Consider the following 112,754-nt stretch of genomic DNA (forward strand, 5'->3'; position numbering starts at 1 on the left):
AGGGTGAGCGCCGCGAGGCGCAGGCCGGCGGCTGCCGCACCGTCCTCCCGGGAGCCGCCGACGCCGTCGAGCAGCCGCAGCGCCCGCTTCGGCTCGCCCACCGCCAGTGCGGCCGCCGCCGCGACCAGCGGCGCCCCGGTGGCCGAGTTCAAGGGCAGGGGAGCGCCGGTGGACAGCAGGAGGGCCAGGATCTCGTTCGCCGGTATCACTGAGAGCCTCCCGCGCTCATGTGCACGAAGCACCGAAAGGTGCGGCGCGGACTTTGAGGATCAGGGCGATCACCGCGCAGAACCAGCGCGGCCGCGATCAGCACCGGCCCCAGCAGCCGCAGCGCCCGTACGGCCGTCACCCGGCTGCCGCGCCGCCACGTGTTCTCCTGTACCGCCGACGCGTACGCCGCCGCGTCCGACGCCCCACGAGGTCGCGGGCGGATGGCGGCGGTCCTGAAGGGCCGCCTGCATGTTCCTCTCGGAGAGATAGGGAGGCTCCTCCTCGACGCTCAGCGGCGTACCGGCGCCGGGCACCGCCTCGATCGGCTCACTGGGGTGCACGGGATACGCCGCGGAGTCCGAGGTGAAGAACAGCCGCAGCGGTTCGGCGCAGCTGCGCCGAACCGTGTCGAAGAGTTCCGCGGTGGCGCCGTGTGGACGCTTCCTGCACACTACGCCCTCGACGAGCGGTGTCCGCCGGGAACCGTGCAAAGCGAATTCGGTGTCCGGGCCGACATCGGAGCCCAGCAGATATACGACGCGGTAGAGCAGCCAGAGGTGGTTCGTTCCCCGGTCCCGGTATTCCCGCAGATAGACATGGTCGTGCGACACATCACCGCCCGCCACGTCCGCCAGCAGATGATGCTGGTCGTACAGGACGAGGAAACCGGGAGCGACGACAATGAGGAAACCAGTATTGACCGAGCGCGTGATCGCGAAAGGCCAGGCCTCCTGAGCGGGTGGTGTTGTGGTGCCGGTCATCACGAAGCCTCTTCCAGGACGTGCGACCCGGGATGGGCCGCCTCGAATTCCGCCAGCGTCGCGTGGAACATGTCGACCATCTTCAGCATCGCCTCCCATTCCGAACGCGCCCGCAGCGTCCGGCGGCGCGCTTCGTCGACATCGCGTGCGACCTGTTGCCCGTAAACGGAAAGCCGCTCGTCCACATAGGCCACCACCGTGTCCCCCAGGTATTCCTGGACCAGCGCCATCACCGGTGACTCGGCGGCGCGTGCGGCCAGCAGCGCGCGTACCACAGGGACCTTGCGCTGCACCGCCTGGAGCCACCTCAGCCGCCGCGCCTTGGCCCGTAGCGCCTCGTCGTCCGCCGTGAGCTGCGTGGCCACCGACCGCACCGCGAACCCCCTGCCCAGCGAGCTGACGGGGATGAACCGGAGCGTCCCGGCGTCCTTCCGCCGCAGCCGGTTCAGGTAGAAGGCGCTGAAGTCGCGGTCCTGCAGCAGACAGTCGAGCACGGTACGGACCGAATGCCCGGCCGCCTCCAGCAGATCCCACTTGGTGACCACGAAATGCACCACGGTGTTGCTCGACTCGGTCGCGTTGAACACCGAGATGAGTTCGTGCACGAGGAGGAAGTCGCCCTGGAAGCAGCGCAGTACCTTCACACCGTCCAGCAGGACCAGGAGGAACTCCGACTCCTGCGCCCGCTGCCAGAACAAGGCCCCGTGTTCGGTCTGGGCGGCCGTCGCGCGGGTCAGGTGCCCGCCCGCGTAGCCCAGGTAATTGATGGTGAACGGGCTGAACACCCGCCCTTCGTCGGTCCGTACCGAACAGGCGAAACGCCATTCCGAGGTGTGCGCGAAAAGGTTGGGGTTCGGCCAGCCGTCCGGGCTGATGATCCGGCCGAAGATCTGGTTCAGTTTCGTCGCCTCCTCGGACGGCAGCCTGACGAAGAAACCCACGTCGTCCCGCTGGATGGACAGCCGCCGGAAAAGGCTGGCGAGATAGACGGTCTTTCCGGACTCCTGCGGCCCGAGAACCGTGACGGGAATGGCCGGCATACGGTGCCCCGCTCTGTGAGGTTCGGTGAACCGGGAACACCAGGACGGCCCGCCGCACGGCGGGCGTCCCAGCCCCCGATGGGCACCAGTACAGCGTCGCGGCGGACGGCGTTTCCCGTCTCAGTGCGGGTTCGGGGAACCGTCCCCGGCATCGCGGCCCTCCGGCCCGTCGGGCGCGGGGCGCCCGTTGCCCGGGCGTGCGCGCAGCTCGATCCAGGCCGCGGCCGTGAAGCCCTTCTCGGGCAGTTCGACGTGGACCTGCCGGAAGGCCCGCTCGTCCAGACCGGGATAGGCGTGCGGCACCAGATCGCGGTACAGGCTGTCGGACCAGGCCACCGCCAGATCGGCGTCCGTGCTCTCGCGCAGCGCCGCGCGCAGGGGCCCCGAGTCCAGCACGCGGAACAGCTCCACGACCGCCGTACCGAGGAAGCCGCTCGCGCCCTCGCACGTCAGCCCCTGGTGCAGGCTGGCGCGCATCCGGGTCGGGCCGATGCCGGTGGGGCGCTCCGGGTCGGTGTTGGCGGCGTGCAGCCCCAGCGCGACCCCGCGCAGCAGCCCTGCGACGGCCCCCGGCTCACTGATGCCGGTGGGCAGGACGAGCAGGTACCCGTCGCCGCTGACCTGGCGCCCGCACGCATGCCAGTCCACGGCGGCGTGGGCGCAGGCGGCCCGCGCGGTACGCCACAGGTCGCGCTGGACGCGGGCCATGTGGGTGTTGTTCCGGCGGCTGTAACGCTCCACGTCCAGGGCGAAGAAGAGGCGCCGCAACCATGGTGCGTCCTCCGCGGCGTCCTCTCCGCCCTCGCCTTCCGGACCCCGTACGTACGGCGCCGGGCCGCCGGGCGCCTCCATCGGGTACGGGAGCCCGGGCAGCGGCAGGCGGGCCGCCCAGGCGTCCTCGACGTTCACGCGCAGTCCGGCGTTCCCCCGCGTCCTGGCCTTGCTGCCCACCAACCGGCCCAGGACCGTGCGCCGTACGACGACGTGACAGGTGAAGTGGCAGTACACGCCGGAGCGGCCGGGCGGCAGCCGCAGCAGCACCTGGCACCAGTGGCCGTCCGGGCGCAGGCCCGCCGGCGGCGGACGGAACTCCCACCGCAGACGGTGATGGCCGCGCCCGAAGACCGACACGCGGGTGCCGTCGGGCTGCACGCTGCCGGGCGCGGGCTGCACCCCCAGCGCCTGCGCCCCGCTGTCCCCGAAGTCGAGGCCCACCTGCGCGTCCCCGTACGAGCGGCCGCCGGTGAGCGGCGCCAGGTCGTAAGGGAAGCAGAGCAGTAGGTCCACCGGCCCGTCGGCCGCGGGATTCCCGTGCAGGCGGTAGACCAGCGGGCGGTAGAACCGCACGGAGCTTTCGGGGTCTTCGACCTCGGGCGACTTGCTGCCCGCAGCCGGTTCCCCGGTGTACAGGCCCGCCGTCGCGGCCACGTCGTCGGGCAGGGCGAAGCCGGTGTCGGCGGGACCTTGCCGATGGGCGCCGGCCACTGCGCCGGCCGCCTGCCGGGCTCCTGAACGCGAGGCGTCCGGACGGATGTCGGGGGCCATGGCCCTCTCCTTTCGGTTCGGTGCTCTGCGGTGGCCCGGCGCGCGGCGCACCGGCCCGCTCACCGCGTATCGCGGCCGGACGCTGCGATGTCCCGCAGCGCGGGCAGGGAACGCACGATGATCCGCCGCCTTCCGAACGTCAGGACGCCGAGGCGGGAGAGTTCGTGCAGCATGTGGTGGACCCGCCGTTCCTGCGCGCCGATCAGCTCGCCCCACTCCGCCTGCGTGAGACCCGGCCTGACCAGCAGCCCGTCCGGGACCCGGACCCCGTACTGCTCCGCCAGGTCGAGGACGGCGCTGGCCAGGCGGGCGATGACCGGGCCGTGCGCGAACCGGGCGTGGCGGCGCACCGCGACGCGGCTGCGATGGGCGAGGCTGCGGCTGACCGCCAGCCCCGCGACCGGACTGTGGTTGATCCACCGCAGCCACTCGTCCTGCGCGATCCGCCGGACGAGCATCTGCTGGGCGGCCGTGACCGTCGCCGACCGGGGCCGGCCGTCGAAAGCCGCGGACTCGCCGACCACGTCACCGGCCGCCCTGATGTCCATCAGCGCGGGCACCCCGGAGCGTTCGGTCGTGGCGACCTTGGCGAAGCCGTCGAGCAGCAGCAGGACGAAAGTGTCCGTGCCACCGGCCAGCATCATGATCTCGCCGCGTGCGTGCACGCGAGCGGTTCCGGCCCGCTCCAGCACCAGCCGCGCGGGGCCGGGCGACTCGGGTTCGAGCTTGCGCAGTTCGGCCAGCAGCGTGCCGTCGGCCCAGTCTTCCGCCGGTGTGGTGCGCACCCGCCGCACCCGGCGTACAGCCACATCCTGACTCGGCATCCGTCCCCCCCGTGCTGTTCTCCGCCGGGCGCTCGCCGCACCCGCCGCGTGCACAGCATGTGCCTGCCCGAAGGCCGGGCGACAGACATACCGGGGTGGTGACCGTTATTGGCCTCCAATTGAGTGCAGGGCCCTCGTATCACCGTCGTACGGGTGCCGAACGGGACCGGTTCCCGTACGACGGATTCGGGCCCGGCCGTCGTCACACGGCGGTCGCGTGACGGCGCTTGGCCCGCAACTGCCGCATCAGCTCCATCAGGACCAGGAAGGCGGTCAGCGGCGGTGTGGCGGCGAACAGCAGGCCCACCGCGTCGTTGCCCTGGCTGCCGACGGCCCACAGGCTCCAGGCCAGCGCGGCGGCGGTGCCGGCCAGGGCGATCACCCACGACGGGGTCTCCCGGCGGCCGTCGACGACAGCCGCGGCCACGCCCAGCCCGCCGCAGATGATCAGCCCCATCACCAGTGCGGCGTAGGTCCACTCCGGCGCCTCCAGGACGCCGATCGACGGTGTCTTCGAGCGTAATTGACGGTACGTCAGGAAAGTGCCGCCCACGTACAGGGTGATCAGCACCGCCAGACTCAGCAGTCTCACGAGTTGCCCGAGTACGCCGCGTTCCTCGTCTGCCATGACATCCCCCCGAGGCAGAAGCCTGTATCAGGCCGGATATCCAGCATGCCCGAGTGTTGTCGTGTCCGGAACCGGATGGGGAAGAACTCGGTACGGCAGCACTCCACCTGGTAGGGAACGGCTCGCCACCGCGTCAGCCCAGGCTCGGGGGTGACCAGTCGGCGTGCCGCAGGATGGCCCGGACCGCCACGCCGGACGGGGCCAGCCGGAGAGCCGTGTTGCGCAGGGCCACAGCCGTGGGGCGGGTCAGTTGCTGGCCCATCCAGCCGGCCTGGCGCGCGGCCCGGGCCACGGACTGGCTGCGCGGACGGCGCTCGTCGTCGTAACGGGCCAGTGCCGCTTCGACTGTCGGCCCGCCGGCGAGCGCGGCGGCGAGGGTGACCGCGTCCTCCAAGGCCTGACAGGCGCCTTGGCCGAGATTCGGGGTCATGGCGTGTGCCGCGTCACCGACGAGCACGGCCCGCCCTGCGGTGTAGGCGGGCAACGGCGTCACCAATTCGCGGATGTCGTGGTGCAGGACGGCGTCCGGCCGGGTGGCGTCCAGCAGCGCGGGGATCGGATCGTGCCAGTCGCCGAACCGGCGGCGCACCGCGGCGAGAGCGTCCGCATACCGCGTGCCGGGCGGCGCGTTGAGCACCGCGTGCCACTCGGCCCGGCCGTCGCTGAAGGCGATATGCCCGAACTCGGCGCCCTTCCCCCAGGTCAGCTCGAAGTCCGTACGCAACTCCACCTGCTTCTCCGTGATGGCGCGCAGGACCGTCGAACCACTGTGGACGGGGCCGGGATGGCCCGGGAGCAACCGGCCGCGCAGCCTGCTGTCCACTCCGTCGGCCGCCACGACCAGATCCGCCTCCAGTACGCCGTCCTCGACCGGCACCCGCACCAGGCCGGGGGCCGAGCAGTCGACGGACGTCACCTCGGCCCCGATGACCAGACACGCGGCAGGCAGCGCCGCGCGGAGCAGGCGGTGCAGCACGGCCCGGGGGATACCGACGATCGGCGTGCCCAGCCGGCGCTCCAGCGCGGCTCCGTCCATCCGGGCCAGCCACCTGCCGCCGGGGGTACGGGTTCCCCCGGTGTACTGGGGCCGCGCGGCCGCGCGTACCGCTTGGCCGACGCCAAGAGCGTCCAGGGCGCGGATGCCGTTGGCGTGCAGGGAGATGCCCGCGCCCACATCGGCCAGGACACGCGCACGTTCGACGACCGTCACTTCCCAGCCGATCCGGCGCAGCCCGATCGCCGTGGCCAGCCCGCCGATGCCCGCCCCGACCACTACCGCTCTGCCGCTCATACCGGGCCCCTCTCCCGCCATCTTCTACAGGTGTAGAAGCGCAGCATAGGTCCCGCCTCCACCGGTGTAGAAAGGAGGGGTGCTTGACGACCGACGTACCCTCCTCGCCGACACGGCCGTCACCGTGCTCGCCGAGACCGGCATACGAGGACTGACCCACCGCGCGGTGGACCGGGCGGCGGGCCTGCCGTCCGGCACCACGTCCGCCTACTACCGGACCCGCACGGCACTGCTCACCGCGCTGGTCGGCCGCCTGGTCGCACTGGACCAGGCGGAACTCCAGGACACCGGGAGCCGGACGCCGGCCCCGCGGAGCGGCGAGGAACTGGCGGCCGGCATCGCGGCCCTCGCCGAGCGGCGGCTCACGGGGGAGGGGCGGCGGCGCTCCCTGGCGCGCTACGCCTGCGCCATCGAGAGCGTCCACCACCCCGAGTTGCGGGAAATCCTCGCGCCACGCGAGAACGCCGGCCGCCAGGTCGTGCACGACTTCCTGGCCGCGCACGGCGTCGCGGACGCCGAGGAACGTACCGTCACGCTGCTGACCTGCGTGGACGGCCTGATCTTCGACCGCCTGGTGAGCGGCGGAAGCGTGTCCGGCCGGCAGATCCGCGGACTGGTGGCGGCGGCGCTGCGCTAAGGGGTGCCCGACCGGTCGTGTGAGTGGGTCAGTGGACCGCGCCTTCCCCCAGTTTCCCGGCCCAGTCCCGCAATTCGGGTTCGGCCAGGCTGGTGCCCAGCCAGTCGTGGTCGAGGCCGGCTCCTGGAAGGGACGGTACGACCGCGACGTAGAGCCCGGCAGCGCGCGCCGAGGCGATGCCGGTGGCCGAGTCCTCGAAGGCGACGGAGCGCTTGGGATCCGTACCGAGCGCCTCGCATGCTGTGAGGTAGAGCTCTGGTGCGGGCTTGGGGGAGCGCACTTCGTCGGCGGCGAACGAGTGAGTGAAGCAGTCGGCGAGACCGGCCGACCACAGGGCCGTGTCCAGCAGTTCCCGAGGGCTGTTGCTGGCTACGGCTATGGGTACGGCTGCCCGGCAGGCGCGCACCAGTTCTGTCGCCCCCGGGAGGGCTGTGGCGCCCCGGGAAAGCTCCTTGCGGACTCTTTCGAGGAGTTCGGCGGCGAGTTCGGTCCCGGCGCCGGGGCGCCCGAGGTAGTGGGCCATGGCCTCACCAGCGGCCTCCACGGTGCGCCCGATGACCAGGGCTTTCTGTTCGGGGCCGAAGGGGTGGCCGTGCGCCGCGAAGATGGCCGTTTCCGCGACGGTCCAGCAGGCTTCGGTGTCGACCAGCAGGCCGTCGCAGTCGAAGGCCACGGCCTCGGCGCTGGTGGGAAGCGAGCGCATGGAGATGTCCTTTCACTTCGGGTGATGCGGGTTGTCCGTTTCGGCTGCTGTCGGTGGCCTTGCGGTCACGCCGACCGGTGCCTCACTGTCCGAGCGCGAGCCGGATGCCGAAGGCGGCGATGACCGTGCCGGTGATCCGGTCGAGGCAGCGGCGGGCCGAGGGCCGCTGCAGGCGGTCACGGAGCACATGCGCGAAGGCGATCAGCGCGTACGCCCAGGCGACGGCCAGGAGGATGTGCACACCGGCCATGAGCACGCCTGGAGCGAGGCGCCGGCGGGGACGAACTGCGGGAGCACCGCAACGTAGAAGGCGCCCATCACCGCGCTGCTGACCGCGTCTCATCTCGCATACAGGCTCTTCGTTGGGCCGGAGCGGCGTACCTGGTGTGGATGGGGGGCAGGCTGCTGTGGGCCACCTGGCGCCACTCATCGAACGCGAGCCCGCAGACAGCACACCGAGCGAGGTGAGCACGCCCCAGACCGGCGTGCCGCTCTGGATGCCGATGGCCACGCCCCGGACGCGACGGCGGTGTCCGAGCGCCGCGGTGCGCAGAATGAGTGCGGTATCCAGTCCCGGAGTGAGTGTCAGGAGTCCCACTATCAGGGCGAAAGTCCCTATTGCGGCTAGGGTGATCATGAGCGATCAGCCTAGGCCGGGAGCCATGGAACGTCTACATTCCTGCCCGGTATCGGGCAGGAATGGCACTGTTCGTCGCTGGGTTTTGCGCGTCAAACCTCAGGTGGCTACAACCGACAGCTGATTTCCATCCCGTCCTCCGCCGGGAAGGTCACGCTCTGGTACCCGTTCGCCGTGTCGCGCACGTGGTCGAGATACGGCTGAACGTCTTCGAACGCGGCGTCGTCGGCGACGACGAGACTGCCCGGGGCCAGCCGCGGTTCGAGAAGCCGCAGGACGGGCAGGTACAGGTCCTTCCACCCGTCGAGGAGCAGGAAGTCGACCGGACCGGCATGGCTCGCGAGGGTCTCCAGGGCGTCGCCCTCCAGCACCGTGACCACGTCGTCGAGGCCCGTCTCGGCGAAGGTCCGGCGGGCGGAGGCCACCTTGTTGCGGCTCATCTCCGTGGTCAGGACCCGGCCCGCTCCGTTGTCGCGGACGGCGGCGGCCAAGTACAGCGTGGAGATGCCGAAGGAGGTGCCGAACTCGACCACGGTGGCGGGCCGGACGGCCCTGACAAGGTTGTAGAGCAGCTTGCCGCCGTCGGCGGAGATCGGCATGTAGATCTCATCCGCCGCGTCGGCGCGCTCCTGGGGAGTCACCGGTGCGCGGCGGGTGGGCCGCCGGGTCCTGGCGCGCGCCGCGGCGTCGCCGTCGCCTGCGGCGCCCTCGAACATGCGGGTCAGGGCGGTGGCGACGCGGGGGTCGGAAAGGGTGTGCGGTCGTATGGTCAAAACGCTGGCTCCTGTCTCGTCTCAGGCGTGGGACGGCTCCCCGGGGTGATCTTCTCGGCGAAGATCACCCCGGGGAGCGTCATCTCAGGCGGTGGTGTACGCGCCGGCTTCGATGTCCTCGACCAGGGACGGCCCGGTGGGCTCCCAGGCCAGCATCCGGCGGGACACGTCATTGGACGCGGTCATGGTCTTGGCGAAGAAGCCGCCGACGAAGCCGAAGTGGGCGCCGGCGTCCTCCGGGGCGATCGCGACCACCGGAAGCCCGAGATGCCGGCCGATGGCCTCCGCGATCACCTTGGTGGTGACGGCCTCCTCGGCGACGGCGTGCAGCCGGGCCCCGGCCGGAGCCTTCTCCAGGCCGAGACGGATGAGCCGGGCCGCATCGCCGCGGTGTACCGCCGACCAGGTGGTGGAGCCGTCGCCGATATAGCCGGAGACGCCCTGCTTGCGGGCGGCGGCCGTGAGGAAGTTGACGAATCCCCAGTCACCGGCGCCGTGGACGCTCGGCGCGAAACGCGTGATCACCGTCCGTACGCCCCGGGGGACGTAGTCCAGCGCGAGGTTCTCGCTGCCGCCCCGGTTCGAGTCCGGGCCGACGGCCGGGGAGGCGTCGGCCTCCGTGGCGGACCGGCCCTGGACGAGGCCGGAGAGCGGAGCGGCGACGACGAACGGGCGGTCGCTGCCGACCAGCGCCTCGGCGAGAGTGTGCACCGAGGCGCGCTCGGAGCGGTCGGACTCGGCCGGGTTGCCCCAGTCGTGCTTGTTGGCCAGGTGGATGACCGCGTCGGTCTGTGCGGCACCCCGGCGCAGGGAGTCCAGGTCGTCCAGGTCGCCGCGCAGGAAGCCGACGCCCTTGGACGCCAGCGCCTGCTCGGCCTGGTCCGACCGGGCGAGTCCGACGACCTGGTGGCCTGCGGCGGTGAGCTCGTCCACGACAGCGGACCCGATCCAGCCGGTCGCGCCGGTCACAAAAACACGCATGGGGATAACTCCGGGTTCGGTAGGGGCTGATGAGGTTCAGCGGTGAGATACCGGTAGTGAGGTTCCGGTGGGGAGATTCCAGCGAGGGGACGCCCGGGCCGGGGGCCCCGGCCCGGGTGATGCCTCGATATCGGAACACCGTGTCTCGAAATTAACAGATACGAGGCACGGTGTCTAGATAGAGGGGGCCGGGAATCCCCTACGGCGAGTTGTGGCGCACGCGTGTCGCCCCGGCGACGACGAGAGCCCCGGCGAGCAGGGTGAGCAGGCCGGCCGCGCGCAAGGCGGTCCCCGCGCCGCTGGTGAACGCCTCGATGACGGCGCCGTGCTCGGCCGGGGCCAGGGGCAGCGCCTCCGCCACCGTGTGGGGAGCCGGGGCGTGTTGACTCAGGCCGACCGGCAGATGATGGGTGAATCCGGCGGTGAGGACGGTGCCGACGACGGCGACTCCCAGTGCGCTGCCCAGTTCCCGGGTCGCGGACTGCAGCCCGCCGGCGATTCCGGCCTGTTCGACGGGCAGGCCCGCCGCGATCTCCGCGGTCAGGCACGGCCCGGCGAGCATGATGCCCAGGCCGATGACGAACAGCGCCGCCGCGTAGACGGGATAGGGCAGGGCCGTGGCGTAGGACAGCCCGAACAGGCCGGCGCTCGTGAGGAGGAAGGCTGCCGCGAGGGTCACGGGCAGGCCGGCGCGGCGGATGAGCCCGGGAACGTAGCGGGTGCCCAGCAGCATGGGGAGGGTCAGCGGAATGATGCCCAGACCCGCCTGCAGAACGGAGAACCCGCGGCCGTACTGGAGTAGTGAGGCGTTGACGTAGAAGAGCCCGAAACTCCCGAAGAAGATGACGGTCATCCCGAAGCTCGCACTGCTGAGCAGCGGATTGCGGAAGAGCCGGGGATCGAGCATGGGGTGGGGTACGCGCAGCTCCAACAGGAACCAGGCGAGCCCCAGCGCGACGGCGCAGGCGAACGCGGCGAGGGTGACGGTGCTGCCCCATCCCTTCTCGGGGCCCTCGATGATGCCGGTCAGCAGCGCGACGACGGCGGCCACGAACAGCGCCGTACCGGGCAGGTCGAGGCTACGGGCGTGGCGCGCGCTGACCGGCGCGCAGCCCGCCACCCACGCCAGGCAGCAGACCGCGACCAGCGCCACCGCGACGAACAGGAACCGCCACGAGCCGAGGCTGAGCAGCGCGCCGCCGCCGACGTTTCCGGCGACCCCGCCGATGCCGGACGCCGCCGCCCACACCGCCAGCGCGTGGGGGCGGCGCCGGGGTTCTGTGGCGTGGATGAGGATGCCGACGCAGTTGGGCAGTACGCACGCCGCCCCGAGGCCGGTGACGGCACGCCCGATCAGCATGGCGGGCACACTCGGCGCCATGGCCGAGAGGACGGCACCGGCCGCGAATATGCCCAGCCCGGTCAGAAGGGTGCCTTTGCGGCCGAACTTGTCGCCGGCGGCGCCGGCGGGGATGACCAGGCAGGCGAAGGCGACGACGTAGGCGTCGACGATCCACAGCAGGCCGGCCGACGTCGGGTGCAGTGGACTTGCCGCCAGTTTCGGTACGGCGAGGTTGATCGCGGCGACGAATCCGACGACCAGGGCGGTGCACACACTCATGCCGGCGAGCACCAGGCCAGGCCGTTGCGCCTGGCTCACGGGGCGTTCCACCGTGAAGACCATGGGTTGGAGTTCCTTTTCGAAAGCTCCCTGAAGGCGCGGCGGGGCCGGTGCGGAGGGCCGGCCCGGGGTGACGTGCCGTGCGTCGGGGAGGGGTTGACCGGGGGCCGCGGACGGCGACAATAACGAGTCGCCGTGCCTCGTAACCGTAACACATACGAGTCATGCTGACTCGTTATAGTGGTGTCATGGATGAGGAGCACGGCCGCAGTGGACGGCCTCGCAGTGAGCGCGCCCGGGTGGCCGTCCTGAACGCGGTCGACGATCTGCTCGTCGAGATCGGTTACGCGGCGCTGACCATGAAGGGCATCGCGGAGCGGGCCGGCGTGGGCCGGCAGACCGTCTACCGGTGGTGGTCGAACAAGGCGGAGATCCTCTACGAGGCCAGCGCCATCGACGCGCAGCAGGAACTCTCCGTGCCCCTGACCGGCGACCCGTCACAAGACGTCGCGGCCTACCTGGACGCGTTCGTGGACTTCCTCGTGAACTCCCATGCCGGAGCGGCCTACCGGGCGCTCATCGGAGAGGCTCAGCACGACACGGCCGTCGCGGCCCTGCTCTCCTCCAGGGACATCCTCGGCGAGAGCGCCGCGAAGATCGTCGAGCCGGTACTCGGCGCCGGCGACAGCGCACTGTCTGTCGAGCAGGCGACGGCTCTGCTCATCGGCCCGCCTTTCTACCACGTCCTGTCCGGGCGCGGCGCGGAGAGCATCGACACCCGGCAGCTGGCCAAGGAATTCCTGCGCCTCCTCGCCGCCAGCTGACGCCCTGCCGGCTGCGCTCAGGGGCCGGGAGGCCCGGGCGTGGCGGTCCGGGCGGCATGGTGATCCAGCAAACGGGTGAGCAACTGCACGAACTGGTCGCGTTCGGCCGCACTCAACGGCGCGAGCAGCTCGTCGTGCAGGGCGTCCAGGACCGTGTCGAGGTGGCGCAGGTGGCGGCGGCCCCGGGCGGAGATCGTGATGATGTTGCGGCGCCGGTCGTCGGGATCCGGCGCCCGCTCGACGAGCTCCCGCTCGGCCAGTTCGTTGAGCACGCCGACCATGTCGCTGCGGTAGATGCCGGTACGCCCGCTCAGCTCCGTCTGGCTGCCCGGCCCGTGATCCTGCAGCGCCGCGAGCACGGCGTAGTGCCACTTGCGGGCGTCGACCCGGGCCAGTCCCTCGTTGATCAGCCGGTCCGACCGTGCGGACAGTTGTGACAGCAGCCGGCTCGCCCGGCGGCGCAGCCTGTCGGGCGTCTTGAGCGCGCCGTCGTCGGGCAGGTCCGCGGCCTCGGCTCTGATCATGGAGTTCATTCTACCCATTGCGTTAGTCACACTAACGATGTACGTTCGCTCGCGCCGAAACCGTTAGTGCAACAAACGTTGCAGAGCGTTCACGGAGTGACCTTCCAGGAAGGAAAACCTTGCCCACCAAGACACTGCAGATCCCCACCGCGGACGGCCGGACCGACGCTTTCGCCGCTTACCCCGACCGCGGCGGGCGGCACCCGGGGGTACTGCTGTATCCGGACGCCCTGGGCGTGCGGCCCGTACTGAAGGAGATGGCCCGCGAACTGGCCGAGCACGGGTACTACGTGCTCGTCCCCAACTTCTTCTACCGGCACGGCCCCGCACCGGTGGTCGAACTCCCCGAGTACATCGGAGAAGAGGACCGGCACGCGGTCTTCGCCCAGCTGATGCCCCTCGTCGAGGCACACACCACCGAACGCGCCCTGTGTGACGCCGACGCCTATCTCGGGTTCCTCACCGCCCAGCCCGAGGTCAGCGCCGGGCCGGTCGCCGCGATCGGCTACTGCATGGGCGCCGTCCTGGCGATGCGCACCGCGACCGCCCACCCGGACCAGGTGGCCGCCGTCGCCGGATTCCATCCCGGCCTCCTGGTCACGGACGCGCCCGACAGCCCGCACCGCGAGATCCACAAGCTCACCGCCCAGGTGCATCTCGGCCTCGCCGTGGGCGACTTGACGCCCGAGGCCCTCGGCGAACTCAACCAGACCCTGGACGCCGCGGGTGTCGGTTACACCACCGAGGTCTACCCGGACACCGTCCACGGCTTCACCATGTCCGACACCGCAGCCTTCAACCCCTCCGCACTACAGCTCCACTGGGACCGCCTGCTGCCCCTCCTCAGCAGCGCCCTGACCACCGGCTGAGTCTCCGGCGCGGACCCCGGCCTGGCGGATGTGGCCGTACAGGCCGGGCTCGCCCCGGCCCGGTGGGCGAAGCGAGCCGTCGGCCGCTGCCGAAGGCGGTCCGGACGACATTGCCTGACACGGCTCGACGAATGGCTGACCGAGTTGCCGGTACGTCCCGGGCGGGCGTGAAAAGGTGCTCAGCAGAGTCGGCAGGAGAGCCGGCCCGAGGGGGCGGAGAGACGTCAGCGTGAGGAGCTGCTGTGCCGCGTCATGCCACCCCCCGCCACTACCTGATGTGCCGGCCAACGTACTTCGAGGTCACCGAGGCCCGCACCCCGTGGATGGACCCTGACGAACCGGTGGACGCCGACCTGGCCTGCCGACAGTGGGAGCAGTTGCGGGACCGTCTGCGCGCCCTGGGACACACCGTGGAGGAATTGCCACCGCGCCCAGGGGCGCAGGAAATGGTCTTCGCGGCCAACGGCGCCACCATGATCGATGGACGTGTGCTGGGTGCGCGCTTCGCCCACCGCGAACGCATGCCGGAGGCCGCGGCCCACCGCGCATGGTTCCTCTCGCACGGCGTCACCGTGTTCCGGGAGCCGGAGCACCCCAACGAAGGCGAGGGGGACTACGCGCTCACCTCGTCCTGCCTGCTCGCCGGCCACGGATTCCGTACCACTGTGGCCTCCCACGCCGAGGCACAGGAATTCTTCGGCCGCTCCGTGATCGCCCTCGAACTCACCGACCCCCGCTATTACCACCTCGACACGGCCCTGGCCGTCCTGGACCCCGCGGCTGACGAGATCATGTATTACCCGGGAGCCTTCTCCGCGGCCGCCCGTACCGTGCTGCGCCACCGCTTCCCCGACGCGCTGCTCGCGGACTCCGACCACGCTGCGGCCCTGGGGCTGAACGCCGTCTCCGACGGACGGCATGTTCTGCTGCCCGCGGCCGCCCACCGGCTGGGCCCCGCCCTGCGCGCCCGCGGATACGAACCGATCGGCATCGACCTGAGCGAGCTCGCCAAAAGCGGCGGCGGCGCGAAATGCTGTGTGCAGGAACTCCGCGGTCCCGCCCCGCACTGACGCGCACGCGAAACCACCTCCGGGCATCGGCCGAATGCAGCAAGGTGCTCCGCCGCCGGCCGTCGCTGCCCGCCCTGCGGTTTCCGGCCTCGGCATGATGGGACACATGATCTCTACGCGGGTGCTGGATCTGACGCACGCCTTCGGCCCTGGACAGCCGCGCGAACCGGAATTCGACGACGAGCAGCGTCACCCGGAAATGACCATCGAGCGGGACGGCTTCGACGCGGTCTACCACCGCATCGCGGGTTCATGGGGCACCCATGTCGACGCCCCCGCGGAGATGGTCGCCGGGGGCCGCACCATCGACGCCCTGCCGGCCGAGGACCTGGTGCTCCCGCTGGTCGTCTTCGACATCTCCGACGCCGTCGCCGCCGACCCCGACCGCTGTCTCGTCCGGGACGACGTACGCGCATGGGAACAACGCCATGGCCCGGTTCCCGCGGGTTCCTTCGCCGCCTTGCGTACGGACTGGTCCCGCAGGTGGCCCGACACCGACGCGATGCGCAACCTCGACCCGGACGGGACCTCCCACACCCCCGGCTGGACCCTGGACGCCCTTCGCCTCCTCCTGGTCGAACGGTCCGTCACCGCCATCGGCCACGAGACCATCGACGCCGATCCCGGCCTGTGGACCACCGGGGAGGGGCCCGACGGCGCGACGGCGGTGGAGAACGCCCGCCGCCGGTACGCCTGTGAGGCCTATGTGCTCGACCACGACCGCTACCAGGTCGAGCTGCTCGCCAACTTGCACGCCCTTCCGCCGACCGGTGCACACATCGTCGTCGGCGTCGGCAAGGCCCGCGACGGCACCGCCTTCCCGGCCCGCGTCCTGGCCCTGCTTCCGTAGGCAGAGCTTGGGGGAGCGCGGCAAGGTGAGTTCGCCGCCGCCTGCCTCAAGAGGCGGAGTTGTCCGTAAGGCCAAGGAGCAGCCCGCCGGTTCGTGCCCCCGCACCAAGAATCCAGGGGCCCGCCCTACATACGCTGCGGCTGATTCCTTCGCGAAAGGCTCCGCCGTGTCCCTGGACCTGCACCACCGCGCCGTCGTCGCCGATGCCCACAACGACCTCCTCATGGCCGTCGCCGCCCGCTCCCCGGAACGCTGGGGCGCCTTCTTCCGTGACCGGTGGCTATCGCAGCTGCGCGAGGGCGGCATCGACATCCAGGTCCTGCCGGTGTTCATCGACGACCAGTACCGCCCCGAGGGGGCGCTCCGGCAGACCCTCCGCATGATCGAGTGCGCTCATGTCCTGGCCGAGGCCAACGCCGACCGGGTCGCGCTGTGCGTCGACGGTGCCGGCATCGAAGCGGCCCTCGCCGAGAACAAGACCGCCCTCGTTCTCGCGCTGGAGAGCGCGCCGGGCATCGACGCCTCCGTCGAACTGTTTCCCACCCTGTTCCGGCTCGGCGTGCGGATCGCCTCGATCGCCCACTGGGGACGCACCCCGCTCGCGGACGGCAGCCGGGAGGACGCCACCGGCAGCCGGCTGACCACCGCCGGCGTCCGGGCACTGTACGAGATGGAACGCCTGGGCATGCTCTTCGACATCTCCCACCTGGGGGCGAGCGGTGTCACCCACGTACTGGAACTCGCCACCTGCCCGCTGATCGCCACCCATTCCTGCGCCCGCGCGCTGCGGAATCACCACCGCAACCTCACCGACGACCAGATCCGCGGTGTGGCCGGCACCGGAGGCCTGGTGTGCGTGAACTTCGTCCCGGACTTCCTCACCGATGACGAGGCGAAGGTGAGCGTCGACCGGGTCGTCGACCACATCGAGCACGTCGTCTCGGTGGCCGGTGTCGACCACGTCGGCCTCGGATCGGACTTCATCCGCGAGGTCATGGCGGACGTCACCCCGCCCTGCTGCGAGCACGCCGACGACGAGGACCCGATGTTCGCCTTCCCCGGACTGGAGGGTCCGGCCGGTATGCCGGTGGTCACCGAGGCGATGGTGCGCAGGGGCCTGCCCGAGCAGGACATCCTGAAGATTCTCGGCGGGAACATGCGGCGGCTCATGAACAAGCACATGGGCTGACGTGCGCTGACATTCGGCGCAGTCGGCCCGGTGCTTCGACGCTGCCCGATGGCTGAGCGCCGTCCGGCGATTCGGTGCTGCCCGCGCCGCCAGGCGCCCGCGTCGCGTCCCAGACGCAATCCCCGTTCCTACGGGACCACTCGACACCTTGACGCCCTTGACCACCCTACGGAGGACCCACCCGTGCCGCATGACCCCGCACGCCCGCCGTCCGCGCAGGCGGACCACGCACCGGCCCTCGGCGCCCTGCTCGAAGACCTCGAAGAACTCGTCACCTGTGAGTCCTTCTCGGACGACCACGCGGCCGTGGCCCGGAGCGGCCAGGTGGTCGCCGCGCAGGGCCGCCGTCTGCTCGGAGCCTCGGCCCGGACGCCGGTCATCGACGGCGTCACCCATGTGCAGTGGACCTTCGGAACGCCCCGCATCCTGCTGCTCGGCCATCACGACACCGTCTGGCCGGTCGGCTCCCTCAAGACCCACCCCTGGTCGGTGGAGCAGGGCGTCGCCCGTGGCCCCGGGGTCTTCGACATGAAGGCCGGGCTGGTCCAGATGTTCCACGCGCTGGCCTCCCTGCCGTCCCTCGACGGCCTCTGTGTGCTCGTCACCGGTGACGAGGAGACCGGTTCGGCCACCTCCCGCCCGCTGATCGAGGACCTCGCACGCCAGTGCTCGGCCACGCTCGTCCTGGAGCCCTCGGCACCCGGCGGCGCCCTGAAGACCAGCCGCAAGGGCGTATCCCTCTACGACATCACCGTTCGCGGGCGTGCCGCCCACTCCGGGCTGGAGCCGGAGAGGGGCGTCAACGCGGCCACCGAGATCGCCCACCAGATCCTGGCCCTGCACGGCATCGCCGCCACCGTGGCCGCCTCGACCGGGCCCGGAACGAGCGTCACACCCACCGTGCTGCGGGCCGGCACCTCGAACAACACCGTGCCGGCGGAGGCCGAGCTGAGCGTGGACGTCCGCGTGCCGAACGCCGCGGCGCAGGAAGCCGCCGACCGGCTCATCAGGACCCTGGAGCCGCGGACACCCGGCGCCCGCGTACGGATCGACGGCGGTCCCAACCGGCCGCCCCTGGACCCCGACGCCTCCCAGGAGCTGTTCGCCCTGGCCGCCGAACAGGCCACCCGGCTCGGTATCGGCCCGCTGCGCCAGGCGTCCGTCGGCGGAGCCTCCGACGGCAACTACACCGCCGGGGCCGGGTGCCCCACGCTCGACGGGCTCGGCGCGGTGGGCGACGGCGCGCACGCCGACCACGAACACGTCGTCACCGCCGCCATGCCGGCCCGCGCCCGGCTGCTGGCCCACCTCGTCGGAGCGCTGCGATGAAGGAAGCCACCGTCCGGGAGCTCCACCTCCTGGCGGATTTCGAGGCGGTCAGCCTTCTCTACGCCGGCATCTGGGGCACCGGGCCCGGCAGCCCGCCCCTCTCCGCCGAGCTGATGCAGGCCTTCTCGCACGCCGGCAACTACGTGGCCGGGGCGTACGAGGACGGCCGGCTGGTGGGGGCGTCCGTCGCCTTCTTCGGCGCCCCCGTAGGCACCAGCCTGCACTCGCACATCACGGGCACCGTCAAGGGGCGTGGCGTGGGCCTCGCCCTCAAGACGCACCAGCGGCAGTGGGCGACGGCCCGCCGGCTGAGCCGCATCACCTGGACCTATGACCCGCTCATCCGCCGCAACGCCCACTTCAACCTGGTCAAACTGGGCGCCCGGCCGGAGGAGTACCTGACCTCGTTCTACGGCCCGATCAACGACACCATCAACGGCGGCGACGAGTCCGACCGGGTCCTTGCCGCCTGGGACCTCACCGTGCCCTTCCCGCCCGCTGCGGTCGGGGTGCCCGCCGACGCCGCGTACGGCCTCCACAACCACGAGGGCCGCCCCGAGCCCGGTACGGCCGACGCCGCGACCGTCCTCGTCGACCTGCCCGACGACATCGAAGCCCTGCGCCGCACCGACCCCGGCGCCGCCCGCGCCTGGCGGCTGGCCGTACGGCAGACCCTGGGCGGCCTGCTCGCCGAAGGTGCCCGCGTCGTCGGCTTCCACGAACGCCGCCGTTACGTGGTCCGGCGCCCCACCACCCGTACCTGACCACTGCCCGCAGAGGAGCCCCCAGCCGTGCAGACGAAGATCTCCGGCGTCGAGCTGCGCCGCATCGCGATGCCGCTCGTCGCCCCGTTCCGTACCTCCTTCGGCGTGGAGACCAGCCGCGATGTGCTGCTGGTCCGCGTCGTCACCTCCGACGGTGAGGGGTGGGCCGAGTGCGCGGCGATGTCCGAGCCCCGCTACTGCTCCGAGTACGTCGACGGCGCCCAGGACGTCCTGCGCCGCTGCCTCGTCCCCGCCCTGCCGAAGGACGGCCTGGACGTGCACGCGGTGGGGCGGGCCCTGCAGCCCTTCACCGGCCACCGCATGGCGAAGTCCGCGCTGGAGACCGCGGTGCTGGACGCCCAACTCCGCGCAGCCGACGAGTCCTTCGGATCCTACCTGGGGGCCGCCCGGGACCGGGTCCCCTGCGGTGTCTCGGTCGGGATCATGGACTCGGTGCCCGAACTCCTCGACGCCGTCGCGGAGTACCTCGCCGAGGGCTACGTCCGGATCAAGCTCAAGATCGAGCCCGGCTGGGACACCGAGCCGGTACGGGCCGTACGCGAGCGCTTCGGCGACGCTCTGCTCCTGCAGGTCGACGCCAACGCCGCGTACACCCTGGCGGACGCCCGGCAGCTCGCCGGACTCGACGACTTCGGCCTCCTGCTGATCGAACAGCCACTGCCCAACGACGACATGGTCCAGCACGCCGCACTGGCCAAGCTGCTGCGCACCCCCATCTGTCTGGACGAGTCCATCGAATCCGCCGCCGACGCCGCGGCGGCCATCTCGCTCGGCGCCTGCTCCGTCATCAACATCAAGCCGGCCCGGGTCGGCGGCTACCTCGAAGCGCGCCGCATCCACGACCTCGCCCGCGCCCACGGCATTCCCGTCTGGTGCGGCGGCATGCTGGAGACCGGCATCGGCCGGGCCGCCAACGTCGCCCTGGCCGCCTTGCCCGGCTGCACCCTCCCCGGTGACACCTCCGGCTCCCACCGTTACTTCGCCACCGACATCACGGAGCCGTTCGTCCTCCGTGACGGCCACCTCGAAGTCCCCACCGGCCCGGGCCTCGGCGTCGAACCGCTGCCCGACGTTCTCGACGAGGTCACCACCTCCAGCGAATGGATCGCTCTGTGAGCGCGCCGACGGCCGGGGCACCGGATGGTGAGAAAGGCCAACAGGGTCGTACGTTCCTGTGAGAATCAGCCAAACAACCGGGCGCTTCCCGGTAACACCCTGGGCCTGTCCGGGCAGCGGCCCGGCCGGTCCAGGGCCGACGCGGTGAGGAGCACCCATGGACGCCTGCACACTCGGCGACCTGATCGACGCCGTCGGCAGCCCGGCCCTGCGGCTGCACACCGCACCCGCCGGCCCTGCCACCCGGGTCACCGAGGCGCTGCTGTACGACGCGCACGCCCCGCTGCCCGACGCGCCCGGAGCCCTGCTGCTCGCGGTCGGCGTGCGGGCAGCCGAGGCCGGGCCGCTGGTACGGGCCGCGGCGGAGGCCGGGATGGCCGGAATCGTGGTGCGGGGCGCGGACGGGCCGGCCGGCGAGGCCGCGGCGCACGGTGTGGCGCTGCTGGCCATCGACGAGGACGCGGCCTGGCACCACGTACACCTGATGCTGGCCTCGGCGATCGGTGCCGGGGGCGCCCACGGCACCGGGCTGGGGGACCTGTTCGCGCTGGCCGACGCGATCGCGGCGGCCACCGGCGGGGCGACGGCCGTGGAGGACCCGCGGCAGCGGATCCTGGCCTACTCCACCGTGCCCGGCCAGCCGGTCGACGAGGACCGCCGGCAAGGCATCCTCGGTCTCCAGGTCCCGGGCAGCGTGCACAACTCGGAACAGGTCCGGTCGGTGTTCGCCTCGGACGGGCCGGTGCGGCTGCCCGCGCTCACCGCGGGCGATCTGCCGCGGCTCGCCGTCGCGGTGCGGGCCGGCGGCGAGACGCTCGGCTCGGTCTGGGTGATCGACGGCGGCACGCTCGCCCCGGACGCCGAGGAGACCCTGATCCAAGGCGCATCCACGGCGGCACTGCTCCTGCTGCGCGCCCGTGCGGCCCGGGAACTGGCCCGCCACCAGAACACCGACCTGGTACGCCGCCTGCTGGACGGTTCGGCGGACGCGGCGGCGGCAGCGCACCGCCTGGGCTGGGACGCGGTCCGCGTGGCCGCGTTCGTGCTGGACTCCGCGGCGAGCGTCCCGGACGCCGAACGGACCTCGCTCAGGCTGCTGGACGTGGTGCGCCTGCAGTGCGAGGTGCGCTACGGGCGGCAAGCGTGCGTGCTCTTGGACGGGGTGGTGTACGCGTTGCTGCCGGCGCCCGGCGGGCACGCCGGGGCGCACCCGGCGCGGGAACGGAAGGCGGCGTCGGACCAGCGGCACCGGCAGCTGGCGGAGGACATCGTGCGCCGGGCCGAGCAGTCGCTGCGGGTGCCGGTACGGGCGGCGCTCGGCGGCGTGGCGCCCGGCCTCGGCGGTGTGGCGGACTCCCGTGCGGACGCGGACGTGGTCCTGCGCCTGCTGCACGACGCCCTGCCGGTCGCCACGGTCGACGGGTTGCGGGCCCGGGTGACGTTGCTACGGCTTTCCGAAGTGCTGGGTGAGCGCTCGGAATTGCGGGAGGGAGCATGGCGCCGGGTGCTGGCGGCGGACACCGAGCACGGCACCGACTACGCCCGCACCCTGGTGTCCTGGCTCGACGCGGGCTGCGACGTGGCAGACGCGGCGAAACGGCTCTCAGTCCACCCCAACACCTGCCGCTACCGCCTGAAGCAGGTCGGACTACAGCTCGGGATCGACCTCGGTGATCCCGAGGAACGGCTGGTTCTCTGGTTGCAGCTGAAAGTTCTGGCGGGACTCGACGGGGAGGGGGAAATGGCCTTCGCAGACGCCCCTCGCTTCCCATGAGGTGCGCCACCCGGGCAGTAACACCCGCCCTGCCCAGGTGGCCCCTCATCAGCGGAGATCGCGGATGAGATCCCCGATGACGGCATCCACCCGGTCCGAGTCGAACCTCTCCGAGCCGATCACCAGGGTCACGGCCCGTCGGCCGTCATTGGTGACGGCGTTCCGGAATGTGTGACCGCTCTCCATATGGCCGCTGTGTCCCCACATGACGAAACCCGGAACGCGCTCATAGCGCTCGACTCCCAAACCGTAACGCCCGCCGGGGGAGCTGTCCGGGACGGTCCGTTTCATCTCGGCGAGCTGCGCCGGGGCCAGCAGTTTCCCGGACAGCAGCGCGGTCCAGAAAGCAGTCGCGTCGGCACCGGTGGAAATCAGCGCGCCCGACGCGTCGGCGCCGGAAACGTTCCATTCCGTTCTGTCCAGCAACGCCCCGTCCCGGTCCACGTAGCCGCGCAGATCCGGCTTGGGCAGCGTGGTCCGGTCGCCGGGCCAATAGGTCTCGCGCAGCCCGAGACGCTTGATGATCCGCTGCTCGATCTCGGTGCCGATGGCGCGGCCGGTGACCTTCGTGACGATCAGACCGGCCAGGTTGTAGTTGGTGTTGGAATAGGAGAAGCCGTCGGGTGTCCGGTCGTCCGGCGGGGGCAGCGTCAGCGCCTGCTCGACCGTCTGCAAGGGGCTCATGTGCTCCCAGCGGTGTGTCTCCAGGTCGTCCCACGCCGCCAGGTAATCGGGCAGGCCACTGGTGTGCTGCAGCAGCTGCCGGATCGTGATCTTGCGCCCGTCGTAGGGTCCGGTGCGGAGCAGACCGGGCAGATGGTCGTCCACGGTGTCGTCGAGCTTCAGCTTGCCTTCGCCGACGAGCTGAAGCACGACCGTGGCCGTCCAGGCCTTGGTATTGCTGGCGATACGGCTGTGCTCACGGCCGACGACCTTACGGCCCGTCCTGAGATCGGCGAGCCCGACACCACCGTTCCGGACACCGCAGCGCGGACTTTTCACCGTCACGCCGATCCCCGATGCGCCGACCTCTTTCAGCTCCTTCAGCGCTGTCCGAAGGGGTTTGGTGTCACACTGCGCCGACGCGGCGGACGCGGCAGGCGCCGTCAGCAGAGAGGCGGTGAAGGCCAAGGCCACGACTCCACTCGTCTTGTATCGCAAAACGTCTCCTCGCATGCTGGTGATGGACGCGGCGTTCGATTGTTCCGTCTGCGGACAGGGTTGCTGCTGTCCTGGTTGAGTGCATGCGGCGCTTGTCCAGAGATTCCGCGCAGGATTTGTGCGTCCGGCCAAAGAGAGCAATCAGCGCGGCCCGGGAGGGGGCGCCCTTCTGGTGTCGAAGCGGGTCGCTCTGACCGGTGTCTCGTTCCAGGTGCCGGAGCCACTCAGCCGGTGCCGGACGGTGTAACCACGGGCGCCGAAGACCGGGTGCCAGTTCAGGGTGATGCCGCTCGGGCCGGAGTCGACCCAGATCGTGCCCGGTACGGGCCTCGGCCGGATCGGGACGCCCACCGGAATGTCGAGCTGGTGGCTTCCGATGCCGTAACTGTCGTGCAGGGTGCGCGCGAAGGCCTGCGCGTTTTCGTACTCGCCGATGGCGTTGGGGTGCAGGCCGTCATATCCGGCCGGGCACTTCTCCGGCGCGCAGGCGTAATTGTCGGCCCAGTCGACCAGGGCCACATGGGACGCGGTGTTCCGCCACGACGGGATCGCGTCCGCGAGCATTCGGTTGTATGGCGTGCTGTTGACGGGCAGGTCGTCACGGTCCCCGATCCGCGCCGTTGGGGAACATCGGCCAGGGCGAATTGGAGATCCGGTTTGGCGGAGCGGGCCTCGTCGACCAGCGTCCGCATACTCTCCAGCGTGCCTTCCGGGCCACTGACGAACCAGCCCATGTCGCGACACAGGCGGGGGTTCGGGGCTTTCCTGTGGACGGGTTCCCTTGTACGGGCCGACGAAATCGACGTCGACGTGCTCGCTCTTGAACCATTCCCACAGGCGGTAGCGCCAGGCCCAGTCGCCCTCGTAGCCCTGGCTCATGGAATCGCCCACCACCATGACCTTGAGCGGCAGTTTCGACTGGCCGACACTGCGGGAAAGGCGTTGCAGGGTCGCGTACAGGTTCGCCCCCATGCCCTGGTGGCTGTCGGCCATGAATCCGAGGACATCGTCCATGTTCCCGAGCTTGGTTGCGAAGCCCCGCAGGCTCCGTTGCGCATTCTCGATCACGGAGGCCGCGCTCGTGGAAGCCCATTTCGCCATCTGCCCGCCGATGGCGCCGCTGACCGCACTCCACATGGTGACGGCCGGCGCCTCTTTGCACACCTCGGCGTCGCCCAGCGAACGATGGTCGGAATGGGCGTTCATCCGTGCGGCGCCCCGGCCCTGGTGTCCGTCCGGGGCCGGCGTCATAGTGGGATGACCGCGCGTGACTCGGCGGTGGTCACCGGAGGGGGCTTTCGATGCCAGGTGCGGCGGCTTCGGCGAACCTGCTGAACATGGCGGCGGCAGGGGGGTGCGCGGGCAAGATCCCCATGGACCGGATGGCTGCCCTGCTGGAGACCCTCACGGCCTGGCCGGCCGCGTTCGGCAGCCACGCGGACAACCTCGTACCCGGTACCCAGCGCGACGACGCGGCGCTCTACGCACTCTCCCGCGATGTCACCCTCGCGTGCTCCACGGACTTCGGCACACCCGTGTCCCAGGACGCGGAGACCTGGGGCCGTATCGCCGCCATGAACGCCGTGTCCGACATCTACGCGATGGGCGCCGAGCCGTTCCTCGCCCTCGGCATTCTCGGCTGGCCTCCCCAACTGCCGCACGAGACGGTGTCGCGGCTCATGCGGGGCGCCGTCAGCTCGCTCACCGAGTGTTCCGCACAGCTGGCCGGAGGGCACTCCATCGTCTCCGAAACCCCGGTGTTCGGCCTGTGCGTGGTCGGCGCGGTACGGCCCGAACACGTCATGCTCCAGAGCAACGCCCGCCCGGGGCACCTGCTCACCCTCACCAAGCCCCTCGGCACCGGAATCGTCATCGCCGGGCAGAAGGCCGAAGTGGCCTCCGCGGAAGCTGTGTCGGAGGCGGAGCGGGTGATGCTCACCTCGAACCGGGCGGCCTGCCGGCTGGCCCGTGACACCGGTATCGACGCCGCCACGGACATCACCGGATACGGGCTCGTCGGCCATCTGCGGACCATGCTGCTCGCGTCGGAGTGCGCGGCGACGGTGCGTCCCGGGGCCGTACCGCTGCTGCGGCACGCGAGGGAACTCTGTGAGGAGCAGGGAGTCGTACCCAACAGCGCGGAACGGACCTACTTCGCGCTGGAGGACCAGGTGGGCTGGTCGGATCTGCCCATCGAACGGCGCATGGCCTTGTGCGATCCGCAAACCTCGGGCGGGCTGCTCCTCGCGGCCCCGCCCGACCGGACCCGCGCATTCCTCGGCCGCTGCGCCGAGTACGGCGTCCCGGCCGCCGGGATCGGCGAGGTGACGGGAGACGGCCCCGCCGGGACGATCACGATGCGGCCAGCAGGCGACGGCGCCGGAAAGGGGAAGACCGGTTGACTCCGTCCGCCGTGCACCAGAAGTTCCTCTATCTCTGCGCCGCGCTCGGGTTCGCCGTGCTGGTCGCGGGGCTGGCGGCCGGCATCCTCACCGACAGCAGGGCGTGGGCCCTGGCGGCGGTGGTTCTGGAGGCGCTGGGCTCGGCCGTGCTCTTCCCCATCCTGGTGTCGTTCGCGTACGACCGGCTCAAGGAGAAATGGCTCGGGGACGAGGTGTGGCGCATCTTCAACGAACTCTCCGACGCCGGGATCAGCCGCGTCTACAAGGACCGTGAGACATCACCGCGGCGGGACAACGCGCAGGCCCGGCTGGCGGAGGAGTTCCGAGGTTTCGAGAACGGGGAGATCCTCATGATGGGGGTCTCGCTGCGGGTCTTCTTCAACCCCCTCGGCCCGTTCCACCGCGACATCGAGACCATGCTGCGGGAGACGGGCGGGCGGGTCCGGATCCGGGCAATCGTCTGCGACCCGGGCAACCCCGACGTTCCGGCACGTGCCGCGATCGAGGAAGCCGGCCGCAGCCCGCAGCACACGTCACAACTGGAGCGGGACATCGAGTCGACGCGGGTGACCGTGGCCGGACTGCGGGTCACCATGGGGCCGAACGTCGCTCTGCGGCTGGCCATGGCCGCCCCGTACTGCACCACGGTCATCTTCCCGCACGTCTGTTACTACTCCCCGAACCTTCTCGCGCCCAAGGCGCCGGTGGGACTGCCGATGATCCTCTTCCGCTCCGGATCACACGGCTACAGGATGATCCAGGCCTCCTTCGCCTACGTGTGGCAGCTGCCGACCACCCACGACGCGGCGGCGCCGTAACAGGCCTGACCGCCGGAACTGCCGCAGCCTGCGGCCACTCCGCCGGATGGCGTCCCGCGCCGCCTCCACGGGCCCCGTACCGGCCGCACCGACGGCCCGCCCGATGCGAAGGAGTTCCGACGATGGACCCCGACAACCCGCTCAAACACGCCGCGGACAAGGTCACCGGCGCCCTGCGGGGCACGGCCGGGCCGCCGGAGGGCGTCCCCGGCAAGCCCGGGCCCGAGTCGCCGCCGGTGGACGGGCCGGTCGAGCCGCGCGGCCCGCTGCCGTCCAAGCCGGACCAGCGCGGCCCCGCGACGGTCTCGCCGACCGGGCAGGTCACCGGGGTGGACCAGGCCGACGTCCGCAGCGCGGCCACCGGCTGACGACCGCTCAGGGCGCCCGGCTCCACGACACCGACCACATCCGTAACCGTCACCTCTTCGCGTGTGCGGTGATTTCAGTGAAGGGTTAGCGCCAAACGATTCTGCAGATTTTCGTACGTGAGTACATTCATGTGTTGTGTGCACATGCCCCGCGGAATCATTCGGGCCCCGCTATGCTCACTGCCGCGCAGCGAGATGTGGCGGTTACGGCATGTCGGCCGTGACGGCCGTGATGCCGCCGCCGCGCGAGGGCCCCGGGCGTTCCGGAGCCCGGTCTCCGCGCGCGGCACGTCGGCTCGGCGTGTTCTGCGGCAATTGATCGATGCGGTCGCACCGATGGTCGCCCAGCGCATTTCCGCTGCCTTTTCGATTCCGATGCATTCCGTGTATGACGCCCTGTCCTTTCCCTTAGTTCTCTGAGGATGCCGATGGTTCGTGCTCATTCGTCACCCGGAAGGCCGGGGCCGGCCTCCACCACCATGTGGCCGCTGCAACCCGTGCTCCTGGCCATATCCGTGGCCGTGACTGTTCCATTGCTGCCCTCGGAGGCCCGCGTCCACGCCATCTGGATCGGTGTCCTCGCGACCGTGGCAGTGGCCGTCGCGGCCGGGAAAGCGGCGCGCAGCGGCCGGGCGATCCACGCGCTGCGCAGGCAGTACGCCGAGAGGGAGGCGGCCCTGCAACGGCAGTTGGCCGAGCAGGAGACCGAGACGGTACGGATGGCCAAGGAGACCCTGCCCGCGGCCATGGCCCGGCTCCAGCAGGGCACCCAGGTCGATGACGTACTGCGCACCACCAGCCAGACGTCCCGTGTGAGTCCCCGGTTCGAAACCGCGCACCAGGCGGTGCTGCGCTACGTCCTCCAGGCCGTGGAGGCCGAGGAGGACCTGCGCGATTCCGCCCAGCGGGCCTTCGTCAACATCGCCCGGCGCGTCCAGGCCATCGTGCACCAGCAGGCCCTGGAACTGCGCGAGATGGAGGACCGGCACGGCCAGGACCCGCAGGTCTTCGGCGACCTGCTGCACCTCGACCACCGGACCGCGCTGATCGGCCGGCTGGCGGACAGCATCGCCGTCCTCGGCGGCGCCCGGCCGGGGCGCCAGTGGCAGAAGGACATCCCGCTGTTCAACGTGTTGCGCGGTGCCATGTCGCGGATCACCGATTACCAGCGCGTCGATCTGCACTCGGTGGCCGACGTCGGTGTCCTCGGCCGCGCGGCCGAACCCCTGATCCACGCCGTGGCCGAACTCCTGGACAACGCCACCCGCTATTCACCACCGCAGACCCGCGTCCACCTGACCGCGACCGAGGTGCAGTCCGGTGTGGCCGTGGAGATCGAGGACGCCGGGCTCGGCCTGACCGACGAGGCCCGCATCCGCGCCGAGCGGGCCCTGGCACAGAACTCCGCCGGCGGACTGGACCTCGACGACCTGGGGGAGTCACCACGACTCGGCCTGGCGGTGGTCGGCCGGCTGTCCCACACGAACCGCCTCAAGGTCTCCCTGCGCGAATCCGCGTACGGCGGCGTGCGCGTCGTTCTGGTCGTACCGCCGGAACTGATCACCGTGACCCCGGTGCCCGGCGGAGCACTGGCCAAGGCAGCCAGCCTGCCGCCGCCCCGCCTCCCCAGCGGCCCGAAGCACCGTGCCGAAGCGGTCGCCGAGGAGCCGGTGCCCACCACCGTTCCGCGCACCCCCAACGGGCTCCCGCAGCGCAGGCGACGCCGCGCCGTGGTCCCCACCGCGCGACCGCAGCAGGCGGCCCCCTCCGCCGCCGACCACCGCCCCCCGGCGTCGGCCGGCCAGTCCCCGCCGGCCGGGATGTGGATGTCCGCCTTCCTCGACGGCGCCTCCGGCGCGTCCGCGGACGGAGCCCCGGCGCCTCGTCCGCACGGTCCGAGCGAGGAAGAGCCCGAGCAGTGACCGAGTCAGCAGATAAGGATGAGTGAGCAAGTGGCGACAAAGCAGCGGCTCAACATGGACTGGATGCTGGAGGAGCTGACGTCCAGTGTTCCGCAGACCCGTAATGTCGTGGTGCTGTCCTCGGACGGCTTGTGCATGGCGCAGTTCGGCGCGGACAACGACACCGCCGACCGTCTCGCCGCCGCCTGTGCCGGACTGCAGAGCCTGTCGGCGGCCATCGCCGCGGAATTCCCGCGCGGCGACGGCCGGATGAAACTCGTCGTCGTCGAGGTCGACGGCGGCTTCTTCTACCTGATGGCGGCCGGCGCCGGAGCCTATCTGGCGGTACTGGCCGACGACGACGTGGACGCCGGCCTCATGGGGCAGCGGATGCGGGACCTGGTCGCCCGGATCGGTCAGCACCTCACCACTCCGCCGCGGGCCGACCGGCAGGCTCCATGAGCGATCCGGAGCAGGAACAGCAGCAGGCGTGGGAAGAGGGCGGCCCCGAGCGGCTCTACGTCATCACCTCCGGCCGGAACCTGCCCGACCGGCACGGCTCCCTGGACATGGTCACGCTGATCGTGAGCCGCGGCGAGGCCGGACCGGGGATGCAGCCCGAACCCGCCGCCATCGTCCGCATATGCGACTACCCGCTGTCCGTCGCCGAGGTGTCCGCATACCTCCACCTGCCGGTCAGCGTGATCACCGTACTGCTCACGGACCTTTTGGCCAGTGGCCATGTGGAAGCCCGGGCCTCGGTGCTGACCCAGTCGCTCCCCGACGTTGAACTCTTGGAGGCGGTGATGCATGGACTACAGAATCTCTGAACCCGTCGTCGGCCCGCGCTCCGAAGACATCCTGCCGGCCACGGTCACCACAGCGGTGAAGGTGGTGATCGTCGGCGGCTTCGGGGTCGGGAAGACCACCCTGGTCGGATCGGTCAGTGAGATCAAACCGCTCACCACCGAGGAGATCATGACGCAGGCCGGTGCCGGAGTGGACGACCTCGCCGGCGTCGAGCGCAAGAACGAGACCACCGTGGCGATGGACTTCGGCCGGATCACCCTCAGCGACGAGCTGGTGCTGTATGTCTTCGGCACTCCGGGCCAGCAGCGGTTCTGGTTCCTGTGGAACGGCCTGTTCGAAGGGGCGCTGGGCGCCGTGGTCCTGATCGACACCCGGCGGCTGGAGGACAGCTTCGACGTGATGGGCCGGCTCGAGGAGCGCGGCGTGCCCTTCATCGTCGCCATCAACGCCTTCCCCGACGCGCCCTCCTACCCGGCGTCCGAGCTCCGGGATGCCCTGGACATCCCCGACGGGGTGCCGGTGATCGACTGCGATGCCCGCGAACGCGTTTCCAGCCGCGAAGGCCTGCTGACTCTCATGCGCTACCTGCACGCCCTCACCACCACGACCCCGGAGCGACGGTGACCTCCTCTTCCCGCGAACAGCCCCGCACCGCGTGGGCATCCACGCCGCCTCCGGAGTGCCCGGCACATGCCCGGTTCGGCTCCACGGACGGACTGGCGCGGCTCTTCGGCCCCGAGGCGGCCGAGGACCCCATGGGCCTGTACGAGCGGCTACGTGCCCGGCACGGGCCCGTCGCGCCCGTCCTGCTGGACGGCGACCTTCCGGCCTGGCTCGTCCTCGGGTACCGCGAGATCCTCGAAGTCGCCGGTACGCCCGCCCGGTTCAGCCGCGACTCCCGCATCTGGCGCTGGTTCAGGGAAGGGCGGGTCCCGCCGGACTCCCCGCTGCTCCCGATGATCGCCTGGCAGCCGGTCTGCCTGTTCCTGGACGGTGAGGAGCGCACCCGGCTGCGCCTGGCCGTCACCGACAGTCTGGAGCGCTTCAACCGCCGTGGCGTGCGCCGGCACATCACCCGCTTCACGCACCAGCTGATCGACGGCTTCGCCGAGCGGGGGGAGGCGGACCTGGCCGAGGAGTTCTGCGAACACCTGCCCATGCTGGTCCTGACGCAGCTCCTGGGCATGCCCGACGAGTACGGGCCGCGCCTGGTCTCGGCCAGCAGGGACATGGTGGCGGGCACCGAAACCTCGGTGGCCAGCAACGCGTTCATCGTGGAGACGCTCACGGAGCTCGTGCGGCGCAAGCGCGGGAACCGTGGCCACGACGTCACGTCCTGGCTGATCGAGCACTCGTCGGGGCTGACCGACGAGGAGGTGTGGAACCACCTGCGGGTCATCCTCATCGCCGCTAACGAGACCACGGTCAACCTCCTCAAGAGCACCCTGCGGATGGTGCTGACCGATCCCCGGTGCCACGCGTCCCTGGCCGGCGGGCAGATGACCTTGCCCGACGTGGTGGAGCAGGTGCTGTGGAGCGAACCGCCGCTGATGACCATCCCCGGCCGCTGGGCCGCCGTGGACACGGAGGTCGGCGGTCAGAAGATCGAGGCGGGGGACATGCTGCTGCTCGGCCTGGCCGCCGGGAACCACGATCCGGCCGTCCGGCCGGATCCCTCGATCCCGCTGCACGGCAACCGCTCGCATCTGGCCTTCAGCAGCGGCCCCCAGGAGTGTCCCGGCCAGAACATCGGCCGTGCCATCGCCGACACCGGCATCGACGCGCTGCTGGCGCGGCTCCCCGACGTACGACTGCGCATCCCCGAGGACCAGCTGAGCTGGACGTCGGGCTGGATGACACGCCACCTGACGAGCCTTCCGGTGACGTTCACCCCGCCCCGGTCCGCGGGCTCCGCCGCGTCCGCCGGTCCGCTTCCGCCCTGTGACCTCGCGCAGAACGAGCGCTTCCCGCGCAGCGCCACGGACCGTGGCACCGTGCCCGCTGCCCCGTTCCCGCCGGTGGTGCCCTTGCCGGTTCCCGGCCGGAGGAGGCGTACATCCTGGTGGAACTCGTTGAAGGCATGGCTGCGAGGCTGATGCCCGGGTAGGGGCGCCTGCGGCCCTACCGTTGCGTCCCGGTGGCCTGGAGTACGGCTGGGCCACCGGTGACGAGTTCTCCCACGGCCCTGGCGATCCGGTCCAGGGCCTCTTCCATAATCGCCCGGGAAGTGGCGTAGCTGATACGGATATGGCCTTCGGCGCCCGGGCCGAACCACTCCGGCGTACCGGGCACCACCGCAACCCGGGCCCGGGCGAGGAGGAATTCGCCCATCGCCCGACTGCTCAGCCCGGTGGCGGAGACATCGGGGAACAAGACGTACGTTCCGTCCGGGCGGCGGCACGAGAGGCCCGGGATCGCGTTCAACCGGTCCGCGCAGTAGTCCCGCGTCTTCCGCAGATGCTCCAGGAAAGCGTCCCTCCACGGCCAGCCGTGACGCAGGGCGGCCTGGGCGCCGGCCTGGGTGAAGGGGGTCATGCTGTACGTGGCGCCGAGACGCTGGAAAGTGAGCCGCACGGCGTCCGCCTGCCGCGGGGTCGGGGCGATCACGAATCCCATGCGCAGTCCGGGTAGCGCGAAGGTTTTGGAGAGGCCGGTCACCGTGTAGACGCGCCGGCTGCTTTCCGTGTCCAGACTCGCCATGCTGAGGTGCCTCGCGGGCGGGTACACGATTTCGTTCCACACCTCGTCGGAAAGGACCGGGATACGGTGCCTGCCCGCCGTCTCCGCCACCATCCGAAGGGTCGTTTCGGTGAAGACCGTGCCCAGCGGATTGTGCGGATTGCACAGGCAGATCAGGGCGGTGCGGGGAGTGATGAGAGAAGCGAGCCGGTCGGGGTCCAGTTGCCCCGTCTTCTTGTCCATCGGGCAGTAGACCCGCCGGGCCCCCGCGGCGTCGATGGCTTGGCCGAACAGCAGATCGGCCGGGTCCAGCAGAATACACTCGTCGCCCTTTCCGCACAGGAGGTGCACCACGCCCCAGAGTGCGGCCGCGGTGCCCGGGGCCGGCACCACGCGAGCGGGCCAATTGCCGAGCCCGTAACGGGCTTCGGCCACGTCGGAAAAGGCCTCCTGGAGCTCGCCGCATTCCGTGGGTGAGGCGTAGGGGAAGTAACCGTCGGCCACCGCCGAGCCGATGGCGTCCGCGACCACCAGGGGCCCGGGGAAATCCGGCTCGGCTGCCGTCAACGGAATGACGCCGGGCGGATACGCGCCCCATCGAAGCGGCGATCGCCGGCGCAGCAGTGCGGGCCGGACCTGCGCGTCATCGAACAGTGGTCGGAGCGCGTCGTGCGGCGACATGGCGTTCATCCTCGTTGATAGCGGGCCGGCGGGTACCGGTCGTACAGCTCGGGGGACCAATACGTGGTCAGGCGGGGGTGACCGTGCTGCACCCGCGCTGATGCGTAGGTGTGGATGCCACGGCCGGCGGAGAGCGGACGCCGGGCCATATGGTGCAGCAGCGACTGGTAGGCGCCGACGGGAAGGCCCATACCGGCCATGACCCAGCTGATGCGGTCCCGGATGGTCCGGTCACTCGCCGTGTGCAGCCACAGCGGGACGTACACTGTCGCGGACACCGGGACATGGCCTCCGGCGGTCGTGAACGTCAGGTTGCTGACGAGCGGTTGGGCTCGTACCTCACTGTCGCTGCCGGTCAGCTGGCGGCAGAATCCCCCCAGGAATCCGGACTCGTGCTGAAGTGATATCTCCATCCGGGCGTCGAGTTCCGCCGGAGAGAGATCGTAGTGGCGGAAGTACACCTTCACGCGTGACTCGGGGCCGTCGGCCAGGTCGAGACCGAAGTAGACGATCCTGTCGAGGTCGAACCCCCGGCCGGCGTATTCGGCGACCGCGTCCCACGCCTTTCCGAATCCCAGGCGGTCCAGTGCCTCGCGGGTCCGCTCGGTGCCGGTCATGCCCTCGTCGGCGTGGGGATTGAGGTAGACCTTGAATTCGGGCCCACCGGCCGGGGTGAGGGCGGCGGCGTGCATCATGGCGAAGCCGGCCGGGGCCTCGTCCGGGAGGAACAGGTCCGACACCTTCGCCAGCCGGTGGCCGGCGGCGTCGAAATCCCGGGTCAGGTCACGGGTGAGGTCGAGTGCCGCCTTCTGTGCGGACGATGTGCTCAGCCGGTCCGGTAGAGCTTCCACGAGCACCCGTAGCTGCAGCTCTTCCTTTGAGAAGGCGGCCGAGAACTCGATCGGCGAACCGTCGGCGCATACGTCGGAGTGCCAACCGGGATACGTGCCGATCCGCCGCGTTCCCCATGGCGACAGCATCGTGCGCAGTACCCTCGTTCCCTGTTCGACATCCATGCCCGCACTGCGCAGAAGGCGTGTGGCGGTGCTGACCCCGTAGTCCACGAACGTCGAGTTCGCAGAAACCCGTGGAACCGATCGCAGAGACGACATGGAATTCCTCCCCTACCTCGTGCCGGGTCTCGCCGTACCGCACGCTTGCTCCGCCGGCCGATCGGCCAGTACCAATAGGGTGAGAAGCTCCTGACTACCTGTCCGTTGGAGGATCTACGGCGCGCACGCCTGTCCCCGCACTCCCGCGTCTGTGTGCGCCCAGGGCCGGTCAGTGGGAAACCGCCCATTACCTCCGCCGACTGCGGACGTTTCCTTCGGGCCCGGGTACTTTCACCATTAACGATGCTTCCTCCGGCCGCCACCGGCGCACAAGGGGCGTGCGCGGCGTTCGTCGTAAGATGGCGCGCGCACCCGACTGACGGATGCGCACTCCGGCGCGCGGGAGATCGAGTGGGAGTGGGAACGGGTTTCGGCGGGAGGACGACGGCAGCCCCCGCAGGGAGCCACCTCAAGCAGCCCGCCTGATACGCGCCTGACCGGCTCAGCCGTCGAGCAGCCTCCACGAGGTGAGGGCGAGCCGTGCCCGCATGAGCCCGGTGGGCTCGGTGAGTTCGATGTCCAAGGCCTTGCCGAGCTGTTCGATCCGGCGGGCGACGCTGCTGTGGTGCAGGTGGAGAAGGTCGGCGGCCCGGCGCAGAGAGCCGGACTCGCAGTAGGCGTCCAGGGTGTCCAAGTCCTCCGGGGTACCGGCGATCCGGGCGATCGCGGTCACGTCGGCGTTGTCCCGCGCGACGTCCGGAGGCACGTGCGCGAGAAGGGCCAACGCGCCCAGGTCGTCGTAGGGGACGACGGGCCGGCCCGCGGTGGTGAAGCGCAGGGCGGTGCGGGCCTGCCGCCAGGACAGGTGGGGGGCTTGGGCGGCGCCGATGCCCGCGCGGACGTCTTTCGGGAGCCGGGACCGGTCCACGGTGGTGGCCAGGATGACGCCCGTACCGGCGAGGGGGGCCGCCTTCACAGGGCGGGCCGGGCAGATCAGGCTGCCGACCTGGTCCAGCGGGAGCGACGCGCGTACGGCGACGGCGTGCACCGGCAGATCGGCGGCGAACCCCAGGAGGCGCAGCGCCCGGGCACGTGCCGCCTCGTCGGTGCCGGCGCTGATGGCCAGTTCGACGAGGGCGGGGTCGGCCATGGTGGTGCGGGCCGGGCCGTACCGTTCGGCGACCGCCGCGGCGGCGATGGCGAGCCGGTCGAGAAGCGCCTCGTCGAGCGGGTTGGGCGGGCCGGGGCGCTCCAGCCACACCGTGCCGATCTCCTCGTCGTCGAGGGTGATCGGCACCGTGCCGGACGCGGGCAGCGGCGCGGTCGATATCTCCCGGCCGTCGGGCGAGCAGCGGATCACCCGCCCCGTGCCGTGCAGCCGGATCCCGGCCACGCACTCGGCCAGGCCCGCCGAGGCCCGGGCGAGCGCCGGGAGGTCCACCCGCCGGCGCATCAGCGTGTCGTAGAACATGATGACGCGGATGGCGCCTTCGACCTGCGAATCGAATCCTGACAGCCGTACGGCCAGTGCCTCCATGGCAGGAGGATAAGCGCCCACGACAGGTGGCTGAGCGCCGACCGGTGCGTGAGGGGAGCCGGATTCCCGACGGGTGGCGGACGATCCCACGGGCGGCAACGGTGAGGATGGCCGACATGGATCCCGAACTCGAAGCATTCATCCCGCTGCTCCCGCAGGTCGTCACGGCCGACCCGGTCGCCTGCCGCAAGATCTACGCCGAGCTGGCCGCCGCCAGGCCGGCCGCCGACACCTCGGGACTGGAGGTCACGGACCGTACGGTGCCCGCCGAGCCGGACGTGGCGGTGCGGATCTACCGCCCGGAACAGGCCCGGGGCGCCGTCATCTGGATGCACGGCGGCGGATGGACCGTCGGCGACCTGGACACGGAGGAGCACTGGGCCGCCCGGATCGCGGCCACCTCCGGCGCGGTGGTGATATCGGTCGCCTACCGGCTGGCCCCCGAGAATCCGTTCCCGGCCGCCTTGGACGACGCCTACGCCGTACTGACCTGGACGCACGACAACGCGGCCGCACTCGGCATCGATCCCGACCGGATCGCGATCGGAGGCCACAGCGCCGGCGCGAACCTCGCGGCGGCGACGGCCCTGCGGTCCCGCGACCAGCAGGGGCCCCCGATCCGCTTCCAACTGCTCAACGAGGCCATCCTCGACGACCGGCAGCAGACCTGGTCGGCGCGGAACTTCACCGACACCCCCTGGAACACCCGTGCCGTACGCGCCGCGGCGCTGGCGCACTACCTGGGCTCCCGGCCCGCCACACCGTACGCCGCACCGGCACGCGCCGAGGACCTGTCCGGCCTCCCACCGGCCTACGTCGCCACCGCGGAATTCGACCCGAACCGCGACGAGGGCATCGACTACGCGCTGCGCCTGCTCCGGGCCGGCGTGTCCGTCGAGCTGCACCAGTGGCCCGGCACCTTCCACGGATCGATGGCGCTTCAGTCCGCCGAGGTCTCGCAGCGGCAACTCGCCCGGATCGGCGCGGTGCTGCGCCGCGCCCTGGCGGAGTGACGTCGCGATGACCGTCACGGATTCCGCCAGGACGAGGGAGCAGCAGGCACCACCCGGACCGGATACCGGTTCCGCGGCGGGCCGGAGCCTGACGGCACTGCTGCGCCCTTACGCAGGGACGTTCTCCGCCGTGGTCGCCCTTCAGGTCATCGGCGCGGTCGCAGGTCTGGCACCGCTGCTGGCGGTCGTCGAACTGGGGCGCGCGCTGCTGTCTCCCGGCCCGGTCGAGCACGCCCATGTCTGGACCGTCGTGATCGCGGGAGCGGCCGGCCTGCTCGTACGCCTGCTGTTCACGGCCGCGTCGTCCGGCATCGGGCATGTCCTGGACAGCCGGGTGCAGTTGGCGTTCCGCCGGCAACTGGCCGCGCGGCTCGGGCGCGTACCGATCGGCTGGTTCTCCGGGCGCCGGACCGGCGAGCTGGCCAAGGTGGTGGGGGAGGACGTCAGTGCCGTGCACCCGTTCATCGCCCATGCCCCCGGCGAGCTGGTCTCCGCGTTCGTGGTACCGCTGGTGTCGCTGGTCTACCTGTTCACCGTCGACTGGCGGCTCACACTGATCACGCTGGTGCCGGTGGTGCTGGCCGTGGCGCTGGTCCCGTTGCTGATGACCCCGGCGCGGCTGCGCGAGCAGGCGGAGTTCGACGCGGCCATGGGGCGGGTCTCCGGTTCCGTGGTCGAGTTCGTGCAGGGCATCTCGGTGGTCAAGGCGTTCGGCGGGTCCGGCCGCGCCCACCGCACGTTCCTGACGGCCGCGGACGATTTCGTCGGCACCTTCCGGCGGTGGGTGCACGGCCTCTCCAGGATCGCCGCGGGGATGCAGCTGGTGCTGTCGCCGCCGTTCGTGCTGCTGGCCGTGCTGACCGGCGGCGCGGTGCTGATCACGAACGGTGATCTGACCCTGGCCGACCTGCTGCCCTTCCTGCTGCTCGGACTGGGACTGACCGCTCCGGTGGCGGCCCTCGGGCACGGTTTCGACGACCTGCAGGCCGCCCGGCGCGCGGTCGGCCGGATCCGGGACGTTCTGGAGGTACCGCTGCTGCCGGAGCCCGCGCACCCGGTCGCACCACAGGGACACCGGGTGGAACTGCGCGACGTCCGATTCGGTTACGAGGCCGGTCACGAGGTGCTGCGCGGCATCGACCTGGTGCTCGACCCCGGGACGGTCACCGCGATCGTCGGGCCGTCGGGGAGCGGGAAGTCCACGCTGGTACAGCTGCTGCCGCGGTTCATCGACCCGACGCACGGTTCGGTCAGGCTGGGCGGTGTCGACCTACGCGAGCTGGGCAGCCGGGAGCTGTACCGGCGGGTCTCCTTCGTCTTCCAGGACGTACGGCTGCTGCACGCGTCGGTGGCGGAGAACATCGCGCTGGCGGTGCCGCATGCCGACCGTGACGACGTGGTGCGGGCCGCTCGTACGGCCAATATCCACGAGCGCATTCTGGAGCTGCCCCGCGGATACGAGTCGGTGATCGGTGAGGACGCCGGGCTGTCGGGCGGTGAGGAACAGCGCATCGCGCTCGCCCGCGCCCTGCTCGCCGACACCCCCGTCCTGGTGCTCGACGAGGCGACCGCCTTCGCCGACCCGCACACCGAACAGGCGGTACGCCGGGCCCTGTCCACGCGGGCGGGCGACCGGACCGTCCTGGTCATCGCCCATCGCCTGGAGACGATCGCCGACGCCGACACCGTCGTGATGCTGGACGGCGGATCGATCGTCGAGCGCGGCAGGCCCGCCGACCTGCTGGCCCGGAACGGCAGGTTCGCCGAGTTCTGGCAGGCGCACCGGTCAGCGGGCAGCGACGGGGCCGGACCGGACCGGGAGGAGCGGCCGTGACCACACAAGGTCTGGTTGATCCGGCGGAGATGTACCTCCGGACCATCTTCGAGCTGGAGGAGGAAGGGGTGGTGCCCCTGCGGGCCCGGATCGCCGAAAGGGTCCGGCAGAGCGGGCCGACCGTCTCGCAGACCGTGGCCCGGATGCAGCGCAACGGGCTGGTGCGGGTGGCGGACGACCGGCGCCTGGTGATGACGGAGCCGGGCCGCCGGCAGGCCGTACGCGTCATGCGCAAGCACCGCCTGGCCGAATGCTTCTTGGCGGACGTGATCGGCCTGCGGTGGGAGGACGTACACGTCGAGGCCTCCCGATGGCAGCACGTGATGTCCGACGCGGTGGCGAACCGGCTGACGGAAGTCCTCGGCCACCCCGTCATGTGCCCGCACGGCGGCCCCATCCCCACAGGAGACGAGAGCGGCACCGGCCCTGCCACCGCCCGCACTCTGACGGACGCGGCCACCGCCACGCAGAGCACGGTGCTGGTCGTACGGATCGGCGAACTGCTCCAGAACGATCCCCTGGTCCTGCTGCGCCTGAAGCGTGCCGGGATACGGCCCGAGCGCCGGATCACCGTCATGGCCACCGAGAGCGGAATACGTGTGACAGACCTGACCGGCGGCGAGCAGGCGACGATCCCCCACGCACTCGGCAACCACGTCTTCGTGAAGACCCCCGGCCGCGCACCGCAAGGAGACACACCCCGATGATCCGCATGCTGCTGCGCGTCCTCGGCCACGAGTACGCCCGGCCGACGCTGCGCACCATGGCCCTGATGACGACGGCCGCGGTCGCCGAAGGCCTGTCCTATGCCCTGCTGGTTCCCGTACTGCGGGCCCTGCTCGGCGGCACGCCCGCGCAGGCCTGGCCCTGGCTGATCGCGTTCGGGGCCGCGGTCGCCCTCTACGCCGTACTGCGTTACGCCGGTGACCTGTCCGGCTTCCACGTCGGGACCGCGCTCCTGCGCGGCACCTACCACCGGCTCGGCAATCACCTGGCCCGACTGCCCCTCGGCTGGTACGGCGCCGGCCGCGTCGGGGAAGTGTCCGTCCTGGCCAGTCAGGGCGTCCTGCAAGCGATGAGCGTGATAGCGCACCTGCTGGCACCGCTCATCTCCGCCTGCGTCACTCCGCTGACCATCGTCGCGGTGATGCTCGCCTTCCACTGGCATCTGGGGCTGGCCGCGCTGGCCGCCGTGCCGGTCGTGGCGGCGATCCAGATCCGGGCGGGCCGCTCGATGGCCGCCGACGATGCCGAGCGCACCGCACGCGACCACGAGGCCACCGGCCGGGTCATCGAATACCTCCGGGCCCAGCCGGTGCTGCGCGCCGGCGGCCGGACCACCGAACGCTTCCGGCTGCTCGACGACTCGCTGCGCGACGTCCGGCACGCCGCCCGCCGGTCCGCCCTGACGGCGCTGCCCAACGCGCTGGGCTTGACGCTCACGGTGCAGGCGGTGTTCACCGTACTGCTGACCCTGGGCGCCTACCTCGCGCTCGGCGGGGACATCGGCGTGGCGGAGATGCTGACGATCCTGGTACTGGCCGCCCGCAGCGCGGATCCGGTGCTGTCGCTGACGGACATCGGAGGCAGGCTCCGCGGCGCCCGTTCCGTGCTGGCGAGCCTCGACGCGATCCTGCGCACCGAGCCGCTTCCGGAGCCCGCCGAACCGGCACGGCCGGCGGACCACAGCCTGGAGTTCGAGTCCGTGTCCTTCCGGCAGGGCAATCGCACGGTGATCGACGGCATGTCGCTGTCCGTGCCGGAGGGGCAGCGGCTCGCCGTGGTCGGACCGTCGGGTGCGGGCAAGAGCACCCTGCTGCAGTTGCTCGCCCGGTTCCACGACGTGGACGCGGGCGCCGTGCGCATGGGAGGCGTGGACGTGCGTGCCATCAGTACGGAAATGCTGCTGGACCGGATCGCCATCGTCTTCCAGAACGTCTACCTCTTCGACGGCACGATCGAGGAGAACGTACGCCTCGGCCGTCCCGACGCCACCGAAGCCGAGGTGCGGGCGGCGGCCACGGCAGCACGGCTGGACGAGGTGATCGGACGGCTGCCCGGCGGCTGGGCGACGAACGTCGGCGAGGGCGGCGCACTGCTGTCGGGCGGTGAACGCCAGCGTGTCTCGATCGCGCGGGCGTTGCTGAAGAACGCGCCCGTCGTGCTGCTGGACGAGGTGACCTCCGCACTGGACCCGGTGAACGAGGCGGCCGTCCACGAAGGCATCGAACGCCTGATGGCGGGCCGCACGGTGGTGATGGTCGCGCACCGGATGCGTACCGTCCAACGCGCCGACCGCGTCGTCTTCCTGGACGGCGGCCGCATCGCGGAGGAAGGCAGCCACGACGAGCTGCTGCGCCGCGGTGGCCGCTACGCCGAATTCTGGAACATCTCCCACACCATGTCGCCTCCGCAGCCGATCCTGCCCGGAACAGGGAGCCACCCATGACCGACGTCGTCATCGCGGGCGCCGGACCGAACGGCTTGATGCTGGCCTGCGAACTCGCCCTGGCCGGCGCGCGGCCGCTCGTCCTGGAACGCCGAACCGAACCGACCGCCGAACAGCGCGCGAACGGCCTGGTCGGCCAGGTCGTCCGGATGCTTGACCGGCGTGGACTGTACGAGCGGCTGACCGCGCCCGGCGCCACACCCGAACCGGCGCCCGGCTTCGTGTTCGGCGCGTTCCCGCTCGGCCTGGACGATCTGCCGGACAACCCGCTCCACACCTTGCCGGTGCCGCAGCGCCGCATCCGGCACATGCTCGCCGAGCGCGCCGCCGAACTGGGCGTCGAAGTCCGTTACGGGCACGAGGTCACCGGCCTGGCCCAGGGCGAGACGTCGGTGACGGTCGAGCTGCGCGGGCGGGCACCGGTCGAAGCGGCGTTCCTGGTCGGCGCCGACGGCGGGCACAGTACGGTCCGCAAGCTCACCGGAATCGAATTCCCCGGCGTGACCAGGGACGACTCGGTATCCCGCGCCGGACATGTGAGCGTGCCCCCGGGCCTGGTCGGTGCCGACGGCGGCCTGGCCGTACCCGGCTTCGGCGTCGTACCGCCGTTCCGGCACCTGCGGACCGGACACGGCCTGATCACCTGGGCACCGTTTGCGGACGGCGCTCCGCTGATCACCACGGTGGAGTGGGACCAACCGGCCGAAGGCGCGGCGTCGGTCGACGAGCTGCGGGCCAGTGTCCGCCGGGTACTCGGCGTGGACGTACCGCTCGGCCCGCCCACCGGGCCGGGACCGCACCTGATGAGGCGGTTGTCCGGCGGCAACACCAGGATCGCGTCGCGGTACCGGGCGGACCGTGTGCTGCTGCTCGGGGACGCCGCACACGTGCACTCGGCGATCGGCGGCCCGGGACTCAACATGGGCCTTCAGGACGCGGTGAACCTGGGCTGGAAGCTGGCCGCGGAAGCCCGAGGCCAGGCCCCGGAGGGGCTGCTGGACACCTACGAGTCGGAACGGACCCCGGTGGCGCGGCGGGTCGCCATGCACACCCAGGCGCAGTCGCTGCTGACTCGCCCCGGCGGCGATGTGACGGCTTTGCGTGAACTGTTCGGCGAGCTTCTCACCCAGCCGGCGAACCGGCGGCATCTCGCGTATCTGCTGTCCGGCGCGGACATCACCTACGACATGGGCCCGGCGACCGGACCGTTCGTAGGCCGGTGGGCACCGGACCTGCCGGGCCTGCGCGAACTGACCCGCACCGGCCGCCCGCTCCTCCTGGACCCCACCGGCACCCTCGACGCCGGCGCCTGGACGCCGCACGTCGACACCGCGACCGTCTCGGAACTCGACACCGCACTGTTTCTCCGGCCCGACTGTTACGTTGCCTGGCAAGGCACCACGAGCGACGGTCTGTACGAAGCGCTGGGGACCTGGTTGAAGGCAGACTGACAGCAGCACACCGGGGGGCCTTCCGCAGCACTTCTCCACATGACTCGACACGGGAGCGTCAGATGGGCGAGAGGGCACACGGGCCCGCACATCGTGGAGAGGGCAGCGGCCCCGGGGCATTCACGCCGGACGGGAACGCGGTGGAGCTGTACTCCAGGCTCCCCGCCGGAGCCGAACCGGAGATCATAGGCCGGGCCGTGCCGCCGGGGGCTTCGGTACTCGAACTGGGCGCGGGCGCCGGGCGGGTGACCCATGCGCTCCTGGAGCGCGGCTATCGAGTGGTCGCCGTGGACGAGTCGCAGGAGATGCTCAGCCGGGTCGAGGGAGCCCGTACGGTGCACAGCTCCATCGAGGAACTGGATCTCGGCGAGCAGTTCGACGCCGTGCTCCTCACGTCCCATCTGCTCAACACCGCCGAGCCGACCTCACGCGACGCGATGCTGCGCAGCTGTCGCCGTCATGTGGCGCCGGGAGGCCGGGTGTTGCTGGAGCGTCAGGGCGAGGACTGGTATGGACCCCACAGGGCACCAGTCGGCCGGGAGCGCGCGGGCATCCGCATGCGGATCGTCTCCGTGGACCACTCGGAGCCCGGCATCACCGACGTACGTATCGAGTACGAGATCGACGGCATGCGGTGGACCCACTCCTTCCGCGCCCGGGACGTCCCGGACGCGACGCTGAAGCGCATGCTGACGGCCGCCGGGCTCCGTCTGACCCGGTATCTCACCGAGGACCACAGCTGGGTGGAAGCGGTGCCCGTCTGAGGCTCGCCGTCCGCCTACGGAATGGTGGTGCTCAGCGGCCAGCGGCGGATCCGGTACGGCGTCCACCACAGGAAGCGTCCCGCCCGGTGGATCAGGCCGGGTGGCAGATACCGCGCGACGACCGAAGGGGGCACGCCGGTTTCCGGCAGGCCGCGCAGCAGGGCCTGGATCAGCTGGTCGTGCTGGTGCGTACGGATGACGAGGCGCTTGAACGAGCCGCTGCGACGGTCGCGGATCTCGATGAAACCGGGGCCGCGGCGGTATCCGCACTTCGCCGCGTGGAACGAGTCGCGCCATTGGACGGCGATGTCGTCACCGGAGCCGCTGAAAGCACCGGAGCCGCCGGAGCCGTCACGGAACACGGCGGTGGGCGGGTGGAGGTGGCTGAGCGGCTGCCAGTCATCCGATGTGCCGGCCCCGGCCCCGGTACGGGCTCCGGGCAGGCGCAGCGTCCAGTCGACGGCGATGCCGAAAGCGGTGAGTTCGCGGACGGCGGCCAGGGCCGTCACCGCGGCGGCGCCGTCGCGATCCGTCAGATCGACGGTCCGGGGGAGCCGGGCGAACTGGACGTGGTGGGCGGCGAGGTCCGCGACGGCGCTCACCTGATCGCCGATCAGGTCGACGGTGCCCGCGTACACCCCCGGAATGTCCCTGGCCGCCGGGTCGCGTTCCTTCCATACGGCCAGGGTCACCGGCGCGGGAGCCCGGGTGGCGAGCGGGCTCATCGGATTCCTCCGGCGGCGAGGGCCGGGGCGAGGGGCTCGGCGCTGTGCAGGCGGCTGCCGTCCAGGCGCATCAGATCCTGGTTGGCGACCGCCGGCGCGACATGGATGTACTGGCCGCCGTCGGTGAAGACGAGGCCGAGACGGCGCCAGCGGGCGAGGAGTTCACCGATCCGGCTCTCGGTCGCGTCCGCGTGCCGGGCAGCGGCCTTGTGCAGCACGGAGGCGGGGGAGTGCGGCATGTCGAGGAGGCGGAAGACGGTCATCTCCAGCGGGTCCGTCAGGTCGAGGAGGTGCCAGGTGAAGCCGGGGCGGGTGTCGACGAGGACGATGCGGTCTCCGAGGTCGCAGTGGGTCAGACGGCAGTGCACATAGGCGTCCTTCCAGCCGCTCACGGCCTGCTTCAGGCGGGCCAGGCAGGACGGGGGGATGCCGCGTTTGGGGGAGTCGAAGAGGTAGACCAGGTCGGCGAGTTCGGACTCGGGCAGGTTGTAGATGTGGTGGTAGTGGGAGGCGGGGCGCAAGGTGTCGAAGCCGAGTTCGGGGCGGTCGAAGTAGGGGCTGAAGCGTTCGACCTTGATGCGGGTGGCGTTGAAGGGCGGGGTGAGGTGGTGCAGGGCGGGGACCTGGTCGCAGATCCCGTCGTAGTCCTCCTCCGATTCGCCGGGGAAGCCGTAGAGGTAGTTCCAGTTCAGGTTCATGCCGACGGTCTCCGCGTCACGCAGCAGCCGGACGTTCTGGCAGCCGGTCACGCCCTTGTCCATGATCTTCAGCACCCGGCTGCTGAGGTTCTCCACACCGGCCTGGATGTAGCCGATGCCGGCCGCGTGCAGCGTCCGGAGCTGTTCGCGCCGCAAATTCGACTTGATCTCGTAGCACAGCCGCAGGTCGTGGCCGGACTCCTGGAGCCGGGGCGCCATCGAGGTGAGGTAGGCCATGTCGAGGATGTTGTCGGTGACCCACACGTCGAGGATGCGGTACCGCTCGACCAGACCGAGGATCTCGTCGACGAACCGCTGCGGATTCTTGCTGCGGAACTCCATGAACGAACCGTTGAGCCCGCAGAACGTGCAGTGGTGTTTCTCGCCCCACCAGCACCCGCGCGCGCCCTCCACCACGAGGCGGGGCTCCACCCAGCTGCCCGCGGTGGACCGCGCGTGGCGGTCGAAGTAGTCACCGTACTCGGGGGTGACCAGCGCCGCCGGAGGCAGGGGTTTGGCCTCCATGGGGTTGGCGACGCAGCGGCCGCCGGTGTCCCGCCAGCACAGTCCGGAGACCCCCGAGAGGTCGCCGCCGTCCCGGAGCGCGGCCAGCAGCTGGGGGAACGTCGCCTCGCCCTCGCCGCGTACGACGAAGTCGACGAACGGGAAGTTGCGGTGCAGTGCCGCGCCCTGCGGGCCGTCGCAGTTCGCGCCGCCGAACACGGTCAGGGCGTGCGGAGCGTGGGCCTTGACCGCGCGGGCGGTGGCGAGGGCGGCGGCGTTCTGCGCGAACGTCGTGGTGAAGCCGACGACGTCGGGCGCGGCGGCGGCGATCCCGGCGGCGGTGTCCCGCACGAACAGCGGGGCGAGTTCATGCAGTTCCCGGGCCTTGGCGAGCAGGTGCTCGGGCACTCGCTCGCCCAGCGACTCGGTGAACTCCGTGACGTTCCAGCGGGGGGACTCGTTGAGGGCGGCCGAGAAGATCCACTCACTGTGTCCGGAGAAGTACGAGCCGGCGCAGAAGTCGTACTCCTCGAACGTCAAGCCGGTGCGTACCGTCAGCCAGTCGACATAATCGAGGTTGGCATGCACGACGTCGATCCAGGCGTCCGGGAAGACGTCGAGGACCCGGCGTTTGAGGATGCCCAGAGCCAGCGACGGGGCGTCGATCGCCGACCACGGCATGTCCACCAACACGATGCGCATGACAGTCCGTTCCCTTTCTCGCCGAGGCCGTCCGGCGGGCGCGCCGACGTGGGCGGCCGCCTCACCAGAGCCCGCGCCGGGACAGCGCGTGGCGGGCGGCGTCGCCCTCGGCCGATGGGGTGGTCTCGAATGCCGCGGCGATCTGCGCGGAGACGGCTCCGCGCGTGACCCCGGCGGGTGTGGCGAAGTACGCGTAGGCCACCGGCTCCCCGTTCTCCCGCCGGGCGGCGGCCGTCGGACGGTGCGCCCAGGAGGCGACGGAGCGGGGCGTATACCGGCGCAGGGCCGCATGGCCCCGGCCGGTCGTGACGATTGCCTCGGCGGCGATGTCGAACGACAGCGGCTGCTCGCAGACCAGCGCCGTGAACAGGGCCGTCAACAGTTCGTGCGTGAGGGTCTCGCACAGTACGACGGGCGTGTCCATGCCCGCGCTCGCGAGCCGGTCCCGGTGCGCGGCGACGAAGCCGAGCAGATACGAGGCGAACGCCTCCTCGACGGACAGTCCGCGCCCGGCGTAGGGAACGAGCCGGAACCCGCCGAACTCCTCGGAGCGGAGGAACCCGGTGAGCAGTTCCGCGTCCGTGACACCCGCCGCCGCGAGGATACGCAGGCTGCGCGGGAACGCGGAGGCGAGGCCGCCGTTCCCGCCCAGCTTCCAGATCGCGGTGCGGAACTGGCGGGCGGCACTGTCGAGCTCGGCGAGGTCGACCGTTTCCAGGCATTCCAGCTCACCGGCTCCCGAGGCGACCGCCGCGGCGCCCTCGGCGGCCAGGCGTTGCCGGAGACGTTCGTCCAGCAGCAGCCGCATCAGCAGGTCGGTGAGCTGCTGACCGTCCAGCTGCGGGCCGGGTGACGTCCTCATGGGGCCCCCTGTCCCTGCCGCTCACCCTGCCACTCGGCGACCAGCGCCTTGAGCCGGTCGTAATTGCGCCGGGACTTCTCCACCAGCCGGCCGTCCTCCCGGAACACCGGGTCTTCGTAGGTGACGCCGGTGAGCTGCGGACACCGGGCCAGCAGATGGGCGGTGAGGTCGATCTGCTCGTCGAGGAGCACGCCGTGGTGCAGATCGCGGAACCTTCCGTTGACGATCTGGCAGCCTGACAGGTGGAGTTCACGGCAGCGGCGCAGCGGCAGCGCCTCCAGCCCGTCGAACATGTGCCGGCCGGTGCGGCCGCACAGCCACTGGTAACTGAGCAGGTGGCCGACGTCCAGCGTCACCCACACATCGGCGTCGTCGGCCAGCCTGGCGAAGTACGCGAACGCGTCGAGGCCGCCCAGCGCGAATGAGCCGCCCTCGGTGAAGCCGGGGAACTCGACATGCAGCGGCGGCACCAGGAGCCGCGCGGCCTCGGCCGCGTTACGGGTGGCGATCTCCAGCCCGGGGCCGGTCAGCGGCGGCGGCAGCGGATACGGCAGCGGACAGCCGCGCAGACTCCAGATCCCCAGGTCCTCCACCACCCAGGCGAAGCCGTACCGGGCGTGCAGCTCATTGGCGAACTCGGCGGCCGGCCGGCGGTCATAGCGCTCGGGGGTGCCCATGTTGAGCTCGGTGTGGTGGAAGGCCCGGGGAAGGCCGGCCGGCAGTGCCTGCCCGAACCGGTCGTAGGCGCGGATGTAGTCCACTGCCCGGGGGAGAGCACGGGAGCGTGGCTGGAAGGAGTGGGCCGCGTAGCCGAAGTCACCGCCGTGGCGTCGGAAGAAGGCCCGCAGCCGGGGGTGGATGTCGCCACCGTCGTCCGTGTCGACGAAGCCGGCACCACGCCCGCCGGTGCCCTTGCCGGACCACGGCATGTCCACGAGGACACCGAGGCCCAGCCGGTGCGTCGACGCGGTGCCTGCGGCGGTGGGGGAGGGTGCGGTCACGTTGGCCTCCTGATGCACCGGGCGGCCGCTGCCGCGCCCACCGCCGGGTACGGCTCGGCGGCCGAGACGTCCACCAGACGCGTCAGCAGCCGCTGTCCACGGGCGGTGCAGGCCGTGAGCAGGCCGTCGGGGCGCTGTTCGACATCGCGGCGCGGCAGCGCGTAGAACTGCTCCCACACCAGGTCGGCGAGCACGATGCGGCCGGGCACCGCGTCGAGATGCGCGGGCACGGTACGTACCCACGGATGCGGCCGCGCGGCGTCGGCCGGGTGGGAGCCGCCGCGATCGGCCGCGCGGAGCGACGGCGGGTGAACGGCGCTCACCCGGCCGGGCCGCACCACCTGGAAGACCCGCTCCAGGCGGGCGAGGGCTTCGGTGCGCGTCGGACCGCCGTGGACCGTCAGCGGGTAGCCGACCCGGCCGGCGAGGTAGCTCAGTTCGGGATTCCCGGCCAGTCGGCCCGAAGTGTCCAGTGAGAGCCCGAAGCGCTCCGGGGCCTGTGCGAGCCTGCTGCCCGGTTCGGGCACCATGAGTTCGAGCGCGTCGATGCCGAGGTGCCGCTCGTTGGCGACCAGGAACCGCAACGACTCCTCGAACTCCTCCGGTCGCTCGTCCAGGACGTGCCCCATCACCGAGAACCGCAGGGTGATCCCCGCCCCGGTGACGTTGTCCACGATCCGCTGATAGTCGGCCGCGCGTACGCCTCGGTCCATCAGGTCGAGCAGGCGCTGCGAGTTCCCCTCGTACCCGACGGCGATCATCGCGCAGCCCACGTCGGCCAGCGCCCGGCAGAACGCCGGGTCGGCCAGGCTGGACTCCAGCCGGCTGCGCACCCCGAACCGCACCCGCACGCCACGCTCGCGCACCACGCGCATCGCCTTCGAGATCAGGCGCAGGTTGGTGTTCTCGTCCACGATCGCCACGGACCGCGTCCCCGTGTCGCGGACCACCCTCTCGACCGCGTCGGCGACCTGCCGCACAGTGGCCTGCTGGTAGGTGCCGGGCCGCAGTGACCGGTTGCCGTACGCGCAGAACACGCACCGCCCCCAGTAGCAGCCGACGCAGGAGACGATCGCCGCTTCCATGCCCTCGTTGAGGTACGAGCGGACCGGCAGGCCGAGGTGGTCGGGCGGCCCGAGGTCGTGGAAACGCAGGCTCGGCATCCGGCGGGAGCGGTCGGCGGCCCCCGAGCGCGGCAACCAGGTCATGCCGGGCACCGCGGCCGGGGGAATCGTTCCGTCGAGGGCGTCGAGCCAGCGTTCGAGTGGTTCTTCCCCGGCGGTCCAGCACAGTGCGTCGACCGTACGGCGGAGGCCGGGCAGATCCGCGAGGTCCGCGTCGCGGAGCATCACCTGCTGCCCACCCAGACAGATCTTGACGCGCGGGCGGAGTCTCCTGATCCAGGCGGCGATCAGCAGGGCGGGCCCGAGCTGGCTGAAGAACGCCACCGACAGCCCGACCACACGCGGCGGATGGCGGGACAGCAGCTCGTCCACCAGCCGGTGAAGCACCTCCACCGCGGGCCCGGACGCGGCGGGCGGCAGATCCGCCGCCCGCCGCACCGCATCGTCGAGCTCTTCGAGGTCGCGCCAGGTCGAGGTCAGGAAGGTGCCCCGTACGAACAGTTCGTGCGCCTGCCGGGCGAGCCGCACCGACCGGGCGGTGCCGAGCTCGCCCGTTGACGACTTCCGCATGACATGTGCGCGGATCTCATGGAGGTACCGGTCGACGGTACGGGCGGTCTCCCTGCGGTACCAGCCGCTCATACCGTCACAGCCCTGGCCGTGCACCGCGGCCTCCAGCAGCCCTGGAGCGCGCAGCAGTTCATGCAGCAGGGCGATGTTGAGGTCGGCCTGGTGCACACGCCGGCCTTTGCGCCGCAGGTGGCCGGTCAGATAGGGCAGGCTCAGATACGGAAAGAACCTGGCCTCGGTCTGCGGCGGGAAGAGGAGGAGTACGTCGACGGGGGCACCGTCCACCGCCGGTACGCGCGGCACGACCCACCTCCTTGCCCGACGGACGGCCGTACATCAAGGTGCGCTCCGCGTGGCTGCGTGACGCAGCGCGGAACCCCGGGAACGACCGGGCCAGAACCGCTCTCGACCCGCCGAAACGGGACGGACCTCAATCGGCGGTCTCGTAGATGTCCTCCGCCACGATATAGGCATAGGCGTGATAAGCGCCGCCGAGCTTCAGTTCCTTGGAATCAATCACTTCCAGCTCGTCGAGCTCCGAGAATTCATCCTCGACGGTCGCTTCGGGGTGCAGAGCGGTCATGACCCCTCCCTGATGGGAGCATGGCAGATTGTTGATGGTCGGATGGAAGATCGGTTTCGCGCCGATTCCGAGTCGCACCGCGTGCGCGTAGCCGGAGCGGCTCCCGGCCCACGGTATTCCGAGCCGCCGGAGGTCACAACTACGAAGGAGCCGCGGGTTTGCCGTATCCATTCATGACCGGCTGACGGTGACCCGGTGGCCCCAGGCGAAACCCGAAATGCCTTCCCGTAGCACGCACTCCGCTTCCGAACGGTGCGGCCCCGCACGCCGGTCTTGACCGCTCGCAAGAACAAACAGAACATCCCGCAATGGGAAAGCCACGGGACATGAAGACCATGACGGCGCGGGAATGGGACCTGACCTATCAATTCGGCGACCCGGTGTGGGACGAGCCGCCCACCGCGCCCCTTGCCCGCCTGCTCGCCCGCCACGCGCCGCCGCCCGCGGAAGTGATCGACGTGGGATGCGGGCTGGGCGCCACCGCACGCTGGCTCGCCGAGCACGGATACCAGGCCACCGGATGCGACTTCTCGTCACGCGCGATCGAACTGGCCCGCGCCCGCACCCCCGAGACGCTGTCCGCCCGGTTCGCGATCGCCGACGTCACCCACGTACCACCGGCGCTCGGCCGGTTTCCGGTGGTACTGGAGCGGGGCGTACTGCATGCCATACCGCAGACGCCGGACAGGCGTCACTTCGTCGCGGCGATGGCGCGTGTCTGCCTCCCGGGAGGCCTCTGGATCCACGTGGGCGCGAGCGCCACCACCGTGGACGTGGAGCGCTGCGTGGCGCGCGGCCCCTCGCGTATGGCCGAACAGACCTTTCTCGCCCTGGTCGAGCCCCATTTCACCGCTCTGGAGATCGACTACGCACCGTTCGGCAGCCGCTTGGCCACCTGGGAGGCGCGGCACGCCGTACTCCGCCGTCGGGCGGCTTCCGGATAGACCTCGCCCCCGCCCCGGCCACCCGCGTACGGACCTGGACGTCAGCCACCGATGCGACGGATCGGCGCGGTGCCGGACGCGCAGCGCGGGAGCATCCGGCACGCACACGGGAGCAACTGGCACGCGGGAGCACCCAACGCGCCTCACCGGCGTCCGGCGAGAGTGCCCGCCCGTGGGGCCGCCGTCCAGGTGGACCGCCACAGGGCGGATGCGAGACAGGCCAGGGTGGCGCCGACCACGATGTGCAGGGCGCCGGTCAGCGCGGAGCCGGGCCCGGCGGTCAGGAACGCGAAGAGGGGAAGCGCTGTCGCGTACGCCCATGACGAGACGCGCGGAAACACCCGGGCACGGAGCATCGCCGCCCCGAACAGGGCGCAGCCCACGGCGAAGACGGCCGCGGAGCCGATGAGCGCGGGAACCGTGGGGCCCGTCAGGGCCTTATCGACGACCGCCTCGTCGAAGTAGAACAGTACGAGGTTCGAGGCGAACGCGGCGCCGCCGAACAGGCCGAGACCGATGAGGTTGACGGCGTAGGCCGTCTCCCCGAAGCGGCCCGTGACCGCGCTCTGGCGCCGGTGCAGCGCGGTCAGCAACGGCAGCGCGAACGCGGGGGACAGAGCGAGGAAGAAGCTGGTCGCCGCGGTCTCCCCGGTGAAGATCTCGACGAGTGCGGGCAGGGCGATGAGCAGGCCGGCCAGCGCGCCGGACAGCGTCCCGATACGGGCGGCCCGGTCGGACAAGGTGGTGGGCATGAGGGCACTCCTGGATGTCGAAGGACGGCCCCGGCGTGGAGCCCCGTGAGCCGGGGCCGAGAACGCTAGGCAGCCGCGGCCGCCCGCGGCAGGTGAAGGACGGCGAGACCCTCCGCCGGAAGACACCCGCCCCGCCGCTGCCGCACGGCTGGCCGGCACGTACCGCTCGGCCACTTCCGCCTGCGGCCGCCGCGGGCCCTCGCCCCCCGGCGGCTGCCCGCCTAGCCTGGGCGGCGTGCGGGAGGGGGTGGGCGCATGGCAGCGTACGTACCGGTGCCGTGGGTGCCGCCCGCGCTGTACGCCGCGGTGCTCGTCGGCGGTCTCTACTACGCGGTGGCTGGCCTCGCCCCCGGCCCGCCGCTGTGGCGCACGGCGGGGTTCGTCACGGGGCTCGCGGCGCTGGCCACCTTGGAGGCCGTGGCGCGGCGTGGGATCCCCGTCCGGGCGTGCCTGCCGCTGCTCGCTCGGGGCGTTCTGATCGCGGTCGTGGTCGCCCTCGACGCATCAGGCCTGGCCCGCACCCTCTTCGTGCTGCTGCCGTTCACCGCCTACTTCGTCTTCGGACGCTGCACAGCACTCGCCCTGGCGGCGCTGTGCGTGGCCGGACTCCTCACCGGATACGTGGTGACCGCGCCTGGCTGGTACCGCGAAGCGGAGCGCGTCTCCGACCTGCTGATGCTCTGCGTCGGTCTCATCCTCGCGCTCTCCACGGCGGCCGTCGCCATCGGCGAACAACGGGGTCGGCGCGCCCTGGAACAGTACGCCGCGCAGGTCGCGGAACTCTCCGCGGCGGCCGAGCGCAACCGTCTCGCGCGAGACATCCACGACAGCCTCGGACACCACCTCACCGCCGTCTCCATACAGTTGGAGATCTCCTCCGAGTTCCGGGCCCTGGAGCCCGACTCCGCCCAGCGAGCGGTCGACGAGGCACGACGGTCGGTGAAGCGCGCGCTGGGCGACGTACGGCAGTCCGTGCGGGCCCTGCGGGACGAGGAGGCGCTCAAGCCGCTGAGGGTGAAGCTCGCGGGCCTGGCACGCGACGGCGAGGCCCGGCCCCACGTCACCGTGCGGGTGGACGGCTCCGAGGAGGGCTACGGACCGGCGCAGCTGACCGCGCTCTACCGGGCCGCACAGGAAGGCCTCACCAACGCGCGCCGCCACGCGCGGGCCTCGCGGGTGACGGTGGCGGTTCACCTGACCGAACACATGGCACGCCTTGAGGTTTCCGACGACGGCCGCGGCTGCACCCCGGACGGAACCGCCACCGGGTTCGGGCTGCTCGGGATGCGGGAGCGGGTGCACCTGGTGGGCGGAAGCGTGGACCTCGACAGCGGCCCGGGCAGGGGCACCCGGCTGACGGTGACGGTGCCGCGAGACCACGGCGAGGAAGGCGTGACATGAGCGAGGAGGCGGCGCCGGTACGCGTACTCGTCGTGGACGACCAGCGACTCATCCGGGACGGCATCGCCTCGCTGCTGTCCATCCGGCCGGCCGTCCACGGTCGTCGGCACGGCGGTGGACGGCCGCGAAGCCGTCGCGAAGGTGCTCGAACTACGCCCGGACATCGTGCTGATGGACGTCCGGATGCCCGGGATGGACGGCGTCGAGGCGGTCGCCGTCCTGCGCGGCGAGGCGCCCGAGTGCCGGGCGGTGATGCTGACGACGTTCGACGACGAGGAGTACGTCGTCCAGGCGCTGCGCGCGGGCGCCTGCGGCTACCTGCTCAAGGACCTGCCGGCCGGCGAACTCGCCCACGCGGTCCGGCTCGCGCACGCGGGCGTCACCCAACTCGACGCCTCCGTGACCCGCCACCTCGCCGCCTCCCTGCCCTCCCGGGGTGCCGGGGCAGGGCCGGCCGTCGCCCTCAGCCCGCGCGAGATCGACATCCTGCGACTCGTGGCCCGAGGCAGGACCAACCGGGAGATCGCCGCGCAGCTCTACCTCAGCGAGGGCACCGTGAAGAACCACGTCTCCCGCATCCTCGGCCGCCTCGCCCTGCGCGACCGCACCCAGGCCGCATTGCGCGCCCGGGATTTGGGTTTGCTGTGAGCGGGGGCCGATGGGGGCGGCAACTCCCAAGCCGGCGGACCGAGAGACTTGGTATGTCCTGCCCGGCCTTGATCTGTCCGATCGCCGGAGCAAGGAGGGCCCATGGGCGGAAACGATCCGCACATCCATGTCGAAGTGAAGGCGGTCCACGACTACGCCGCTGCCCGCACCATCATGGCATCCACGTTCGGCCTGGTCGGCGACCTGCCGAGCCTCGTCACCACGGGATGCGGGCTGCGGGTGCCGTATGCGATGACCTCACCGCGTCCGGACCGCGTCACCTGCCTCGCCTGCCGTGAGCATGCGCGGCGCGCGCACCTGCGCTTCGCGGAGGACGTCGAACGCTTGAGCCGCATGCTGGGCTCGACCATCAGCCCGGCCCAGGGGAAGCTGGCCGCGGACCGGCATCGCGACCTCGCACAGCGGTTCTCCGACGGGGAGAGCTGAGTCCGTAACCGGGCAGCGGGAGTTCCCACGCCCGTACGGGCAGTCGCGCGCTACCCGGTTGCGGACTCAGCTCACCATGTCAGCCGTTGCCGGAGGGCGCCGCTCCCGCACGATTCGGCTCAGGGCAGGCGGACAGCCGGTACGTCTTCCAGCCCGGAACCAGGCGAAAGCCGACCAGGGCCAGGATGCCGAGTGCGGCCGCCGAGGACGCGGGCTCGATGACGGTGACGACGATCCCGGCTGCGAGAGCCGTGGCGCCGAGCGAGCGGCTCACCCACGCCGCCGTCCGCCCGAGTGGCCGGCCGGGGCCCATGGCCAGGCCGAGAAGGAGGGCTCCGGCGGCCATCGCCCGATGCCGAGGAGACCGAAGGCGCTGCCGAACAGGGCCTGAGCAGGCCGACCGGCCCGAAGGGCCCGGTACAGCGTGAGGTAGAGCATGACCGTGCCGGTGGCCGAGTGCGTACCCGCTGGTGTCCCGTCACCCGCTGGTGTCCCATCCCGCCGACCGGGGCGGGTTCGGGCGTTCGACGCGCTCGTACGCCTGCCGGTCATCGGGTCCACGGCCGGCACGTTCCGGGCGCCGGCCTGGCTGCCGTGGCCACGCTGACCGCCCCGGTCCGCCTCCTGATCGTCGACGACGATCCACTGGTCCGTGCCGGGCTGGCCGTCATGCTGGGCGGCACGGCCGACGTGCGCCTGGTGGGGGAGGCCTCGGACGGTACCGAGGTGGCCGCCGCGGTCGCCGCGTGCGCAACTCATCGCGCACCTGAACGCCACCGGACCCGACGCCCGGCGACACCACGCCCGGACCGCGCTGACCAGACTGAGCCGGCGGGAGCGGTTGGCCCTCCTGGTCCACGACGCCGGCCTGACCTAGCGGCTGCCCAGTACGGTGACCAGGCTCGCCACCGTGACGGTGTTGAAGACGAACGCGATGACCGTGTTCGCGGCCACCGTCCGTCGCATGTCCCGTGAGGTCACCTTGACGTCGGTGGTGCCGAATGTCGTCATTGCCGCCAAGGCGAAATAGACGTAATCGGCCCAGGCCGGGGGCTCCCCTCCGGGGAAATCAAGAGCCCGCTCGTGCTCCACCAGGTTGTCGGCCTGGAAGGTGACCGCGAAAGCCACGACCACGCAGATCCAGGCGACGACGACAAGGGCGAGAGCCACCAGCGAGCGGGGGAGGGCGGAGAATGTGGTGCTGACATGGCCGGGCAGCCACACCACGGCCACCACCAGCGCGGCGGCCGCGATGAAGAGCGACGCACCTGGTCCGGGTGCGGTCCCGAGGACGTAGCGCTGCATGAATGTGCCGCGAGCTTCGCGATGCGCCCAGGAGCGAATCTGTTCCGGAGCGGTGGTCAGAAAGGCGGCCAAGGTGATCGCGAGGTAGGGGAGCAGATAGGCGAAAAGTACGAGCACGCCGACGTCTATCGCCGAAATCCGCGCCACGCTGTCGTTGGGCAGGACCACCGCCGCGCACGCCGCGATGACCAGGCCCAGCACCGTTCGACGTCCTTCGGAAAGCCAACGATGCACGAAAGGTCCTCTCTGGACGGTCATCGTGTGACGGGGCGGCGCTGAATCGGAAGATCCCGACCGATGTTATGAGTGCTCCGCTCTTGGGAGGCGGCTTCGAGGGCGTGTCTTCGGCGCTGTCGACATGTCGATGGCGACCTGGCCACATCCGTCCCGGAAGGTGGCAGTGGCCTGTGCTGTATCGAGGAGGCGGCGCAGGTGGCGGCCGTCCGGTGCGGCGGCGGTGCCGAGGGTGGCGGGCCCGGCGAGCGGGGCGAGGAGTCCGTGGCCGTCGTCCGGTCGCGCAGTACAAGCCGTGCGGTGGGGGCGAGGTCGACAGCCCAGGTCTGCCGCAAGTTGCTGCCGGCTGTGCAAATCAGGGGCTTGGGAGCCCAGCGGAGTTCCGCGTTGTCGGCGACGGTCAGGAGGATGTCGTAGGTGGCGTGTTCCGGGGTGGCGCCCCGTAGGGCGAGGGTCGCGGCGGCGGAGGTGATGTGCAACGTGGCGCCCTGCTGGGCGGTGGCTTCGATACGCAGCCGGTCACCGCCGAGGGGCGCGCTCATGGCACCGATGACACATACGCGTGCTTCGGTGCTCCGGGAACGGAGGCACCGCAGTTCGAAGGGCCCGTCGCCGTCGAGGACGGGCAGGACGGTGGTGCCGCCCCTGGAGGCTGCCGAGATGCGGGCGGTTGCGTGGACGCCGAAGCCGGCGGCCGTGGAAACGTCAGGGTCATGCGGGGCCTGCGGTCCAGTCGGTGAGGCGTTCGCGGGCCCAGTCGGCGACCGGTTGGACGCCCCAGCCATGCCACGCCCTGCCGGCCGCCGCCGCCCCGACCAGCCGATACCGCCAGTACGGCCGTTACGATCCCGATCGAGGCGGTTGTGCATCGCCTATCGCCTGCTGCCGGCCTTCTGTCCGCCCGGCCTCACTTCAGGTGCCGGTCGAAGAACCGGTTCCCGTCTTCCACCTCGAACCACGGGGTACCGGTGTGCCCGCCCATATTGGCGTGCAGCGTCTTCTCCTTGGTGCCGAAGGCGTCGAACAGGTCCAGGGCCCGCTGGCGGGGGTTCCCTTCGTCGCCCCACTGCAGCAGGAACAGCAGCGGAATGGTGACGTGTCGGGCCTCCTCGCGCTGGGCGCGGGGCACGTAACCCCCGGCGAAGAAACCGGCGGCCGCGATGCGGGGCTCGGCCACCGCCAGCCGGATGCCGACGGCGGTCCACCCCGAGTACCCGACCGGGCCGCCGATCCCGGGCAGCGAAAGGAGGGCGTCCAGGGTGGTCCGCCATTCCGGGACCGCCTTGTCGACCAGCGGACCGATGAAGGACTCGAAGATCTCGTCGGCCGGCTCACCGGACTGCACCGCCCGTCGGAGGTCGGCGCGGGCCTGCTCGTCGGCGGCGGAACGGGGCCGGTCACCGCACCCGGGGGCGTCGATGGTGGCCACCGCGTAGCCGTACGCCGCGGACTGCCGGGCCCGGGCCACCAGCCGGGACGCCGTCCTGGGCAGGCCGTTGTTGTGAGCCATCAGGACCAGCGGAGCCGGTGCGGATCCAGGAGTCCACAGGGTGCCGGGGATCTCGCCGAGGATGAATTCGCGTTCGAGGACGCCGTCGTCGAGGCGCTGTTCGGAAGTGAACTGCATGATCGTGCCTTTCGGGAGAGCTCGTGAACGGCGCTCCCGGACGACCTATCGCCCGACCGTGACCCCGGAGGGAAGCACCCATGTCGATACTGCGTTCACGGGTACCACCTCCTCAATCTCTCGCACGGCCTCCAGAAGGCTAGCAGCCCAGCGGAATCCAGCGGGGTCCATTTTTGACACGAACTCGCGGGGCTCGGGCCTGGGCGTCCGCCCAGGCGCAGCCGCTGACCAGCGTGGACGATGGCCGCGAAGAGGGCGCCTCAGCGGGCGTGTTCGGCGTTCCGCCGCCCTGCGGCCGCGCCCGGTCCGGCGGGGTCAGCGGCTGCCCCTGTCCGGGCTCAGACGGACCTTGGGTTCGCTATGCCCGGACCCACAGCTCGGTATACGCCCAGTGGGGGTAGTTCACGCACTTGTACTTCTTCCACTTCCCGTTCTGCACGCCCCAGTCCCCGCGTTTGACGCAGGCATACCTGGAGCTGTACGAGCCTTCCTTCCACTCGTGTTCGTCCGGGGCCGGCGGGGCATCGCTCATGTGAAGCGTTCGGGAGGCGCGGCTGTCGGGCGCCGCGGCATCGCCTGCGGCTATCCCCGCAGTTCCCAGCGTGATCAGGACGGCGAGTGCGCCAGCCGTGACAGCGGTTCGTGTACGCATGACTCTCCTTATGAGTTCGGAGTCCGACGAGTACGCCATTCCCCGCAGTAAATAGTCTGAAGATGATTCCTGCGGCAGGGGAATTATTGCCGTCGAACGAGTGACGGGCATTCGGGTTAAGGGCCGCTGATCGACGTGGGGTCCCATGGAGCGTCCGACACGGAAGAGGCCGCCCGGTACGGGAGTGGTGGGGGAGTCCTCCTGTTACCTCATTGGTCGGGTGGCCCCCCTTCCCTATTCCCGCGGGGCGGGAACAATGGTCCGAAGTATCGATGGGGGACGAAAGCTGTACTCGGGCGGGTGAGCGGTCACCGGCCCGGGAACCGGCGTCCGGACCGGCGTGTGTGTGCGGGTCCGTGGGCCGTGTGCGCCGACCGACAGACCTTTCCGGGGTTTCCTGAAGGAGTGGTACATGGTCGCTCACCGTGACTACCCCGTCATTGACGCGGACAGCCACATCGTGCTCCCCGACTCCGACGACTGGTGGCGGGGGAGACTGCCCGAGAAGTACGCCGCCTGGATGCCCTCCTACCGGGACGACCGGCTGACGGCCGAGGGCCGGGTCATCGAACGGCCCTCGTCCACCTTCCACGGCCGGCCCACCCAGGCCGCCTGGTTCGGCACCGCCCAGGGCGCCACCTACACCCCCGGGAGCTGGAAGTCCGACGACCCGGCCGCCGTGGACGTGCTCGGCGCTCTCCAGCGCGGCGGCCTGGATCCCAAGGACCGGCTCACCGCCATGGATCGGGAAGGCATCAGCCGCGCCTACATCTTCCCGTCCAAGGTGCTCGGGCTGCTCCCGGCCCTGCGCAGCTCCGCCTTCGCGTACGAGGTCGCCAAGGCGTACAACGACTGGGCCCTGGCCTACTGCGCCGAGGACCGGGAGCGGCTCTTCCCGGTCGCGGCACTGCCGCAGCACGACCTCGTGCTGGCCGTGGACGAGGCGCGCCGGGCCCTGGAGCAGGGCGTACGCACCGTCATCCTGCGGCCCAACACGGTGGCCGGCACCAACATCGACGACCCGGTCTACGACCTCCTGTGGGAGTTCTGCCAGGAACACGGCGTGGCGGTCTGCTTCCACGAGGGGTTCGGGGTCGCACGCATCCCCCGCATCGGGACCGAACGCACCCACGACACCATGCAGGGGCATCTCGTCAGCCACACCTTCGAGCACATGATGGCGGTCATGCTGCTCATCACCGGCGGCGTCCTGGAGCGCTTCCCCGGAGTGCGGTTCGCCTTCATGGAGAGCGGGGCCGGCTGGGCCCCGTTCTGGCTGAACCGGATGGACGATCACGCCGAGCAGTTCGCCAAGGACCGGCCGCAGCTTCCCGAGCGGCCCAGCACCTACTTCAAGCGGCAGTGCTACCTGGGCGTGGAGCCGGAAGACCCGCTGCTGCCGATGCTGATCGAGCAGGGGCTGGCGGAGAACCTGCTGTTCGCCAGTGACTTCCCGCACTTTGACGCCAAGTTCCCCGGCGCGGTCACCGCCCTGTCCGATCGGAAGGACATCGACGAGACGGCCAAGCGGCGGCTGCTGTGCGACAACGCCCGCCGTTTCTTCGGGATCGGCTGATGGGTCGGGTGGTGCCGGGGCCGGACGCCCGGTTCGCGGCGGTCCTGAACAGGCTGGAGGAACGTTCCCTGAAGGAGCAGCGGGAGCTGGAGGCACTGCGTGCGCAGGGTGGTACCGCCCTGCGTGAACGTGCCGGTTCCTTCATGCTCGACGTCGGTCCGGATGTCGGCCGGTTTCTGAACTCCCTGGTCCGGGCGATGGCCGCGCGTACGGTCGTGGAGGTCGGGGGCTCGGTCGGCTATTCCACGCTCTGGCTCGCCGAGGCGGTGCGGGCCACCGGCGGCCGCCTGTACTCCATCGAGGTCGACCCCGCGAAACAGGCCGAGCAGCGGGACAACATGGCGGAGGCGGGTCTCGCCGACGTCGTCGAGCTGACCGCGCTGGAGGCGCCCGCTCTCGTCCCCACCGTGCCCGGCCCGGTCGACTTCGTCCTCCTGGACCACTGGAAGGAGCTGTACGTCCGGGACTTCGACGCCTGCTGGTCGGCGCTGCGGCCGGGCGGCCTGGTGGTGGCCGACAACATCCTCGTTCCGAAGAAGAACGCCGAGGTCATCGCCGCGTACCGGCGGCATGTCGGCGACGTGCCGGACGCGCAGAGCCAGGTACTGGAGATCGGGGACGGGGTGGAGTTCACCGTAAAGCGTGAAGTGCGGCCCGGCGTTCGGCGAGGGTCCGGTTCCGGGCCCTAGCGTGGCCCCGCCACCGACGCCCCCTCTTCCGACGGAGAGCTTGGAATATGAAGATCGGCATCGAGTCAGAACTGCCTGTGGTCGACCGCCGGGGGGCCGCGGCCGGCCGCGCGGACGTGCAAGCCGTCTTCGAACGGCTCGCGGTCCGACCCGACTTCACGCCCTACCGCGATGCCACCACCGGCGCGCTGGTGGGCGCACGGTCGGTGCGCGACCACGGGACCCTGGACGTGGGCAACGATTACGGCTTCTGCACGGTCGAGACGGCTCTGCCTCCGGAAGAGGGGTTCGCCGCCGCCAAGGCGGCCTGGCACCGCACGCTCGACGACGTGGTGTTCCCGGCCCTGGCGGCCGAGAACCTGTCCGCCCTCGCGCACGGCTGCCAGCCGCTGACCGAAACGCTCGGCGGCCCGTACCTGGCCGACAAGGCGCACTACGGCCTGTGGCTGGCGCAGGCCGAGCGGTCCCCGGGGCACTACGCCAGCGACGCCTGGCCCGGCTTCGCCGCCGTCCAGTTCAACGTCGACGTCCCGCTGCCGCGGGTGATCGACGCCTGCAACACGCTCATCAAGATGACGCCGCTGATCTTCGCGTGGGGCGCCAACTCCGCGGTGTTCGGCGGCCGGGTGCAGCCCTGGTACTCCCTGCGGCTGCGCGGCTATACGGAACTGTCCGACAGCAACCCGTTCTTCGCCCACCGCCTGCACTACCCCCGCCGCCTGTACGGCAGCCTGGCGGACTACATGCGTGAGGCGTGGGCGCTGCCGATCTTCGAGGTCACACGGAACGGCACCCTGCACACCCCGCTGCTGCCCGACCTGACGACATGGCAGTTCGCCGAGGCGGGCCAGGCCGAGTTCGTCGACCCGGACGGCACCAAGCGCACCCTGCACTGCACCATCGCCGACCTGGCGTCCGGTCTGGTGTTCTGCTGGCCGGCGGTACGGGTCCGGATGCGGCTGGACGAGGCGTGCAGCGTCGCCGAGGCGTTGGAGGCGGTGACGGCCGGCCGGGGCGAGGCGGTGCTCCGGGAGGGCGGACGCGGCACCTTCGTCGAGATCCGTCACCTGCCCACGATGAACCGGGAGGAGACCTTCGCGTGGCTGGCCGCGCTGCTGGGCTGGCTGGGCGACACCGAGGGCTGCCGTGACCTGTTCGGTGGCTGGTCGCTCCAGGACGCCCGTACGGCCGCCGACGAGGTCCAGACCCGCGGCTGGGCGGCCGAGGTCACCGGAGTGCCGCTGACGGAGTGGGGCCGGCGCGCCCTGGACCTGGCGACCGCATCGTTGCGCCGGGACCCGGTGGCACCCGCTGAGGAGCTGGAACCGCTGGCCCGGCGGCTGCGGGACCGGACGAGCCCGGCGACCGACGCCGTCGCGCAGGTCCGCGCCGAGGGAGTGGAGGCGTTCGTGGACGGGCTGCGGATGTGCTGAGGCGGCGGCGTCGATGGTCGTACGGCTATTCCGCTATACGGATGTACGGCTGAAGGTGAGGGTGTTCGGCGCGGCGGCGGGGCACCGTACGGGCGCCGCGCCGTGTACCGGGCCGCCCGGGGCGGGCGGACGTACGGACGACGGGGAGGAGACGCCGGAATGACCGGGCTGCAAGGGTCAGGGCGGGGCGTGCCCGGCGCGTCGGAGCTCCGGGACGGTGTGCCCGGCGTGCCGAAGAGCCGGCACGCGTACAACTTCTCCGCGGGGCCCGCGACGCTGCCCCGGCCGGTGGCCCGGCGGGTGCGCGAGGAGTTCGCGGCGCATGCGGACGATGGCGCGTCGATCATCGAGATCAGTCACAAGCACCCCCGGTTCACCGGCGTGCTCGACTCCGCCGTGGCGCGGTACCGGGAGGTGACCGGGCTCCCGGAGGACCACCATGTGCTGTTCGTACACGGCGGCGCCCGGATGCAGTGCGCCGCCGTGCCGCTCAACCTCATGGGCCGGTCCCCGACCCGTACCGCCGGGTACGTGGTGACCGGCCTGTTCGCCCGGCAGGCGCAGCATGAAGGCGCCCGCTACGGCACCGCCGTGACCGTCGCCGGGAGTGAGGACACCGGCTTCGACCGGATACCGGAAGTGACCGCACGGCACTGCCCGCCGGACGCTGCCTTCCTCCACCTCACCAGCAACAACACCGTCTACGGCACCCGCTGGAACGGTTTCCCGCGCGACTGTCCCGCCCCGCTGGTGGCCGACGCCACCAGCGACATCCTCTCGCGGCGGCTGGACCACGGCCGGTTCGGGATCGTCTACGCCGGTTTCCAGAAGAACCTGGGACCCTCCAGCGCGGCCCTGGTGACCGTCCGCGACGACCTGCTCGGCCACGCGCTGCCCGAGACTCCCCGGCTGCTGGACTACTCCGTCCACGCGGCCTCCAAGTCCCTCGACAACACCCCGAACACTTTCGCCGTCTTCGTCCTCTCCCTGACGCTGGAGTGGATACGCGACCAGGGCGGCCTCGCGGCGGTCGAACGGACGAACCAGGCCAAGGCGGCGCTGCTGTACGAGGAACTGGACCGCACGGCGTTCTACCGTCCCACCGCCCACCCCGACCACCGCTCCGTCACCAACATCGTCTTCCGGCTCGCCGACGAGTCGCTGACCGGGGAATTCCTCGCCCGCGCGCAGGAGGAAGGATTCTTCGGCCTGGCCGGGCACCGCCTGGTGGGCGGGGTACGGGCGTCCGTCTACAACGGGATGCCCCAGGAGGGCGTACGGGCGCTGGCGGACTTCCTCCGGGAGTTCGCGCGCGTACGGGGGTGAACCGCGCTCGTGTGACGAGACGACCGGCAGCGCGCACGGGCAGGCGGGCGGGCCCGACAGCGGGCCGGAACCCCTGGTGTTCGACCATGGCCCACTTCATCCGGACCGGCTCAGTCGCCGGCCTTGACCACGGTGAACGCGTACCGGCCGAGGCTGAAGAAGTACCGCCCCGCCGCGTCCAGCTCGCGCAACTCCCGGCTCCAGGCCCCGGTCACCTCCGGGTCCGCACCGGGATGGCCGGCCAGGAACGCCTCGATGAAGCCGACCTGCCAGTAACTGTAGGTGTCGCGATCACACCGCCGGTTGAGGAACGTCAGCGTGGTCAGGCTCTCCTCGGCGAACCCGGCCTCCCGGAGCAGCGGGCCGAGCCGCCGGGGCAGCCTGGGGTCGGCGACGTGGTCCTCCCACAGGCCGAGGATCCGCCGCATCCGGGGACGGTCGGCGGAGTGCCACACCAGCGAGTCCCAGTCGGTGTCGAGCACCACCGCGCGGCCTCCCGGACGCAGCACCCGGTACAGCTCGGCCAGCGCGCGTTCGATGTCGCCGACGTACTCGTAGACCTGTGAGGAGACGGCGGCGTCGAACGACGCGTCCGGGAAGGGGATCTCTTCGCAGCGCCCCGCCACCAGGTTCACCCGAGTGCCGGCCGGCGCGCACCGCGCCCGCGCCAGCTCCAGCATCGACGCGCTGATGTCGATGCCGCACACCTCGCCGTCCGGGCCGACCGGGCCCACCAGCTCCGAGATCAGATAGCCGGGGCCGCAGCCGACGTCCAGGACCCGCTCGCCGCGGGACACGGCGAGCTGCCGGACCAGGTGCCGCCGCTGCCCACGCATCTCGGGGGTGTGCGCCTCGACATCGGCTTCGCTCGCCCGTTCGCCGTCGAAACGCAGCAGATCGGTCACGAGGGCACTCCCTCCTCCGCGCGGGCCGGCCGTGGCGGAACCGGCGTGCCGGTCTGGACCGGCCGGAGCCGGGCGCGCGCCACCGCCCGGTCGGTCAGGGCACCGGCCTCGCCCACGTAGCGTGCCGGGTCGAGCAGGTCGTCCAGTGTGGCGGAGGAGAACCGGGAGGTGATCTCCGCGCACTCGCGCACGCAGGCACGCAGCGGACGACCGTCACTCTGTGCCCGTTGACTCACCTCGTAGACGAGGGCGTGCGCGCTCTGCTTGCCGATGCGTTCGCCGAGGGCCAGCATCAGTGCCTCGGTACACAGGAACTCCGCCACCGACGCCGCGTTCTCCGCCATCCGTTCATGGTGCACCTGCAGCCCGGCGAGGACCTCGTTGAGGATGGCCAGCGCCGCCAGCGTGTAGTGCGACACGTCGGCGACCGTGACCCATTCCATCCGCAGGCCGCGTGCGTCGCGCTCGTGCTCCTGCACCATGCCCTCGACGCCGAGCGCGGCGGCGGACCGGGCGAGCCGGGCGAGCAGCACGACTTGTTCGGAACGTTCGGGATTGCGCTTGTGCGGCATGGTGCTGCTGCCGACCCGCCCGTACTCCCAGCCCTCGGACAGCTCGCCGACCTCGGCGCGCGAGAGCACCCGGACCTCCTCGGCGATCCGGCCGAGCGTCGCCGTGACCATGGCCAGCGTGGTGCCGAACTCCGCCACCCGGTCCCGTGCGACGTGCCACCCCACGACCGGTACGCCGAGCCCCAGGCGGGCGGCGAAGTCGGCGAGCAGCTCCTGGCCACGCCCCTGGAAGCCGGCCATGGTACCGACGCCGCCGTGCAACTGGGCCACCAGGGCCCGTTCGCGGAGCTGGGCCAGCCGCTCACCGTGCCGCACCAGTTCGTCGAGCCAGCTCGCCACCTTGAGGCCGAAGGTGATCGGCAGCGCGGGCTGCCCGTGGGTGCGGCCCACCATCAGGGTGTCGCGGTGTGTTCCGGCCAGTGCGATCAGGCGCGTCGTCATGGCGGCGAGTTCCCGCTCCGCCTCGTCCAGCACGTCCCGCATCTCCAGGGACTGTGCGGTGTCCTGGATGTCCTGGGTGGTGGCTCCCAGGTGCACCATTTCCCCCGAACCCGCCTCACACGCCGCCGCCAGACCGCGCAGCAGCGGCACGAGGGAGTGGCCCGTACGGCGGAATTCCGAAGCCAGGGAGCCGAGATCGATCCGGCCCGGCTCGCAGGCCCGCGCCACCCGGGCCGACGTCCCCGGCGGAATCATGCCGAGTCGTTCCTGACTCCCCGCCAGTACGACCTCCACCCGGAGCCATCGGCGCAGCCGACATCGGTCACAGAAGATCCGGTGACTGGCGGCCGTGGCGTACCCCTGCCCGTGAAAGAACGAATCCAGTACGTGTCCCCGCTCGTGGTCGCACTCCGCCATCGCGCGCCCGTCGTCACCCTCCGACGCACCCGACACCGCCGACGGGTACGCGGGTTCGGTGGGGCCGTGGGGAAGGTCGTCCCCGTACGGGGCGGGTGTCTGCTGGTGCCTGCGAGAAGTATTCATGAATCCTCGCGTTCCATGAGTTGCTTCTGAGGTCACTTCGGTCAACTCGGCAGAACTCGCCTCATAGCACCACACGGGGGAGCCGGGGCCAACCCTGCGCGCGGGAGTTGCTCCAGAACGGTCAAGGGGACGAGAAGTGCCGTGAGCGGTGTGGAGGCGGGAGCGCGGTATCAGCGAGGGGGCTGCCAATACCGGTCAACACCTATGGATGAGGCGGCCCCGGCCGAGGGGGTGGGATGGGGCCGGGGCCGCCGGTCGGGGGGAGGGCGGTCAGCGGCCGTAGGCCGCAGTGCCCTCGGGGCCCGAAGGTCTGCTGGTGCTTGCCGTCGTGGAGGCGTGGTCGGCGTCCGGTCGCCGGACCTGGTCGTGGCGCGCCGAAGGCATCTTGCCGACCAGTGAGCCAGTCCTGTGTTGCGGTTATCCCGAGGTCGTGTATCAGTTATGTCTCGATCATTCCGCGAGAATGCCACAGACCAACCAAACTCGGCTTGAGCTGCTGTTTTGCTGGCGCAGTCCGTAAACAACCGTGGGACTCCCGCCCGAATCTCGTGGTGCGAGCCGGCGTAAGTCGTGGTCGCCCGCCGGAATGCACATGGACGATCGAAGAATCGCTTCCGGGGTATCGACACCGGGATCCTGCCGGGCTTCAATGGCTGAAAATCGGACGCCCGATCCGAATCTGTCCGTACGCAAGCCGGACACCCCGTCACAACGTGCAACCGGGGATTCTCAGGTATTGCGCCTCGCGTCTCAGCAGGAGCAAAGAAAGGCACCGTCATGACGAACTCGCCAAGGGCATCGACCGGGACAAGGACGGCAAGATCAAGCCCGTCTACTTGGGCGGTGTGAAGGCCCAGTACGACCCCAAGCAGGCGGTCGTGGACGCCAAGGCGGCGGCGAAGAAGTACGCGGAGGGCACGACGAACAACCCCCAGCCGTTGCGGGAGACCGCCAACCAGCTGGCGGAATCGACCCTCACCGAGGCCGACGTCCGTGGGGACACCAACGACGACGCGATCTTCGGGAGAGGCGGCACCGAGAAGTCGGCGGAACACGCCGAGATCCACTGCGCGGGCAAGCACGCACCCGCCCCCGGCGGCAAGGTGGAACAGAATGCCGCCAAGGCGAATCCGTGCGTCTTCGTCGGCAAGCTCGATCAAAAGGACGGCTCCAAGTACCCGAAGGCCGGCGGCAGTAGCGGTATGGCAGGCGGCGGGAAGAAGACCTACTCGGTCGAGGGGCAGAACACGGAGGAGAACAGCACGACCGAAGGATGGTCGGCGGGCGGCAAGTTCTCGCCCAAGCTCACAGTCTCTCCCGCGGGAGACAAGGGGGGAGCGGGCGGCGAGGTCGGCGGCGAGGCCAGTTTCACCTACAGCTACTCCTCCACCACCACCAACAAGGTGATGACCGCCCAGAAGGATCAAACCGAGGTCGAGTTCCCGAGCGACAAGAAGGGAAGCCTCCAAGGCCGACGCGACGGGGCGTACTATGTCGGCTACATCGTCACCCGCAAGCAGAATGCCGTGTACGAAAACAACAGGGGCCAGGAGAGTCTGATCGCCATTCCCGCCCGGGTCTATGTCCAGTCTCCCAAGGCCAGCACTTCTGTCACCTATTTCAAGTACCAGGAGTAGCCCCGGCCCGGCGCCCTCACCCGGCAGGCGACCGTCGACGGCCTCATGGCCCGGGAAGCGTCGGTCGGCCCGGATACGAGGCACAACCTCCCTGACAACGCTCTCCACGGACCCAACCCGCCGTGAAGAGCGTTGTCGACGGTCGGCGAGCGACAACTCGCGATATGCGGCCCGGCGCGATCGCGGCCCGGCGCATCGCCAGGAAACGGCGCGCGAAATGGCCTGCCGGCAGTCCAGGTCAGGTGCGTGAAGTAGACCGGCCCGCTGAAGGCCACGGTCACCGAATCAGGCCATCGCCTTTCGACCTCGCCGAACGCTGACCACCGTACCCACCGGTCCACCGGATGGGGAGTCGAGGAGTCCTTGGCGCTGGCGGGTGCCGTGTCCGAAGGCCGGGTGGTGCGCAGCGGGCCGGTCCCAGTCCAGCCGGTCGAACTCCGGAATCGCCGTGGCGTCCCCGGTACCAGGGGTGCAGCAGGGCTTCGTCGATGCTCGCGCCGAGGTGGACGCTGAGGATGCCGGCGGCCTGGTGGACCGCGGCGCGGTGCAGGACCAGGCCGTCGGTTCCGGTGGCCAGGCTCAGGGGCGGGGCGTGCAGCAGCAGGGCCAGAGCTACCCGGGCGAAGAGGGTGAGGTCGTGGCGCTGTGCGGCGGGGAAGGGGCCGGGGGCGGTGCGGTAGCCGGTCAGGACCCCGGCGGTGGCCACGCCCAGACGCAGGGGCACGGCGATGACGGCGCGGACCGCAGTGTCACAGGCGGCGGGGGTGAACAGCGGCCAGCGGTCGGCGGGCGCGGTGCTCAGATTGGTCTCGGTGACGGGATGTGCGGCTGCGGCGGCGTCCAGGGTGGGCCCTTCGCCGAGGGTGTACTGCAGGTTGTCCAGGGCCGGGCCGAGAGGGGCAGCGAGGTCGGACCACAGCAGTTCGAGCGCGCAGGGCTTCGAGCGCAACGCCAGGGTTTACGGCGTCCAGATGCAGCAGGCGGGCGGCATCGGCCGCAGGAACGGCGGACAGGTCGCTGCCGTTGCGGGCGGCCTGGCGCAGGCCGGTCAGCAGGACGGTGAAGTCATCGCGGACAGCCATCACTGATTCCCCCGGGCCGGGCTCGGAGGAGAAGGATACGGCGCGGCCCGCGGTGACGGGCGCGGGCTCACCGGGTGGGGTCGAGCAGCTCGGCGGGCGCCTGCCCTCGGGCGACCTGGGACGCCAGTTCGGTCAGCGAGGTCACCGGCAGTGGCTGCTGGGTGCGGGCGCTGTCGAGGCAGGGGCCCTCGTCCAGCTCGCTCTGGTCCTCCTCCAGGGCCAGGCACAGCTCGTCGGAGGCGGTGACGTGGACGGCGCTGTCACCGTCGTTCTCCAGGACGGTGATGCCGGCGCACTGCACCGACAGAGGGGCGACCGTCTGAGCGGTCAGGTCGTGCAGCAGCTCCAGCGCGTCGAAGTCGGCGCGGCGGCGGGTGAGGTCGAGGACGGTGCGGGTGATGTGGTTCTCGCGGTCGGTGGTGGACATACGGCGCCTGCCGATCGGCTGGCTTCCGTCCCTGACGGCTGCAGGGCCCAGGCTGCGTCCGGCGGCGGGAAAATGTTGGCCCGCGGGGGGCCATGCCGCGCCCGTTGACAGGGACTTCGCTGCTCGTCTCTCGTCTTTGGCTGGCCCGTCCAAGGCCGTCACGCCGGCCGGTTCCATCCGGCCCGGACGGCCCTACGGTACGTGGCGACCCCTATCCGCTGATCGGTTCTCGAAACGTGGTCGTATTCCCGATTGCGTCCGTGTGGGGCGGGGCCGCGCTCACATGGCGTGTGCCCGTACGGTCGTCTCTGCGCTCCCGTGGCGGCCGGTACACCGAAGCCTGGGCCGTCGCTGCCGCCAGGCCGTAACCCTGCGGGCCCATTTGCGGTGCAGCGGCCGGCACCCTCGGCGTGGCAGACGGCGGGCTGGTCGTCCGGTGCCGGCCGAGGCCGCGCTGGTCGAGGCCGCCCTAGCCGAGGCGGTGGTGGTCGAGGACGTGTGCGGCGGTGCGCAGCAGGGGCTGGTTGTGGCGGAAGGAGTGGGCGCGCAGCCGGGCCAGGGCGTCGTCGGGGGTGAGGTTGTCCTGGGCGGCGAGGATGCCGGCGGCCATGTGGACGGTGGGCGGGTAGCCCTGTGGTCCGCGCTGGACGGGGCGGGCGTGGGCGGCGATCAGGTGGGGGTGTTCGTCGAGGGCGAGCAGGGCGAGGATGCGGGCGTAGGCGACGGCCCGGTCCATGTGCACCGCGGTGAAGGGGGCGGGGGAGCAGCGGTAGAGGTCCACGGCGCCGATGAGGAGGTTGCCGATGATCAGGGGCAGGGCCAGGACGCGACATGCTCCCGCCCCGCAGGCGGTCGGCGTGAAGGCGGGCCACCGCCCGCCCGACTGGTGCAGGTCCGCTTCGACGGGGTGACGGTGGACGTAGGCGTCGGTACACGGACCCTCGCCGGTGACCAGCTGGGCGTCCTCCACGGCCCTGGCGCGTTCATCGGTGGCGCAGCCCAGCACCCGCAGGTCGCCGGTGGTGACCACGGTGGCGCCGCCGAAGTCGGCGCTCAGGTCCTCGACGCAGGCCCGGCAGGCGGTGTTGAGCGTGACGGCGTCGGCGATGCCGACGGCGCCGATGCGCTGCCACGCCGCGTCATGGTGCTCGGGGGGCATGGGCTGTCCCTTCCGTTGGGTTGCCCCGGGCACCTGGGCGGGTGGGACAGGTTCTTCCGCCGGGGACTGGGGCGGGTGCCGGGCCGGCGCCATGCGGCACGGCTGGGGTCAGGGATGCTGGAAGGTGGCGGTGTCCAGCGAGCCGTCGACCAGCTGCCGGCACAGCGTGGTCAGGGACTGCTCGTGGGTACGGGCGTGCCGGCGCAGGGCATCGAAGGCCTCGTCGAGGGTGATGTTCCAGCGTTCGGTCAGGATGCCCTTGGCCTGTTCGATGCAGATACGGCTGGAGAGGGCAGCCCGCAGCTGGGCCCGCTCGACGTTGCCGTGGGCGATGGTGCGGTGCTGCAGGATGGCGATGGTCGCCACGTCTGCCAGCGCCTGTGCCACCTGCGCGTCGGATGCGCTGACGTTCTGCTCACGGGTGTCGAAGAGGTTCAGCGCGCCCACGAACTGCCGGCGCAGCCGCAGGGGCAGGGCGTGGGTGGTGGCGAAACCGCCCTGGCGGGCGCGCTCGGCGAAACGCGGGAACCCTGCGGTCTGGGCGGGGGAGTTGAGGGCGATGTTCAGCCGGGCGGTGCCGCTGCGGTGGCATTCCACGCACGGTCCCTGGTCGGTCTGCAGGGCGAACAGCTCCAGCAGCCGGGTGTGCTCGTCGGACGCGGCGATCAGCTGGAGGTTGCCGCCCGGATCGGCGAGCATGACGCCGACCGCCGACACGTCCAGCAGTTCGTTGCAGCGGTCGCACAAATGGTGAAGGAAATCGATCAGATCGAAGTCGTCGACCAGTGTGTCCACGGCCTCGACCATGGCCGTCAGCAGTCGTTCCTCACGCCTCATTGCCCTTCAGCCCCTTCGCCGGGCGTCTCCGGTCCGTCCTCATCATCCTGGAAGCTCGACCGCCTGGCCACCACGTCCCCGGCGGCCTCCACCACGCTCTGCCCGTGCCCGAAGGCGTAGCCCCGCAGGAGCAGGAGCGCCCGGGTCAGTGGCACCCCGGCCTGCACACTGATCATCCCGGTGGCCTGGTGGACGACGGCCCGGTACAGCTCCGAGCCGCTGTCCGCTCTGGCGACCGCCTCTTGCTGCGGGCCGCCGTACAGGAGCACGGCGGTCAGGGCGTTGGCCACCAGCCAGGCGTCGGTCATCGTCGCGTCCGGGAGTGGACCGGATACCGCGCGCTGCAAGGTCAAGGTGCCCAGGCACGCGGAACAGACGTGCAGCGGCAGGCAGAAGACTGCACTGATGCCCAGCGCCACGGCTTCCGGCAGCAGCGCGGGCCACCGGCTTGCCGCGACCCGTGACAGATCCGGTACCAGAACCGGCGCGCAGGACACCACCACCTCGGAACCCGGCCCTTGGCCCAGTGTGAACTGCAGGTCTTCCAGCCGTGTGCTGACGCCCTCGGTGCGCCACAGGGGTTCGCTCTGGCCGTCGGCCGTCGTCGCGCAGGCGGCGATGCCGTCCACGCCGAGGAGCTGGGCGCACAGGTTCGGGTCGGCACCGACCAGCCTTCTGTCCCCGGTGGCGGGCTGCAGATTCCTCAGCACGGCAGCCAAGTCATGGCCGGCTTCCACCGCTTCTCACCTCCCGGCACGACCACCCTTCGCCCGCGAGCGAAGTCCCGTCGGTACGGGGATAACTCCCAACGCCTCCCAGTCTAGGGATTCCTCAGCGGCTGCTACCCGGCCGACGGACAAGGACGCCGGCGCACGGCCTGCCCCGGGCCTACGCGCGCGTCGTGAACTGCCACGGGTTCTGCCGGGTTTGCAGGGCATTGCCGTGCGTGTGATGCGGCCGGGCCTGGCAGGCACCGTACGGACGGGGCGGCCCCAGCCATCGAGGAGGTGAACGGAGGCTGTGCTGACGGTCGCGGACGGCGCACCGGGCGAAATGCTCGCCGGGAGCCCGGTGCAGGGCGTAAGTCAGTCCACGGCGAACAGTGTCTTCCCGCTGCCCGCGGTACCCGTCACCAACGTGCACCGGCCCTTGGGCAGGCCGCCCAGCGCCACCCGGTCGAAGCCGTTGATGCTGGTGGGCACCCGCACGAGCGTGTCGTCACCGGCGGCCATGGTCATGTGCCTCCAAACTCGTCCCGATGGGGCAGGCCCAGAGCGGCGGCGGCGCTGTGCTGGTTCGACAAATCCCCGATCACCCTCCGCTGGGGCTCGGGGCGTAACCGGACCACGGTGGGCGTGGCGAGAATGCGCCACCGCTCCGCCAGTTCGGGCCGTTCGACGGCATCGACAACGGTCAGTTCGTAGTACCCCCGTAGACGGGCCGCGCACAGCGACCGCAGGTTCTCCAAAGCCTCTTGGGAACGCTGGGTCTGCCCCGCGACATAGAGAACGAAGGAGTACGTGGTCACTTGAGGGCACACCTCCCCGCGCGATCCCCGTACGTCGCCCGCCCTTGCCCTCCACTGTCCTCCGCCCGGGAACCGGCCGCCAGGGCGGTGGCCGTGTTCGTCCCAACAGGAGCGCCGGAGCGCTTACCGGGCCTAGGCTCGGAGGCGTCCGTTCCCGGTGCGGCGGGGACCACCGCAGACACGGCAGGGGTCGACGATGACCAGGGTGCTCGTGGTCGAGGACCAGCGGACGCTGGCCGACGCGCTGGAGCTGGCCATCGGCGCCCAGCCCGACCTGGAGTGCGTGGGCGCCGTGGAGACGGTCGAGCAGGCGCTGCCCCTGGCGCGGACGGGTACCGATGTCGTCCTGATGGACGTCCACCTGCCCGGTACCGACGGCATCTCGGGGACCTCGCTGCTCAAGACGGCCGCCCCGGCCCTGCGCGTGCTGATTCTGACCGGGGACCCCCGCCCCCGGCTGCTCGCCGCCGCGGCGTCGGCCGGCGCCGCGGGGTTCCTGACGAAGGACAGCGCGCTCCAGGACATCCTCGCCGCGATCCGCGATCCGCGATCCGCGATCCGCGATCCGCGATCCGCGATCCGCGATCCGCGCCCCGGCCACCGGGCCGTTGCTGGTCGCGGGCGGCACGCTCGCGGCACTGGCCGAGGTGCCCGGGGACGATCCGCTCCCGCCCGGTGCCGAGCGTCCGGCGCGTCCGGCCGCCCGGCAGCAGGGCCGGGACCGCTGCACCGCGCGGGAACGGGAGGTGCTGCGGCTGCTCGGGGAGGGGCTGGGCCCCAAGGCCATCGCCGAACGCCTGGTCATCAGCCCGCACACGGCCCGCGGCCACGTCAAGAGCGTCATGCACAAGCTGAACGCGCACAGCCAGCTCGAAACGGTCGTCACGGCGATGCGGGAGGGGCTGCTGGACCCCACCCCGGGAGACCGTCCGGACATCTGAGGCCCGCGATTCAGGACTCGGCCCATCTGAGGGGTATGAACGGCCCATCCGTGGGTTCAACACCCCGCGCTACCGCTCCTACCGTAGGTATCAGTACACCGTGTGAAGTCAGAGGAAAAGGGGCGACCGGCCGATGGCCGACAAGGATGTGCTGTTCGCGGAGATGTCGCGGTTCGTCGGCACGCTGGCCGCGCTTCCCCCGGTCGGCCAGGTGCTGCACGAACTGGCCCGGTGCGGCGCGAGCAGCCTGGGAATGCGCAGTGCCGGCGTGTCCCTGTATGTGGACTGCTGCCCGCGGCTCGCCGACGCCCTGGACGAAGCGTCCACCGCGCTCGGCGAAGCGCAGGAGCGCCTGCACGGCAGTCCGTGCGCCGACGCGCTGCGGACCGCGCGTCCGGTGGTCGTGGTGGACCTGACCCGGGCCCCCGGGCGCTGGACCGCCTACGAGGAGGTGGCGCGCCGATTCGGCGTGGTGGCCCTCGCCAGCGTCCCGCTGTACGGCGACGGCCGGGTACTGGGGACCGTCGACCTCTATGACACGGCCGCCCGTCCCTGGCCGTCCCACGACATGGCGGCGGTCCGATTGCTGAACGACATGGCCGCCGCCTACCTGGCGCACTCCGCCGCCCTCGGTGAACTGAAGCGGCTGGCCGACCAGTTGCGGCAGGCGTTGGCCAGCCGGGTGGTCATCGAGCAGGCGAAGGGCGTGATCTCCGCTGTGCGGCAGGTCTCCACCGACGAGGCGTTCGACCACCTGCGTCAGCACGCACGCTACCGGCAGGCGAAGCTCCACGACATGGCGCGAGAGGTCGTGCGCACCCGTAACAGCCCCTGAGCCACCCCGGCACGGCGCCCCCACCCGGACCGTCACGATCCCCGCCTGCCCTGGCGGGGGCGCCTCCCTGACCTCCGTCAAGCCTGAAGCGTGTTGCACAAGGTCGCGAACTGGCAGGCCAAGGCGGGTTGCGGGCTGGTTCTGCTCATGCGGCGAGGGCGAGGTTTGCATGTGGGCCATGGCCTGGACCAGACGACACCGAACAGCGGTGTCAACTGCTGCATGGTCAGGTTCATACGGCAGTTCACCAAGGTGATCACCGCGCTGCGGCGTGCGGGAGCCGACCCGGTCCGCGCCCGCGCCGAGCACACCCTTTCATTCGATGCCCGTCGACAGCACGCCACCGACTCCGGCGGCCATGGCCGCCACAAAACCGGGCGACCCCCACAGTCCGGCTGCGATCCCGACAGCGGCCCCGCCTGCGAGCGCGACGCCGCCGGAGAGCCCGACCGCGAGATCGCTGCGGATCGTTCCGCGCGGTGATGTGGCCTTGGAGGGCTCGCTTGCGAAGCCGGACGCGAGCGCGAACATGAGGCCGCCGAGTACCGCACCGAGTGTCCCGCCCGCGGCCGACCGGGCGAGCAGTACGCCGATGCACCCGCCTGCGACCGCACCGATCAGCGCCCCCACGAGCCCGTCCTTGAGCGCGATCCTGAACTGCCGCAGCCCGCTGGGAGTGAGCACACGCCCCCAGGCCATCCGCTTGGGCGGATGCACCCGGCGCAGCGAGGCGCGGACGCTGGCCGCCGTCGCCGCGGCGCTCACCAAGGCTGCGGTGAGCGCCGGAGTGGTGGTGGTCCAGGCGAGTGGCAGCGTCGTCAGGACCATTAGGCCGGTCAGGACACCGTCCACGACACGGACTCGGACGTCGCCCGCCATCGGCCACAGCCGGGCCAGGACGAGGTCGGTGGTGGAGCGCGGGCCGGCCTCCGGAAGTGGCTGAGGATCGGCGAAGTTCAGATAGGCCGCCAGACGTGCCAGCCAGAGGTGTACGTCCTGGCTCAGAACGATGGCCACCAGCCCCGTAGCCACGCTGATGGGCAGTGCCGGTAATCCGACGGCTGCCGCCCGCGCACCGGCCCAGAGAGGGCCACGCCCGAGTCAGCACTCAGTGGAGGTAAGCCGTGCCCATAACTCCCCGGTCATTGGTCGGCAGTTCGTGGCGGAAACGCCGGCGAACGCTTACCACAATCTTGTCGTCGTTCCTGTGTTCGGCTATGCGGTGACGTCCACCGTGCCACTTCTACGGGCCATGACAGGTCGGGCGAACCGTGTTCGAGCGGGTGTTTGCCTGGCCGGGTGGGTGGTGCTCTTCGCGATCGATGTCGGTCGGGGGAGCCTTCCGAAGAACACCCCGAAACTCTGGAGTCTGTTCAGTAACGGCCGCCGGTCGGCTTCGGTACTGAAGAGAGGGTCGCCGGCGGCACCCGGTCCATGCGGGGCGAGCGCACCGTTGGCCTTCGCGATTCCCGCCCCATGTCTTGTCCCGAATCCAAACCCTTTGGGATACCCCGTTCACACGATCGAAGGTGAAGGCCGCGCTGAGGGGGCATGTGCCGCGGTGCTCCGATACGCTCGCGGCGATGCCTACATATCGGCGGCGCTTGGTTGGTGATCTGTTTTCCCAGGGGTGGTGGCAGCTGTGGCGCCGTTGCGTCGGCCACTGTGCTGCCGTGAAGGGCGAGAAGCAGGGCGGGTCGGTGAGCCTGCATCGTGACCGGGCCGCAGGAGGGGCAGGATGAACACTGCTGTCACGGAAAGAGAGCGGTTGGCCGCAGTGGCCCGCTACGGCATCGTGGACATCCCCGCCGAGCCGTCCTTCGGCCGCATCGTGGCTCTTGCGGCCCGTTGGTTCGACGCCCCCATCGCCACCGTGACCATCGTCGACGCGCACCGGGTGCGGTTCAAGGCTTCCTGTGGTCTGAAAGGGCTCACCGAAGCCGCCAGGCACCCTGGCTTGGCGGAAGCGGCGCTGCTGGCTGACGGCCCCTATGCCGTCTCCGACACCCTGCGCGACGCGGTGGCATCCGGTCACCCCTTGGTCACCGGGCCGCCGGGCGTACGGTTCTATGCCGCCTGCCCGCTGACCACGCGCGAGGGCCACCGGCTGGGCACGGTGGAGGTGTGGGACACTCGCCCCCGCCATGCCAGCTCTGAGCAACTGGAAGCGCTGCAGGACCTGGCCGCGGTGGTGATGGACGAACTGGAGACGCTCCGGCGCGCTGCGTCGACGGTGCGCGCCGAGCGCCGACTCCGCAAGCGGGCCGAGGCGGAGTGGGCCGAGAGTGAGCTGCTGGCCACCACGCTGGAACGCATGCTCGCCCCGCCGCAACTGCCGACCGTGCAGGGTCTGGAACTCGCCAGCCACCTGCGTACCGTCGGCCCCCGGCAGATCGGCGGTGACTTCTACGATGTCTTCTCCCTGCCCGGGAATCAGTGGGCCTTCGTGGTCGGGGACGTATGCGGCAAGGGCGCCCAGGCCGCATCGCTGACCGCGCTGATCCGCCACACGGTACGGGCCCAGGCCCTGCACAATCCGGCGCCCGCGGCCGTGCTGAGTGCCTTGAACCGGATCTTGCTGACGGCTCCCGGGGAAGGACGGCCGGGATTCTGCACCGCCATGTACGGATTGCTGCGGCGTGAACCCGCCGGCAGGCCGCCGGCACAGCGGGGCTTCACCCTGACGTTGGGCAGTGGCGGACACCCGTGCGCTTTCGTGCTGCGCGCCGACGGCACGGTCGAACGCCTGCGGCCGGAGGGCGGCATGCTCGTCGGAGCCCTGGCGGAGGCCACCTTCGCCGAGTGCGGTGCCCACTTGGGGCCTGGTGATGCGCTGCTGCTGTACACCGACGGGCTGACCGAGGCCCGCCTTGCCGACAGCAGCCTGTTCGGCGAGGACGGTCTGGCGCGTCTGTTGCCCCGGCAGGCCGGGGCCGGGGCTGCCGCACTGACCGAGGCGATCAGCGCGCTGCTGACGGACCTGGAGGCCGCGGTGTGCGACGACGTGGCCGTGGTGGCGCTGGCTGTGCCGACCGCCGGCCCGGGCCGCGAGCAGGGCCTGCCAAGACCACGGCAGGCGGATTAACCCACAGCGAAGGGCAGGGGCATGGCCGATACGGACCTGACGGTGCACGACGCTCGCCAGGTGGGCACGTGGACGGTGGCCGCCGTCACCGGCGAGATCGACTTCGGCAGCGCCGACGTCCTGTACAGCCAGGCGCGCCGGCTCATCAGTGAGGGCCCAGGGTGCCTGCTCCTCGACTTCTCCGCGGTCACCTTCTGCGACTCCTCCGGCATCAGTTCCCTGATCGGCCTGATGCGCGAGGCCCGCATGCGTCACGGGACCTTGGCTCTGGCCGCAGCACCCGACCGCGTCAGCAGGGCACTGCACCAGATCGGGCTGCACCACTTCATTCCCGTCTACCCCGACATCGAGGCGGCGCTGGCTGCCGCAACCAGCGCCCCGCCCCCGCGCAGCAACGGCTAGCAGGTGAAGTAGCAGCGCACCGTGGTGCCGCGCTCGCTGGTGTGTATCCGCACGAGGTCGGCGACCAGGTGGACGAGCAGCAGCCCACGCCCGCCGACCTGCCCCGCAGGCGCAGGGTTCCGTCCGGCCAGCGGGTCGGCCAGCTGGCCACTGTCACCCACCTCGCACACCACCTGCCGTCCCTCGTCCCAGATCCGCAAGGTGCCCGAACCTCCGCCGTGCACCACGCTGTTGGTGGTCAGTTCGGCCACGGCCAGCTCCATGTCCTGCAACCTGGCCCCGGTCAGTCCCAGTTCGCGCGCCCGCCCGGTGGCCCATCGCCGTACCGCGGCCAGTTCCGGTGCGCCGAAGCCGGCCGCCGCCGCAGCGAGCGGGGGAGCCAGCGGCTGGTTGTAGCGGGCGACGACGGCCTCGGGATCGTAGGCGGGGCTGGTCCGCCGGCCGCCCGGATCGATGATCGACGGGTGTGTGGCGTGCGCGTCGGCAAGCACCGTGGCATCCAGGCCGGCCGCGTCGTAGGGGCACAGGATCGATACAGCACGGCCGCGGAACGCCGCGTTGATGAGCGCCTCGTGCTGGGCACAGGCCGGGTACTCCACATCGGTGCGCTGTGGCCAGATCGGCTCGCCGATGATCCAGACGCGTCCGGGCGGCTGGGCATCGGCAAAAGCCCGCAGCACCCCCGGGATGATCCGGCCGGGGTTGCGCCCGGCCTGTGTCATGTCGATGAAGCGCACCGCGTCGGCGGACCGGCCCAACTGCCGCTTCAGCAATCCGTGCCGGGCGGCGGGAACGGCGACGGCCACCGGTTCCCCGGCCTCCAGACCGTCGAGGATGAACGGTACCGTCCCCTCCACGTACTGCTGGTCGTCCCAGTAGAACAGTGCGGGGTGGGCGAAGGGCCCGTCGGCTGGGGGAGCGTGCATCACAGCGTCACCTCCATCGCCGCCAGATCGGGCCAGAAAAGCTCCAGCAGACGCCGCAGCGTACCCGGCGGCCGGCTGACGACGACGCGCCGCCCCTCGCCCAGATTGTGCGCGGTGTGGGCCAAGGCGGACGCGCCGGCCACATCGATGAAGGTCACCGCCGACATCTCCATGTGAAAGACATCTTCCTCGCACCGGGCAAGACGCTCCAGCGCCCCCTCCCAGACCGGGCGTGTGCTCAAGCTGATCTCCCCTGACGCCCGCAGCCCCGGCCGGTCCGGCAACGGGCACACCGTCAACACGGCCTCGCCGGGCAACGGCCCGCCAGGCCCCCGCGAGAGCTCCACCCAGCCCTCCTCCATCGTTTCACCGTCAGTATCGCGCCACTGGCCGCTGTCTGGATACTCGGCACCGCAAGCTGTGCGGTGCCTTGGCCACTCCGCGAACAGTACTTCGGGCCCCTGGGCTCGTACTGAACGTTCCTCACCGTATCGGAGAGGGCCGGACCAGCTCTCTCCCGACGATGAATGAGGTCAGCGGGCCGGGGCGGGCCCGGAGGGCGCGTTCTCCGTCCGGTCGAGGTTCTTCTGGAAATCACCCACCCCGGTGAGCCGGCGTCCTTCCCGGTGCCCCCCGCGCTGCCCAGGCCCGGTGGCCGCGGCGGGCGTGCTGTCAACAGCCGTCCGGCACCGGAGGCTGCTGGTTCCGCGGAGGGGGTGGGGCGGCGTGATCGAGCAGGAGGTCGGTGTGCTGGCGCAGGCGGGCCAGGCGCTGGGCCAGGGCCGCGGCGGAGGCGAGGGCGCCGGCCGGGAGGGTGTGGGCGGGCAGCTGGGCGTACAGGTCCTGGGCGGCGTCCTCGGCGTCGCACAGCCGGGCGTCGATTTCGACGAGCAACGGGCTCATGGCCGGTGGGGTGGCCGGCTGGCTGGTGCGGTGCTGGTGTTCGGTTTTCAGCAGGGCGGTTTGCTCGTGCAGCCGGCGGTTGACGTCGTACAGCGCGACGAAGACGGCGACCTTGGCGCGCAGTACCCAGGGGTCGAAGGGTTTGACCAGGTAATCGACGGCGCCGACCGCGTAGCCGCGGAACGTGCGGTGGGCGCTGTGACCGGCGGCCGTCAGGAAGATGATCGGTACGTGGCGGGTACGGGCGCGGTGTTTGATGTGCGCGGCGGTCTCGAAGCCGTCCATGAGCGGCATCTGCACATCGAGCAGTATCAGCGCGAACTCCTCTGACAGCAGCGCCTTGAGAGCGGCCTCACCGGAGGTGGCGCGCACCAGGTGGTGGTGCAGCGGGTCCAGGACGGCTTCCAGGGCCAGGAGGTTTTCCACCCGGTCGTCCACGAGCAGGATCTTTATCACCTGCGTACCGCGCGGCGCGGGTGCCTCAGCGCCGACGGTGGGCCGAGGGGCGGGTACGGGGACGCCGGGCCCGCCGCCGCTTGACGGGCGGGACGCCGCAGCAGGTCTGTCACCGGGAGAGGGAGCGCCGGGTTGCAGCGCCCGCGTGCCGTTGGGCATGGCCATCTACGCCTTTCACCGGGCCGGCAGACAGCGCGCTGGTCGACGCGCGGCTCTCGCGCGCGTCGGTCGTGCCCGTCGGCCGGCCGGACATCCGTCCCTAAAACCATCGTTCCCCCGCCCGCCCCGGCCCGACACTCCCGCGCCGCGGTTTCCGGCCCGAGTCCGGCGTAAGCCCCGGGAGCGCCGGGGGAGATCACTCCGGAAGCGGTCAGGCAGCACGAAGCTGAGGAAGCGAGCCCACCTGTCGCCCCTGTACGGACGTCCGGGCGGGGCAGCCGTTACGCCGCACATCCCGTTCCCCCCCCACCTGCGCCATGGTCTTCCGCAGCGAACTCGACGCGGCACTGACCGAGGCCGCAGCCGCCGCCCGGGCCACGGATCTGAGCAAGGTCTACGGCGACGGCGAGACCCTCACGCTGTTCGGCGCGGTCCTCGGCATCGGCGTGGGCGCGTTCCTCGCCTGGGCCGGTGGCCGGTGGGCCGCCTCGCAGATGCCGCAGTACGAATTGGTCATGCCGTGGGGCCGCCTGGCCGTCTTCCTGGCCATTGCCCTGGCCGTCGGCGTCCTTGCCGCCGCCTGGCCGGCCCGTCGCGCCGCACGGCTGAACACCCTGCAATCCATCGCCGCGCAATGACTCCGAGCCGACAACCGCCTCCGGTGTCCCGCACGTCCGCCGCTCTGGCTGTACGCCATGTCTGCCAAAGGTCGGACACCCCCTTTCCGGAGTTCTTGAGGAGCCCCGCTTGACCGCCTTCGTCTCCTTCGCCGAACGGGCCGTCCCGGCCGTCGCGTACCGGCGGCGGCGCAATCTGATGGCGGCGGGTATCGCGGCCTTCGCGTTCACCGTGTACGCCGTCTTCGCACTGCGCCGCCACGCGCTGTTCCAGAGCACCGGTTACGACCTCGGAATATTCGGCCAGGCCGTACGCTCGTACGCCGAGGGCAGGCTGCCCGCCTCGCACATCCGGGCGGCCACCGGCGGTCCGGAGCTCCAGGACGCCGGCTTTCCCCTGTTGGGAGACCACTTCCACCCGGTGCTGGCCGTGCTCGGGCCCGTCTACCGGCTGCTGCCGCACATCGAGATCCTGCTGCTCGCGCAGGCCGTGCTCGTCGCCTGCTCGGCCTACGCCGTCACCCGCTCCGCCGCCCGTCACCTGGGCCATCAGGGGCGCTGGGCGGCACCGTGCCTGGGCACCGCCTACACCCTGTCCTGGGGACTGCAACAACTGATCGGCTTCGACTTCCACGAGGTCGCCTTCGCCGTACCGCTGCTCGCGTTCGCTCTCGCCGCCTACCTGGACCGGCGCTGGGTCACCGCCGCCTGCTGGGCCGGCGTGCTCCTGCCGGTCAAGGCGGACATGGGGCCGACCGTGTTCGTCTTCGGTCTTCTGCTGCTGCGCCGGCACCGCACGGCAGGGGCCACGCTGTGCTTCCTCGGCCCGCTCGCCACGGCCCTGATCGTGTGGGTGGTCATTCCGTACTTCAACCCCGAGGACACTTACGCCTACCTGGCCTCCGCCTCCTCCACCAGCGAGGCGGGCGGCGGACCGCTGGCGCATGCCTGGGAGGCGCTGTGCCACTTCCTTGTCCCCGGCACCAAACTCGGCACCCTCCTGATGGTCCTGCTGCCCACCGTCTTCCTCGCCCTGCGCAGCCCCCTGCTGCTGGTTGCGGTGCCCACGCTCGTCTGGCGTTTCGCCTCCGACACCCCGGCGTACGGGGGCCTGAAATACCACTACTCCGCGGTCCTCATGCCGGTCGCCTTCTTCGCCCTGATCGACGCACTGGCCCGGCTGAGCCGGAACCCCGCGCTTCGGGACCGGGGCCGGACCCTGCTCAGGGCCGTACCGGCCATCACCCTCGCCATCGCCTGCCTGACCTCGCTCGCCATGCCCCTGCGGCAGGCCGTCGGCCCGCGGTTCTGGCAGGACGCCCCGCGGGCCGCCGCCGCACGCGCGGCCCTCGCCCATGTGCCGGACGGCGCCCGGGTCGCCGCGAGCAACGGCCTGGCCCCCCACCTCACCGACCGGGCGACCGTCCATCTCGCCTCCCATGAGGCGACGCGTCACCAGCCGGCCGACTGGATCATCGTCGACACCGCGGAGACCTTCCCGGACGGCGGCCCACCCCCCGTACTCGACCAAGCCGCCGCCACCGGCTACCAGCAGGTGTTCACGGCTGACGGGTATGTGGTGCTGCGGCGGTGACCCATCGGCCGGCACTCGCCGGCACCGAGCGGAAAAGCTCGTACCCACACGGCATTCTTGGCACGGAAACAGCCCTGAGAAACTGACGAACCACGGAGACGCACGGTGGCAACCACTCAAGAACCGCCCATGACCCTTTCAGCGCCGGACGCACTCATGGCCGGATACCTCGACTTCTATCGCAGCACGGTGCTGCGCAAGCTCGACGGCCTGTCCGACGAGGAACGGCGCCGCAGCAGAGTCCCCTCCGGATGGACGCCACTGGAACTGCTCAAGCACCTGGCCCATGTCGAGATGCGGTGGCTCAGGTGGGGGTTCTCCGGTGAAGACGTAACGGAGCCGTGGGGGGATCTGGAATGCCGCGGTGGCAGGTGGCGGGTCGGCCCCGAGGAGACGTTCGAGGAGGTCAGAAGATTCTTCGAGGATCAGTGCGACCGTTCCCGGGCCATTGTCGCCGCGGCCCGCTGGGAGGACCGAGCCGCGACCCTCGGCGGGAACGTCCTGCCGGAAGAGGAACGGCCCGCCCTGGGCTGGATCCTGTTCCACCTGCTCCAGGAATACGCGCGGCACACCGGGCACCTCGACATCGCACGCGAACTGGCCGACGGAAACACCGGCGAATAGGCCCCCGGTTTCCCCTTTCAGGAAAGGAGCCACCACCATGCAGCCCGTGCTTGCCATACACCGCGACCGCTCCGAAGGCGACATACGGCCCGCAAGATGGTGGCGCGCATGACGTCCGGCCCATTCCGCACGACCTCCGGCCCGCACACACAACACCTGGCAGGCCGTGAAGGGGAACTGGCGGCACTGGCATCTTTCCTGGCACGCGCCGCTTCGGGCGAGGGCGGTGGTCTGCTGCTGACCGGCGAGCGGGGCATCGGGAGGTCGGCGATGCTTTCCGCCGCTGTGGCCACCGCTCAACACCGGCACATCCAAGTACTGAGCGCTGCTGCCCAGGAGTTCGACCAGCGGGTGCAGTTCGGGGTGATGGCTGCATGTCTCGGCGTCCACCCCGACTCCACCGACCGGTGCCGGGCGGCGGCGGTCGAAGCCCTCTACGCGCGCGGGCGGCACCACGGTCCGGAGACGGCCGGTACCGCTACGGCATGGACCGATGTAGCCATGGTGCAAGTGCTGCTGGACCTGGTGGAAAGGCTGTGCCAAAAGGGGCCGCTGATTCTGGTCATCGATGACCTGCAGTGGGCGGACGCGGCGAGCCTGTCGGTGCTGCACCGGCTCCGGCTCGCCCAGAGGAAGCTCCCCGTAGCGGTGCTGTGTGCCCACCGCCTTTCCCACAAAGCCCTGCAACCCGCCGAAGTACCGCCTTCTGGAGCTCAAAAACAGCGACGAACTCCGGCTTGGACCGCTGTCCGGCGATGCCGTCACGGCCGTCGTCACCCACCACCTCGGCGCCCGCCCGGGGCCCCAGCTGTCGCGGCTGGTTGAAGGGGCGGGAGGAAATCCGCTGTTCGTGACCGATCTGTGCGCCGCGCTGCGCACGGACGGATGGCTCACACCCCCTGCCGGCAGACCCGAGATCGAATCTGCGAAGCGCAGCACACCGGAGTGCTGCACGACGACGGCGAACTGCTGAGGTTCCGCCACGGCCTGATCCGCCAGGCCTTGCATCGGGACCTGCCTGGCTCCCTGCGCGCTCTGCTCCAGACGAAGGCGAGCCGATCTCCCGCTCACAACGTCCCACCCCGCGAAGCCGACGGGAACGCGGCCCAGCACGACCGGCCCGCAGAGAACGCCGGTCACACCGACTCCGTACGGACTCGCGCTGTGCCGGACCAGCACGACCAGACAGCGCGACGCCCCGCAAAGACCGCCCCCACAGCGGAAGACCGTCTCCTCCAGCAGGCCCTGCTCCACTACGCGAGGGGCCAGTGGAACGACTGCCTGTCGAAGATCCCCAGCGGCGTGAGCGGAAAGTGCCCTTCACGGACTCTGAACGGCCTCGCGGCGCTGATCGCTCTGCACCGGGACCGGCGTACCGAAGGGGAGGCCCACCTGGCGGCTGTGGCAGCTGCCCGTGACACGGAGACGCGCACCCGGCTGCCGGACCTGCTCTTCCTCTACGGGACCGCGCTACGGCACGAGGCGAGCGGCGAGCCCCTGCAAGCCTTCCACGCCCTCCATCACGCCTGGTGCCAGGGCCGCGATGACTCATCGCACGAGCAACTCCTGCTGTCCTTCCTCGCACCCGGACTGACCCGTCTGGCGTTGGCACGCGAAGACACCGACTGCGCGCGGCTTGTCCTGCGCCGGGTCACGTCCTGGGCCCAACTCACCAGCGCGCCCGGCCACCACGCCGACGTCCACCACGCCAAAGGACTGTGCGAGCAAGATCCGCATCTTCTCCTGCAAGCGGCGACTGCCACCGGAGTGCGCATCGGCCGTTGAACGAAGCCCGCGCTTGCACGGATGCGGCCGAACTGTCCGCCCGTACCGGGCGTCTGCCGGAAGCCCGCGCTCTCCTGGGCCGGGCATGGGAGATCTACCACCGCCTCGGAGCCACCGCGGACGGAAACCGGGCCGCCGAACGGCTCCGTGGCGCGGGGGTGTGCCTGGAGAGCCACAGACACCAACGACGTCCCGCGCACGGCTGGGACGCGCTGACCGAAACGGAACTCCGGGACGCTGCCCTGGTCGCCGAAGGCCGTACCAATCCGCAGATTGCCGCGCCACTGGTCCGGTCCCGCAGCACCATACAGACCCATGTGTCGAGCATCCTGCGCAAACTCGGCCTGACCTCGCGGACAGCCGTCGCGGCGGAGTTCACCCGCTGGAACGGACAGTGGACTCCTACCGGATTGCGCCCGGATCGGTCCGGCATGAATCCGGCGTGAATCCAATTTCCTACCGGCAAGTATCGGTCAGGTGGGGGATGCGCGGCACATATCCCTCAACGCAGGATAGGCCGCAACGAGAACTCCTCCGGAACACCAACGGATTCTCTTCTCGCATCTCGAAGGAGCAACCATGCGGAATGAGGCAACAGGCGCCACGCGCCGGACGACAGCCACCACGCGCCGGACGATCCGGAGAAGGGGATGGGCCGTGGCCGTCCTCGGCACGGCCAGCCTGACCACGACAGTGCTCACCACCGCGCCGGCCACGGCCGCGACTCCGCAAGACGGATGGTACGCATCCGAGCAGCAAGCCGTGGACATGCTCGCCTCCACGGTCAAGCTGAACGCGAAGGAGGCGGTGAAGGGATACCCGACCGGTATCCAGGCGAACCAGTCCGTCACCCTGGCCCACGTCGCGAACGAGAACGGCTATAGTCCGGACGAGGCGGAACAGGACGCACTGAAGCTCGACAGCCTGAAGCCGAAGGAGGGCTTCGAAGCCCAGCCGCGCGAGGTCCACTCAAGCACCGCGGACAACAAGCTGAACGGGCTGACCGTACCGGCCGATCAGTTGTGCAACACGGACAGCGCGAACGTGGGCGCGGACTTCAAGGAAACCACCTGTGGGTTCGTCGGAAAGCTCGACCCGAAAGGGAAGTTCCCGATTTCGAGTGCGTCGAGCAAGGTCACCGGCAAAACGAAGGCCACCTGGTCCTATGAGACCGCGGTGGGCAAGGAGAACGCCGAAACCAAAGGCTGGTCCATAGGCGGGAAGCTCAACGCCAAAGTGACCACGTCGAACGCGCCGAACGGCGTGGGCAAATCGGGCGAGGCCGGGGCAGAGCTGAACTTCACCTACAACCAGTCGAACACCACCACCAGCAAGTGGTCCAGCACGAACAAGGAAACGTACGAGGACACGATCCCCGACACGGCCGCGATGGGCTGGCTCGAGGGGCGCGCCAACGGTACGTACTACAACGGCTATATCGTCGTCAGGGAAATCGTCAATTCCCCAAAGGTGCTGGGCAAGAAGCAAAAACTGGCCCTCATTCCGGCCCGGGTCCTGATCCAGGCCCCTGAGGCGCCTCAGCCTGTCGTCCTGGTCAAGCGAACCGACAAGAGGTAGGGCGGCCCGGGCCGTCTCATGCTTGCCCGGTGAGGGCCTCTGCTTCCAGGGCGGTGAGCAGTTCGGTGAGCGCGGGCAGTGACCGTTCCAGTGCCTCGCGGCTTTCGGGGCGCAGGCCGTCCAGGGCGCGGCGCAGGGCGGCGGTGCTGGTGCGGTCGTAGCGGTCGAGCATGTCGAGGGCCTTGGGGGAGGCGGTGAGGTGGGCGGTGCGCAGGTTGGTGGGGGAGGGGGTGCGTTCGACCAGGCCCGCTGTGGTCAGGGTGCGGATGAGGTTGCTGACGGTGGAGGGGGCCGCCTTGAGCCGGGCGGCGGCTTCGCGCGGGGTGATCGTGCCGGCTTCGGCCAGGACCCGCAGGAGTTCGATCTGGGCCTCGGGGAGGTCGGGCAGGCCCTCGGAGCGGCGGGTGCGCAGTACGGCTCGGCGCAGGGGGCCGAGGAGTCGGCCGAATTCGGTCGCGGTGTCCATGACCCCATTGTGCCCCAGCTAACATTTTGCAACAAAACTGTTTTGATGCAAAATGAAGGGGCGGGGTTCCGCACCGGTTTCATGCCGCGGAACTCGCCGTACGCAGCGCGCCCGTGGCGCTCCGGCACGCACCCCATACGAGGAGGACACCCATGACCACTGTCGCCGACCCCACTCCCGTCCAGGATCTCTCCGGGATCGTCGGCCACCGCTTCATCTACACGTACGCCAACGGCTGGCAGTACGAGATGTACGTGAAGAACGACCACACCATCGACTACCGCATACACAGCGGTCACGTCGGCGGCCGGTGGGTGAAGGACCAGGAGGTCGATCTGGTCCGGCTCGACGAGGACAGCTACAAGGTGTCGTGGACCGAGCCCACCGGCACCTCGGTCGCCGTCAACGTCATGCCCGGCAAGCGCCGCCTGCACGGCGTGATCTTCTTCCCGGACTGGATCCGCCGGCACGGTGAGCGCACCGTCTGTTACCAGAACGACCACCTGGACGCCATGCGCGCCTACCGTGACCAGGGCCCGGCCTACCCCGTCTACGTCGTGCCCGAATTCGCGACGATCACGCTGTTCGAATACGTCGGCGCTGACGACGACTCGGTCGTCTCCGTCGCTCCCGGTGACCTCCCCGCCGACTGGTCCCAGCGCACCAACTGACCCACCCACCCGCCCCGGCCGGAGCCGGCCCTTGGCCGCAGCCGGGGAGAGCAGCGATTCGTCCGCCGGGACGAGGCGGACGGCGTCGAGCAGCTGGGCAGGTTCGATGCCCTTGCCGAGGAAGCCGCTCGCCCCGGCCCGCAGGGCCTGGATGACGAAGTCGTCCACCTCGAAGGTGGTGAGGACGAGGACCTTCACCCCGGCCAGGTCTTCGTCCTGTCCGATGAGCCGGGTGGCTTCGATGCCGTCGACCTCGGGCATCCTGATGTCCTTGACGACGACGTCGGCGCGCTCGGAGCGGGTCAGCTCCACGGCCTCGCGTCCGTTGGACGCCTCCGCGACGACTCCCATGTCCGGCTGTGCGTCGATGAGCAGGCGGAAAGTGCCGCGCAGCAGGGCCTGTTCGTCGGCGAGCAGGACACGGATGGTCATCGGGGGCCTTTCGGGGCAGGGGGTGTCAGGTGGTCTGCGGGGTGAGGGTGAGGGGGAGTTCGGCCTGTACCCGGCAACCGCCCTCCGGACCGGGCACACCGCATGACCGCCCAGCAGCTCGGTATTCAGCCACATCAGACGGCTTTGTGCCATTCATCGGCAACCTTCCTCCCTCTCCCGCCGCAGTCCGGCTACACAGGAAGGGCCGGGACGGCGTGCGGCCGTTCCGGCCTGGTGATGCCCGGTCATGGGGGAGGGCTGGACGGTTGCTGACCATCAACGTGGCGGTGCTGCTCGCCGTCATCGTCATCCTGCGGCTGCGGCGGCGTACGCAAGCCCGCAGCCGCTTCGACGAGAAGATGACCGTCGTCATCGTCCTGGCCCTCGGCGTGCTGATCGCGCCCACCCCGATAGGCCAAGGCATCCTGAACGTTCTGGGGCAGCTCGTCAGCGGCATCACCCAGGCCGGCCAATGAGCCCCCGCAGGCGAAGGACTTCCGAGGCCAGGCGACCACCGACGCGCCGGCGCTCCCGCAGTTCGGCCAGGCGGCATCAGCGCGCACAGGACCGGCTGACCGGGCTCCTGGTGATGGCCGTCTTGTCCGTCGCCCTGGTGGTGGCCGTCGTCAACTGGCTGCTGGTCCACTGGTGGATCGTGGCCGCGGCCGCCGTGTTCGCGACGCTGGCCGGCGGCGGATGGCTCTACCAGAAGCAGCACCGGGCACGGTGGGAGGCGGTCCGTACGCAGGGTTTGCGCTACGGATTGTCCCAGCTGGACGCTCTGCACCACACCCGGTTCGAGGACGCGGTACGCGAGCTGATGCGCCGTGACGGCTGCCGGGACGCACTTCGGGTCGGGGGCGGCGGGGACCTGGGCGCCGACGTGAAGGCCACCGACCCCTACGGACGGCGCTGGGTGATCCAGTGCAAACACCGCCGCAACGGCCTGGCCGGGGCCGCGGTCGGCACGCCGGACCTTCAGGTCCTCAACGGCACCGCCCGTCAGGTCCACGGTGCCGACGTCGCGGTGATCGTCACCAACGGCCGGGTGACCGCACCGGCCGTGACCTTCGCCAAACAGCAGCGTCTCCACGTCGTTGACCGCCACACCCTCGGCATGTGGGCATCCGGTTCGCGCCCATTGTGGGAGCTGCTCAAAGCCGTGCCACCGCCCCGCAAACCGACCGCCCTGTCCTGACGCCTGTGAGCAGGCCGGGGCCCGCGTCCTGAGGCCGGCGCACTCGGGGCGATGCTGAGGCTGGTGCCCACCGGCTCGGCCTGACGCCACCCGCGCCGTCCTGCCCGGTTTCTGTTCGCAGGGCAGTGACCTCTGGCGGACGCAGTGCCATGACGTTCGTGCTGGGCCCGGGCGGGTGGTGGATGTAGACCAAAGGCACCCAGGCAAGGAGAGTTGGAACCGTCTTCCGGCTCCAGAGTGAGCACGATGCACAAGTGCGGCGGCACCCTGGCCGGAACCTGCAGCCAGCGCAGCACTTTCTGCGCTTCCTCCTCATCGAGAAGCGGCCCGGACTTGGTCCAGGTCACCACCGGCGGGTCATCCAACCGGTGGTGACCTTGGCCCAGTACACGTAGCGCTGGGTGAGATGAGCGTGTACGGCGGCGGACCGGCTGCGGTGCTCGTCCCTGGTGAGACCGAGACAGGCCAGGTCAGCGGCAAATCGGGCGAGGTGCACCACTGCGACTTACGGATCGACGTGGGCGCGGGCCCGCGAGTTGGCCCTGACTCGGACGAAACGCGCCTCCGGCCTGGCCAAGCGGCCTTACGTCCTTCGGCACCCACGCCGGTGCTCGGCCAGCAACATCAGGTCGACCGGGGACTTCACCGGCCCGTCCGCGCTCAATACGGCGGCGGTGAGCTCGAACAGCTCGTCGCGCCGCCTGGTCAGGCACGTGAAGAAGGCGCCCCCGAACCGGGACACCAGCGCGTACGCCTCCCGCCGGGGCCCGGATGAGAACTCACGCATCGCACGGCACAGTATCGCGCGAAAACCAAGCCGACCACGGTAACCCTGCCCCAAGCTCGGCACATGTTCGAGGCGAAGGCACCATGGACGGCATGACGATCAACCGAAAGGTCCATGCCGCGTAAACGGCCAGGACGCATCCGGGCCGCGTACGCCTGTGGACGGACTACGTCCACCGCCCAAAGCGAGAGTTGTGGCACGACTTCGACCAGCTCTGGCACAACGACAAGTGGTCCGATCGTCACTGGCTCTGCTGTGGAAACCCGCTCGAAGGCCGAGAACTCCGAAAGGCCATCAGCAGGCGCGACGCCTTCTGGACACTGCCCTCACTACCGTCCGTGTCGGACAAAGGGTAGAGAACAAGCTGAGGCTAGTCGAGTAGTCCGTGCAGGAGTGGGATCGCGCCAGCGGAGGGCCCTTCGCGGCGTGGTGAACCGTAGGTATTGGTCCGTGACGGGCCCGGAGGAGCTGGTGAGGAGGGGGAATGCGGTGGGGGGAAACTGGGCGGTACCACGCAGAACGTGCATCGCTCTTAGACATCCATGCCAGTCCACTGGAGGTTTCTGACCTGCGTGGACTGGCATGGATGTCAATGCTGACCGCGCCAGTACGCGGCGCAAGAGGCTCGTGGCGGAGCCGCGGTGTGACGGTTGCCGCAGGTTTGGCTGACGGCTCGGATGAGTGGTTTGCGTCGGCTGATGGCCAAAGGCGCACTCCTGGTGTCGGGGCTCGCCCCGCTGGTTCTTGAAGATGCCCTGGTGCCGACGGCGCAGATCTCCGGTGTGGGCTGGTCGGATGCCAGCAGCTTGGCCGCCTTTGTGCGGATGGACACTCGTCGAACCGGCCGGGAGGTTTGCGGCGCCACGCCGAGAGGCGTGCGTCTGCCGTCCCCCGATCGGGAGAGTCCTGGGTCAGCCGTGAGGACCAGGTTTGGTGGGCCTGCGGCGTCGATACTGGAGGGCATGGCACGTATCGGTCTGTACCGTCCCGCTCGTGGCCTCCCACCGGGGGGAGCACGGCGCGCTGTTGTGCGCGTCGTGGCCGAGACGCTGGGGATCGTCGCCGCCGGGCTGCTGGTGTGGGCGGCGGTGGCGCGGTTGGGGTTTTTGCCCCATGCCGGGGTGCAACTGGGGGTGCTGCTGGTCGCGGCCGTGTGTCTGTTGCCTTGGCGGCGGCGCCGCCCGGCGGCGGTCTTCGTGGTGCTCGCGGCGTTGACCGGGCCGGTGTCGTGCGTGGGGCCGCTGACGGCGGTGGCGGCGTATCGGGTGGCACGGCGGGTCACCTCCGTACGGCGGCGGGCCCGGCTGCTGGCTGTGGGAGGGACGGTGGCTGTGGTGGGAGCGACGGCGGCCGGGCCGTGGCTGGGGCCCGGATCGCTGCTCCACGGCTGTGTGCTCGGCTTCGTCCTGGCGGCGACCGCGGTGGTCGCGCCCGGGCTCGTCGGCACCGCCCGCGGGCAGCAGGAGCGGCTGGCGGACGCATGGCGCGAGCGCGGGCAGGCGGCTGAACGGGCGCGGCTGGCCGGTGACAGTGAGGTGCGGACTCGTGAGCGGTCCCGGATCGCTGCCGAGATGCACGATCTGGTCGGGCACCGGCTCAGCCTGATCTCGCTGCACGCGGGCGGCATGGAACTGGCGGCGGAGAACCTCGACCCCGAGCTGCGGGACCACGCCGTATTGGTGCGCGGGGCCACCGCGGACGCCATGCGTGAGCTGCAGCAGGTGCTCGGCATCCTCAGCCCGCTGGACCAGGATGCCGACCGGGAGGCTCTCACCGACACCACCGGCACCCGGGCCGACATCGAGGCGCTGGTCGCGCGTTCCGCCGATGGCGGTATCGACGTCCGGCTTTGCTGGCTGGGGCCGGACCTCGACGCCGGCGTGGCCGCGGTGCGCCGCGCGGTCCACCGCGTCGTGCGTGAGGCGCTGACCAACGCGCACCGTTACGCCCCCGCAGCCACCGTCACGGTGACGGTGGCGCAGGACGAGGATGCCGTGCGCGTCAGCGTACGCAACGATGTCCCCGCCGGGCCGAAGGACGTGGGCCCTTCGCCCGGCACCGGCCGGGGACTGACCGCGCTGGGAGAACGCGTACGGGTGCTGGGCGGGTCCTTCGAGGCCGGCCCGCTGCCGTCCGGGGGGTTCCAGGTGGCCGCGGTGGTGCCGGTGGAGCCCGGTGCCTGCGTCCCCTCGCACCGGACCGGCGCAGACGTTGGCCCGGACACCGCGGCCGACGGCGCCGCGTCCCATGACCGCGCAGACGCCGCGGACACCAACGTCGCGGGCGCCGAGGCCCTGGGCCGGGGCGCCGGGGGGGGAGTTTCTCCGGGAGCGGACCTGCGCAGAAGGCGACCGCCGTCCTCGGCCTGTCGGTGGTGACGGCGCTGATGGCGCTGGGCGCGCTCTTCGTCCACGCGAGCGTGCCCAGGAAGGTGGACCGGCAGGTCACCCAGCCACGCCTGGGTATGACCTATAAGCAGGTCGCCAAACTCGGCGTGACGGACAACGGCGCGGTGCGCGCGGCGGCCACGGGCCGTGAACCGCCCCGTCCCGCCGGCACGGCCGGCTGTGTCTACCCGCTCTACGGCGCCGCCGGACACCGCCCCGGCAGTGCGGCCATCACCCGCTACTGCTTCGGCGCCGGCGAACGGCTGATCGCCGTCGACCGCTTCACCGTCCCAGCCGTCCGCGACACCGCACCGTGGGAGATTCCGTGACCGACCCCGACCGTCCCGTGCGCCTGCTGCTCGCCGACGACGAGGAGATGATCCGCCACGGTGTCCGCCTGATCCTGCGGCACGCCGGCGGTATCGACATCGTCGCCGAGGCGGTGGACGGGCGCCAGGCCGTCGACCTGGCGGCCGTCCATCACCCGGACGTGGCTCTGGTCGACATCCGGATGCCGGTCTGCGACGGGCTGTCCGCGATCGCGCCGCTGTTGGCTCTCGACCCGGCGCCCAAGGTGCTGATGCTGACCACCTTCGGCGACGAGGAGAACGTCGTCGAGGCCCTGCGGGCGGGAGCCGCCGGCTTCCTGCTCAAGAACGACGGCCCCCGGGAGCTGATCGGCGCGGTGCACGCCGCAGCGGCCGGGGACGCCGTCCTGTCACCGGGCGTCACCGGGTCGGTGATCTCGCGGATGCTGCGCGGTGACACCACCGACGCCGACCGCAGGGGTGAGGCCGATGCGCGCCGGGTGGCGGCTCTGACCGCCCGGGAGCGAGAGGTTCTGGCCATGCTGGGGGAGGGGCTGTCCAACCCGGACATCGCCGTGCGGCTCGGCATCGGGGCGGGCACGGTCAAGACCCATGTGGCGGCCATCTTGGACAAGACCGGCTCGGCCAGCCGCGTCCAGGCCGCCGTGCTGGCCTACCGCTCGGGTCTGATCAGCTGACCCGCCCCGGCACCCCTTTTTGCGGTGCCTCGCCCCGGCATCCCGCCGGGGCGCCCCTGTGCGCGGACGCCGGGAAGGGGGGGCGGGCGATCCGCGGATGTACGGGAGGGATGGCTCTGTTCACGAGTTCCGGCGCAGATGTTCACCAGTTTCGGCAGCGCCTTCAGTGGTTGCTGTTCGGTTGTGTTCCCGGGGTCCTTCCGGGGCTGAAGCATGGGGGCTCGGCGCTGGAATGCCTACGTCGAGTCGGCGGGCTCGGCGCGGTGGAGCGCTGCCTCGGTCAGGGCAGGGCCTTGATCCACTCGGTGATGATGTCGACGTAGTGCCGGGCCATCGGTTCATGCATGGTGTGCGGGGCGTCGAGCGGGGTGAAGGTGACGGGTCGGCCGGTGGATTCGAGCAGGCGACGGGTCTGGGCGGCCTGGATGTCGGTCATGGCTCCCATGAGCTGTCCGGTGTCGGGATCGGTCATGTGGAAGTGGTGGGTGAGCAGCACCGGGCTCTTGACCTGGGCGAGCAGGGTGGCATGGTCGACGCCGCTGTTGGCGGTGTCGTCGGCCCACGCCTGGCCCCATTCGGGGTCGTACTCCTTCAGGTGCTGCACCGGGGTGGGAGACGCGCCGGTCCCGGGATTGCCGTCGCCCATCATGAAGCCGATTCCCGGGTGCAGGAAGGCGGGCAGCTCGTCGTGGGCGGCCTTGACCATCCCGGTCCAGTCGCCGATCGACCATTGCGGGCCGAGCCACTTGGCCCACAGCTTGAAGATCGGGCCGAGGGTCTGCATCATGCCCGGCCCGTACGGCGGAGCGGCCTGGGAGGAGAACAGCGGCGGGTCCTCCAGGATTGCGCCGCGCACCAGACCGGGCTTGCCGTAGGCGGCCACGTAGGCGGTGATGATGCCGCCGGAGGAGTTGCCGGCCACGATCGCGGGGCGCTGGATGACGAGGTCGATGAACCGCTCGACGTCCGCTCCCCAGGTGCCCAGGTTGTAGCGGCCGGGGGTCCAGGTGGTGCGGCCCTGGCCGCGCAGGTCGATCGCGAACACCTGGAACTGGGAGCTGAGCAGCCCGATCGCGTCCTCGTAGCCCCACCACGACTCGCCCTGCGCGGGGATCAGCAGCAGCGCGGGTGCAGCGGGGTCGCCTTCGGCGACGTAGTTCATGCGGATCTCGCCCAGGTCCACCAGCTGCTCGCGGTATCGGTGCGGGACGAAGGTGTCGGCGCGGTCAGCGGCCTCGGACATGCCCATGGTCGTACTCCTTGCACGGCGGCCGGTAGCCCAGAGTCAAAGGCGGCTACCGGCTGTCATCCTTCCTGTGAGCCGCCCGATCAGCGACCCGACGCCGACCGTAGAACCCAATGAGGACATCTGCTGTCCTCGATCTCCGTTTGCTCGCCCCGACTGTTCGGACCAGCGAGCCGAGCGCGTGCTGTCGTAACTGGTGAACATCTGCTGCCGCGACTCGTGAACAAAGCCAGGAGGCAGGTGCGCGGCGACGCGGGCACCTCCCAGCCCGCTCCGGACGCACAGGGCAGGTGACCGCTGTCCCGCTCTGCCAGCACCTGACCGTGTGCGTCGGCGCCTCTGCCGATCGGCAGAGATCCGCGGGCGTGGCCTCTCCCGGCCGGGACAGCGGCAGGCGTGCTCTCCAGCCCGGACGGTAGAGGGCGACTGCCGCCCTGCGGGCGATGTTTTCGCAGGTCAGCGACGTGAGGATGGAGTTCGAGCCCGCGGCCCCCGTCGCGGGCCGCCGTAGAGCCACCGGAGTCCTTCATGCCACAGGTATCCCCACCTGCCTTGTCCGCCCTGACCGCCCCCGTGGAACCGGCGGTCCGCGCGACCGGCCTGACCAAGACCTACGGCAGCGGCCAGACACAGGTCACGGCCCTGGACGGGGTGTCCGTGGAGTTCACCCGAGGCCGTTTCACCGCGGTGATGGGGCCGTCGGGGTCGGGCAAATCCACCCTGATGCACTGCATGGCCGGCCTGGACACCGTCACCTCCGGCTCGACCCGCATCGGCGGGGTCGAGCTGGCGCAGCTGAACGACCGCCAACTCACCCACCTGCGGCGCGACAAGGTCGGCTTCGTCTTCCAGGGCTTCAACCTGCTGCCCACCCTCAGCGCGCTGGAGAACATCGTCCTGCCCCTGCGGCTGGCTGGGCGCAAGGCGGATCAGCAGTGGCTGGACACCGTCGTCGCCACCGTCGGCCTCGCCGACCGGCTCGCCCACCGGCCCGCGCAGCTGTCCGGCGGTCAGCAGCAGCGCGTCGCGGTCGCCCGGGCGCTCGTCTCGCGCCCCGACATCGTCTTCGCCGACGAGCCGACCGGCAACCTCGACTCCCGCTCCGGCGCCGAGGTGCTCGGCTTCCTGCGGGACTCGGTACGGGAGCTGGGCCAGAGCGTGGTCATGGTCACCCACGATCCCGCTGCCGCCGCCCACGCCGACCGCGTGGTCTTCCTCGCCGACGGGCGCCTGGTGGACGACCTTCATAAGCCGACCGCCACCGCAGTCCTGGAGCGGATGCTCGCCTTCGACGCCCGCAGCCGCGTCTCCTGACGCCCTCCACACCGTTGCCGCGCGGCGCGCGGAGCCGACGGACCAGCTCTGTCCGCCCCTGACGAAAGCCCCTTTCATGCTGCGAACAACCCTGCGCACCGTCCTGGCGCACAAGAGCCGCCTGATCATGACCGTCGTGGCGGTCTGCCTCGGGGTCGCCTTCATCTCCGGTTCGCTCGTCTTCGCCGACTCCACCACAGCCGCCTACCGCGCCTCCCTGACGCAGCGGTACGCCCCGGTGACCGTCGAGCCCCATTCCCTGCCGGGCTCGGGCCGAGGCGAGGCGGCCTCCGCCCTGGACGACGCCCTCGTCCAGCGGGTCGCCGCCGTGCCAGGCGTCGCCTCTGCCCGGCCGACGGTCGGCGGGTCCGTGGCGCTGGCCGCCAAGGACGGATCGCCGCTGCGCCCTGGGGCACGGGGCAAGTTGGGGCAGGCGTACCTCCCCGGTGCCGACGGCCGCGACGTCCGCCATCCCCTGCTTTCGGGACGCGCACCCCGCGACGGGCACGAGGTCGTTCTGGACCAGGGCACCGCGAAAGCCGGCGGCTACACCCTGGGCGACACCGTAACCCTCGCCGTCCGGGGCCCGGTGCGCAAGATGCGCCTGGTCGGCACCGTCTCGGGCGACGATCCCCGCCTCGCCCACGGCGCCACCCTGGCCGTCTTCGACAAGGCCACCGCCCAGCAACTGTTCTCCGTTCCGGGCCGCTACACCGGCATCGACCTGACCGCCTCGCCCGGCGTCGACCAGTACACGCTTGCCCGCGCGGTCGACAAGGTTTTGCCCGGCGACCGCGCGAAGACGGTCACCGCATCCGCGCGCACCGCTCAGCAGGCGATGTATGTCGGCTTTTTGACGAAGGGCTACTCACGGCTGCCGCTGATCTTCGCCGTGGTGTCCCTGTTCATCGGCTCGTTCCTCATCGTCAACACCTTCACCATGCTCGTCGCCCGCCGCAGCCAGGAGATCGCCCTGCTCCGCGCGGTCGGCGCCATCCGCCGCCAGGTCATGCGCTCGGTCCTCACCGAAGCCGCCGTGGTGGGCCTCGCGGCCTCGGCGCTCGGCTTCGTCCTCGGGCTCGGAGTTGCCACCGCGCTGCCCTCCGTCCTGCGCACCGGCGAAAACCTGCTCCCCGACGGCCCCTTGGTGATCGGCCCGCTGCCCGTCCTTGCCTCCCTCTGCGTCGGCGTCGGCGTCACGGTCATGGCCGCCTGGCTGCCCTCCCGCCGGGCCTCGCGCATCGCTCCCGTCGAGGCGATGCGCACCGCCGACCAGCCCCCCTCGGCCACCTCCTCGCGGGTACGAGGCGCGCTGGGCGCCGTCCTGCTCGCCACCGGCATCGGCTTGCTGCTCTCCCTGAGCGACGCCGGCAACGCCTCCGACGCCAACCTCCAAACCGCCATGTTCGGCGCCGGTCTCCTCGTCGTCGGCTTGATCGTGCTCGCCCCGCTGGTGGCCGGCCCAGTCCTCCGGGCGATCGGCCGGGCCTTCACCCGCTTCGGCGTCAGCGGCGCCCTCGCGCGGGAGAACACTCTGCGAGACCCGCGCCGCACCGCCTCCACCGCAGTCGCCTTGCTGATCAGCACGGCGCTGGTCACCGGCCTCGCCGCCGTCGAGCACTCCGCCGGCCGTGCTCTGGACGCCCAGGCCGCGGCGGGGCTCTCGGCCGACTACGTCATCAGCGCCGGCGACTCGACCACGGCCTCGGTCGACGACGCCGCCGTGCGCCGCGTGGCCGACCTGCCGGGCGTCACCACCGCATCGGCCGTCGCCGACTCCACCATCGCCGCCGGCGCCCTCGCCAAGGAGGTCTCCGGCATCGACCCGCGGACCGTGGGCAAGGTGATGAACCTGCACTTCACGAGCGGCTCCGCGACCGGCATTGGCCCCGGCCGCATCGCCGTCTCCCGCACCTTCGCCCACGACCACCACCTGACCACCGGCGACACGGTGAAGGCGAGCATCGGACCCGGTCGGCCCGACCGGCCCCTGACCGTCGCCGGCGTCTACGACGACAACCCCACCGCCCGCGATGTCCTCGCCGACCGCGGTGACGTTCAGCGCAACAGCTACCTGCGCGGCTCCCTGCAGCGCGTCCTCGTCTCCGTCGACCCTGCGAAGGCCCCCGCCGACTTGGCGGCGCGCCTGCGCAAGGCTGTCGACGACAGCCCGCTCCTCAAAATCCATGACCACGAACAGCTCGTACAGGAACAGGCCGGCGTCGCGGGGAACCTGATCAGCCTGATCTTCGGTCTCCTCGCCCTCGGCGTGGCCATCTCCGCCCTCGGCATGGTCAACACCCTCGCCATGTCGGTCGCCGAACGCACCCGGGAGATCGGCGTCCTGCGCGCCATCGGCATGGACCGCGCCGGCGTCCGCCGCATGATCCGCCTGGAATCCCTCGCCGTCGCCGCCTTCGGCACCCTCCTCGGCCTGGCCGCGGGCCTGTTCGGCGCGTGGAAGGTCAGCGGCCTGGCCGACGGGGCCATCCCGCAGTACTCCTTCGCTCCCCCCTGGGGCACCCTCGCCCTGGTCGTGGTCCTCTCCCTGGCCACCGGCGTCGCTGCGGCCGCGCTGCCCGCCCGCCGGGCCGCAGCCCTCAGCCCCCTGCACGCGGCACAGTCCTGACCCGACCCGCTGAAGCCCTCGACCCCGCTGCCCGGATTCCGTCCCACGCCTCCCCGCCCCCGGCGACGGACCGCAGGGCGGGCAGGGGCGGGACAGAGCCCGCGCAGATCGCAGGATCGCGGAGGCAACGATGCAGGTCCGCACCGTCGCCCTCATGGGCACCCGCGCGTCCGCCCGCCGCGGAACCTCCCAAGGACCTGACTCTGCCGGGAGCGCGGGTGACAGTAGCGCGATAGCCACCACACGTTCGCCAGCAGCACCGCCCTGCCACCGCCACCCACCTGAAGTTCCGCCCGACCTCGGCGCAGGCCCAGCGCGTCACTGCGAACGCGTCAACATCGCGCGGCGCAGCCCGAATCGCCGGAGCGGACGTCGACGGCCACGGCCGGGCCATCGCGCGGCGAACGAAGAAGTCCGGGGGTGTGCCGACGCACACGCGAACCGTCGTACCAATGCAGTCACAACGGTTGTTGAGGTGGTCTGACCACACGGGATCGAAGGCCATGAGCACGAGACGGCCCCGCTCCGGTCGCGACTCGAAGCCGACGTGCCCGTCCGGTCCACGCCGACCGGTACCAGCCCGGAAATGGCGCGGGCTCCTCGACCACCAAAACGGCTGTACCGGAACCACGTCCTCGCACTTGACCGTCGCACCCTCCAGCAGGGAACGCCGCTGACGCCTTCCTGCGGCATCCACGCACGACACCTCGACGTACGGCACGGCCCCGCCCGCTCAAGCCGGAACGGCCGCCCGACACCCCCCGCGCGACTGGGTTCACTGTCAAAGCAGCCGAAGCGGCTGGTCGCCCAAACGACTCGATTGGATGACAAGGGACAGCAGTTCGCCGGGAGCAGACAGGAAAGATCGCCAAAGGGCTGGTGGAAGCCGCATGGGCATGTCACCGTAGACGACCTTCCCTGAAATCCCCAGGTCAGAGGGGTGATGCCGTGGCAGTGGATGCCCTGCAACCTGGATTCGCCACGACCGTCGAATCCCTGCGGCTCCGCTCCTGGAGGTTCGGCCCCGGCCAGCCGATGCGGGTGATCGACCAGTTCGCAGAGGCCGAGTTCACGCACGTCGTGGATGACCGTGCCGATGTCCACACAGCGTGGGCGCGGGCCCGCGAGCTGGCCGTGGCCCGGACGGAGCGCGTCTCCGGTCTGGCCAAGCGGCCCTATGACCTGCGGCATGCCGGGAACTCGTTCTGGCTGCGCGCGGGCGTGGACCCGGCCGAATGCGCTCGCCTCGCAGGCCGGAGCATTCAGGTGCTCTTCCGTCACTACGCGAAGTTTCTGGACGGTGTGCGCGAGCAGGCCAACCGGCTCATCGAGCAGTCGCTGCAGGAGTGGGACCGCCTCAGCGGAGGAGGCGCTCCTGCGGGGTGAAGCGCGGTTTTGGTCCGTGACTGGTCCGGAAGAGCTGGTCAGGACGGGTGTAGCGGTGGGAGGAACTGGGAGGTATAGCGCAAACCGGGCCTGGCTCTGAGTGAATCCAGCGGAAGGCGCCTGACGGGCCAAAGGCCAGGTCAGGCGCCTTTTCTCGTCTGCTCAGAAGAACCCCAGCTTCTTCGGCGAATACGACACCAACAGGTTCTTCGTCTGCTGATAGTGATCCATCATCATCTTGTGCGTCTCGCGCCCGATCCCGGATTGTTTGTAGCCGCCGAAGGCGGCGTGGGCCGGGTAGGCGTGGTAGCAGTTGGTCCAGACGCGGCCGGCCTGGATGGCGCGGCCGGCGCGGTAGGCGGTGTTGGTGTCGCGGGTCCAGACGCCGGCGCCGAGGCCGTAGAGGGTGTCGTTGGCGAGGGTGATCGCGTCGTCGAAGTCGGTGAAGGGGGCGACGGCGACGACCGGGCCGAAGATTTCCTCCTGGAAGACGCGCATGTCGTTGGTGCCCTCGAAGATGGTGGGGCGGACGTAGTAGCCGCCCTCCAGTTCGCCGCCGAGTTCGGCGCGGGTGCCGCCGGTGAGGATGCGGGCGCCTTCCTTCTGGCCGATGTCGAGGTAGGAGAGGATCTTTTCGAGCTGGTCGTTGGACGCCTGGGCGCCGATCATCGTGTCGGTGTCCAGCGGGTGGCTCTGGACGATCTGTTCGGTGCGGGCCACGCCGGCGGCCAGGAAGTCCTGGTAGTGGCCCTGTTGGAGGAGGGCGCGGGACGGGCAGGTGCAGACCTCGCCCTGGTTGAGGGCGAACATGGTGAAGCCTTCGAGGGCCTTGTCGTAGAAGTCGTCGTCGGCGGCGGAGACGTCGTCGAAGAAGAGGTTGGGGCTCTTACCGCCCAGTTCGAGGGTGACCGGCTTCAGGTTCTCGGAGGCGTACTGCATGATCAGGCGGCCGGTCGTGGTCTCGCCGGTGAAGGAGATCTTCGCGACCCGTGGGCTGGAGGCGAGCGGTTTGCCGGCCTCCGCGCCGAAGCCGTTGACGATGTTGACGACGCCGGGTGGCAGCAGGTCGGCGACCAGGCTCATCCAGTAGTGGATGGAGGCGGGGGTCTGTTCGGCGGGTTTGAGGACGGCGGTGTTGCCCGCGGCGAGGGCGGGGGCCAGTTTCCAGGCGGCCATCACGAGGGGGAAGTTCCACGGGATGATCTGGGCGACGACGCCCAGCGGTTCGTGGAAGTGGTACGCGACGGTGTCGTCGTCCAGCTGGGACAGGGTGCCCTCCTGGGCGCGGACGGCGCCGGCGAAGTAGCGGAAGTGGTCGATGGCGAGGGGGAGGTCGGCGGCCAGGCACTCGCGGATGGGCTTGCCGTTTTCCCAGGTCTCGGCGACCGCCAGGGACTGGAGGTTGTCCTCCATGCGGTCGGCGATCCGGTTGAGAATCAGCGCGCGCTCGGCCGGGGAGGTGCGGCCCCAGGCGGGCGCGGCGGCGTGGGCGGCGTCGAGGGCGCGTTCCACGTCCTCGGCTGTACCGCGGGCGATCTCGGTGAACGGCTGTCCGGTGACCGGGGTCGGATTCTCGAAGTACCGGCCCTTCACGGGCGGCACGTACTCGCCGCCGATCCAGTGGTCGTAGCGGCTCCGGTAGGACATCACGGCGTCGGCGGCACCAGGGTTCGCGTAACGGGCCATGCGGGCTCCCCATCGCTGTCGGCTCGGTCGCGCCTCCGCTCCCGCGGCGGGGCGCCGGTGCGCAGGCTAGGGGCGCGGACGTTGCGGGGAGGTTGCGCGGGTGCGGGGAGGGAGGAGGAGGGAGTACGTGGTGCGCAGCCGTGCGGCGGTGGAGGCCGGCACGGTGTCTCCGGGGCGGGCGGTGGCCTCCAGCGCTTCCCAGACCTCCAGGTCGTGTTCGCCCCAGGGCGTGTCGGCCCACAGGTGCAGGGTTTCCGGGGTGCGGTGGGTGAGGACGGACCGCCGTAACCGGTCTTCGAGGAGGGAGCGGAGGCGGCGTACGCCAGGGGCTTCGGAGCGGGGGAGGAGGGGGCCGCGGTAGGCGCGGAGTGCGGCGGTCAGGTCGCCGGTGGTCAGGTCCGTCTCCACGGCGTCCGCGTCCGTTTCGACGGTTCTGGTCAGGCGGTACGGGCGCGAGTCGAGCAGTGGGCCCACCACCTGGCGCAGCCGGGACATCTCCGCGCGGAGGGTAACCGGCCGGACGTCGCGTTCGCCGTAGAGGAGCGTGGCCAGTTGGTCGCCTGTCAGGCCTTCGGGATGCCGGGCCAGCAGCAGGACGATCTCGCTGTGCCGGCGGCCGAGTCGCAGTGACCGGCCGTTCGCGACCAGGAGGGCTTCGTCCCGGGCGAGGACGGTCAGGTGTACGTGCGCGGCGGGCGCCGGGTGTGGCGTGTACGAGGCCAGGTGCGCCTCGGCGGCACGGGCGGTGGCCCGGACGAGAGCCAGGCTGTGCGGGCCGGCGAGATGGTCGCCACCGGTGATGTCCACGGCGCCCAGCAGCCGGCCGGTCCGCAGGTCGTGCAGGGGAGCCGCCGCACAGGTCCACTGCTGTACGTACTTGTTGTAGTGCTCGGTCGCGAAGATCTGTACGGCGTGGTCGGCGGCCAGCGCGGTGCCGGGCGCGTTCGTACCGGCGTGCCGTTCGTCCCAGCGGGCGCCGGGCACGAAATTCATGCGTTCCGCATGCCGGCGGACGCCTGGATGGCCCTCCACCCACAGCATCCGGCCCTGCGGATCGCAGACGGCGAGGACATGGGCACCGTCGTGGGCGATGGTGCCCAGGAGATCGCGGAAGACGGGCATGGCACGGGCCAGCGGGTGACCGTCGCGGTAGGCGCGCAGCTCCGGCTCGTCGAGGTCGATCGGCGCGGGCCCGTCGAGCGTCGCGCGCGCGGACGCCGACCGGCGCCAGGAGTCGGCCACCACCTGGCGCACCGGCCGCGCGACCGGCCCGCCCGCCAGGAACTCCTCGTGGGCGCGCCGCACGGTACGGGTGCGCTCCTCGGGGTCGGCTCCCGTCTCCATCGCCAGCCATGGGTTGACCACGCGTCACCTCTCCGATGCGGCTCTGCCCGTTCCGGTACGGCTCTGTCCGTCCCGTACGCCGATGGTGCTCGTACGCCGATGGTGCTCGTACGGGGGTGGGGCAGTAAAGCCCGGAGCCGTGGGGGAGGGGCGTTCGGATGGTCAGGGGTGCGCCGTCGTCCGATCTTTGGGCAGCAGGTCCACGGTGGCCCGCCAGTGTCCTTTCGGGAGACCCACCAGTCCGTACAGGAGGCGGATGGGGGAGCGGCGCGGTAGGAGGAGCGTTCCTGCAATGGCGGCGAAGACCGCGAGACCGACGGGGTGGCCGAGGAGGCGGACCAGTGCGCTCGCGAGGAGAGCGCCGAGCAGGGGCAGCCCGTACAGGCCCGCGCCCGCGATGGCCACGGCGAGGAACCGCGGCACCCTGCGGTCCTGGGCACCGCCTGGCAGAAGCCAGCCCTCGGCCAGCCAGCCGATCTCGATCAGCAGCATGGTGCCGATGACGGCGACGCCGAGGACCAGGAGGGCGAGGAAGGTGCCGGAGGTCAGGAAGCGCAGCACGTTGTTGACGACGCTGTCCTTCGGCCAGGCGCGCAGCGCGGCGCCGTCCGTGGTGAGGAAGCGGCGGTACCCCAGGCCGTCCCAGCCGTGTACGAGGGTGCCGAAGAGCAGGAAGTGGCCGCAGACGCAGTTCAGGTACGCCCAGTAACCCGCGCCGACCAGGCACAGAACCTGGGCGAGCAGAAAGCCGAGGAGGGCGGCGATCACCACACCGCCCGAGTAGAGCAGCGGGAAGCCGGCCCAGACGCCGCGGTGGGCGTCCGCGATGTGCATCGTCGACCAGGACGGGTTCTGCCACATCAGGAACAGCCCGGCCGGCACGAGCAGCACCGCGGCGTACAGGAGCGTCAGGCACAGGTACGGGTTCGCGGCATGGCTGACGAGGCGCGGCGCGAGCAGCTTGGGCAGTCCGGCGCGGTCGGCGGCGCGCCGTTCGAGGAAGTGCAGCTGCCGGGCGGCGGAGAGCGCGAACGTCGAGCCGATGGCGTAGGACCAGAACAGTGCGGCCGGTAGGGAGATCATGCTGGACTGGTCTCGGTTTCTGTCTCTGTTCCTGTGCCCGTCTCTGTTGTTGCTGCTGTTCTTGGCACTGCCGTTCCCGGCCCCGTCCCGGCGTCGAGCGTCAGGCCGTCCGCGACGATCAGGTCGGAGGTGACCAGGGCCTGTTCGGCGTCCACGTCGGTCATGAAGACGAAGGGCGGCACGACGGGCGGCACCGGGAGCGTGTCGGGGGTGAAGGTGAGGCAGATCAGCCCTTCCAGACAGCCGCTGAACTTGGTGAGGTAGAGCGTCACATTGCCGCTGAGGTCCAGGTTACGGGCGCCGAGACGGAGTTGCGGGCCGTCGGCGTCACGGGTGGTGAGCCGGTAGTCCGTGAGCGAGGCGGCTTTCATGCGGAGGACCATCGCCTTGACCGGCCCGTCGACCGTCTGCACCTCGGTGACGCCGGCCAGGGTGAAACCTTTCGGCGCGAACATCGTGGTGGTCACGGTCGGAGGGGTGGGCTGCGCGGGAACGGTGGATGCGTGCGCGGGTTCGGCGGGCGTGCCGATCACCGCGATCAGGGCGATCGGCAACGCCACGGCGAGGGCCTTGCCGCGGTTGCCGGCGCCTTCGTCCGATGGCCTGCTGTCGGAGGGACCGTCCTTGGCGGAACCGTCGTTGGCGGAACCACCGTTGGCGGAACCGTTGTTAGCCGGACCACCGTTGGCGGAACCGTTGTCAGTGGAACCACCGTTGGCGGAACCGTCGTCGGAAGAACCGCCCTCGTCCGCGTCCCGCAGCGGTGTCCAGCCGAACCCCATCGCGCTGCCCGCGATGCCCAGCCCCATCCCCACCAGGAACCCGCCCAGGTTGGTCGCCGCGAAGGACAGGACGGACAAAATCAGCGCGTGCAGACTCACGTAGTGGTGTGCGGCCGGGCGCAGCCACAGGAACAGCCCGGCCACGATCAGTGCCAGCCCGATGCCGATCGCGGCCAGCCCGCCCAGGCCGAGGCTGATCAGTACGGTCAGTGGCGACAGCGGTACGAGCAGCAGTTCCGCGCCGCCCAGGATCAGCAGCAGCCCGGCCCAGAAGGGCCGGGTCCGCCGCCAGCCGCGGAACGCCGTCCGCCGCTCGGGCCAGGGGAGCCTGACGGCCGGGCGCCGGATGGCCGAGCGCCAGGTTGCCGGACGCCGGGTCGCCGGGCGCCGGCTGGTCAGAAGCACTTCTTGCCGCCCAGGCTCACGTCCAGCCGCAGCCCTCTGAGGCGGAAGTTGCCGCCGGTGGCGGACCACGCGTGCGACCTGACCCCGGCGACCTCGATGTTCCCGGCCTGGAGTCCGAACTTGCCCTTTTCGCCCTGGACACCGGGTACTTCGTCGAGGGTGGAGGCGTCCCGGCCGATCTGCGCCGTACCGAACCGCGCGTCGCCCACCAGGTCCTCGCCGTCGATGACGAGGTTGTCGGCGGTGACCTGACCGGCGTCGCCGCCCGCGGTCAGCTTGAACACGACGGTGCCCAGCGGCGTCTTGACCTCGGCCGCCTGGCAGATGTCGCTCAGCACGGCCTTGCCCAGGCCGAGCAGCGCCACGGGGTGCCCCTTGCCGCTCGCGTCGCGGTCGGTGTGCACGTACGAGGCCAGGCCCTGGCTGGTCAGCTTGCCCGAGGTGACCTGGAAGTTGGTGCCCGACACGGCGAACGACGCGGCGAGCGCGCCCTCGGCCATCACCGAGGCCATCGCGCCGACCGCGAGCACCGCGGGGATCGCCGTGACCGCGGTCTTCTTCCAGGAAGTACGTCCCTGCGGCAACGGCCGCCTTCTCTTGCTCACTGCTTCCTCCCCGGGGCAGCGATGGACCGGCTGCCGGCGCAGCCGTGGACACGTGCGAGCGCGCGAGGGAAGTGCCTGATGGAGCTGCCACGGGACGAAGCCCGCAGGTGGCGTACCTCTGCCATACTGCGGAAAATCCGCGGCAGTTGGAGACTAGGGCTCGAATTGAATAATAGTCAACAGCGCGGACCCGGTGCCCCACGGGTCGCCCGCGCCACCGAGCGCTCACAGGCGCGCCGTGCCGAACTGATCGCCACCGGAAGGAGACTGTTCGCCGACACCTCCTACGACGCCCTGTCCATGGACGACATCGCCCGCCAGGCAGGTGTCGCGAAGGGCCTGATCTACTACTACTTCAAGAACAAGCGCGGCTACTACCTCGCGATCATCGAGGACGCCGTCGCGGAGCTGGTACGGCGCGCCGCGAGCACCCACGATCTGCCGCCCGTCGAACGGGTCCAGCACACGATCGACGGTTACCTGCGCTACGCCCAGCACCACCAGGCGGCCTACCGGGCCATCGTCACCGGCGGCGTCGGCTTCGACGCGCAGGTGCTCGCCATCCGGGCGGAGGTCCGCGAACGGCTGCTCGGTACCATCGCGCACGCCACCTGGGGCCGCGCGGACATACCCGCGCTGGCCCGTACGGCACTGGTCGGCTGGCTCTCCAGCGTCGAGGGCGTCACCCTCGAATGGATCGCGCGGCAGGAACTGGACCGCGAGACGGTCGGTTCACTGCTCGTACGGGGGCTGGGGGACACCCTGCGGCTGATCGAGGAGTTCGAACCGGCCTGCCCGGCGCCCACCCGGCCGCCCGTCCCCTGACATGGGCCGGAGCACGGACTCGTTCAGAAGGATGCGGTTCACGGCCCGTTTCGACGGGTGCGCGTTACGAAGGCACGCCAGGGGGCGGGGGGCCGTGACCTCCTGCCCTGTCGACGGGAATGACGGGTACGGTCGGTCGGAATGAGCACCCATGACCGACCGTTCAGGCGGAATCCGCCGACGAGATCCTCGACAAAGTCAGTGCCTATGCCACCGAATATCCGACTCGTTTACCAAGGCAACCGCCTTATCTCTGGGGGGAATGTTTCCGGGGGTATGGCTTCACCTCTCGCGCCTTGTCGCTGTCCGGTCGCAGCGCGCAACCTTGCTGATTGTGCCGCCAACGAGCCGCCAGTGAGGCGTAGCTGGGGCGAAAGCGGTGTGAATTCCGGGCAGGGTAAAGGCGCGGAATTGGTTTATCGCGAAACATTGTCTTTGGTATGGGCCAATCGTTCGACGTCAGCGCAATTCCCCTGGGTGCGGCAGTCATGGCATGATCACGCAGATCCGCTCCGCGAATCATCGCGATCGTCCTGTTGTCGTGAGGCGCTGCCCACGGAGTCGACTCCGTCGTGGCGCACCCCACCCCACGTCCCCTAGGGCCCACTTTGCACAAGATCACCAAGCAGGCGCTCATACCTGCCCTGACGACCATCTCCCTGCTGGCCGCGGGCTGTTCGTCGGCCGGTGCCGGGAATGCCGACAACGCCGGCGGCACCGCCGAGGCCGCCGGTACCGGTGGCGGAGGAGGGGAAGCCGCCGCCCCGGCCGCCGAGCTGGACGCCGCGGCCGACACCACCAAGGGCAGCACCACCGGCGACGGGCGGCGGCTGCCGGTCACCGCGGCTCCGGCGCAGTCCACCCCGGCCGGTGCCACCGCCGTGGCGCGCCCGTCCGGCAACGGGCGCGTGACGCAGAAGTCCTCGCTGCGGATCGCCTCGTACGACCGTCACAACGGGCGCGCGGTCATCGCCGGCGGGGTGGACTCCTCGAAGAAGCCCCCGGCCACCCCCACTCCCGCCACCCCGACGCCCTCCTCTCCCGCGCCTTCCGCCCCGGCGTCCTCCACCCCCGGCCCCACCTCCGATCGTGAGGGGCCCGGGAGGGCCGCCAAGCCCACCGATCCCGGGAAGCCCGCCAAACCCGCCAAGCCCACCGCGCCCGGGAAGAATTCGGCCGTGGCCGTCGGTGACGTCATCGCGAGCGCGCCCGCCCCGGGCGCCCCCGACGGCGTACTGGCCAAGGTCACCAAGGTGCTGGGCACGACGAGCCGGGGCACGGAGGTCAACACCGCCCCGGCCACGCTCGACGCGCTGCTGGGCAAGGACGAGGCGGACGGGAAGGTGCCCGTCGATCCGGCAGGTATCTCGGTCGAGCCGCTGGTCAAGGGCGTGAAGGTGTCCTGGGCGAAGAACGGCGAGCGCCGGTTCGGTCCCCATGGCGCCACGCTGCCCCTGGGCAGCCTGCGCCTTGACGTCGGCGCGTCGGTCGCCACCGCCGAGGGCGCCCCGGCCGGCGCCGCCGCCTCGGTCTCCGGCTTCGTCCAGCTCTCCCCGAAGGTGGAATTCGGCTACAACGGGAACCGTAAGCAGGCGAACTCCGCCGCGAACGGCTCCGGCAGTGGTACCGGCTCCGGCGCCGGCTCGGCTCCCGGCGGTGCCTACATCGGACTGTCCGGTGACTGGTCCTCCCAGTGGCAGTTCAAGGGCCAGGCCGCCGCGTCGACCGGCAAGGACAAGCCGCTGCGGATGCCGTTCGCCAAGCTGCACGCGGACCCGGTCATCCAGGTCGGCCCGGTGCCCGTCGTCGTCAACCTCGACCTCACCTGCTATCTCGCGGTGGAGGCCGACGGCAGGATCACTGTCGACGTCAAGCAGGACCTCAAGGGCGGCTTCCGGGTCGGCGGCAGCTACAGCTGGGCCGAGGGCTGGAAGCCGGTCAGCGAATCCGGCCTGACCTCCACCCCGGTACAGGCCACCGTGACGGCAGCGGGCCGGGCGAAGGCCGCACTCGGCGCCGAGGCGAGCGTGGGTCTGTACGGCATGGCCGGTGTGAGCGCCGACATCGCTCCGTACCTGCGCGGCGAGGGCAGTGCCGTGATCACCGGATCCTCCGACGGAAAGGGCTCCGCCACGGCCGACTGGAAGGTCTTCGGAGGGCTGGACCTGTCGGGTACGCTCCAGACCCAGCTGACGGTCTTCGGTACTCCGCTCTTCCAGAAGCGCATTCCTCTGGGCAGTCTGCACCGGGAGTGGCAGCTGGCTGCCGGCCGTCTCTCGTCCGCCACCCGGCAGCCGCACGCCGGCTGACACGCGGCTCGGCACACTGCCGACGTGCCGCCTTGCCGTACCACCCCGGTGGTACGGCAAGGCGGCACTCTTGGTTCTTCTTCCCGCCTTCCGCAGGGGGCAGTTGAAGCTCTCACGTCCGGCCGCCTACGGTCCACGGCGCCGGACCGGTGCGGTCCGGATCGCGACCGACCGGGTCTCGATCGAACGGTGCCCGACACGGCAATTGCCGTGCAGAACTGTTGTTTTACGGTGCAGGCTGTGCCTAACTGTTTGACTATGTTTCCTTCTTCGCGTCGCCTGAGCCCCCGTGCCAGAGGTGTCCCGCACCGGAGACACCGTATGAGACCCCGGTGCTCGGTCTCTCACCTGCTGTTCTGCGCCTTGCTGTGCGCCCTCGCCATATCGCTGCCCGTCAGCGGCCTCACGCCGCCCGCGCGGGCGGTGGAAGCCCCGGGCGGTGACGGGCACGGCCTCAAGGGTGAGTACTTCCGGATGTCCAAGCCCGGCGCCCGCGACTTCGCCGAGCTCGGCGGGACGACCCTGGAGCCGGCCGTCGACTTCCCCGACCTGAGCTCCACCTTCCGGCTCGCCACAGGGCGCACCGAGCACACCACGGCGCGGTGGAGCGGCAAGGTCGAGGTCCCCGAGAGCGGGAAGTTCACCTTCTTCGCCAAGGGCGACAACGGCTTCCGGCTCTTCATCGACGGCAAGCAGGTCATCGATCACTGGGTGCCTGACTGGGACGTCGAGGTCAAGAGCGAACCGGTCGGGCTCACCGCCGGTGAGCAGCACGAGTTCAGGTTCGAGATGTTCCAGGACACCGGCGGCTCCAACATGGTGCTGAGCTGGCAGAGTCCGGACGTCAAGAGGAGTCCGGTTCCGGAGTCGGCCTTCACGCCCCCGGACGGCTTCGAGCCGTACCCGGTGGACCTCACCGTCGGCGCCGACGGGCGCCGGCTGCGGGTGACGTTCGAGGGCGAGGCCGGCGGGACCGAGGCGCTCAAGGACCACCTGAAGCTGGAGGTCGACTCCACGGACATGCCCGTGACGTCGGTCGTCCGGGACGAGGACGACCCGCGCTCCGTGGCGCTCACGCTGGCCGGGCCCGTTCAGAAGGGCCAGCGGGTGCGCTTCGCCTATGACGGCAAGGGCGGGCTGAGCAGCGGCGGGGAGCGCGTGCCCGTGGTGCTCCGCGCTGCCGGAAACCTCTCCACCCACCGGCTGACCACCACGTGGGGTGACAAGGTCGACCCGGACCATCCGCTGCCCGAGTACCCCCGCCCGCAGGAGATGCGGGCGCAGTGGAAAAACCTCAACGGGCGCTGGGAGTTCGCCGGTGCCCGCAAGGGCGAGCAGCCCCCGTTCGGCAAGCCGCTGGCCGAGAAGATCACGGTGCCGTTCCCCGTCGAGTCGCAGCTCTCCGGGGTCGAGCGGCACGAGGACCACATGTTCTACCGCAGGCTCATCGACGTCCCGAAGGGCTGGCGCATCGGCGCCGAGCGGCGCCTCAAGCTCAACTTCGGCGCCGTGGACTACGAGGCGCGGGTGTGGGTCAACGGCAAGCAGGTGGCCCGGCACGCCGGCGGCTACACCGGGTTCAGCGCCGACATCACCGACGCGCTGACCAAGGGCGGCAAGCAGGAGATCATCGTCGGCGTCACCGACACCGGCGGCGGCAACCAGCCGAAGGGCAAGCAGACGCCCCGCCCCGGGGGCATCTTCTACACCCAGTCCTCCGGCATCTGGCAGACCGTCTGGATGGAGCCTGTCGCCAGGACGGCCGTCGACAGGATCGTCAGCACCCCCGACATCGGCAGCGGCACCCTCACGGTGAAGGCGGAGTCCCGCGACGCCTCCGCGCGGGCGAAGGTCACGGCCGTGGCGCGGGACAGGAAGGGCAAGGAGGTCGGCAGGGCCACCGGAGCGGCCAACGCGGACCTGAAGCTGAAGGTGCGGAACCAGCACCTGTGGTCGCCCGACGATCCCTACCTCTACGACCTCGAAGTCACCCTCCGCAGCGGCAGGTCGAAGGACGTCGTCAAGAGCTACTTCGGGATGCGCTCCATCGGCGTACAGAAGGTCGGCGGCCACCCCAAGCTCGTACTGAACGGCAAGCCCTTCTTCTCCCTCGCCATGCTGGACCAGGGATTCTGGCCGGACGGCCTCCACACCCAGCCCAGCGACGATGCGCTGCGCTTCGACCTGGCGGGACAGAAGCAGCTCGGCTTCAACGCGGTACGCAAGCACATCAAGGTCGAGTCACCCCGCTGGTACTACCACGCGGACCGGCTCGGGCTGCTGGTGTGGCAGGACTTCGTCTCCGGCGACATCACCGACGAAGGGGGGCAGCGGGCGTTCACCGACCAGGGCAGGGAGATGATGGAGCAGACGCACAACTCCCCGGCCGTCGGCGGCTACGTCGTCTTCAACGAGGGCTGGGGCGAGTGGAACCGCGACGCCACCGGCCGCCTCGCCGAGTCCGTCAAGGCCGCAGACCCCTCGCGCGTCGTCAACGCGCACAGCGGCGTCAACTGCTGCAACTCCAAGGGCGACGCGGGCAAGGGCGACATCATCGATCATCACGACTACAACAACGACGACCCGCCCGCACCCGATGACCGCCGAGCCGCCATGGACGGCGAACACGGCGGCTTCACCCTGCGTACCCCCGGTCATATGTGGCCCGGTACCCCCACCGTGATCTACAGCGGGGTGGCCGACACGGAGACACTGACCCGGAAGTACGTCGACAATACCCGCACGTTCTACCTGCGCCAGGCCGGCGAAAACCTGTCCGGCTCGGTCTACACGCAGGTCTCCGACCTGGAGAACGAACTCAACGGCTTCTGGACGTACGACCGGCGCAAGCTCAAGGTCGACCCCACCCGCGTCCGCGCCGTCAACCGCGAGGTCATCGCCGCCGGCGCAGCGGCGAGAGGCTGACCCACCCGCGCGTCCTGGGCCCTCGACCGTGTCCAGGACGCGCGGCAAGTCCGGTCGGCTGCGCAGGTGCCCAGCCGGCGCTGCGCAGCCGGCTCGGCGCGCTGCCCACCACACCGGCCACAGTGCGGCCAGGCAAACCCCCGGCGCACCTCACTCCAGACGGCCGAAACGACGGGCGGCCCACAGCAGGACGCAGGCGCCGAGCAGAATCAGGACCACGATTTCGAGTCCGGCGGGAGGCTGCCAGCTGCCCCAGCGCACTCCGGTGGCGGCCGTGGAGCCGGGAACGTGGTGCGCGATGCCGCGGCGCAGTACGTCGACGGCGTAGGCCAGGGGATTGAGGGCGGCCAACTGGGTGAGCCAGCCGGGCAGCGTGGTCAGTGGGAAGAAGGCCCCGGAGAGGAAGAGCAGCGGCATCAGGGCCAGGCTGAGCAGCATGTGGAAGGACTCGACCGTTCGGATGCCGATGGCCAGCGCTGCCGCCAGGACGGTGAGGACGAACGAGGTCAACGCCATGACGGCCAGCAGCCGGAGCAGCAGCGCGGGGTGGTAGGGCAGCCCTACGATGCCCGCTGTGGCGAGCAGGACCGCGCCTTGGACGGTGGCCTCCGCGGTGCCGCCGAGACAGCTTCCGTACAGCAGGGTGGAGCGGCGTACGGGAGCCATCAGCGTCTCGCGCAGGTAGCCGCTCTCCCGGTCGGTGATAAGGCGCATGCCTACGGTCACCGCGGGGGTCTGCACGGTCATCACCAGTACGCCGGGGAAGAGGTAGGCGCGGTAATCGCCGCCGACGGCCGTCGCGGGCACCAGGGCGGCCAGGCCGCCGCCGAGGAGCAGCAGGAACAGCAGGGGCTGGACCAGCATGAGGACGGTCTGCGCGGGCTGCGCGAGCATGTGCGAAAGGTTGCGCAGGACGAGGGCGTGAACGGCACGCAGTTCCCGGACGAGGGTGCCGGGGGATTCGGCGGCCTGACGTGTCGCGGCCGGCTGCCCCGGCGGCACCGGGTGTCGCGTGCGGCCTGTCACCGTCGGTCCCCGTGTCCGGGTCCGGGCGGGCCGCCATCGGGGCCGGTGGCCGGGGCGCCGTGGCCGAGTGGCGGCCCGGGGCGGGTGATGCGGCGGCCGGTGTGGTGGAAGAAGACGTCGTCCAAGGTGGGTTCCGCGAGGGTGATGGCGTGCACGGGGATGCCGCGGGCGGCCAGGGCGGCGCACAGGCGGGGCACCTGCTGCGGACCCGCCGCCACGGCCACGGTGAGGCCGTCCGGCCCGGCGGTCGGGCGCAGGGCGAGGTCGTGGCGCAGGGCGGCGGCCGCCGCGGCGTCGTCACCGGTGCGTACGTGTACCCGGTCGTCGCCGACGGCGGCCTTGAGCGCCGCCGGGGTGCCGTGGGCGACGACCCGGCCGCGGTCGAGGATGGCGATGCGGTCGCAGTGTTCGGCTTCGTCCAGGTAGTGGGTGGTGACGAACACGGTCGTGCGGTGCTCGGCGCGGAGCCGTGCCAGGTGGTCCCAGATCTGGGCGCGGGCGT

General features: G+C 70.8%; 109 protein-coding genes and 4 pseudogenes (2 of these 113 cut by a window edge). 59 read left to right on the forward strand and 54 right to left on the reverse strand.

Going from position 1 to position 112,754, the window contains the following annotated elements; translation table 11 throughout:
• The 7 genes from ACZ53K_RS19930 to ACZ53K_RS19960 form a co-directional block, all read right to left on the reverse strand.
• Positions 1-209, reverse strand: the 5' portion of a protein-coding gene (locus ACZ53K_RS19930) for a CHAT domain-containing protein (protein ID WP_468838080.1). 3,292 nt of this gene lie to the left of the window's left edge; the window shows 209 of its 3,501 coding nt (coding positions 1-209); its start codon is at positions 207-209; the stop codon falls past the left edge of the window.
• A gap of 69 nt (positions 210-278) precedes the next feature.
• Entirely contained in the window at positions 279-971 is a 693-nt protein-coding gene (locus ACZ53K_RS19935; RefSeq protein WP_468838082.1) for a hypothetical protein, read from the reverse strand.
• Complete coding sequence (locus tag ACZ53K_RS19940) at positions 971-2,011, reverse strand: hypothetical protein (protein ID WP_468838084.1); 1,041 nt, start codon at positions 2,009-2,011, stop codon at positions 971-973. The genes ACZ53K_RS19935 and ACZ53K_RS19940 overlap by 1 nt, the downstream gene beginning before the upstream one ends.
• A gap of 120 nt (positions 2,012-2,131) precedes the next feature.
• A complete protein-coding gene (locus tag ACZ53K_RS19945) occupies positions 2,132-3,556 on the reverse strand; it encodes a hypothetical protein (protein ID WP_468838086.1) in 1,425 nt (474 codons plus the stop codon).
• 59 nt (positions 3,557-3,615) lie between these two features.
• Positions 3,616-4,341 (reverse strand): Crp/Fnr family transcriptional regulator, encoded by a 726-nt coding sequence (locus tag ACZ53K_RS19950; RefSeq protein ID WP_468838088.1) that lies wholly within the window; start codon positions 4,339-4,341, stop codon positions 3,616-3,618.
• A gap of 241 nt (positions 4,342-4,582) precedes the next feature.
• Positions 4,583-5,008 carry a hypothetical protein gene (locus ACZ53K_RS19955; RefSeq protein ID WP_468838090.1) on the reverse strand — a complete coding sequence of 142 codons (426 nt, stop codon included), beginning with the start codon at positions 5,006-5,008 and terminating at the stop codon, positions 4,583-4,585.
• Between the two features lie 133 nt (positions 5,009-5,141).
• Positions 5,142-6,299: an FAD-dependent monooxygenase gene (locus ACZ53K_RS19960; RefSeq protein WP_468838092.1), complete on the reverse strand. Its 1,158-nt coding sequence runs from the start codon at positions 6,297-6,299 to the stop codon at positions 5,142-5,144.
• A 79-nt stretch (positions 6,300-6,378) separates the two neighbouring features.
• Here ACZ53K_RS19960 and ACZ53K_RS19965 point away from each other — a divergent pair, with 79 nt between their 5' ends.
• Positions 6,379-6,936, forward strand: a complete 558-nt coding sequence (locus ACZ53K_RS19965; protein ID WP_468838094.1) for a TetR/AcrR family transcriptional regulator — start codon at positions 6,379-6,381, stop codon at positions 6,934-6,936.
• A gap of 28 nt (positions 6,937-6,964) precedes the next feature.
• On the opposite strand, the gene ACZ53K_RS19970 is transcribed toward ACZ53K_RS19965, so the two are convergent.
• From ACZ53K_RS19970 to ACZ53K_RS19990, 5 genes are all read right to left on the reverse strand, one after another.
• The gene (locus tag ACZ53K_RS19970; RefSeq protein WP_468838096.1) at positions 6,965-7,639 is read right to left on the reverse strand and encodes an HAD family hydrolase; all 675 of its coding nucleotides are present in this window, start codon (positions 7,637-7,639) and stop codon (positions 6,965-6,967) included.
• A gap of 82 nt (positions 7,640-7,721) precedes the next feature.
• Positions 7,722-7,889, reverse strand: coding sequence for a LysE family transporter (locus ACZ53K_RS19975; protein ID WP_468838098.1), 168 nt, complete (start codon positions 7,887-7,889; stop codon positions 7,722-7,724).
• 494 nt (positions 7,890-8,383) lie between these two features.
• A complete protein-coding gene (locus ACZ53K_RS19980; RefSeq protein ID WP_468838101.1) occupies positions 8,384-9,049 on the reverse strand; it encodes an O-methyltransferase in 666 nt (221 codons plus the stop codon).
• Between the two features lie 84 nt (positions 9,050-9,133).
• Positions 9,134-10,030, reverse strand: coding sequence for an SDR family oxidoreductase (locus ACZ53K_RS19985; protein ID WP_468838103.1), 897 nt, complete (start codon positions 10,028-10,030; stop codon positions 9,134-9,136).
• 199 nt (positions 10,031-10,229) lie between these two features.
• Positions 10,230-11,714, reverse strand: coding sequence for an MFS transporter (locus ACZ53K_RS19990; RefSeq protein ID WP_468838105.1), 1,485 nt, complete (start codon positions 11,712-11,714; stop codon positions 10,230-10,232).
• A 185-nt stretch (positions 11,715-11,899) separates the two neighbouring features.
• Between ACZ53K_RS19990 and ACZ53K_RS19995 the strand changes: the two genes are divergently transcribed.
• On the forward strand, positions 11,900-12,475 hold the full coding sequence (locus tag ACZ53K_RS19995; RefSeq protein WP_468838107.1) for a TetR/AcrR family transcriptional regulator: 576 nt from the start codon (positions 11,900-11,902) through the stop codon (positions 12,473-12,475).
• Between the two features lie 17 nt (positions 12,476-12,492).
• Here the strand turns inward: ACZ53K_RS19995 and ACZ53K_RS20000 are convergent, their stop codons facing one another.
• A complete protein-coding gene (locus ACZ53K_RS20000; protein ID WP_468838109.1) occupies positions 12,493-12,999 on the reverse strand; it encodes a MarR family winged helix-turn-helix transcriptional regulator in 507 nt (168 codons plus the stop codon).
• A gap of 119 nt (positions 13,000-13,118) precedes the next feature.
• Between ACZ53K_RS20000 and ACZ53K_RS20005 the strand changes: the two genes are divergently transcribed.
• The 8 genes from ACZ53K_RS20005 (at position 13,119) to ACZ53K_RS20040 (ending at position 21,981) form a co-directional block, all read left to right on the forward strand.
• Entirely contained in the window at positions 13,119-13,868 is a 750-nt protein-coding gene (locus tag ACZ53K_RS20005; RefSeq protein WP_468838111.1) for a dienelactone hydrolase family protein, read from the forward strand.
• A 242-nt stretch (positions 13,869-14,110) separates the two neighbouring features.
• Positions 14,111-14,938, forward strand: a complete 828-nt coding sequence (gene ddaH, locus ACZ53K_RS20010) for a dimethylargininase (RefSeq protein ID WP_468838113.1) — start codon at positions 14,111-14,113, stop codon at positions 14,936-14,938.
• Between the two features lie 106 nt (positions 14,939-15,044).
• A complete protein-coding gene (locus ACZ53K_RS20015) occupies positions 15,045-15,788 on the forward strand; it encodes a cyclase family protein (protein ID WP_468838115.1) in 744 nt (247 codons plus the stop codon).
• 166 nt (positions 15,789-15,954) lie between these two features.
• Positions 15,955-16,977, forward strand: a complete 1,023-nt coding sequence (locus ACZ53K_RS20020) for a dipeptidase (RefSeq protein ID WP_468838117.1) — start codon at positions 15,955-15,957, stop codon at positions 16,975-16,977.
• Between the two features lie 246 nt (positions 16,978-17,223).
• Positions 17,224-18,306 (forward strand): M20 family metallopeptidase, encoded by a 1,083-nt coding sequence (locus ACZ53K_RS20025; RefSeq protein ID WP_468838428.1) that lies wholly within the window; start codon positions 17,224-17,226, stop codon positions 18,304-18,306.
• Positions 18,303-19,070 (forward strand): GNAT family N-acetyltransferase, encoded by a 768-nt coding sequence (locus tag ACZ53K_RS20030; RefSeq protein ID WP_468838119.1) that lies wholly within the window; start codon positions 18,303-18,305, stop codon positions 19,068-19,070. The genes ACZ53K_RS20025 and ACZ53K_RS20030 overlap by 4 nt, the downstream gene beginning before the upstream one ends.
• Positions 19,071-19,097: 27 nt before the next feature.
• Positions 19,098-20,207 carry an o-succinylbenzoate synthase gene (gene menC, locus ACZ53K_RS20035; RefSeq protein ID WP_468838121.1) on the forward strand — a complete coding sequence of 370 codons (1,110 nt, stop codon included), beginning with the start codon at positions 19,098-19,100 and terminating at the stop codon, positions 20,205-20,207.
• A gap of 157 nt (positions 20,208-20,364) precedes the next feature.
• Positions 20,365-21,981 (forward strand): PucR family transcriptional regulator, encoded by a 1,617-nt coding sequence (locus ACZ53K_RS20040; protein ID WP_468838123.1) that lies wholly within the window; start codon positions 20,365-20,367, stop codon positions 21,979-21,981.
• 48 nt (positions 21,982-22,029) lie between these two features.
• Here ACZ53K_RS20040 and ACZ53K_RS20045 read toward each other — a convergent pair whose 3' ends face one another.
• Both ACZ53K_RS20045 and ACZ53K_RS20050 read right to left on the reverse strand, forming a co-directional pair.
• Positions 22,030-23,112 carry a serine hydrolase domain-containing protein gene (locus ACZ53K_RS20045; RefSeq protein WP_468838125.1) on the reverse strand — a complete coding sequence of 361 codons (1,083 nt, stop codon included), beginning with the start codon at positions 23,110-23,112 and terminating at the stop codon, positions 22,030-22,032.
• Positions 23,113-23,283: 171 nt separating this feature from the next.
• Complete coding sequence (locus tag ACZ53K_RS20050) at positions 23,284-24,348, reverse strand: hypothetical protein (protein ID WP_468838127.1); 1,065 nt, start codon at positions 24,346-24,348, stop codon at positions 23,284-23,286.
• Positions 24,349-24,443: 95 nt separating this feature from the next.
• On the opposite strand from ACZ53K_RS20050, the gene selD reads away from it, so the two are divergent.
• From selD to ACZ53K_RS20090, 8 genes are all read left to right on the forward strand, one after another.
• Positions 24,444-25,544, forward strand: a complete 1,101-nt coding sequence (gene selD / locus ACZ53K_RS20055) for a selenide, water dikinase SelD (RefSeq protein ID WP_468838129.1) — start codon at positions 24,444-24,446, stop codon at positions 25,542-25,544.
• On the forward strand, positions 25,541-26,362 hold the full coding sequence (locus tag ACZ53K_RS20060; RefSeq protein ID WP_468838131.1) for a hypothetical protein: 822 nt from the start codon (positions 25,541-25,543) through the stop codon (positions 26,360-26,362). The genes selD and ACZ53K_RS20060 overlap by 4 nt, the downstream gene beginning before the upstream one ends.
• A 122-nt stretch (positions 26,363-26,484) precedes the next feature.
• The gene (locus ACZ53K_RS20065) at positions 26,485-26,730 is read left to right on the forward strand and encodes a hypothetical protein (protein ID WP_468838133.1); all 246 of its coding nucleotides are present in this window, start codon (positions 26,485-26,487) and stop codon (positions 26,728-26,730) included.
• A gap of 428 nt (positions 26,731-27,158) precedes the next feature.
• A complete protein-coding gene (locus tag ACZ53K_RS20070; protein WP_468838135.1) occupies positions 27,159-28,652 on the forward strand; it encodes an ATP-binding protein in 1,494 nt (497 codons plus the stop codon).
• A gap of 54 nt (positions 28,653-28,706) precedes the next feature.
• Positions 28,707-29,093, forward strand: coding sequence for a roadblock/LC7 domain-containing protein (locus ACZ53K_RS20075; RefSeq protein ID WP_468838431.1), 387 nt, complete (start codon positions 28,707-28,709; stop codon positions 29,091-29,093).
• Entirely contained in the window at positions 29,090-29,461 is a 372-nt protein-coding gene (locus tag ACZ53K_RS20080; protein WP_468838137.1) for a DUF742 domain-containing protein, read from the forward strand. Before ACZ53K_RS20075 ends, ACZ53K_RS20080 begins: the two co-directional genes overlap by 4 nt.
• Positions 29,442-30,065 (forward strand): GTP-binding protein, encoded by a 624-nt coding sequence (locus tag ACZ53K_RS20085; protein ID WP_468838139.1) that lies wholly within the window; start codon positions 29,442-29,444, stop codon positions 30,063-30,065. Before ACZ53K_RS20080 ends, ACZ53K_RS20085 begins: the two co-directional genes overlap by 20 nt.
• Positions 30,062-31,537 (forward strand): cytochrome P450, encoded by a 1,476-nt coding sequence (locus ACZ53K_RS20090; protein WP_468838141.1) that lies wholly within the window; start codon positions 30,062-30,064, stop codon positions 31,535-31,537. Before ACZ53K_RS20085 ends, ACZ53K_RS20090 begins: the two co-directional genes overlap by 4 nt.
• A 25-nt stretch (positions 31,538-31,562) precedes the next feature.
• Here the strand turns inward: ACZ53K_RS20090 and ACZ53K_RS20095 are convergent, their stop codons facing one another.
• From ACZ53K_RS20095 to ACZ53K_RS20105, 3 genes are all read right to left on the reverse strand, one after another.
• Positions 31,563-32,801: a pyridoxal phosphate-dependent aminotransferase gene (locus tag ACZ53K_RS20095; protein WP_468838144.1), complete on the reverse strand. Its 1,239-nt coding sequence runs from the start codon at positions 32,799-32,801 to the stop codon at positions 31,563-31,565.
• A 5-nt stretch (positions 32,802-32,806) separates the two neighbouring features.
• Positions 32,807-33,913, reverse strand: a complete 1,107-nt coding sequence (locus ACZ53K_RS20100) for a tryptophan dimethylallyltransferase family protein (protein ID WP_468838147.1) — start codon at positions 33,911-33,913, stop codon at positions 32,807-32,809.
• 442 nt (positions 33,914-34,355) lie between these two features.
• Positions 34,356-35,390 carry a helix-turn-helix domain-containing protein gene (locus ACZ53K_RS20105; protein ID WP_468838149.1) on the reverse strand — a complete coding sequence of 345 codons (1,035 nt, stop codon included), beginning with the start codon at positions 35,388-35,390 and terminating at the stop codon, positions 34,356-34,358.
• 116 nt (positions 35,391-35,506) lie between these two features.
• Here ACZ53K_RS20105 and ACZ53K_RS20110 point away from each other — a divergent pair, with 116 nt between their 5' ends.
• From ACZ53K_RS20110 to ACZ53K_RS20135, 6 genes are all read left to right on the forward strand, one after another.
• Positions 35,507-36,403, forward strand: a complete 897-nt coding sequence (locus ACZ53K_RS20110; RefSeq protein ID WP_468838152.1) for an alpha/beta hydrolase — start codon at positions 35,507-35,509, stop codon at positions 36,401-36,403.
• A 7-nt stretch (positions 36,404-36,410) separates the two neighbouring features.
• On the forward strand, positions 36,411-38,237 hold the full coding sequence (locus ACZ53K_RS20115) for an ABC transporter ATP-binding protein (protein WP_468838154.1): 1,827 nt from the start codon (positions 36,411-36,413) through the stop codon (positions 38,235-38,237).
• A 29-nt stretch (positions 38,238-38,266) separates the two neighbouring features.
• A complete protein-coding gene (locus tag ACZ53K_RS20120) occupies positions 38,267-38,944 on the forward strand; it encodes a metal-dependent transcriptional regulator (RefSeq protein WP_468838434.1) in 678 nt (225 codons plus the stop codon).
• On the forward strand, positions 38,941-40,686 hold the full coding sequence (locus ACZ53K_RS20125; RefSeq protein WP_468838157.1) for an ABC transporter ATP-binding protein: 1,746 nt from the start codon (positions 38,941-38,943) through the stop codon (positions 40,684-40,686). The genes ACZ53K_RS20120 and ACZ53K_RS20125 overlap by 4 nt, the downstream gene beginning before the upstream one ends.
• Entirely contained in the window at positions 40,683-42,137 is a 1,455-nt protein-coding gene (locus tag ACZ53K_RS20130) for an FAD-dependent monooxygenase (protein WP_468838160.1), read from the forward strand. The genes ACZ53K_RS20125 and ACZ53K_RS20130 overlap by 4 nt, the downstream gene beginning before the upstream one ends.
• Before the next feature lie 62 nt (positions 42,138-42,199).
• Complete coding sequence (locus ACZ53K_RS20135; RefSeq protein ID WP_468838163.1) at positions 42,200-42,901, forward strand: class I SAM-dependent methyltransferase; 702 nt, start codon at positions 42,200-42,202, stop codon at positions 42,899-42,901.
• Between the two features lie 14 nt (positions 42,902-42,915).
• Here the strand turns inward: ACZ53K_RS20135 and ACZ53K_RS20140 are convergent, their stop codons facing one another.
• From ACZ53K_RS20140 to ACZ53K_RS20165, 6 genes are all read right to left on the reverse strand, one after another.
• The gene (locus tag ACZ53K_RS20140; protein ID WP_468838165.1) at positions 42,916-43,626 is read right to left on the reverse strand and encodes a DUF5825 family protein; all 711 of its coding nucleotides are present in this window, start codon (positions 43,624-43,626) and stop codon (positions 42,916-42,918) included.
• On the reverse strand, positions 43,623-45,530 hold the full coding sequence (locus ACZ53K_RS20145; protein WP_468838168.1) for a RiPP maturation radical SAM C-methyltransferase: 1,908 nt from the start codon (positions 45,528-45,530) through the stop codon (positions 43,623-43,625). The genes ACZ53K_RS20140 and ACZ53K_RS20145 overlap by 4 nt, the downstream gene beginning before the upstream one ends.
• 61 nt (positions 45,531-45,591) lie before the next feature.
• A complete protein-coding gene (locus ACZ53K_RS20150; RefSeq protein ID WP_468838170.1) occupies positions 45,592-46,392 on the reverse strand; it encodes a hypothetical protein in 801 nt (266 codons plus the stop codon).
• Positions 46,389-47,393, reverse strand: a complete 1,005-nt coding sequence (locus tag ACZ53K_RS20155) for a multinuclear nonheme iron-dependent oxidase (RefSeq protein ID WP_468838173.1) — start codon at positions 47,391-47,393, stop codon at positions 46,389-46,391. Before ACZ53K_RS20155 ends, ACZ53K_RS20150 begins: the two co-directional genes overlap by 4 nt.
• The gene (locus ACZ53K_RS20160; RefSeq protein ID WP_468838176.1) at positions 47,390-49,390 is read right to left on the reverse strand and encodes a B12-binding domain-containing radical SAM protein; all 2,001 of its coding nucleotides are present in this window, start codon (positions 49,388-49,390) and stop codon (positions 47,390-47,392) included. Before ACZ53K_RS20160 ends, ACZ53K_RS20155 begins: the two co-directional genes overlap by 4 nt.
• Positions 49,391-49,517: 127 nt before the next feature.
• On the reverse strand, positions 49,518-49,670 hold the full coding sequence (locus tag ACZ53K_RS20165) for a hypothetical protein (protein WP_468838178.1): 153 nt from the start codon (positions 49,668-49,670) through the stop codon (positions 49,518-49,520).
• Positions 49,671-49,978: 308 nt separating this feature from the next.
• Here ACZ53K_RS20165 and ACZ53K_RS20170 point away from each other — a divergent pair, with 308 nt between their 5' ends.
• On the forward strand, positions 49,979-50,614 hold the full coding sequence (locus ACZ53K_RS20170; protein ID WP_468838181.1) for a class I SAM-dependent methyltransferase: 636 nt from the start codon (positions 49,979-49,981) through the stop codon (positions 50,612-50,614).
• A gap of 143 nt (positions 50,615-50,757) precedes the next feature.
• On the opposite strand, the gene ACZ53K_RS20175 is transcribed toward ACZ53K_RS20170, so the two are convergent.
• Entirely contained in the window at positions 50,758-51,366 is a 609-nt protein-coding gene (locus ACZ53K_RS20175) for a hypothetical protein (protein ID WP_468838183.1), read from the reverse strand.
• Between the two features lie 255 nt (positions 51,367-51,621).
• Between ACZ53K_RS20175 and ACZ53K_RS20180 the strand changes: the two genes are divergently transcribed.
• The 3 genes from ACZ53K_RS20180 (at position 51,622) to ACZ53K_RS20190 (ending at position 53,862) form a co-directional block, all read left to right on the forward strand.
• The gene (locus tag ACZ53K_RS20180; protein ID WP_468838185.1) at positions 51,622-52,767 is read left to right on the forward strand and encodes a sensor histidine kinase; all 1,146 of its coding nucleotides are present in this window, start codon (positions 51,622-51,624) and stop codon (positions 52,765-52,767) included.
• 114 nt (positions 52,768-52,881) lie between these two features.
• Positions 52,882-53,415 carry a response regulator gene (locus ACZ53K_RS20185; RefSeq protein WP_468838188.1) on the forward strand — a complete coding sequence of 178 codons (534 nt, stop codon included), beginning with the start codon at positions 52,882-52,884 and terminating at the stop codon, positions 53,413-53,415.
• Between the two features lie 102 nt (positions 53,416-53,517).
• Positions 53,518-53,862 carry a hypothetical protein gene (locus tag ACZ53K_RS20190; protein WP_468838191.1) on the forward strand — a complete coding sequence of 115 codons (345 nt, stop codon included), beginning with the start codon at positions 53,518-53,520 and terminating at the stop codon, positions 53,860-53,862.
• A 79-nt stretch (positions 53,863-53,941) separates the two neighbouring features.
• Here ACZ53K_RS20190 and ACZ53K_RS20195 read toward each other — a convergent pair whose 3' ends face one another.
• Positions 53,942-54,208, reverse strand: a complete 267-nt coding sequence (locus ACZ53K_RS20195; RefSeq protein WP_468838194.1) for a hypothetical protein — start codon at positions 54,206-54,208, stop codon at positions 53,942-53,944.
• Between the two features lie 257 nt (positions 54,209-54,465).
• Between ACZ53K_RS20195 and ACZ53K_RS20200 the strand changes: the two are divergent.
• A pseudogene (locus ACZ53K_RS20200) lies at positions 54,466-54,603 on the forward strand (DNA-binding response regulator); the annotation flags it as partial.
• A 132-nt stretch (positions 54,604-54,735) separates the two neighbouring features.
• Here the strand turns inward: ACZ53K_RS20200 and ACZ53K_RS20205 are convergent.
• From ACZ53K_RS20205 to ACZ53K_RS20220, 4 genes are all read right to left on the reverse strand, one after another.
• Complete coding sequence (locus ACZ53K_RS20205) at positions 54,736-55,425, reverse strand: DUF1345 domain-containing protein (protein WP_468838197.1); 690 nt, start codon at positions 55,423-55,425, stop codon at positions 54,736-54,738.
• Positions 55,422-56,270 carry an urease accessory protein UreD gene (locus ACZ53K_RS20210; protein ID WP_468838200.1) on the reverse strand — a complete coding sequence of 283 codons (849 nt, stop codon included), beginning with the start codon at positions 56,268-56,270 and terminating at the stop codon, positions 55,422-55,424. The genes ACZ53K_RS20205 and ACZ53K_RS20210 overlap by 4 nt, the downstream gene beginning before the upstream one ends.
• A 38-nt stretch (positions 56,271-56,308) precedes the next feature.
• Positions 56,309-57,028: a dienelactone hydrolase family protein gene (locus tag ACZ53K_RS20215; protein ID WP_468838203.1), complete on the reverse strand. Its 720-nt coding sequence runs from the start codon at positions 57,026-57,028 to the stop codon at positions 56,309-56,311.
• A gap of 358 nt (positions 57,029-57,386) precedes the next feature.
• Positions 57,387-57,560: a hypothetical protein gene (locus ACZ53K_RS20220; protein ID WP_468838205.1), complete on the reverse strand. Its 174-nt coding sequence runs from the start codon at positions 57,558-57,560 to the stop codon at positions 57,387-57,389.
• Positions 57,561-58,092: 532 nt separating this feature from the next.
• Here ACZ53K_RS20220 and ACZ53K_RS20225 point away from each other — a divergent pair.
• From ACZ53K_RS20225 to serC, 4 genes are all read left to right on the forward strand, one after another.
• Complete coding sequence (locus ACZ53K_RS20225) at positions 58,093-59,256, forward strand: amidohydrolase family protein (protein ID WP_468838208.1); 1,164 nt, start codon at positions 58,093-58,095, stop codon at positions 59,254-59,256.
• Entirely contained in the window at positions 59,256-59,945 is a 690-nt protein-coding gene (locus tag ACZ53K_RS20230; RefSeq protein WP_468838211.1) for an O-methyltransferase, read from the forward strand. Before ACZ53K_RS20225 ends, ACZ53K_RS20230 begins: the two co-directional genes overlap by 1 nt.
• Positions 59,946-59,992: 47 nt before the next feature.
• Positions 59,993-61,378 carry a glutamate-cysteine ligase family protein gene (locus ACZ53K_RS20235; RefSeq protein WP_468838215.1) on the forward strand — a complete coding sequence of 462 codons (1,386 nt, stop codon included), beginning with the start codon at positions 59,993-59,995 and terminating at the stop codon, positions 61,376-61,378.
• Between the two features lie 159 nt (positions 61,379-61,537).
• Entirely contained in the window at positions 61,538-62,704 is a 1,167-nt protein-coding gene (gene serC, locus ACZ53K_RS20240) for a 3-phosphoserine/phosphohydroxythreonine transaminase (RefSeq protein ID WP_468838218.1), read from the forward strand.
• Positions 62,705-62,814: 110 nt separating this feature from the next.
• Here the strand turns inward: serC and ACZ53K_RS20245 are convergent, their stop codons facing one another.
• Both ACZ53K_RS20245 and ACZ53K_RS20250 read right to left on the reverse strand, forming a co-directional pair.
• Positions 62,815-63,609, reverse strand: coding sequence for a methyltransferase domain-containing protein (locus tag ACZ53K_RS20245; protein ID WP_468838220.1), 795 nt, complete (start codon positions 63,607-63,609; stop codon positions 62,815-62,817).
• Positions 63,606-65,165, reverse strand: coding sequence for a class-II fumarase/aspartase family protein (locus tag ACZ53K_RS20250; RefSeq protein WP_468838223.1), 1,560 nt, complete (start codon positions 65,163-65,165; stop codon positions 63,606-63,608). The genes ACZ53K_RS20245 and ACZ53K_RS20250 overlap by 4 nt, the downstream gene beginning before the upstream one ends.
• A gap of 713 nt (positions 65,166-65,878) precedes the next feature.
• Between ACZ53K_RS20250 and ACZ53K_RS20255 the strand changes: the two genes are divergently transcribed.
• Positions 65,879-66,802, forward strand: coding sequence for a hypothetical protein (locus ACZ53K_RS20255; RefSeq protein ID WP_468838226.1), 924 nt, complete (start codon positions 65,879-65,881; stop codon positions 66,800-66,802).
• Between the two features lie 277 nt (positions 66,803-67,079).
• On the opposite strand, the gene ACZ53K_RS20260 is transcribed toward ACZ53K_RS20255, so the two are convergent.
• The 7 genes from ACZ53K_RS20260 to ACZ53K_RS20290 form a co-directional block, all read right to left on the reverse strand.
• Complete coding sequence (locus ACZ53K_RS20260) at positions 67,080-67,751, reverse strand: hypothetical protein (protein WP_468838229.1); 672 nt, start codon at positions 67,749-67,751, stop codon at positions 67,080-67,082.
• A 200-nt stretch (positions 67,752-67,951) separates the two neighbouring features.
• On the reverse strand, positions 67,952-68,311 hold the full coding sequence (locus tag ACZ53K_RS20265; protein ID WP_468838232.1) for a hypothetical protein: 360 nt from the start codon (positions 68,309-68,311) through the stop codon (positions 67,952-67,954).
• 469 nt (positions 68,312-68,780) lie between these two features.
• Positions 68,781-69,470, reverse strand: a complete 690-nt coding sequence (locus ACZ53K_RS20270; protein ID WP_468838235.1) for a GAF and ANTAR domain-containing protein — start codon at positions 69,468-69,470, stop codon at positions 68,781-68,783.
• Positions 69,471-69,578: 108 nt separating this feature from the next.
• Positions 69,579-70,307, reverse strand: coding sequence for an ANTAR domain-containing protein (locus tag ACZ53K_RS20275; protein WP_468838238.1), 729 nt, complete (start codon positions 70,305-70,307; stop codon positions 69,579-69,581).
• Positions 70,304-71,044 (reverse strand): ANTAR domain-containing protein, encoded by a 741-nt coding sequence (locus tag ACZ53K_RS20280; protein WP_468838241.1) that lies wholly within the window; start codon positions 71,042-71,044, stop codon positions 70,304-70,306. Before ACZ53K_RS20280 ends, ACZ53K_RS20275 begins: the two co-directional genes overlap by 4 nt.
• Before the next feature lie 348 nt (positions 71,045-71,392).
• Positions 71,393-71,545, reverse strand: coding sequence for an ATPase domain-containing protein (locus tag ACZ53K_RS20285; RefSeq protein ID WP_468838243.1), 153 nt, complete (start codon positions 71,543-71,545; stop codon positions 71,393-71,395).
• Entirely contained in the window at positions 71,542-71,835 is a 294-nt protein-coding gene (locus ACZ53K_RS20290) for a circadian clock KaiB family protein (protein WP_468838245.1), read from the reverse strand. The genes ACZ53K_RS20285 and ACZ53K_RS20290 overlap by 4 nt, the downstream gene beginning before the upstream one ends.
• A 196-nt stretch (positions 71,836-72,031) precedes the next feature.
• On the opposite strand from ACZ53K_RS20290, the pseudogene ACZ53K_RS20295 reads away from it, so the two are divergent.
• The 3 genes and pseudogenes from ACZ53K_RS20295 to ACZ53K_RS20305 form a co-directional block, all read left to right on the forward strand.
• A pseudogene (locus ACZ53K_RS20295) lies at positions 72,032-72,364 on the forward strand (response regulator); the annotation flags it as partial.
• 79 nt (positions 72,365-72,443) lie between these two features.
• The gene (locus tag ACZ53K_RS20300; RefSeq protein ID WP_468838247.1) at positions 72,444-72,776 is read left to right on the forward strand and encodes a response regulator transcription factor; all 333 of its coding nucleotides are present in this window, start codon (positions 72,444-72,446) and stop codon (positions 72,774-72,776) included.
• 133 nt (positions 72,777-72,909) lie between these two features.
• Positions 72,910-73,611: a GAF and ANTAR domain-containing protein gene (locus ACZ53K_RS20305; protein WP_468838250.1), complete on the forward strand. Its 702-nt coding sequence runs from the start codon at positions 72,910-72,912 to the stop codon at positions 73,609-73,611.
• A 315-nt stretch (positions 73,612-73,926) separates the two neighbouring features.
• Here ACZ53K_RS20305 and ACZ53K_RS20310 read toward each other — a convergent pair whose 3' ends face one another.
• A complete protein-coding gene (locus ACZ53K_RS20310; RefSeq protein ID WP_468838253.1) occupies positions 73,927-74,628 on the reverse strand; it encodes a hypothetical protein in 702 nt (233 codons plus the stop codon).
• A 721-nt stretch (positions 74,629-75,349) separates the two neighbouring features.
• Between ACZ53K_RS20310 and ACZ53K_RS20315 the strand changes: the two genes are divergently transcribed.
• Entirely contained in the window at positions 75,350-76,696 is a 1,347-nt protein-coding gene (locus tag ACZ53K_RS20315) for a PP2C family protein-serine/threonine phosphatase (protein ID WP_468838256.1), read from the forward strand.
• A gap of 21 nt (positions 76,697-76,717) precedes the next feature.
• Complete coding sequence (locus ACZ53K_RS20320) at positions 76,718-77,098, forward strand: STAS domain-containing protein (RefSeq protein WP_468838259.1); 381 nt, start codon at positions 76,718-76,720, stop codon at positions 77,096-77,098.
• Here the strand turns inward: ACZ53K_RS20320 and ACZ53K_RS20325 are convergent.
• The 3 genes from ACZ53K_RS20325 to ACZ53K_RS20335 all read right to left on the reverse strand — a co-directional run bounded on the left by ACZ53K_RS20325 (position 77,095) and on the right by ACZ53K_RS20335 (position 79,383).
• Positions 77,095-78,024, reverse strand: coding sequence for an anti-sigma factor RsbA family regulatory protein (locus ACZ53K_RS20325; RefSeq protein ID WP_468838262.1), 930 nt, complete (start codon positions 78,022-78,024; stop codon positions 77,095-77,097). The genes ACZ53K_RS20320 and ACZ53K_RS20325 overlap by 4 nt on opposite strands.
• Complete coding sequence (locus ACZ53K_RS20330; RefSeq protein ID WP_468838265.1) at positions 78,024-78,386, reverse strand: STAS domain-containing protein; 363 nt, start codon at positions 78,384-78,386, stop codon at positions 78,024-78,026. The genes ACZ53K_RS20325 and ACZ53K_RS20330 overlap by 1 nt, the downstream gene beginning before the upstream one ends.
• Before the next feature lie 310 nt (positions 78,387-78,696).
• Positions 78,697-79,383, reverse strand: coding sequence for a response regulator (locus ACZ53K_RS20335; RefSeq protein ID WP_468838268.1), 687 nt, complete (start codon positions 79,381-79,383; stop codon positions 78,697-78,699).
• Between the two features lie 476 nt (positions 79,384-79,859).
• Here ACZ53K_RS20335 and ACZ53K_RS20340 point away from each other — a divergent pair, with 476 nt between their 5' ends.
• The 8 genes and pseudogenes from ACZ53K_RS20340 to ACZ53K_RS20375 all read left to right on the forward strand — a co-directional run bounded on the left by ACZ53K_RS20340 (position 79,860) and on the right by ACZ53K_RS20375 (position 85,740).
• Positions 79,860-80,180, forward strand: coding sequence for an FtsX-like permease family protein (locus tag ACZ53K_RS20340; protein ID WP_468838271.1), 321 nt, complete (start codon positions 79,860-79,862; stop codon positions 80,178-80,180).
• Positions 80,181-80,289: 109 nt separating this feature from the next.
• Positions 80,290-81,753, forward strand: coding sequence for a DUF2079 domain-containing protein (locus tag ACZ53K_RS20345; RefSeq protein ID WP_468838274.1), 1,464 nt, complete (start codon positions 80,290-80,292; stop codon positions 81,751-81,753).
• Positions 81,754-81,882: 129 nt separating this feature from the next.
• A complete protein-coding gene (locus ACZ53K_RS20350; RefSeq protein WP_468838277.1) occupies positions 81,883-82,377 on the forward strand; it encodes a DinB family protein in 495 nt (164 codons plus the stop codon).
• Between the two features lie 108 nt (positions 82,378-82,485).
• Positions 82,486-82,968 (forward strand): annotated as a pseudogene (locus tag ACZ53K_RS20355) (ATP-binding protein); the annotation flags it as partial.
• Positions 82,969-83,032: 64 nt separating this feature from the next.
• Complete coding sequence (locus ACZ53K_RS20360; RefSeq protein ID WP_468838449.1) at positions 83,033-83,350, forward strand: hypothetical protein; 318 nt, start codon at positions 83,033-83,035, stop codon at positions 83,348-83,350.
• On the forward strand, positions 83,263-84,162 hold the full coding sequence (locus ACZ53K_RS20365) for a hypothetical protein (RefSeq protein WP_468838280.1): 900 nt from the start codon (positions 83,263-83,265) through the stop codon (positions 84,160-84,162). Before ACZ53K_RS20360 ends, ACZ53K_RS20365 begins: the two co-directional genes overlap by 88 nt.
• A complete protein-coding gene (locus tag ACZ53K_RS20370; protein ID WP_468838283.1) occupies positions 84,159-84,608 on the forward strand; it encodes a LuxR C-terminal-related transcriptional regulator in 450 nt (149 codons plus the stop codon). The genes ACZ53K_RS20365 and ACZ53K_RS20370 overlap by 4 nt, the downstream gene beginning before the upstream one ends.
• 211 nt (positions 84,609-84,819) lie before the next feature.
• The gene (locus ACZ53K_RS20375) at positions 84,820-85,740 is read left to right on the forward strand and encodes a hypothetical protein (RefSeq protein WP_468838286.1); all 921 of its coding nucleotides are present in this window, start codon (positions 84,820-84,822) and stop codon (positions 85,738-85,740) included.
• Between the two features lie 16 nt (positions 85,741-85,756).
• On the opposite strand, the gene ACZ53K_RS20380 is transcribed toward ACZ53K_RS20375, so the two are convergent.
• The gene (locus ACZ53K_RS20380) at positions 85,757-86,206 is read right to left on the reverse strand and encodes a MarR family winged helix-turn-helix transcriptional regulator (protein ID WP_468838289.1); all 450 of its coding nucleotides are present in this window, start codon (positions 86,204-86,206) and stop codon (positions 85,757-85,759) included.
• 152 nt (positions 86,207-86,358) lie between these two features.
• Here ACZ53K_RS20380 and ACZ53K_RS20385 point away from each other — a divergent pair, with 152 nt between their 5' ends.
• Positions 86,359-86,877, forward strand: coding sequence for a phenolic acid decarboxylase (locus tag ACZ53K_RS20385; protein ID WP_468838292.1), 519 nt, complete (start codon positions 86,359-86,361; stop codon positions 86,875-86,877).
• Positions 86,878-86,904: 27 nt separating this feature from the next.
• Here ACZ53K_RS20385 and ACZ53K_RS20390 read toward each other — a convergent pair.
• Positions 86,905-87,309, reverse strand: a pseudogene (locus ACZ53K_RS20390) (response regulator); the annotation flags it as partial.
• A gap of 266 nt (positions 87,310-87,575) precedes the next feature.
• Here ACZ53K_RS20390 and ACZ53K_RS20395 point away from each other — a divergent pair.
• On the forward strand, positions 87,576-87,785 hold the full coding sequence (locus ACZ53K_RS20395; protein ID WP_468838295.1) for a hypothetical protein: 210 nt from the start codon (positions 87,576-87,578) through the stop codon (positions 87,783-87,785).
• Positions 87,782-88,507: a restriction endonuclease gene (locus ACZ53K_RS20400; protein WP_468838299.1), complete on the forward strand. Its 726-nt coding sequence runs from the start codon at positions 87,782-87,784 to the stop codon at positions 88,505-88,507. The genes ACZ53K_RS20395 and ACZ53K_RS20400 overlap by 4 nt, the downstream gene beginning before the upstream one ends.
• Before the next feature lie 583 nt (positions 88,508-89,090).
• Here ACZ53K_RS20400 and ACZ53K_RS20405 read toward each other — a convergent pair.
• A complete protein-coding gene (locus ACZ53K_RS20405; RefSeq protein ID WP_468838302.1) occupies positions 89,091-89,294 on the reverse strand; it encodes a hypothetical protein in 204 nt (67 codons plus the stop codon).
• A gap of 1,037 nt (positions 89,295-90,331) precedes the next feature.
• Between ACZ53K_RS20405 and ACZ53K_RS20410 the strand changes: the two genes are divergently transcribed.
• The 3 genes from ACZ53K_RS20410 to ACZ53K_RS20420 are packed head-to-tail and all read left to right on the forward strand — an operon-like array spanning position 90,332 to position 92,687.
• Positions 90,332-91,672, forward strand: coding sequence for a sensor histidine kinase (locus tag ACZ53K_RS20410; protein ID WP_468838305.1), 1,341 nt, complete (start codon positions 90,332-90,334; stop codon positions 91,670-91,672).
• Entirely contained in the window at positions 91,669-92,010 is a 342-nt protein-coding gene (locus tag ACZ53K_RS20415) for a hypothetical protein (RefSeq protein WP_468838308.1), read from the forward strand. The genes ACZ53K_RS20410 and ACZ53K_RS20415 overlap by 4 nt, the downstream gene beginning before the upstream one ends.
• Positions 92,007-92,687, forward strand: a complete 681-nt coding sequence (locus ACZ53K_RS20420) for a response regulator (RefSeq protein ID WP_468838311.1) — start codon at positions 92,007-92,009, stop codon at positions 92,685-92,687. Before ACZ53K_RS20415 ends, ACZ53K_RS20420 begins: the two co-directional genes overlap by 4 nt.
• Positions 92,688-92,967: 280 nt before the next feature.
• Here the strand turns inward: ACZ53K_RS20420 and ACZ53K_RS20425 are convergent, their stop codons facing one another.
• Positions 92,968-93,930 (reverse strand): alpha/beta hydrolase, encoded by a 963-nt coding sequence (locus ACZ53K_RS20425; protein ID WP_468838314.1) that lies wholly within the window; start codon positions 93,928-93,930, stop codon positions 92,968-92,970.
• Between the two features lie 531 nt (positions 93,931-94,461).
• On the opposite strand from ACZ53K_RS20425, the gene ACZ53K_RS20430 reads away from it, so the two are divergent.
• The 3 genes from ACZ53K_RS20430 (at position 94,462) to ACZ53K_RS20440 (ending at position 99,262) form a co-directional block, all read left to right on the forward strand.
• Positions 94,462-95,247, forward strand: coding sequence for an ABC transporter ATP-binding protein (locus ACZ53K_RS20430; protein WP_468838317.1), 786 nt, complete (start codon positions 94,462-94,464; stop codon positions 95,245-95,247).
• A 76-nt stretch (positions 95,248-95,323) separates the two neighbouring features.
• Entirely contained in the window at positions 95,324-97,876 is a 2,553-nt protein-coding gene (locus tag ACZ53K_RS20435) for an ABC transporter permease (protein ID WP_468838320.1), read from the forward strand.
• A 948-nt stretch (positions 97,877-98,824) separates the two neighbouring features.
• Positions 98,825-99,262, forward strand: coding sequence for a site-specific integrase (locus tag ACZ53K_RS20440; protein ID WP_468838323.1), 438 nt, complete (start codon positions 98,825-98,827; stop codon positions 99,260-99,262).
• Positions 99,263-99,424: 162 nt separating this feature from the next.
• On the opposite strand, the gene adh is transcribed toward ACZ53K_RS20440, so the two are convergent.
• The 5 genes from adh to ACZ53K_RS20465 form a co-directional block, all read right to left on the reverse strand.
• The gene (gene adh, locus ACZ53K_RS20445) at positions 99,425-100,948 is read right to left on the reverse strand and encodes an aldehyde dehydrogenase (RefSeq protein ID WP_468838326.1); all 1,524 of its coding nucleotides are present in this window, start codon (positions 100,946-100,948) and stop codon (positions 99,425-99,427) included.
• Positions 100,949-101,014: 66 nt separating this feature from the next.
• On the reverse strand, positions 101,015-102,313 hold the full coding sequence (locus tag ACZ53K_RS20450) for a GAF domain-containing protein (protein ID WP_468838329.1): 1,299 nt from the start codon (positions 102,311-102,313) through the stop codon (positions 101,015-101,017).
• A 141-nt stretch (positions 102,314-102,454) separates the two neighbouring features.
• Positions 102,455-103,375, reverse strand: coding sequence for a hypothetical protein (locus tag ACZ53K_RS20455; RefSeq protein WP_468838332.1), 921 nt, complete (start codon positions 103,373-103,375; stop codon positions 102,455-102,457).
• Positions 103,372-104,505, reverse strand: coding sequence for a DUF6114 domain-containing protein (locus ACZ53K_RS20460; protein WP_468838437.1), 1,134 nt, complete (start codon positions 104,503-104,505; stop codon positions 103,372-103,374). Before ACZ53K_RS20460 ends, ACZ53K_RS20455 begins: the two co-directional genes overlap by 4 nt.
• A 47-nt stretch (positions 104,506-104,552) precedes the next feature.
• Positions 104,553-105,074: a DUF6230 family protein gene (locus tag ACZ53K_RS20465; RefSeq protein WP_468838440.1), complete on the reverse strand. Its 522-nt coding sequence runs from the start codon at positions 105,072-105,074 to the stop codon at positions 104,553-104,555.
• Between the two features lie 258 nt (positions 105,075-105,332).
• Here ACZ53K_RS20465 and ACZ53K_RS20470 point away from each other — a divergent pair, with 258 nt between their 5' ends.
• From ACZ53K_RS20470 to ACZ53K_RS20480, 3 genes are all read left to right on the forward strand, one after another.
• Entirely contained in the window at positions 105,333-105,992 is a 660-nt protein-coding gene (locus ACZ53K_RS20470) for a TetR/AcrR family transcriptional regulator (protein ID WP_468838334.1), read from the forward strand.
• A gap of 608 nt (positions 105,993-106,600) precedes the next feature.
• The gene (locus ACZ53K_RS20475) at positions 106,601-108,301 is read left to right on the forward strand and encodes a hypothetical protein (protein ID WP_468838337.1); all 1,701 of its coding nucleotides are present in this window, start codon (positions 106,601-106,603) and stop codon (positions 108,299-108,301) included.
• A 321-nt stretch (positions 108,302-108,622) separates the two neighbouring features.
• Positions 108,623-111,226, forward strand: coding sequence for a PA14 domain-containing protein (locus tag ACZ53K_RS20480; RefSeq protein WP_468838340.1), 2,604 nt, complete (start codon positions 108,623-108,625; stop codon positions 111,224-111,226).
• A gap of 150 nt (positions 111,227-111,376) precedes the next feature.
• Here ACZ53K_RS20480 and ACZ53K_RS20485 read toward each other — a convergent pair whose 3' ends face one another.
• Both ACZ53K_RS20485 and ACZ53K_RS20490 read right to left on the reverse strand, forming a co-directional pair.
• Positions 111,377-112,252 carry an ABC transporter permease gene (locus tag ACZ53K_RS20485; protein ID WP_468838343.1) on the reverse strand — a complete coding sequence of 292 codons (876 nt, stop codon included), beginning with the start codon at positions 112,250-112,252 and terminating at the stop codon, positions 111,377-111,379.
• Positions 112,249-112,754: the 3' portion of an ABC transporter ATP-binding protein gene (locus ACZ53K_RS20490; protein ID WP_468838346.1), read on the reverse strand. Its footprint extends 529 nt past the window's final position; 506 of the gene's 1,035 nt are visible here — the last part of the coding sequence; its start codon lies beyond the right edge, outside the window — the gene reads right to left on this strand; its stop codon occupies positions 112,249-112,251. Before ACZ53K_RS20490 ends, ACZ53K_RS20485 begins: the two co-directional genes overlap by 4 nt.

This window comes from Streptomyces sp. NPDC033221 (assembly GCF_055577005.1).

Bases quoted from the DNA above. Each gene is read 5' to 3' on its own strand.
- ACZ53K_RS19975 (WP_468838098.1), bottom strand. From the start codon at position 7,889: ATGGCCGGTGTGCACATCCTCCTGGCCGTCGCCTGGGCGTACGCGCTG.
- ACZ53K_RS20125 (WP_468838157.1), top strand. From the start codon at position 38,941: ATGATCCGCATGCTGCTGCGCGTCCTCGGCCACGAGTACGCCCGGCCG.
- ACZ53K_RS20170 (WP_468838181.1), top strand. From the start codon at position 49,979: ATGGGAAAGCCACGGGACATGAAGACCATGACGGCGCGGGAATGGGAC.
- ACZ53K_RS20340 (WP_468838271.1), top strand. From the start codon at position 79,860: ATGGTCTTCCGCAGCGAACTCGACGCGGCACTGACCGAGGCCGCAGCC.
- ACZ53K_RS20030 (WP_468838119.1), top strand. From the start codon at position 18,303: ATGAAGGAAGCCACCGTCCGGGAGCTCCACCTCCTGGCGGATTTCGAG.
- ACZ53K_RS20215 (WP_468838203.1), bottom strand. From the start codon at position 57,028: ATGCAGTTCACTTCCGAACAGCGCCTCGACGACGGCGTCCTCGAACGC.
- ACZ53K_RS20315 (WP_468838256.1), top strand. From the start codon at position 75,350: ATGAACACTGCTGTCACGGAAAGAGAGCGGTTGGCCGCAGTGGCCCGC.
- ACZ53K_RS20210 (WP_468838200.1), bottom strand. From the start codon at position 56,270: ATGCACAACCGCCTCGATCGGGATCGTAACGGCCGTACTGGCGGTATC.
- ACZ53K_RS20365 (WP_468838280.1), top strand. From the start codon at position 83,263: ATGGCTCACACCCCCTGCCGGCAGACCCGAGATCGAATCTGCGAAGCG.
- ACZ53K_RS20225 (WP_468838208.1), top strand. From the start codon at position 58,093: ATGGTCGCTCACCGTGACTACCCCGTCATTGACGCGGACAGCCACATC.
- ACZ53K_RS20250 (WP_468838223.1), bottom strand. From the start codon at position 65,165: ATGAATACTTCTCGCAGGCACCAGCAGACACCCGCCCCGTACGGGGAC.
- ACZ53K_RS20050 (WP_468838127.1), bottom strand. From the start codon at position 24,348: ATGAACGCCCATTCCGACCATCGTTCGCTGGGCGACGCCGAGGTGTGC.
- ACZ53K_RS20270 (WP_468838235.1), bottom strand. From the start codon at position 69,470: ATGCCCCCCGAGCACCATGACGCGGCGTGGCAGCGCATCGGCGCCGTC.
- ACZ53K_RS20175 (WP_468838183.1), bottom strand. From the start codon at position 51,366: ATGCCCACCACCTTGTCCGACCGGGCCGCCCGTATCGGGACGCTGTCC.
- ACZ53K_RS19945 (WP_468838086.1), bottom strand. From the start codon at position 3,556: ATGGCCCCCGACATCCGTCCGGACGCCTCGCGTTCAGGAGCCCGGCAG.
- ACZ53K_RS20205 (WP_468838197.1), bottom strand. From the start codon at position 55,425: ATGACCGTCCAGAGAGGACCTTTCGTGCATCGTTGGCTTTCCGAAGGA.
- ACZ53K_RS20425 (WP_468838314.1), bottom strand. From the start codon at position 93,930: ATGTCCGAGGCCGCTGACCGCGCCGACACCTTCGTCCCGCACCGATAC.
- ACZ53K_RS20190 (WP_468838191.1), top strand. From the start codon at position 53,518: ATGGGCGGAAACGATCCGCACATCCATGTCGAAGTGAAGGCGGTCCAC.
- ACZ53K_RS19935 (WP_468838082.1), bottom strand. From the start codon at position 971: ATGACCGGCACCACAACACCACCCGCTCAGGAGGCCTGGCCTTTCGCG.
- ACZ53K_RS20135 (WP_468838163.1), top strand. From the start codon at position 42,200: ATGGGCGAGAGGGCACACGGGCCCGCACATCGTGGAGAGGGCAGCGGC.
- ACZ53K_RS20320 (WP_468838259.1), top strand. From the start codon at position 76,718: ATGGCCGATACGGACCTGACGGTGCACGACGCTCGCCAGGTGGGCACG.
- ACZ53K_RS20350 (WP_468838277.1), top strand. From the start codon at position 81,883: ATGACCCTTTCAGCGCCGGACGCACTCATGGCCGGATACCTCGACTTC.
- ACZ53K_RS20145 (WP_468838168.1), bottom strand. From the start codon at position 45,530: ATGCGCATCGTGTTGGTGGACATGCCGTGGTCGGCGATCGACGCCCCG.
- ACZ53K_RS20085 (WP_468838139.1), top strand. From the start codon at position 29,442: ATGGACTACAGAATCTCTGAACCCGTCGTCGGCCCGCGCTCCGAAGAC.
- ACZ53K_RS20220 (WP_468838205.1), bottom strand. From the start codon at position 57,560: ATGAGCGATGCCCCGCCGGCCCCGGACGAACACGAGTGGAAGGAAGGC.
- ACZ53K_RS20110 (WP_468838152.1), top strand. From the start codon at position 35,507: ATGGATCCCGAACTCGAAGCATTCATCCCGCTGCTCCCGCAGGTCGTC.
- ACZ53K_RS20100 (WP_468838147.1), bottom strand. From the start codon at position 33,913: ATGTCGTCTCTGCGATCGGTTCCACGGGTTTCTGCGAACTCGACGTTC.
- ACZ53K_RS19955 (WP_468838090.1), bottom strand. From the start codon at position 5,008: ATGGCAGACGAGGAACGCGGCGTACTCGGGCAACTCGTGAGACTGCTG.
- ACZ53K_RS20230 (WP_468838211.1), top strand. From the start codon at position 59,256: ATGGGTCGGGTGGTGCCGGGGCCGGACGCCCGGTTCGCGGCGGTCCTG.
- ACZ53K_RS20325 (WP_468838262.1), bottom strand. From the start codon at position 78,024: ATGCACGCTCCCCCAGCCGACGGGCCCTTCGCCCACCCCGCACTGTTC.
- ACZ53K_RS20120 (WP_468838434.1), top strand. From the start codon at position 38,267: ATGTACCTCCGGACCATCTTCGAGCTGGAGGAGGAAGGGGTGGTGCCC.
- ACZ53K_RS20405 (WP_468838302.1), bottom strand. From the start codon at position 89,294: ATGCGTGAGTTCTCATCCGGGCCCCGGCGGGAGGCGTACGCGCTGGTG.
- ACZ53K_RS20140 (WP_468838165.1), bottom strand. From the start codon at position 43,626: ATGAGCCCGCTCGCCACCCGGGCTCCCGCGCCGGTGACCCTGGCCGTA.
- ACZ53K_RS20385 (WP_468838292.1), top strand. From the start codon at position 86,359: ATGACCACTGTCGCCGACCCCACTCCCGTCCAGGATCTCTCCGGGATC.
- ACZ53K_RS20285 (WP_468838243.1), bottom strand. From the start codon at position 71,545: ATGACCATGGCCGCCGGTGACGACACGCTCGTGCGGGTGCCCACCAGC.
- ACZ53K_RS20040 (WP_468838123.1), top strand. From the start codon at position 20,365: ATGGACGCCTGCACACTCGGCGACCTGATCGACGCCGTCGGCAGCCCG.
- ACZ53K_RS20195 (WP_468838194.1), bottom strand. From the start codon at position 54,208: ATGGCCGCCGGAGCCCTCCTTCTCGGCCTGGCCATGGGCCCCGGCCGG.
- ACZ53K_RS20400 (WP_468838299.1), top strand. From the start codon at position 87,782: ATGAGCCCCCGCAGGCGAAGGACTTCCGAGGCCAGGCGACCACCGACG.
- ACZ53K_RS20275 (WP_468838238.1), bottom strand. From the start codon at position 70,307: ATGAGGCGTGAGGAACGACTGCTGACGGCCATGGTCGAGGCCGTGGAC.
- ACZ53K_RS20095 (WP_468838144.1), bottom strand. From the start codon at position 32,801: ATGTCGCCGCACGACGCGCTCCGACCACTGTTCGATGACGCGCAGGTC.
- ACZ53K_RS20165 (WP_468838178.1), bottom strand. From the start codon at position 49,670: ATGACCGCTCTGCACCCCGAAGCGACCGTCGAGGATGAATTCTCGGAG.
- ACZ53K_RS20305 (WP_468838250.1), top strand. From the start codon at position 72,910: ATGGCCGACAAGGATGTGCTGTTCGCGGAGATGTCGCGGTTCGTCGGC.
- ACZ53K_RS20330 (WP_468838265.1), bottom strand. From the start codon at position 78,386: ATGGAGGAGGGCTGGGTGGAGCTCTCGCGGGGGCCTGGCGGGCCGTTG.
- adh (WP_468838326.1), bottom strand. From the start codon at position 100,948: ATGGCCCGTTACGCGAACCCTGGTGCCGCCGACGCCGTGATGTCCTAC.
- ACZ53K_RS20380 (WP_468838289.1), bottom strand. From the start codon at position 86,206: ATGGACACCGCGACCGAATTCGGCCGACTCCTCGGCCCCCTGCGCCGA.
- ACZ53K_RS19985 (WP_468838103.1), bottom strand. From the start codon at position 10,030: ATGCGTGTTTTTGTGACCGGCGCGACCGGCTGGATCGGGTCCGCTGTC.
- ACZ53K_RS20455 (WP_468838332.1), bottom strand. From the start codon at position 103,375: ATGATCTCCCTACCGGCCGCACTGTTCTGGTCCTACGCCATCGGCTCG.
- ACZ53K_RS20235 (WP_468838215.1), top strand. From the start codon at position 59,993: ATGAAGATCGGCATCGAGTCAGAACTGCCTGTGGTCGACCGCCGGGGG.
- ACZ53K_RS20075 (WP_468838431.1), top strand. From the start codon at position 28,707: ATGGACTGGATGCTGGAGGAGCTGACGTCCAGTGTTCCGCAGACCCGT.
- ACZ53K_RS20465 (WP_468838440.1), bottom strand. From the start codon at position 105,074: ATGGCCTCGGTGATGGCCGAGGGCGCGCTCGCCGCGTCGTTCGCCGTG.
- ACZ53K_RS20480 (WP_468838340.1), top strand. From the start codon at position 108,623: ATGAGACCCCGGTGCTCGGTCTCTCACCTGCTGTTCTGCGCCTTGCTG.
- ACZ53K_RS20070 (WP_468838135.1), top strand. From the start codon at position 27,159: ATGGTTCGTGCTCATTCGTCACCCGGAAGGCCGGGGCCGGCCTCCACC.
- ACZ53K_RS20150 (WP_468838170.1), bottom strand. From the start codon at position 46,392: ATGAGGACGTCACCCGGCCCGCAGCTGGACGGTCAGCAGCTCACCGAC.
- ACZ53K_RS20180 (WP_468838185.1), top strand. From the start codon at position 51,622: ATGGCAGCGTACGTACCGGTGCCGTGGGTGCCGCCCGCGCTGTACGCC.
- ACZ53K_RS20065 (WP_468838133.1), top strand. From the start codon at position 26,485: ATGGACCCCGACAACCCGCTCAAACACGCCGCGGACAAGGTCACCGGC.
- ACZ53K_RS20000 (WP_468838109.1), bottom strand. From the start codon at position 12,999: ATGATCAGAGCCGAGGCCGCGGACCTGCCCGACGACGGCGCGCTCAAG.
- ACZ53K_RS19970 (WP_468838096.1), bottom strand. From the start codon at position 7,639: ATGCGCTCGCTTCCCACCAGCGCCGAGGCCGTGGCCTTCGACTGCGAC.
- ACZ53K_RS19995 (WP_468838107.1), top strand. From the start codon at position 11,900: ATGGATGAGGAGCACGGCCGCAGTGGACGGCCTCGCAGTGAGCGCGCC.
- serC (WP_468838218.1), top strand. From the start codon at position 61,538: ATGACCGGGCTGCAAGGGTCAGGGCGGGGCGTGCCCGGCGCGTCGGAG.
- ACZ53K_RS19960 (WP_468838092.1), bottom strand. From the start codon at position 6,299: ATGAGCGGCAGAGCGGTAGTGGTCGGGGCGGGCATCGGCGGGCTGGCC.
- ACZ53K_RS20435 (WP_468838320.1), top strand. From the start codon at position 95,324: ATGCTGCGAACAACCCTGCGCACCGTCCTGGCGCACAAGAGCCGCCTG.
- ACZ53K_RS20265 (WP_468838232.1), bottom strand. From the start codon at position 68,311: ATGTCCACCACCGACCGCGAGAACCACATCACCCGCACCGTCCTCGAC.
- ACZ53K_RS20430 (WP_468838317.1), top strand. From the start codon at position 94,462: ATGCCACAGGTATCCCCACCTGCCTTGTCCGCCCTGACCGCCCCCGTG.
- ACZ53K_RS20080 (WP_468838137.1), top strand. From the start codon at position 29,090: ATGAGCGATCCGGAGCAGGAACAGCAGCAGGCGTGGGAAGAGGGCGGC.
- ACZ53K_RS20130 (WP_468838160.1), top strand. From the start codon at position 40,683: ATGACCGACGTCGTCATCGCGGGCGCCGGACCGAACGGCTTGATGCTG.
- ACZ53K_RS19990 (WP_468838105.1), bottom strand. From the start codon at position 11,714: ATGGTCTTCACGGTGGAACGCCCCGTGAGCCAGGCGCAACGGCCTGGC.
- ACZ53K_RS20115 (WP_468838154.1), top strand. From the start codon at position 36,411: ATGACCGTCACGGATTCCGCCAGGACGAGGGAGCAGCAGGCACCACCC.
- selD (WP_468838129.1), top strand. From the start codon at position 24,444: ATGCCAGGTGCGGCGGCTTCGGCGAACCTGCTGAACATGGCGGCGGCA.
- ACZ53K_RS19940 (WP_468838084.1), bottom strand. From the start codon at position 2,011: ATGCCGGCCATTCCCGTCACGGTTCTCGGGCCGCAGGAGTCCGGAAAG.
- ACZ53K_RS20105 (WP_468838149.1), bottom strand. From the start codon at position 35,390: ATGGAGGCACTGGCCGTACGGCTGTCAGGATTCGATTCGCAGGTCGAA.
- ACZ53K_RS20015 (WP_468838115.1), top strand. From the start codon at position 15,045: ATGATCTCTACGCGGGTGCTGGATCTGACGCACGCCTTCGGCCCTGGA.